91 protein-coding genes, 7 tRNA genes and 3 pseudogenes (2 of these 101 only partly in view) are annotated in these 115,343 nt (G+C 61.3%); 49 read left to right on the top strand and 52 right to left on the bottom strand.

Features of this window, described 5'->3' with window-relative positions; genetic code table 11:
• Positions 1-82, top strand: partial view of a 50S ribosomal protein L28 gene (gene rpmB, locus AOBCEHNH_RS02700; protein WP_006721280.1) — the end only. The gene continues 107 nt to the left of window position 1, outside the view; 82 of the gene's 189 nt are visible here — the last part of the coding sequence; its start codon lies off the left edge, out of view; the stop codon is at positions 80-82.
• Positions 83-310: 228 nt separating this feature from the next.
• Here the strand turns inward: rpmB and AOBCEHNH_RS08170 are convergent, their stop codons facing one another.
• Positions 311-1,057, bottom strand: a complete 747-nt coding sequence (locus AOBCEHNH_RS08170; RefSeq protein ID WP_152063059.1) for a transposase — start codon at positions 1,055-1,057, stop codon at positions 311-313.
• A gap of 456 nt (positions 1,058-1,513) precedes the next feature.
• Between AOBCEHNH_RS08170 and adhE the strand changes: the two genes are divergently transcribed.
• Positions 1,514-4,162 (top strand): bifunctional acetaldehyde-CoA/alcohol dehydrogenase, encoded by a 2,649-nt coding sequence (adhE, locus tag AOBCEHNH_RS02690; protein WP_152063058.1) that lies wholly within the window; start codon positions 1,514-1,516, stop codon positions 4,160-4,162.
• 122 nt (positions 4,163-4,284) lie between these two features.
• A complete protein-coding gene (locus AOBCEHNH_RS02685; RefSeq protein ID WP_006722737.1) occupies positions 4,285-5,052 on the top strand; it encodes a phosphotransferase family protein in 768 nt (255 codons plus the stop codon).
• A gap of 95 nt (positions 5,053-5,147) precedes the next feature.
• On the opposite strand, the gene AOBCEHNH_RS02680 is transcribed toward AOBCEHNH_RS02685, so the two are convergent.
• Complete coding sequence (locus tag AOBCEHNH_RS02680; protein ID WP_152063057.1) at positions 5,148-5,840, bottom strand: thiamine diphosphokinase; 693 nt, start codon at positions 5,838-5,840, stop codon at positions 5,148-5,150.
• A 484-nt stretch (positions 5,841-6,324) separates the two neighbouring features.
• Between AOBCEHNH_RS02680 and glgB the strand changes: the two genes are divergently transcribed.
• The 7 genes from glgB to AOBCEHNH_RS02645 all read left to right on the top strand — a co-directional run bounded on the left by glgB (position 6,325) and on the right by AOBCEHNH_RS02645 (position 18,944).
• Positions 6,325-8,346, top strand: coding sequence for a 1,4-alpha-glucan branching protein GlgB (glgB, locus tag AOBCEHNH_RS02675; protein WP_193221186.1), 2,022 nt, complete (start codon positions 6,325-6,327; stop codon positions 8,344-8,346).
• Between the two features lie 106 nt (positions 8,347-8,452).
• Positions 8,453-10,879, top strand: coding sequence for a glycogen/starch/alpha-glucan phosphorylase (locus tag AOBCEHNH_RS02670; RefSeq protein WP_152063056.1), 2,427 nt, complete (start codon positions 8,453-8,455; stop codon positions 10,877-10,879).
• A 136-nt stretch (positions 10,880-11,015) separates the two neighbouring features.
• Positions 11,016-12,164 (top strand): glucose-1-phosphate adenylyltransferase, encoded by a 1,149-nt coding sequence (locus AOBCEHNH_RS02665; protein ID WP_152063055.1) that lies wholly within the window; start codon positions 11,016-11,018, stop codon positions 12,162-12,164.
• Positions 12,165-12,168: 4 nt separating this feature from the next.
• Positions 12,169-13,278: a glucose-1-phosphate adenylyltransferase subunit GlgD gene (gene glgD, locus AOBCEHNH_RS02660; protein ID WP_152063054.1), complete on the top strand. Its 1,110-nt coding sequence runs from the start codon at positions 12,169-12,171 to the stop codon at positions 13,276-13,278.
• A 151-nt stretch (positions 13,279-13,429) separates the two neighbouring features.
• Complete coding sequence (gene glgA, locus AOBCEHNH_RS02655; RefSeq protein WP_152063053.1) at positions 13,430-15,091, top strand: glycogen synthase GlgA; 1,662 nt, start codon at positions 13,430-13,432, stop codon at positions 15,089-15,091.
• 172 nt (positions 15,092-15,263) lie between these two features.
• Positions 15,264-18,557 carry a 4-alpha-glucanotransferase gene (locus AOBCEHNH_RS02650; protein ID WP_152063052.1) on the top strand — a complete coding sequence of 1,098 codons (3,294 nt, stop codon included), beginning with the start codon at positions 15,264-15,266 and terminating at the stop codon, positions 18,555-18,557.
• Positions 18,558-18,713: 156 nt separating this feature from the next.
• Positions 18,714-18,944 (top strand): FmdB family zinc ribbon protein, encoded by a 231-nt coding sequence (locus AOBCEHNH_RS02645; RefSeq protein WP_152063051.1) that lies wholly within the window; start codon positions 18,714-18,716, stop codon positions 18,942-18,944.
• Positions 18,945-19,086: 142 nt separating this feature from the next.
• Here AOBCEHNH_RS02645 and AOBCEHNH_RS02640 read toward each other — a convergent pair whose 3' ends face one another.
• The 7 genes from AOBCEHNH_RS02640 to AOBCEHNH_RS02610 all read right to left on the bottom strand — a co-directional run bounded on the left by AOBCEHNH_RS02640 (position 19,087) and on the right by AOBCEHNH_RS02610 (position 26,739).
• A complete protein-coding gene (locus AOBCEHNH_RS02640; RefSeq protein WP_193221155.1) occupies positions 19,087-20,502 on the bottom strand; it encodes an RsmB/NOP family class I SAM-dependent RNA methyltransferase in 1,416 nt (471 codons plus the stop codon).
• Complete coding sequence (gene fmt, locus AOBCEHNH_RS02635; protein WP_152063049.1) at positions 20,495-21,421, bottom strand: methionyl-tRNA formyltransferase; 927 nt, start codon at positions 21,419-21,421, stop codon at positions 20,495-20,497. The genes AOBCEHNH_RS02640 and fmt overlap by 8 nt, the downstream gene beginning before the upstream one ends.
• A gap of 2 nt (positions 21,422-21,423) precedes the next feature.
• Positions 21,424-21,960 carry a peptide deformylase gene (gene def, locus AOBCEHNH_RS02630; protein WP_152063048.1) on the bottom strand — a complete coding sequence of 179 codons (537 nt, stop codon included), beginning with the start codon at positions 21,958-21,960 and terminating at the stop codon, positions 21,424-21,426.
• Between the two features lie 253 nt (positions 21,961-22,213).
• Complete coding sequence (gene priA / locus AOBCEHNH_RS02625) at positions 22,214-24,739, bottom strand: replication restart helicase PriA (RefSeq protein ID WP_152063047.1); 2,526 nt, start codon at positions 24,737-24,739, stop codon at positions 22,214-22,216.
• Positions 24,740-24,749: 10 nt separating this feature from the next.
• The gene (gene metK, locus AOBCEHNH_RS02620; protein WP_006722760.1) at positions 24,750-26,057 is read right to left on the bottom strand and encodes a methionine adenosyltransferase; all 1,308 of its coding nucleotides are present in this window, start codon (positions 26,055-26,057) and stop codon (positions 24,750-24,752) included.
• A 163-nt stretch (positions 26,058-26,220) separates the two neighbouring features.
• Positions 26,221-26,454 carry a DUF2442 domain-containing protein gene (locus AOBCEHNH_RS02615; protein WP_152063046.1) on the bottom strand — a complete coding sequence of 78 codons (234 nt, stop codon included), beginning with the start codon at positions 26,452-26,454 and terminating at the stop codon, positions 26,221-26,223.
• 27 nt (positions 26,455-26,481) lie between these two features.
• The gene (locus AOBCEHNH_RS02610) at positions 26,482-26,739 is read right to left on the bottom strand and encodes a DUF4160 domain-containing protein (RefSeq protein WP_152063045.1); all 258 of its coding nucleotides are present in this window, start codon (positions 26,737-26,739) and stop codon (positions 26,482-26,484) included.
• Positions 26,740-27,115: 376 nt separating this feature from the next.
• Here AOBCEHNH_RS02610 and gltX point away from each other — a divergent pair, with 376 nt between their 5' ends.
• From gltX to AOBCEHNH_RS08160, 16 genes and pseudogenes are all read left to right on the top strand, one after another.
• Entirely contained in the window at positions 27,116-28,591 is a 1,476-nt protein-coding gene (gltX, locus tag AOBCEHNH_RS02605; RefSeq protein ID WP_152063044.1) for a glutamate--tRNA ligase, read from the top strand.
• A 411-nt stretch (positions 28,592-29,002) separates the two neighbouring features.
• Positions 29,003-30,619, top strand: a complete 1,617-nt coding sequence (gene sdaAA / locus AOBCEHNH_RS02600) for an L-serine ammonia-lyase, iron-sulfur-dependent, subunit alpha (RefSeq protein WP_152063043.1) — start codon at positions 29,003-29,005, stop codon at positions 30,617-30,619.
• 199 nt (positions 30,620-30,818) lie between these two features.
• Positions 30,819-32,492, top strand: a complete 1,674-nt coding sequence (locus tag AOBCEHNH_RS02595) for a L,D-transpeptidase family protein (RefSeq protein WP_152063042.1) — start codon at positions 30,819-30,821, stop codon at positions 32,490-32,492.
• Between the two features lie 61 nt (positions 32,493-32,553).
• Positions 32,554-33,243 (top strand): response regulator transcription factor, encoded by a 690-nt coding sequence (locus tag AOBCEHNH_RS02590; RefSeq protein ID WP_152063041.1) that lies wholly within the window; start codon positions 32,554-32,556, stop codon positions 33,241-33,243.
• Positions 33,244-33,246: 3 nt separating this feature from the next.
• A complete protein-coding gene (locus AOBCEHNH_RS02585; protein ID WP_152063040.1) occupies positions 33,247-34,401 on the top strand; it encodes a sensor histidine kinase in 1,155 nt (384 codons plus the stop codon).
• A 221-nt stretch (positions 34,402-34,622) separates the two neighbouring features.
• Positions 34,623-35,303, top strand: coding sequence for an ABC transporter ATP-binding protein (locus tag AOBCEHNH_RS02580; RefSeq protein ID WP_152063039.1), 681 nt, complete (start codon positions 34,623-34,625; stop codon positions 35,301-35,303).
• 1 nt (position 35,304) lies between these two features.
• Positions 35,305-38,472: an ABC transporter permease gene (locus tag AOBCEHNH_RS02575; protein WP_152063038.1), complete on the top strand. Its 3,168-nt coding sequence runs from the start codon at positions 35,305-35,307 to the stop codon at positions 38,470-38,472.
• 96 nt (positions 38,473-38,568) lie between these two features.
• On the top strand, positions 38,569-40,020 hold the full coding sequence (locus AOBCEHNH_RS02570; protein ID WP_152063037.1) for an efflux RND transporter periplasmic adaptor subunit: 1,452 nt from the start codon (positions 38,569-38,571) through the stop codon (positions 40,018-40,020).
• Positions 40,020-40,955 carry an ABC transporter ATP-binding protein gene (locus AOBCEHNH_RS02565; protein ID WP_152063036.1) on the top strand — a complete coding sequence of 312 codons (936 nt, stop codon included), beginning with the start codon at positions 40,020-40,022 and terminating at the stop codon, positions 40,953-40,955. Before AOBCEHNH_RS02570 ends, AOBCEHNH_RS02565 begins: the two co-directional genes overlap by 1 nt.
• Complete coding sequence (locus tag AOBCEHNH_RS02560; RefSeq protein ID WP_152063035.1) at positions 40,952-42,187, top strand: ABC transporter permease; 1,236 nt, start codon at positions 40,952-40,954, stop codon at positions 42,185-42,187. The genes AOBCEHNH_RS02565 and AOBCEHNH_RS02560 overlap by 4 nt, the downstream gene beginning before the upstream one ends.
• Positions 42,188-42,792: 605 nt before the next feature.
• Positions 42,793-43,464 (top strand): S24 family peptidase, encoded by a 672-nt coding sequence (locus AOBCEHNH_RS02555; RefSeq protein ID WP_152063034.1) that lies wholly within the window; start codon positions 42,793-42,795, stop codon positions 43,462-43,464.
• Positions 43,465-43,532: 68 nt separating this feature from the next.
• Entirely contained in the window at positions 43,533-43,811 is a 279-nt protein-coding gene (locus AOBCEHNH_RS02550; protein WP_152063033.1) for a DUF3467 domain-containing protein, read from the top strand.
• Entirely contained in the window at positions 43,795-44,160 is a 366-nt protein-coding gene (locus AOBCEHNH_RS02545) for a hypothetical protein (RefSeq protein ID WP_152063032.1), read from the top strand. The genes AOBCEHNH_RS02550 and AOBCEHNH_RS02545 overlap by 17 nt, the downstream gene beginning before the upstream one ends.
• Positions 44,157-44,426, top strand: coding sequence for a hypothetical protein (locus AOBCEHNH_RS02540; protein ID WP_152063031.1), 270 nt, complete (start codon positions 44,157-44,159; stop codon positions 44,424-44,426). Before AOBCEHNH_RS02545 ends, AOBCEHNH_RS02540 begins: the two co-directional genes overlap by 4 nt.
• A gap of 194 nt (positions 44,427-44,620) precedes the next feature.
• A pseudogene (locus tag AOBCEHNH_RS08165) lies at positions 44,621-45,067 on the top strand (recombinase family protein); the annotation flags it as partial.
• 20 nt (positions 45,068-45,087) lie between these two features.
• Positions 45,088-45,354 (top strand): annotated as a pseudogene (locus AOBCEHNH_RS08160) (recombinase family protein); the annotation flags it as partial.
• Positions 45,355-45,549: 195 nt separating this feature from the next.
• On the opposite strand, the gene AOBCEHNH_RS02530 reads toward AOBCEHNH_RS08160, so the two are convergent.
• The 17 genes from AOBCEHNH_RS02530 to rfbB all read right to left on the bottom strand — a co-directional run bounded on the left by AOBCEHNH_RS02530 (position 45,550) and on the right by rfbB (position 63,408).
• Positions 45,550-46,038 carry a hypothetical protein gene (locus AOBCEHNH_RS02530; RefSeq protein ID WP_152063029.1) on the bottom strand — a complete coding sequence of 163 codons (489 nt, stop codon included), beginning with the start codon at positions 46,036-46,038 and terminating at the stop codon, positions 45,550-45,552.
• A 41-nt stretch (positions 46,039-46,079) separates the two neighbouring features.
• A tRNA-Glu gene (locus tag AOBCEHNH_RS02525) sits at positions 46,080-46,156 on the bottom strand.
• Positions 46,157-46,191: 35 nt separating this feature from the next.
• Positions 46,192-46,268, bottom strand: a tRNA-Glu gene (locus AOBCEHNH_RS02520).
• Positions 46,269-46,293: 25 nt separating this feature from the next.
• A tRNA-Gln gene (locus AOBCEHNH_RS02515) sits at positions 46,294-46,367 on the bottom strand.
• A gap of 81 nt (positions 46,368-46,448) precedes the next feature.
• The gene (locus AOBCEHNH_RS02510) at positions 46,449-48,008 is read right to left on the bottom strand and encodes an ABC transporter ATP-binding protein (protein WP_226803278.1); all 1,560 of its coding nucleotides are present in this window, start codon (positions 48,006-48,008) and stop codon (positions 46,449-46,451) included.
• Between the two features lie 137 nt (positions 48,009-48,145).
• Positions 48,146-49,057 carry an ABC transporter permease gene (locus AOBCEHNH_RS02505; protein ID WP_226803212.1) on the bottom strand — a complete coding sequence of 304 codons (912 nt, stop codon included), beginning with the start codon at positions 49,055-49,057 and terminating at the stop codon, positions 48,146-48,148.
• Entirely contained in the window at positions 49,047-50,033 is a 987-nt protein-coding gene (locus tag AOBCEHNH_RS02500; protein WP_152063028.1) for an ABC transporter permease, read from the bottom strand. Before AOBCEHNH_RS02500 ends, AOBCEHNH_RS02505 begins: the two co-directional genes overlap by 11 nt.
• A gap of 2 nt (positions 50,034-50,035) precedes the next feature.
• On the bottom strand, positions 50,036-51,664 hold the full coding sequence (locus tag AOBCEHNH_RS02495) for an ABC transporter substrate-binding protein (protein WP_152063027.1): 1,629 nt from the start codon (positions 51,662-51,664) through the stop codon (positions 50,036-50,038).
• Between the two features lie 106 nt (positions 51,665-51,770).
• Positions 51,771-53,204, bottom strand: coding sequence for a CCA tRNA nucleotidyltransferase (locus AOBCEHNH_RS02490; RefSeq protein ID WP_226803210.1), 1,434 nt, complete (start codon positions 53,202-53,204; stop codon positions 51,771-51,773).
• Between the two features lie 222 nt (positions 53,205-53,426).
• Positions 53,427-54,359 carry a 1-phosphofructokinase family hexose kinase gene (locus AOBCEHNH_RS02485; RefSeq protein WP_006722778.1) on the bottom strand — a complete coding sequence of 311 codons (933 nt, stop codon included), beginning with the start codon at positions 54,357-54,359 and terminating at the stop codon, positions 53,427-53,429.
• A 153-nt stretch (positions 54,360-54,512) separates the two neighbouring features.
• Positions 54,513-56,216 (bottom strand): phosphoenolpyruvate--protein phosphotransferase, encoded by a 1,704-nt coding sequence (gene ptsP, locus AOBCEHNH_RS02480; RefSeq protein WP_152063025.1) that lies wholly within the window; start codon positions 56,214-56,216, stop codon positions 54,513-54,515.
• Between the two features lie 135 nt (positions 56,217-56,351).
• A complete protein-coding gene (locus AOBCEHNH_RS02475) occupies positions 56,352-56,615 on the bottom strand; it encodes an HPr family phosphocarrier protein (protein ID WP_039910275.1) in 264 nt (87 codons plus the stop codon).
• Positions 56,616-56,874: 259 nt separating this feature from the next.
• Positions 56,875-56,948 (bottom strand) — tRNA-Arg (locus tag AOBCEHNH_RS02470).
• A gap of 84 nt (positions 56,949-57,032) precedes the next feature.
• On the bottom strand, positions 57,033-58,892 hold the full coding sequence (locus AOBCEHNH_RS02465; protein WP_152063024.1) for a glycosyltransferase: 1,860 nt from the start codon (positions 58,890-58,892) through the stop codon (positions 57,033-57,035).
• Between the two features lie 3 nt (positions 58,893-58,895).
• Positions 58,896-60,701 carry a glycosyltransferase gene (locus AOBCEHNH_RS02460; RefSeq protein ID WP_193221153.1) on the bottom strand — a complete coding sequence of 602 codons (1,806 nt, stop codon included), beginning with the start codon at positions 60,699-60,701 and terminating at the stop codon, positions 58,896-58,898.
• A gap of 106 nt (positions 60,702-60,807) precedes the next feature.
• Complete coding sequence (locus tag AOBCEHNH_RS02455) at positions 60,808-62,280, bottom strand: sugar nucleotide-binding protein (protein WP_152063022.1); 1,473 nt, start codon at positions 62,278-62,280, stop codon at positions 60,808-60,810.
• A gap of 105 nt (positions 62,281-62,385) precedes the next feature.
• Positions 62,386-63,408: a dTDP-glucose 4,6-dehydratase gene (rfbB, locus tag AOBCEHNH_RS02450; RefSeq protein WP_152063021.1), complete on the bottom strand. Its 1,023-nt coding sequence runs from the start codon at positions 63,406-63,408 to the stop codon at positions 62,386-62,388.
• Positions 63,409-63,508: 100 nt separating this feature from the next.
• Between rfbB and AOBCEHNH_RS02445 the strand changes: the two genes are divergently transcribed.
• Complete coding sequence (locus AOBCEHNH_RS02445) at positions 63,509-64,699, top strand: DUF4422 domain-containing protein (protein WP_152063020.1); 1,191 nt, start codon at positions 63,509-63,511, stop codon at positions 64,697-64,699.
• 40 nt (positions 64,700-64,739) lie between these two features.
• On the opposite strand, the gene AOBCEHNH_RS02440 is transcribed toward AOBCEHNH_RS02445, so the two are convergent.
• From AOBCEHNH_RS02440 to AOBCEHNH_RS02380, 13 genes are all read right to left on the bottom strand, one after another.
• Positions 64,740-65,963 (bottom strand): ABC transporter ATP-binding protein, encoded by a 1,224-nt coding sequence (locus tag AOBCEHNH_RS02440; protein WP_152063019.1) that lies wholly within the window; start codon positions 65,961-65,963, stop codon positions 64,740-64,742.
• A complete protein-coding gene (locus tag AOBCEHNH_RS02435) occupies positions 65,963-66,805 on the bottom strand; it encodes an ABC transporter permease (RefSeq protein ID WP_226803208.1) in 843 nt (280 codons plus the stop codon). The genes AOBCEHNH_RS02440 and AOBCEHNH_RS02435 overlap by 1 nt, the downstream gene beginning before the upstream one ends.
• Positions 66,806-66,839: 34 nt before the next feature.
• Positions 66,840-67,742, bottom strand: coding sequence for a glucose-1-phosphate thymidylyltransferase RfbA (gene rfbA, locus AOBCEHNH_RS02430; protein ID WP_152063018.1), 903 nt, complete (start codon positions 67,740-67,742; stop codon positions 66,840-66,842).
• Positions 67,743-67,865: 123 nt separating this feature from the next.
• On the bottom strand, positions 67,866-70,280 hold the full coding sequence (locus AOBCEHNH_RS02425) for a glycosyltransferase family 2 protein (protein WP_152063017.1): 2,415 nt from the start codon (positions 70,278-70,280) through the stop codon (positions 67,866-67,868).
• Positions 70,281-70,314: 34 nt separating this feature from the next.
• Positions 70,315-71,355 (bottom strand): glucosaminidase domain-containing protein, encoded by a 1,041-nt coding sequence (locus AOBCEHNH_RS02420; RefSeq protein WP_152063016.1) that lies wholly within the window; start codon positions 71,353-71,355, stop codon positions 70,315-70,317.
• A gap of 47 nt (positions 71,356-71,402) precedes the next feature.
• The gene (locus AOBCEHNH_RS02415; RefSeq protein WP_193221152.1) at positions 71,403-73,055 is read right to left on the bottom strand and encodes an N-acetylmuramoyl-L-alanine amidase; all 1,653 of its coding nucleotides are present in this window, start codon (positions 73,053-73,055) and stop codon (positions 71,403-71,405) included.
• Between the two features lie 136 nt (positions 73,056-73,191).
• Entirely contained in the window at positions 73,192-75,105 is a 1,914-nt protein-coding gene (locus AOBCEHNH_RS02410; RefSeq protein ID WP_193221151.1) for a DUF2142 domain-containing protein, read from the bottom strand.
• Positions 75,106-75,489: 384 nt separating this feature from the next.
• On the bottom strand, positions 75,490-76,320 hold the full coding sequence (locus AOBCEHNH_RS02405) for an NAD-dependent epimerase/dehydratase family protein (protein WP_152063013.1): 831 nt from the start codon (positions 76,318-76,320) through the stop codon (positions 75,490-75,492).
• 74 nt (positions 76,321-76,394) lie between these two features.
• The gene (locus AOBCEHNH_RS02400; RefSeq protein ID WP_152063012.1) at positions 76,395-77,195 is read right to left on the bottom strand and encodes a glycosyltransferase family 2 protein; all 801 of its coding nucleotides are present in this window, start codon (positions 77,193-77,195) and stop codon (positions 76,395-76,397) included.
• 23 nt (positions 77,196-77,218) lie between these two features.
• Positions 77,219-77,809 carry a DapH/DapD/GlmU-related protein gene (locus AOBCEHNH_RS02395; RefSeq protein WP_193221150.1) on the bottom strand — a complete coding sequence of 197 codons (591 nt, stop codon included), beginning with the start codon at positions 77,807-77,809 and terminating at the stop codon, positions 77,219-77,221.
• Complete coding sequence (locus AOBCEHNH_RS02390) at positions 77,806-79,032, bottom strand: polysaccharide biosynthesis protein (protein ID WP_152063010.1); 1,227 nt, start codon at positions 79,030-79,032, stop codon at positions 77,806-77,808. Before AOBCEHNH_RS02390 ends, AOBCEHNH_RS02395 begins: the two co-directional genes overlap by 4 nt.
• 31 nt (positions 79,033-79,063) lie before the next feature.
• Complete coding sequence (locus AOBCEHNH_RS02385) at positions 79,064-79,432, bottom strand: DUF2304 domain-containing protein (protein WP_152063009.1); 369 nt, start codon at positions 79,430-79,432, stop codon at positions 79,064-79,066.
• A 9-nt stretch (positions 79,433-79,441) separates the two neighbouring features.
• Positions 79,442-80,140: a glycosyltransferase family 2 protein gene (locus tag AOBCEHNH_RS02380; RefSeq protein ID WP_152063008.1), complete on the bottom strand. Its 699-nt coding sequence runs from the start codon at positions 80,138-80,140 to the stop codon at positions 79,442-79,444.
• Positions 80,141-80,315: 175 nt separating this feature from the next.
• Between AOBCEHNH_RS02380 and AOBCEHNH_RS02375 the strand changes: the two genes are divergently transcribed.
• The 3 genes and pseudogenes from AOBCEHNH_RS02375 to AOBCEHNH_RS02365 form a co-directional block, all read left to right on the top strand.
• The gene (locus AOBCEHNH_RS02375; RefSeq protein WP_193221149.1) at positions 80,316-81,275 is read left to right on the top strand and encodes a glycosyltransferase family 2 protein; all 960 of its coding nucleotides are present in this window, start codon (positions 80,316-80,318) and stop codon (positions 81,273-81,275) included.
• A 310-nt stretch (positions 81,276-81,585) separates the two neighbouring features.
• Positions 81,586-82,152: a hypothetical protein gene (locus AOBCEHNH_RS02370; RefSeq protein WP_193221148.1), complete on the top strand. Its 567-nt coding sequence runs from the start codon at positions 81,586-81,588 to the stop codon at positions 82,150-82,152.
• Positions 82,153-82,351: 199 nt separating this feature from the next.
• Positions 82,352-82,612, top strand: a pseudogene (locus tag AOBCEHNH_RS02365) (ABC transporter ATP-binding protein); the annotation flags it as partial.
• A 288-nt stretch (positions 82,613-82,900) separates the two neighbouring features.
• Here the strand turns inward: AOBCEHNH_RS02365 and AOBCEHNH_RS02360 are convergent.
• The gene (locus tag AOBCEHNH_RS02360; protein ID WP_152063005.1) at positions 82,901-83,392 is read right to left on the bottom strand and encodes an RrF2 family transcriptional regulator; all 492 of its coding nucleotides are present in this window, start codon (positions 83,390-83,392) and stop codon (positions 82,901-82,903) included.
• Positions 83,393-83,586: 194 nt separating this feature from the next.
• On the opposite strand from AOBCEHNH_RS02360, the gene sufC reads away from it, so the two are divergent.
• The 12 genes from sufC to AOBCEHNH_RS02300 all read left to right on the top strand — a co-directional run bounded on the left by sufC (position 83,587) and on the right by AOBCEHNH_RS02300 (position 95,916).
• On the top strand, positions 83,587-84,492 hold the full coding sequence (sufC, locus tag AOBCEHNH_RS02355) for a Fe-S cluster assembly ATPase SufC (protein ID WP_152063004.1): 906 nt from the start codon (positions 83,587-83,589) through the stop codon (positions 84,490-84,492).
• Positions 84,493-84,502: 10 nt separating this feature from the next.
• A complete protein-coding gene (gene sufB, locus AOBCEHNH_RS02350) occupies positions 84,503-85,915 on the top strand; it encodes a Fe-S cluster assembly protein SufB (RefSeq protein ID WP_152063003.1) in 1,413 nt (470 codons plus the stop codon).
• Positions 85,915-87,177, top strand: a complete 1,263-nt coding sequence (locus AOBCEHNH_RS02345) for a SufB/SufD family protein (protein WP_152063002.1) — start codon at positions 85,915-85,917, stop codon at positions 87,175-87,177. Before sufB ends, AOBCEHNH_RS02345 begins: the two co-directional genes overlap by 1 nt.
• Positions 87,174-88,517, top strand: a complete 1,344-nt coding sequence (locus tag AOBCEHNH_RS02340; protein ID WP_193221147.1) for an aminotransferase class V-fold PLP-dependent enzyme — start codon at positions 87,174-87,176, stop codon at positions 88,515-88,517. The genes AOBCEHNH_RS02345 and AOBCEHNH_RS02340 overlap by 4 nt, the downstream gene beginning before the upstream one ends.
• Positions 88,518-88,585: 68 nt before the next feature.
• Positions 88,586-89,008, top strand: a complete 423-nt coding sequence (gene sufU / locus AOBCEHNH_RS02335) for a Fe-S cluster assembly sulfur transfer protein SufU (protein ID WP_152063001.1) — start codon at positions 88,586-88,588, stop codon at positions 89,006-89,008.
• A gap of 111 nt (positions 89,009-89,119) precedes the next feature.
• Positions 89,120-89,773: an ABC transporter permease gene (locus AOBCEHNH_RS02330; RefSeq protein WP_152063000.1), complete on the top strand. Its 654-nt coding sequence runs from the start codon at positions 89,120-89,122 to the stop codon at positions 89,771-89,773.
• 132 nt (positions 89,774-89,905) lie between these two features.
• A complete protein-coding gene (locus tag AOBCEHNH_RS02325; RefSeq protein ID WP_152062999.1) occupies positions 89,906-90,817 on the top strand; it encodes a glycine betaine ABC transporter substrate-binding protein in 912 nt (303 codons plus the stop codon).
• Between the two features lie 202 nt (positions 90,818-91,019).
• Positions 91,020-91,781 carry an ABC transporter ATP-binding protein gene (locus tag AOBCEHNH_RS02320; RefSeq protein WP_152062998.1) on the top strand — a complete coding sequence of 254 codons (762 nt, stop codon included), beginning with the start codon at positions 91,020-91,022 and terminating at the stop codon, positions 91,779-91,781.
• A complete protein-coding gene (locus AOBCEHNH_RS02315; RefSeq protein WP_152062997.1) occupies positions 91,781-92,434 on the top strand; it encodes an ABC transporter permease in 654 nt (217 codons plus the stop codon). The genes AOBCEHNH_RS02320 and AOBCEHNH_RS02315 overlap by 1 nt, the downstream gene beginning before the upstream one ends.
• Before the next feature lie 61 nt (positions 92,435-92,495).
• Complete coding sequence (locus AOBCEHNH_RS02310; protein ID WP_152062996.1) at positions 92,496-93,899, top strand: lysylphosphatidylglycerol synthase transmembrane domain-containing protein; 1,404 nt, start codon at positions 92,496-92,498, stop codon at positions 93,897-93,899.
• Between the two features lie 256 nt (positions 93,900-94,155).
• Positions 94,156-94,890 (top strand): iron-sulfur cluster assembly scaffold protein, encoded by a 735-nt coding sequence (locus AOBCEHNH_RS02305; RefSeq protein ID WP_006721124.1) that lies wholly within the window; start codon positions 94,156-94,158, stop codon positions 94,888-94,890.
• Positions 94,891-94,911: 21 nt separating this feature from the next.
• Complete coding sequence (locus AOBCEHNH_RS02300; RefSeq protein WP_006722823.1) at positions 94,912-95,916, top strand: GGGtGRT protein; 1,005 nt, start codon at positions 94,912-94,914, stop codon at positions 95,914-95,916.
• A 161-nt stretch (positions 95,917-96,077) separates the two neighbouring features.
• Here AOBCEHNH_RS02300 and AOBCEHNH_RS02295 read toward each other — a convergent pair whose 3' ends face one another.
• Complete coding sequence (locus AOBCEHNH_RS02295) at positions 96,078-97,076, bottom strand: D-isomer specific 2-hydroxyacid dehydrogenase family protein (RefSeq protein ID WP_226803206.1); 999 nt, start codon at positions 97,074-97,076, stop codon at positions 96,078-96,080.
• Positions 97,077-97,313: 237 nt separating this feature from the next.
• On the opposite strand from AOBCEHNH_RS02295, the gene AOBCEHNH_RS02290 reads away from it, so the two are divergent.
• On the top strand, positions 97,314-98,888 hold the full coding sequence (locus AOBCEHNH_RS02290) for an FAD-dependent oxidoreductase (protein ID WP_152062995.1): 1,575 nt from the start codon (positions 97,314-97,316) through the stop codon (positions 98,886-98,888).
• Between the two features lie 317 nt (positions 98,889-99,205).
• On the opposite strand, the gene AOBCEHNH_RS02285 is transcribed toward AOBCEHNH_RS02290, so the two are convergent.
• The 5 genes from AOBCEHNH_RS02285 to AOBCEHNH_RS02265 form a co-directional block, all read right to left on the bottom strand.
• Positions 99,206-99,279: transfer RNA gene (locus AOBCEHNH_RS02285), tRNA-Lys, on the bottom strand.
• A 21-nt stretch (positions 99,280-99,300) separates the two neighbouring features.
• Positions 99,301-99,377: transfer RNA gene (locus AOBCEHNH_RS02280), tRNA-Lys, on the bottom strand.
• A gap of 26 nt (positions 99,378-99,403) precedes the next feature.
• Positions 99,404-99,480: transfer RNA gene (locus AOBCEHNH_RS02275), tRNA-His, on the bottom strand.
• Positions 99,481-99,601: 121 nt separating this feature from the next.
• Positions 99,602-100,051: a VanZ family protein gene (locus AOBCEHNH_RS02270; protein ID WP_226803204.1), complete on the bottom strand. Its 450-nt coding sequence runs from the start codon at positions 100,049-100,051 to the stop codon at positions 99,602-99,604.
• 36 nt (positions 100,052-100,087) lie between these two features.
• A complete protein-coding gene (locus AOBCEHNH_RS02265; protein ID WP_152062993.1) occupies positions 100,088-101,119 on the bottom strand; it encodes a hypothetical protein in 1,032 nt (343 codons plus the stop codon).
• A gap of 318 nt (positions 101,120-101,437) precedes the next feature.
• Between AOBCEHNH_RS02265 and AOBCEHNH_RS02260 the strand changes: the two genes are divergently transcribed.
• The gene (locus tag AOBCEHNH_RS02260) at positions 101,438-102,214 is read left to right on the top strand and encodes an SDR family NAD(P)-dependent oxidoreductase (protein ID WP_152062992.1); all 777 of its coding nucleotides are present in this window, start codon (positions 101,438-101,440) and stop codon (positions 102,212-102,214) included.
• Positions 102,215-102,319: 105 nt separating this feature from the next.
• On the opposite strand, the gene rho is transcribed toward AOBCEHNH_RS02260, so the two are convergent.
• Both rho and argS read right to left on the bottom strand, forming a co-directional pair.
• Positions 102,320-104,701, bottom strand: a complete 2,382-nt coding sequence (gene rho / locus AOBCEHNH_RS02255; protein WP_152062991.1) for a transcription termination factor Rho — start codon at positions 104,699-104,701, stop codon at positions 102,320-102,322.
• A gap of 209 nt (positions 104,702-104,910) precedes the next feature.
• A complete protein-coding gene (gene argS / locus AOBCEHNH_RS02250) occupies positions 104,911-106,764 on the bottom strand; it encodes an arginine--tRNA ligase (protein ID WP_118271544.1) in 1,854 nt (617 codons plus the stop codon).
• A gap of 323 nt (positions 106,765-107,087) precedes the next feature.
• Here argS and AOBCEHNH_RS02245 point away from each other — a divergent pair, with 323 nt between their 5' ends.
• The 5 genes from AOBCEHNH_RS02245 (at position 107,088) to AOBCEHNH_RS02225 (ending at position 111,010) form a co-directional block, all read left to right on the top strand.
• Positions 107,088-107,597 (top strand): CarD family transcriptional regulator, encoded by a 510-nt coding sequence (locus tag AOBCEHNH_RS02245; protein WP_152062990.1) that lies wholly within the window; start codon positions 107,088-107,090, stop codon positions 107,595-107,597.
• Between the two features lie 238 nt (positions 107,598-107,835).
• On the top strand, positions 107,836-108,435 hold the full coding sequence (locus AOBCEHNH_RS02240; protein WP_152062988.1) for an HD domain-containing protein: 600 nt from the start codon (positions 107,836-107,838) through the stop codon (positions 108,433-108,435).
• Between the two features lie 107 nt (positions 108,436-108,542).
• Positions 108,543-109,310: a transposase gene (locus tag AOBCEHNH_RS02235; protein ID WP_152062987.1), complete on the top strand. Its 768-nt coding sequence runs from the start codon at positions 108,543-108,545 to the stop codon at positions 109,308-109,310.
• 102 nt (positions 109,311-109,412) lie between these two features.
• Positions 109,413-110,030 (top strand): RNA polymerase sigma factor, encoded by a 618-nt coding sequence (locus AOBCEHNH_RS02230; protein WP_152062986.1) that lies wholly within the window; start codon positions 109,413-109,415, stop codon positions 110,028-110,030.
• A 14-nt stretch (positions 110,031-110,044) separates the two neighbouring features.
• Positions 110,045-111,010, top strand: a complete 966-nt coding sequence (locus AOBCEHNH_RS02225) for a hypothetical protein (protein WP_152062985.1) — start codon at positions 110,045-110,047, stop codon at positions 111,008-111,010.
• 49 nt (positions 111,011-111,059) lie between these two features.
• Here AOBCEHNH_RS02225 and AOBCEHNH_RS02220 read toward each other — a convergent pair whose 3' ends face one another.
• The 4 genes from AOBCEHNH_RS02220 to AOBCEHNH_RS02205 all read right to left on the bottom strand — a co-directional run.
• Positions 111,060-112,325, bottom strand: a complete 1,266-nt coding sequence (locus AOBCEHNH_RS02220; protein WP_152062984.1) for a glutamate-5-semialdehyde dehydrogenase — start codon at positions 112,323-112,325, stop codon at positions 111,060-111,062.
• Positions 112,326-112,388: 63 nt separating this feature from the next.
• Positions 112,389-113,510 (bottom strand): glutamate 5-kinase, encoded by a 1,122-nt coding sequence (gene proB / locus AOBCEHNH_RS02215; RefSeq protein WP_152062982.1) that lies wholly within the window; start codon positions 113,508-113,510, stop codon positions 112,389-112,391.
• Complete coding sequence (locus AOBCEHNH_RS02210; protein ID WP_152062980.1) at positions 113,507-115,015, bottom strand: nicotinate phosphoribosyltransferase; 1,509 nt, start codon at positions 115,013-115,015, stop codon at positions 113,507-113,509. The genes proB and AOBCEHNH_RS02210 overlap by 4 nt, the downstream gene beginning before the upstream one ends.
• 79 nt (positions 115,016-115,094) lie before the next feature.
• Positions 115,095-115,343, bottom strand: partial view of a hypothetical protein gene (locus AOBCEHNH_RS02205; protein WP_152062979.1) — the 3' portion only. Its footprint extends 162 nt past the window's final position; the window shows 249 of its 411 coding nt (coding positions 163-411); its start codon lies beyond the right edge, outside the window — the gene reads right to left on this strand; its stop codon occupies positions 115,095-115,097.

Below are 115,343 nucleotides of genomic sequence, written 5' to 3'. Positions count from 1 at the left end.
GTACGTCGTCGTGAACGGCGTCCGTCGCAAGATGAACGTGTGCACCAGCTGCCTCAAGGCCCAGAAGGTGGCCCGCTCCTAAGCACTCCCCTCTTTGGACAAACGTTTGCTTGCATACGCAGCGCCCCGGCATCGCCGGGGCGTTTTTTGTATCAATGTACCGCTCCCGTCGGTATCAATTGGGGACAGGTACAAATTGAGACATGCAATCGAGGTGCGTCAACCGAAACAGGAGGAAATCGCTTCCGCCCGCAAGGGCGTTGGGGAGGACGCCAGGCAGGCACATGGTCGACCACAATCGCAATGCAGGCTAATTCTGAACAGCTACACGCGAAATCACCCTGCGTGACACGCCCGTGATGCGAGAAATCTCAGACACATTCAATCCGCACTCGGAGAGGATCCGTATACAAGCGTCTCGCTCCGGCCTCGGACTCGCCCCAATTACAAGTGGGTCCCTGCCTCCCAGGGCAGTACGGGCAACCTCCAGAACTCCAACCCCATCGGAGTGCATCACACGGGCCAAATCACGCCAGCTGTCTTCAGAAGAGGAAAACTCAACGAACCTCGCCGCGCCACCTATCAGCTCGTACACCAGACCGCGTGAAACAAAGCCCTTGTTCTCGACATACCCGCGATAACTGCTCCATTGATAACACTCACGCCCTGAGACCCCCGCCTTGACGGGATTATCGTGAACATAACGTACGACCGTAAGTAGGTAGCGCACGTCTTCAACTGCAGCGCTCGAGTATCTTCCCTGGAACAAGTGGCCAGACCGGTCGTGCCTCTCGTTAAAGTACCTTGCGTACACGCAGCAGAGTCGCTGCATGAACACACCGAGGTCTCCTTCGGGATCGAACAGAACGATGTGCACGTGATTGTCCATAAGGCAATACGCAATCACATCGACGCGCTCTTGCGCAGCAAGCAGCTCCAAACGATCGAGAAAGAAGTTTCTGTCCACCGCATCCTCAAAAATGATCTGACGACCGCAACCGCGAATCGTCACATGGTATAGATCGGTTTCGCATCGAACTCTTCCCGTCCTCGCCATATGTCTACCGCTCCTGTCGAACTAAACCGCCTGGCGCCATCGATGACGACGGCAAGGTCAACTTCATTCTTGCTGTCATAGGCTCGATGGCGCCGAGAATACAATTTCATGACCACCCGTCTGCGCATGTATCTAATCCAAATCTGACCGACATAGCCAGAACAAACCAAAATATAGATGTGATTGAAGGAAGCCCTGTGGAATACAGACATCAACGTCTCAATTTGTACCTGTCCCCAATTGAGATCACATTTTGAGATCTCCAATGAAATGAGTGAAACGTTTCAGTTGATGGGAATACGCCACGGTTTAAACACAAATAGTGATGTTTCATGCTATTGAAGCGCTCCATTCGACCGTTTACGGCTGAATATCCGCCATTCGCCATAATGAAGCGTTTCATTACTATAGAGTACGACTTGTTGGGAAAACCCGCTTCTCGCAAAGGAGAGCAGAATGGCGAAGAAACCTACCGTTGCCGCCGCCCCCGAAATCGTAGATTCGATCGAATCCCTTGAGGCCAAGCTCGCGCACATGCGTGAGGCCCAGGGGATTTTTGCTACCTACTCCCAGGAGCAGGTCGACAAGATCTTCTACGAGGCCGCTATGGCAGCCAACAAGGCCCGCATCCCCCTGGCCAAGATGGCCGTCGAGGAGACCGGCCGCGGCGTGCTCGAGGACAAGGTCATCAAGAACCACTATGCCGCCGAGTACATCTACAACGCGTATAAGGACACCAAGACCTGCGGCGTGATCGAGCGCGACGATGCCTACGGCATCACCAAGATCGCCGAGCCCATCGGCATCGTGGGCGCGGTCATCCCGACCACCAACCCCACCTCCACCGCGATCTTCAAGTGCCTCATCTCTCTGAAGACCCGCAACGCCATCATCATCTCCCCGCACCCGGCTGCCGCCAAGTGCACCATCGCCGCCGCCAAGCTCGTGCTCGACGCCGCCGTCAAGGCCGGCGCTCCCGAGGGCATCATCGGCTGGGTGGACGTCCCCTCCATCGACCTCACCAACAAGGTCATGGCCGACGTCGACATCATCCTGGCCACCGGTGGCCCCGGCATGGTCAAGGCCGCCTACTCCTCCGGCAAGCCCGCCCTGGGCGTCGGTGCCGGCAACACCCCCGTCATCATCGACGATACCGCCGACATCAAGCTCTCGGTCAACTCCATCATCCACTCCAAGACCTTCGACAACGGCATGATCTGCGCCTCCGAGCAGTCCGTGACCGTCCTCGAGTCCGTGTATGACGAGGTCAAGGCCGAGTTCGCCCGCCGCGGTTGCTACTTCGTGAAGAAGGGCGCCGAGATGGAGGCCCTGCGCTCCGCCATGTTCAAGAACGGCGCGCTCGACCACCGCATCCCCGGCATGCCCGCCGCCAAGATCGCCGAGCTCGCCGGCATCGAGGTCCCTGCCAAGACCAAGATCCTGATCGCCGAGGTCACGTCCGTCGATCTGGAGAAGGAGGAGTTCGCTCACGAGAAGCTCTCCCCCGTCCTGGCCATGTACAAGGCCCCCGATTTCCAGACCGCCGTCGACATGGCCGAGCACCTGGTGCTCGCCGGTGGCCCCGGTCACACCGCCTCCCTCTACGTGCACCCGGCCCAGGCCGAGAAGATCTCCCTCTTCGAGCACACCATGAAGGCCTGCCGTATCGTCATCAACACCCCCTCCTCCCAGGGCGGCATCGGTGACCTGTACAACTTCGGCATGAAGCCCTCCCTCACCCTGGGCTGCGGCTCCTGGGGTGGCAACTCCGTCTCCGAGAATGTTGGGGTGAAGCACTTGATCAACGTCAAGACCGTGGCCGAACGCCGCGAGAACATGCTGTGGTTCCGCGCTCCCGAGAAGGTCTACTTCAAGAAGGGCTCCACGCCGGTCGCCCTCGACGAGCTCGGCACCGTGATGGGCAAGAAGCGCGCCTTCATCGTCACCGACCAGTTCCTCTTCAAGAACGGCAACACCCGCGCCATCGAGGCCAAGCTCGACTCCATGGGCATCGCGCACGACTGCTTCTACGACGTCGAGCCCGATCCGTCCCTGCAGTGCGCTCGCCGCGGTGCCGCCCAGATGGCCCTCTTCGAGCCTGACGTCATCATCGCCGTCGGCGGCGGCTCCGCCATGGACGCCGGCAAGATCATGTGGATGATGTACGAGCACCCGGAGTGCAACTTCGAGGATATGGCCATGGACTTCATGGACATCCGCAAGCGCATCTTCACCTTCCCCGAGATGGGCAAGAAGGCCTACTTCGTGGCCGTCCCCACCTCCTCCGGTACCGGCTCCGAGGTGACCCCGTTCGCGATCATCACCGACAAGGACACCGGCATCAAGTGGCCGCTCGCCGACTACGCGCTGCTGCCGAACATGGCCATCGTCGACGTCGACAACGCCATGACCGCCCCCAAGGGCCTCACGAGCGCCTCCGGCATCGACGTGATGACCCACGCCATCGAGTCCTACGTCTCCATCATGGCGTCCGACTACACCAAGGGCCTGTCCATGAAGGCCGCGAAGCTCGTCTTCGAGAACCTTCCCAGCTCCTACGAGAACGGCGCCAACGACCCGCACGCCCGTGAGGAGATGCACAACGCCTCCTGCATGGCCGGCATGGCCTTCGCCAACGCCTTCCTTGGCCTCAACCACTCCATGGCCCACAAGCTCGGCGCCTTCCACCACCTGCCTCACGGCATCGCCAACGCCGTCATCCTGACCCGAGTCATGCGCTACAACGCCGCCGAGGCCCCGGTCAAGATGGGCACCTTCTCCCAGTACCCCTACCCCAACGCGCTCGCCGCGTACGCCGAGATGGCCCGCTACTGCGGCGTCGAGGGCAAGGACGACCGTGAGGTCTTTGAGAACTTCTGCGCCAAGCTCGAGGAGCTCAAGGCCACCATCGGCATCAAGGAGACCATCGCCGACTACGGCGTGGACGAGGCCTACTTCCTCGAGTCCCTCGACGAGATGGTCGAGCAGGCGTTCAACGACCAGTGCACCGGTGCCAACCCGCGCTACCCGCTGATGAGCGAGATCAAGGAGCTCTACCTCGACGCCTACTACGGCCGTGAGCCCCAGGACTACGCCGTCCTGTAAGCGCATCCGCTTCCCGCCCGTTTGCCGCCGCTCACCCAACTCATCGCGAGCGGCGGCACGGGCGTCCTAAGATGGTGTAGATCCATTGATGGCGTAGACCCATTCAGAAAGGAAGGCACACCATGAATCTGCCCGAGTCCAAGACCGTTATCGTCGAGCACTCCAACAAGAAGGTCTACGACCTTGGCGACAAGATCGCCAAGGTCTTTAACTCCAACAAGCCGGCTTCCGATGTCTTCAACGAGGCCCTGAACCTCGCCCGCATCTCCGAGTCCGGCATCCGCGCCCCGAAGGCCCTCGAGGTCTCCGAGGTCGCCGGTGAGGGTTGGGGCCTGCTCACCGAGAAGGTCCCGGGTGTGACGCTCGCCGACAAGATGGCAGCCGAACCCGCCAAGTTCTACGAGTACCTCGAGCAGTTCGTCGACCTGCAGGTCGAGATTCACGCCGAGCGCTCCCCGCTGCTCAACCGTCAGCGTGACAAGTACGCCCGTATGATCAACGGCCTCCAGCACATCAACGCCACCACCCGCTACAACCTCATGGAGCGTCTGGACGGTATGAAGAAGGAGTTCCAGATCTGCCACGGCGACTTCAACCCGAGCAACGTCATCGTGGCCGAGGACGGCCAGCTCTACGTCTGCGACTGGGCCCACGCGACTCAGGGCTCCCCTGCCGCCGACGCAGCCATGACCTACCTGCTGTTCGCCCTTAACGACAAGCAGCAGGCCGATGCCTATCTCGAACTGTACTGCGACCGCGCCGACGTCCCGATGCAGGTCGTCCGCCAGTGGATGTCCATCGTCGCCGCCGCCGAGCTCTCCCGTAAGCGCACCGACGTCAACGATGAATTCCTCATGAGCTGGATCGACGTCGTGGACTACATGGGCTAACAGCCTGGCAACCCGCGCGAGAACGCGTTCATGGCAACGGCCCCGGAGACAGACGATCTCCGGGGCCGTTAGCTTTTCAAAACTACTTGCACGCGTCAGCGAATGAGATACGCCGCGATGGCGCCTTCATGGCAAGTCACTTCGGCATCATCCGTGACGATATTCGAGATGCCCAAATCGCTCAACAGCTCGACGCGTTTGTGATCGAGCTCCCACTCCATCCCCCGCTCGGATACGACCCCGACGGGACTCAGACATACGAACGAAAACGTCGAACCCTGAAAGCCCGTCATCTGCCATGACGCGCCCGCCCTGAGCAGGCGACCGGAAAAGTCCTGTTCCTCGAGGCAAACCGGGCCGTCCCATCTCAAGATGCAGCCAAGTGCTGCGAGGGCGTGATCGGGCCGTCCCCCCGTCAGGCACGTGCACACCAGCTCGACGCTCCCCCAACGCGAATCGATCGCGCGAAGGGCGAGCGAAAGGTCGGTAAAATCCTTATACGGGTCATAACGTTCGACGGCCAAAACTTCAGAGGGTTCTCCCTCTTCGCAACGACGAACCGCCAACAGGCCGCGAGCGCCCACCGAGTCCGCGTCGCCACAGAACAAGTCACATGGCAGTCCGGCATCCAGCACCGCATCGAGACCCCGATCCACTGCCACGACCAAATCGCAGCCGGCATACAGGTGCTTGAGAAACACGGCATCGCAGGTCTGCGGTGAGCCTCCGACAAGAAGGACGCGCAACGCATCCGCTTGGGTTTCGAGGACGCTGCTCATGCCTTTCATATAAGACCACCTGACGCATAGCACAATTACGGACAAATTGCCATCTTACCCAATATTTCGCGATCATGCGCGCGGCAAACGCAGCTCAAAACAGGCCCTTACAGTAGGTTGCTTATCAAACCCCTTGCTTACGGGGTATTTACCAAAAAGCCCAGCATGTCAAGCTAAAATGTGATTGTTTCACCCATGGGGCGATTTATACCGATTGCCGCATTCTTGTCTATTTTGTGATGAACGAGTGATACGGTAAGTATCGTCACTGGTTCCACATGCGTCGATGCGAGTGGAACGAACGCAGCACATCTGCGTCCCCTTCCGTCTAAGTACGCATGCCGAGCCCGAGACGTATCGTTGGTTTACGGCAGAACGCCGCGCATACGATCGGAAGGTTGAGATGGCCATCACATCGAAGACCGCCAATAAGACAGAGCGCAAGGCCCAAGGACTCGCCAAGGGGCCCGTTGCCGCTGCACAACCCAACCTCATGCTCACGGATGACGACATCCACCTGTTCGGAACCGGCATGTGGCAGCGCGCGTGGGAAAAGATGGGCGCCCACAAAGACGTTCAAGGCAACTCCGAAGGCTGGCTTTTCCGCGTTTGGGCCCCTCAGGTCTCAAGCGTGCACGTCGTCGGTGATTTCAACGGCTGGGACCCCAAGGCAACGCCGCTCACACGTGCCGGCAATAGCGATATATGGGAGACCTTCGTCCCCGACCTTGAGCAGGGATCGCTTTACAAATACGTGATCGAAACCGATGCGGGGGAGCTCCTCTGGAAGGCCGACCCGTTCGGTTTCTACGCTGAGACTTGCCCTGGAACAGCATCCAAGCTCTGGGACCTCGGTGGATACACCTGGAAAGATGCCACATGGCTGAATCGCCGCGCCGAGCGCGACATCATGAAGAGCCCGCTCAACATTTATGAGGTGCACCTGGGCTCCTGGAAGCGCCATGGCAACGAACCGCAGGGCGAGCCACGCGAAGACGGCACCTGGCCCGGCCCCGGCGATCCGTTCCCGGCGCAACGCGGAACGTACTACACCTACGACGACCTCTCCGATGAGCTCGTGGCTTACGTCAAGAAGATGGGCTATACCCATATCGAGGTCATGCCCCTCTCCGAGCACCCCTTCGACGGATCTTGGGGATATCAGGCTACGGGATACTTCGCAGCAACCTCTCGTTACGGCACCCCCCAACAGCTCATGCACTTCGTCGACGCCTGCCACAAGGCCGGTATCGGAGTGATTCTGGACTGGGTTCCCGGGGGCTTTTGCGCCAACGCCGAGGGACTTGCGACCTTCAACGGCCGCATGCTCTTCGAACGCGAGATTCACCCCAACTGGGGCACACACAAGTTCGATTTCTCCCGCCCCGAGGTTCGCAGCTTCCTCGTGTCCAACGCCCTCTTCTGGATCGAACAGTTCCATGTCGACGGCATCCGCATGGATGGCGTATCGAGCATGCTCTATCTCAACTTCGGCGTGAACAACCCAGCGGACAAGAAGTTCAACAAATACGGCACCGAGGAGGACCTCGACGCCTCCGCGTTTATCCGCCAGGTCAACTGCGCCGTGGGCAAGGAATTCCCCGATGTCATGATGATCGCCGAGGAATCCACCGCATGGCCCCTGGTCACCTATCCCGCAGAGGACGGCGGCCTGGGATTCCACCTCAAATGGGATATGGGCTGGATGAACGACACCCTGCACTACATGCAGTGTGACTTCCCTTGGCGCCCGGGCAACCACAGCCTGCTCACCTTCTCCATCATGTACGCCTTCTCGGAGAACTTTATCCTGCCGCTGTCGCACGATGAGGTCGTGAACGGCAAGTGCTCTCTGATCGGACGCATGCCGGGCGACGACTGGCGCCGTTTCGCCGGTCTGCGTACGCTCGCCTTCTACCAGATGACCCACCCCGGAGCCAAGCTCTCCTTCATGGGTGACGAGATCGCCCAGCAGATCGAATGGCGCTACTACGAGTCCATCGAGTGGTTCCTCGCCAAAGACTTCGACGCCACCCACGGCGCTCAACAGCGCTTTATCGAGGCACTCAACCACTTCTACACCAAGCAGCGCGGACTGTGGCAAAACGCCTATACCGAGCAGGGCTTCGAATGGATCGATGCCAACAACTCCGAGCAGTCCATTGTGAGCTTCGTGCGCCACGGCGATAAGCCGGCCGACGACCTGCTCATCCTGATCAACTTCGACCCGGCATCCTACGAGACCTATCGCGTGGGAACCCCGCGCGAGGGCGATTGGGAGCTCGTCTTCAATACGGACAATCCGGCCTTTGGCGGATCCGGCTTTCCGGTGGTCGACATGGCCTCCTCCAAACCCGAGCCCTGGAACATGCGCGACAACTCAATCGAGATCGCCGTTCCCGGCCTCGCCGGCCTGGTCTACCGCCGTCGCCGCGCCTCCTCCTACAAGCCTCCCAAGGCAAAGACGCCAAAGACAAAGGCCGCGTCCAAAACCAGGACATCCCGCGCGAAGTAAGCACCGACTTCGGAGCGCCTCGCGCCCACGATGACGCAACCGCACGCCGGGCCGATCGTGCGCGCTTGCGACTATCACCAACCCGACCCCTTCTCGAAAGGAAACCATGGATAAGATCTACGAGAACAAAGAGCAGTTCATCGAGCAGTACCGCCAGCACGTGCGCGCACTGTCCGGCAAGGAGTTCGAGGATACGAGCGATATCGACCGCTTCACCGCGCTGGCCAACATGGTCGCCGGCGATGCTCGCGTCATTGCCGCCAAAACCGACGAGCGCAACCGCACCGAGGGCAAGAAGCGTGTCTACTACTTCTCCATCGAGTTCCTCATCGGTCGCCTGCTCGACAACTACCTGCTGAACCTCGGCATTCGTGACCTCGTGGCCGACGCCATCGCCGACATGGGCGGCGATCTCGACGAGATCGAGCGCCAGGAGCCCGATCCGGCCCTGGGCAACGGCGGCCTCGGTCGCCTCGCCGCATGCTTCCTCGACTCGATGGCCCACGAGGGCATCGCGGGCTACGGCAACGGCATGCGCTATCGCTACGGCCTCTTCAAGCAGGAAATCGTCGATGGCCGTCAGGTCGAAGTAGCCGATGAATGGCTCTCCAAGGGCTATCCCTGGGAGGTCAAGCGCCCCGACAAGGCCGTTCGCATCGGCTTCGGCGGCTACGTCGTCTCACGCCAGGAGGGCGACCGCACCTTCTACTCCGTTGAGGGGACCGATGACGTCCTGGCCGTGCCTTACGACATTCCGATCGTCGGTTACGGCGGCGAGACCGTCAACAAGCTGCGCTGCTGGAGCGCCGAGCCCATCGACGACCATTTCGATCTCGACGCCTTCAACGCCGGCGACTACACCGGCGCCGACCGCGACCGTGCAAATGCCGAGGCCATCTCCGCCATCTTGTATCCCAACGACGCCGGCGAGCACGGCCGCCTGCTTCGCCTCAAGCAGGAGTACCTATTCGTTGCCGCGGGTATCCGCACCCTCCTCGACACCTTTGTGCGCGAGCACGGCAAGGCCTGGAACGAGCTGCCCCGCTATGTGGCCATCCATACCAACGATACGCACCCGGCGATGTGCGGACCCGAGCTCATGCGCATCCTCATGGACGAAGAGTGCCTGACCTGGGACGACGCTTGGGAGATCGTGACGAACGCGGTGTCCTACACCAACCACACCATCCTGCCCGAGGCTCTCGAGAAGTGGCCCATCTCCACCTTCTCCACCCTGCTGCCCCGCGTGTACCAGATCATCGACGAGATTAACCGTCGCTGGCGCGAGAGCTTCGACATGAGCAAGCCCGAGAGCGCCGAACGACTGCGCGCGACCGCCGTCCTGTGGGATGGCGAGGTCCGTATGGCCAACCTGTCCGTAATCTGCAGCCACTCCGTCAACGGCGTCGCAAAGATCCACTCCGACATCCTCAAGGCGAGCACGCTCAAGGACTTCGCGGCCATGCGCCCGGAGATGTTCAACAACAAGACTAACGGCATCAGCCATCGTCGCTTCTTCGCTGAGGCCAACCCCACCTACGCCAAACTCGTGACCGAGGCAATCGGCGACGGCTGGCTCGACGACGCCCGCGAACTCGAGAAGCTCACCGCCTTCGAAGGCGATGCCTCTTTCCTTGAGCGCGTCGGCGCCTCCAAGCTCGCCAACAAGCAGCGCCTGGCCGACTACGTCAAGCGCGAGTGTGGGCTCACCATCGACCCGAACACGGTCTTCGACGTCCAGGTCAAGCGCTTCCACGCCTACAAGCGCCAGCTCCTGAACATCATGAAGGTCATGGACCTCTACAACCGTCGTCTCGCCGATCCGAATTTCAAGATTCAGCCCACCACCTTCATCTTCTCGGGCAAAGCCGCCTCGAGCTACACCTTCGCCAAGGAAGTCATCCGCCTGATCAACGGTGTGGCCGAGGTCGTCAACAACGACCCGCGCGTCAACGACGTCATGAAGGTCTGCTTCATCCCGAACTTCCGCGTCTCGAACGCCCAGCTCATCTACCCTGCCGCCGAAATCTCCGAGCAGATCTCCACGGCCGGCAAGGAGGCCTCCGGCACTTCGAACATGAAGCTCATGATGAACGGCGCCCTCACGCTCGGCACGATGGACGGCGCGAACATCGAGATCGTCGATCTGGCGGGCCGCGAGAACGAGGCGATCTTCGGCCTCACCACGCCCGAGGTCGACGCCCTGCGCGCCTCCGGCCAGTACTTCGCCTGGGATGTCGTCAACTCCGATCGCGCGCGCCTCGGCCGCATCATCGACCAACTCGTCGATGGCACCTTCGCCGCTCAATCCGGCAACTTCGAGAGCATCCATCATGAGCTCATGTTCAACAACGACTACGACCTGGTGCTCAAGGACTTCCACTCCTATGTGGACGCTTGGGAAAAGCTCACCGCGACCTATCCCGAGACCCAGGACTGGAACCGCCGCGCGCTGCACAACACCGCGATGTCCGGCTGGTTCTCCTCCGACCGAACCATCCGCGAATACCGCGACGAGATTTGGCACGCATAAAGGAGGTGCGGCGCGCTGGGAAACGGCCGGCGCACCAATAAGGCGACGGAAGCGGCGAAGACGGGGGAGCCGCCTCCGGACACGGATATCCCGCACAAGACATCCGCAACCATCCAACGGATAAAGGGAGAGATTGATGGCAAGCAAAGAATGCATCGCGATGCTCCTCGCGGGAGGCCAAGGCAGCCGACTGATGGCCCTCACCTCTAAGATCGCAAAACCGGCCGTCAGCTTCGGCGGCAAGTTCCGCATCATCGACTTCTCGCTGTCGAACTGCGCAAACTCCGGCATCGACACCGTGGGCGTGCTGACCCAGTACCGTCCGTACCAGCTCCATGAGTACATCGGCTCTGGCCGCGCGTGGGACCTCGCCGAGCACGGCAGCGGCGTTTCCATCCTGCCGCCCTACGCCACGCAGGACGGCGGCGCATGGTATGCCGGCACCGCCGACGCGATCACGCAGAACCTCAATTACATCAAGAACCACGACCCCAAGTACGTGCTCATCCTGTCCGGCGATCACCTGTATCGCATGGACTACCGCAAGATGCTCGAGAGCCACATCGAGCACAACGCCGACCTCACCGTCTCGGTCATGCCCGTACCGTGGGAGGAGGCCAGCCGCTTCGGCATCATCACCGCCGACCCCGAAGACGGCCGCATCGTAAAGTTCACCGAGAAGCCGGAGAAGCCCGATTCGAACCTCGCCTCCATGGGCATCTACATCTTCTCCACTGACGTGCTCGTGAAGGCGCTCGAGGAGGACGCCGTCGACCAGCGCTCCAGCCACGACTTTGGCAACGACATCATCCCCAAGCTGCTCGCCGAGGGAAAACGCCTGCACACGTACGAGTTCCATGGCTTCTGGAAGGACGTCGGCACCATCGCGAGCTTCCACGAGACCTCGATGGACCTGCTCGGCGACAACCCCGAGTTCGACCTGTTCGACAAGTCCTTCCCGGTCATGAGCAACGACTCGACCCGTCCTCCCCACTTCATCGGACCCGAGGGTCGCGTTGACGACTGCCTCGTCTCCAACGGCTGCCGCGTCTACGGCACCGCGCGCCACTCGATTCTCTCCACAGACTGCGTGGTGGGCGAGCGCGCCATCGTCGAGGATTCTGTGTTGCTGCCGGGAGCCATCGTGAAGGACGGGGCGCACGTCGTGCGCGCCATCCTGGGCGAGAACGCCGTCGTGGAAGAGGGCGTCAAGCTCGGAAGCGTCGATATGACCAAGGATACCGCCGTCGTTGGAAACGACGTCGTCATCGGGAAGGGGGAATGATCCGATGATCAACCGCAAGGCCATCGGCTACATCACTGCCAACTACACGAGCAAAGAGCACAGCCACCTGCTTGAATGCCGTCCGCTCGCTTCCATCCCGTTCATGGGCCGCTACCGCCTCATCGACTTCCCGCTGTCCAACATGATGAACGCGGGAATCCGCACCGTCGGCGTGGTGCTTCCGGGCAATTACCGTTCGCTCGTCGACCACCTCGGCAGCGGACGCGAGTGGGAGCTCGATCGCAAGAAGGGCGGTCTGTTCCTACTCCAGGGCAGCGCTTACGGCACCGCCAAAAAGGGCATCCGCTTCCTGCTGCGCGACATCAACACCAACAAGATACTGTTCCAGCGCGCCAGCGAGCCCTACGTGGTCATGAGCGCGACCAACATCGTCTTCAACATGGACCTCTCCGCCGTCATCGATGCGCACGAGCGCAGCGGCTCCGGCGTGACGATGATCTACAAAAAGGCCGACCGCCAGCTCGAGGACGTCACCAAGCTCGACATCAACGAGAACGGCCGCGTCACCGACCTTAAGAGCGGCTGCGCCTACGGCGATAACCAGTTCCTCGACTGCTTCATCATCAACCGCGACCTGCTCCTCGAGCTTTGCGAGCAGTACGAGACGCTCGACTACCTCGACCTGTTCGACGCCATCCGCCCCGACTTCGGTCGCATCGACGTGTGCACCTACGAGTTCAAGGGCCTCGCCGTCGGCATGTTCAACGAGGAGAGCTATTACCAGCGGAGCATGGAAATGCTCAACCCCGACGTCATGCACCAGCTGTTCACGCACAGCCGCCCGATCATGACCAAGGCTCACGACACGCCGCCCGCGAAGTACAGCTCCGGCTCCAACGCCACCAACTCGTTCATCTCCGCAGGCTGCCGCATCGACGGCACCGTGCGCGGCTCCACCCTCTCGCGCGACGTCATCGTCGAGAGCGGCGCCTACGTGGCCAACTCCATCATCATGCAGGGTTGTGTCATCAAGCGCGGCGCGCGCGTCGAGAACGCCATCGTGGACAAGAACAACGTCGTGGAAGCCGGGACCGTCCTCACCGGTACGCCCGACAACGTGCTCGTGGTACCCAAGGTCGCAATCGAGAATTAGGGCCGCACGCGCAGCCGACGCGCCTGAGGCACACCAGGCGCGCATATGATAAATACGCCGCCTCGAGCACACGACTCAGGCGGCGTATCCGCACAGAATCACTGAACTCGACGCCGCGAAGCAACGCGCGCATCAAGAGATTGGCATCCATATGACCGAATCCCCCCAGCAGAAACTCCATGTCGCATTTGCCAGCGCCGAAGCCGCGCCCTTCGTGAAGACCGGCGGCCTCGGCGACGTGGCGGGCTCCCTGCCCCAGGCCCTCAAAGCCGCGGGCGCCGAGGTCGTCGTGCTCGTTCCGAAATACGACACCATCGCCCAGGAGTACAAGGACCGCATGGAGCACCTGTGCGACTTCTATGTCCCACTCGGCTGGCGCAATGAGTACTGCGGCATCGAGCGCCTCAACCACCTCGGCGTCGACTACCTGTTCATCGACAACGAGCGTTACTTCAGCCGTGGCTATCCGTACGGGTTCTTCGACGACGGAGAGCGCTTCGCCTTCTTCTCCAAGGCCATCGTCGAGACCCTCCAGTACCTGCCCGGGGTTCTGAACGGGTTCACGTGCGATGTCCTGCACTGCAACGACTGGCACACCGCCATGGCCCCCGTGTTCCTGCGCGAGTTCTACCAGGCCTCGCCGTTCTACCAGAGCATCAAGACGGTGTTCTCCATCCACAACATAGCGTTCCAGGGTCAGTACAGCGCCAAGGTGCTGAACGACATTCTGGGCCTGGCGCATATTCCCGCAGCTGCCTTCCAGCTCACCTGCGGTCCCGACGCCGTCAACTACATGCAGGGCGCCCTCAACTACACCGACGCCATCACGACCGTCTCCCCCACGTACGCCGAGGAGATCAAGACGGGCGAGTTCGGCGAGGGCCTCGATGGGATCCTGCGGCGCCGCGCACCGATTCTGCAGGGCATCGTCAACGGCATCGATACCGTGGGCTTCGACCCCGCCACCGACCAGCGCATCCCCGCGCAGTTCACCGCCAGCGACCGTTCCGGCAAGGCCGTTTGCAAGGCCCGACTACAGGAGGAGCTCGGTCTGGAGGTCCGCGATGACCGTCCTCTCATGGTCATGGTCACGCGACTCACCCGCCAGAAAGGCATGGACCTGGTCACGTACGCGCTCGACCGGATCCTTTCCGGCGGTGTCCAGGTGGCCGTGCTCGGCACCGGCGATACCGACTATGAGAACGCGCTGCGCTACTTCGAGGGCAAGTACCCCGGAACCATGGCCGCGCGCATCCAGTTCGACCCCGCGCTGTCCCAGCGCATGTACGCGGGCGCCGATCTGTTCCTCATGCCGTCCTTGTTCGAGCCCTGCGGCCTGTCGCAGATGATCGCCATGCGCTACGGCACCCTGCCCATCGTGCGCGAAACCGGCGGCCTGAAGGACACCGTCGCACCGTACAACCAGTTCACAGGCGAGGGCACCGGCTTCTCGTTCGCAAACTTCAACGGCGACGAGATGGCCGACACCGTCTTCCGCGCCGCACACCTGTTCTGGGACGATCGCGCCGCATTCAACAAGCTCGTGGACAACGCCATGGCCGCGGACTTCAGCTGGACTCGTTCGGCCGACGTCTACATGTCGATGTATCACAACCTGCGCCCTGACATCCCTCTGCCGCAATCCGAGACCGAAGCTGCCCCGACCGAAGAGGTAAAGCCCACCAAGGAAGCACAGCCAGCCGAACCCGAGATCGCTCCCGTTGATGAGCCCGCAGCGACGCCCGTGAAGAAGCCCGCCACCTCGACGACCAAGGTCGTTCCCAAGGCAACCCGCAGGGGCAAGCGCAAATAAGAGACGCGCGCACATCCAGCCGCGCTATACGGGCCGAGGGCGATATTCCCTCGGCCATTTTCATGTACAGGCGCCTCGAATCCCCAAAGGACGCCCGACCGCCGGCAGTGAACCAACCCACTGCAACCTGTATAATGAACAGGCATTATCCGTTCGTTTAGTTAGCTGTCTCATGAGGCTTTTTCATAATTCACGCCGATCGGAATATCGCGTACCGTTTGGCGCTGTTGTTGCCGGAACCACCGTTCATCTCACATTGCGTGTCGAAGACGCCGATGCCAGATTCCTCAAAGGTGAAGCTCGCACATGGGTCGACGATCGCGGCGAAGAGCTCATCCCAATGACCCTCGGTGAATCCAACACCCTGGTAGCGTCCATCGACTGCTCCGAACCGTGCATCTTATGGTACAGCTTCCGCGTGACATGCACCGATGGGTCGATGCTCAAGGTCGGCGCGCGCGATGGCGCCACGGGCGGAGAGTCGGTCACCTATACCGACCGCGCAGACGTCCCCTCGTTCCAAATCACCGTGTATAAGCACCGCAAAACCCGTCCCGCTTGGTACGAGCGCGGCATCGTATACCAGATTTTCCCCGATCGTTACGCGCGCGACGAGCACTGGCTCGAGCGCGCCCAGGCCGTCGTCAACAAGCCCCGCAAGGGCCCTGGCAAGCACCTGGTGATGGACTGGGACAAACCGCCGGTATACGAGCGCAACGAGGACAAATCCATCAAGAGCTGGGACTTCTACGGCGGATCGCTCGAGGGGATCCGCCGGGACCTCTTCCGCCTGCACGCCATGGGCGTCACGACGATCTACCTCAACCCCATCTTCGAAGCGCAGAGTAATCACCGCTACGACACGGCCGACTACTTCACGATCGACCCCATGCTCGGAACCGAGGAGGACTTCCGTCGCCTCGCCCAGGACGCCGACAAGCTAGGAATCTCGCTCATTCTCGACGGCGTGTTCAACCACACGGGAGACGACTCCATCTACTTCAACCGCTTTGGGAACTACCCCGGCAAGGGCGCATGGCAGGGCGAAGACTCTCCCTGGCATGACGCGTATTGCTGGAACGAAGACGGGACATACAGCTCCTGGTGGGGCATCGAGAACATGCCCGACCTCAACGAGAAGTCCGATCGTGTACGCGAACTGCTACTCGGTGAAAACGGCGTGGTCCGCACCTGGCTGCGCGCCGGTGCACGCGGCTGGCGTCTCGACGTGGCCGATGAGCTCTCGGATGAGCTTATCGCGGACATCAAAGCAGCGGTGCTTGAGGAACGCCCCGACGGCCTGTTGCTCGGCGAGGTCTGGGAGGATGCATCTAACAAACTCGCCTACGGCAAGCTGCGCAAATACCTGCTGGGTGACGAGCTCGACTCGGCCATGAACTACCCGCTGCGCGATGCCATACTGGGTTTTCTCGTTTACGGGGAGAACGCCTACCAGTGCGCCGAGCGCATCGAGACGCTGCGTGAAAACTACCCGCCCGAGGCGCTGGCCTGCTGCCTCAACCTGCTCGGCAGCCACGACAAGCCGCGCATTGCCTCCGTGCTCGGCGGCGGCCCCGACGAGAGCCAGCTGCCCGAGGAGGAGCGCGGTCGCTTCCGCCTCGACGAGAATTCTATGGGCCTGGCCAAGGGACGTTTCTGGCTCGCCACGCTCATGCAGATGACGCTTCCTGGCGTCCCCTCCATCTATTACGGCGACGAATACGCCCTCGAGGGCCTCTCCGATCCCGGAAACCGCCGCACGCTGCCCACACCCGACGCCGTACATGACCGCGACATGCTCAACATGGTTCGAAACACCATCATGTTGCGCCGTGCACTCCCCTTCCTCGTTGACGGGACACTCGATGCGTTCGCGTACAACGACGACGTGCTGTGCTACCGCCGTCGCGGATCGGATGGCCAGGTCGCAAGCGTCCTCATCAATCACAGCCTGTCCGATGCGCGCTCCGTGCGCGTTCCCATCGAGGGGGATTTTGCGCTCGATCTCGTCTCGGGCACCGACCTCAAGCGAGGGGCCGATGACTGCGCGGAGGTACGCCTATGGCCACTCGGATCGGCCGTGGTGTATTCCAGTAAGGAGCAGCGCCTGCAAAAGCCGCTCAAGCGCGGCGCCGGCGTCATCGCGCATATCACCTCACTTCCCAACGCAGGTCGCGCGGGCACCCTCGGCGCACCCGCTCGCCGCTTTATCGATCATCTCGCTGCCACCGGCCTGCGCTATTGGCAGGTCTTGCCGGTCAATCCCACAGACTCCTTTGGATCCCCCTACGCCGGACCGTCCGCCTTCGCGGGAAACCCCAATCTGCTGGAGGAAACGAGCACCGAGCTCAAACACGCCTTCGAGCGCTTCAAGGCGGAAGGGGGCTTTACCAACCGAGAGTTCTTCGAGTTCGCTCGTGAGAATGAGAGCTGGCTCGACCCGTACTGCGCGTTCATGGCCGTCAAGGACGCCATGAACGGCATCAGCCGTCATAGCTGGCCCGACGAGCTGCGTCGCTACCACGTCGACATCTTCGCCGATGCACGCTTCGCCGATCGCGCCCGTTACCATGCCTTTGTCCAGTTCCGCTTTGAGCGCGAATGGACCGAGATGCTCGCTTACGCGCACGAGAAGGGCATTGAGATCGTCGGCGACATCCCGATGTACGTCTCGGACGATTCAGCCGACGCGTGGAGCGAACCCGAGATGTTCTCACTCGGCAAGGACGGCATGCCCTACGAGATCGCGGGAGTCCCGCCGGATCGCTTCTCAGCCACCGGACAGGTTTGGGGCAATCCCACCTACAACTGGGATCATATGTGCAAAGACGGATACGTATGGTGGCTTGCCCGCCTACGCCGCTCGTTCAAGCTGTACGACCGCGTGCGCCTCGACCACTTCCTGGGCTTCCATAACTATTTTGCGATTCCCGCAAGAGGCACCGGAGCAGATGGCACCTGGATGCCGGGACCGGGCATCGAGTTGTTCCAGCGCGCATTCGAGGAGTTCGGACCGCTGCCGCTTATCGCCGAGGACCTGGGCATTCTCACTCCCGGTGTGCGCGCCCTGCTTGCAAGCTGCGGTTTTTCCGGAATGGACGTTCTGGAGTTCGCGGACTACGACATCCGCAAGCAAATCTGGCCGCACAATGAGAAGGTCCTCTACACCTCGACGCACGACACCTCGACGCTCGTCGGGTTCTGTCAGAAGTCGTTCTGCTCCAATGGCGACGAGCAGGGCGCGCGTTACCTGGCGGGCGAAATCATGCGCCATGCGCTTGACAGCCCGGCGACGCTCGTCATGATGCAACTGCAAGACCTGCTCTGCCTTGGCGACGATGCTCGCATGAACGTGCCAGGCGTGGCCGAGGGCAACTGGAGCTGGCAGGCCAATGAGGGCTTGATCTGCGACTACGAGCGCAAGATCGCAGGGGTGCTTTCCGAGACCGGACGTACGAGAGCATAAACCCCTCACATCGCACGAGACTCTTTTGGGTACAGTAACCATCGTGCGAACGAATACGCCCGAGCGCAAACGGGCGCCGCGCGTCTCCCCTATCGGACACGACACGCGGTGCCTGCTTAGCGACGGGGAACAACAGCAAGGAAGGATGTCATCACCATGGCACGTTATGATTACCGCTGCACGTCGTGCGGAAACGTCTTCGAGGTTGAGCACGGCATGACCGAGCGCCCCAAGGTCTTATGCCCCACCTGCGGAGGCTCCGCCGACAAGGTCTTCAGCGCCAGCGGGATCAAGTTCGAGGGCTCGGGCTTTTACAACACCGATCAGCGCGGCGGCGGCTCCTGCACCAGCGCGACCAACGGCAGCTGCAGCTGCTGCCAGGGCTAAACTGTCTCATTTGGGGACAGGTACAAATTGCAACAAATCAGCCGGGGGCAATGCCTCCGGCTGTTTTGCATTGGGCATCGAGCTTGAAGCCTCAGCCCAAAAGGTCTCAATTTGTACCTGTCCCCATTTGAGACGTGGCGACTTAGACGCGGATGAAGCGGGCGCAGAAGTGGCCGTCGAAACCGCCCTGGTGCGGGTAGCTCTGGAAGGTCCCGATCGGAATCTCGTGTGCGGCGATGTCCTCGACAGCGCCCGAATACGCGGGGCCAGCGGCGGCAAGGGCATCGGACAGCGGCATGGGGGCAAAGCCCTCCCCTTCCGACGACCCGAGGAACTGGGTAACCACTTGGCTGTTCTCGGCACGCAGCACCGAACACGTCGCGTAGATGAGCTGCCCGCCAGCGCCAACGCGGCGCGCAGCCTCCCGCAGTAACTCAAGCTGAAGCTCGGGAAGGTCGCGATCGCACTCCTGAGGCGTGAGTCGCCAGGGGATCTCCCCATGGCGGCGCATGGTGCCCGTACCCGAGCACGGCGCATCCACAAACACGGTGTCGAACAGCGCGGTTCGACCCAGCTGCTCGTCATACGCGGCAAGACACGCGTCCAAGTCGGTGGCATCACCCGCGGCCGTAAAGATCTCCCCCAGCCCCGAGCACTCGATGCGCTGCGCATTCGCCTGGCATTTACCCTCGTACAAGTCGAGCGCAACATGCTCGTGATCAAGATTTCGGCGTTCGGCATGGGCGAGCATCATGAACGTCTTGGTGCCGCGACCGGCGCCAATCTCGAGGCAGGACCCCTCGCGCGTAACCGCGGCGGCAATGAGCTGCGCGTGATAATCGGAGGCGACGGCATCTGCATGCGCAAAGGCATTCGAACGCACGAGCTCACTCACGCGGTCGACCGTATACGCACCGGGAAGCTCCAACGATCGAGCGCCATCGGCGGCGAGGGCATCTTCTACCGCTTCGGAGCGCAACGGATTGACCTGCACCGCGATGGGAGCAGGCTCGAGCTGACACGCAAACATGGCTTGCGCGCGCTCCTCCCCCAGCGAGTCGACAATCCTACGCACGAGCCATGTGGGCAAGCCGGCGCGACGGGCGCACGACACCATCGCGCGATGCTGCTCGGAAGCATCCTTGGCGGCGAGGAAGGCATTCGCCCCTTCCGCTACGCGACGCAACACCGCATTGGCGAGGCCGGCGGCCCCATGAGCGCACATGCGCGCGAGCTCCACGCCCTGGCTCACCACGACCTGCGGCGAAGTCCCCAGGTAGAGCAGCTCATACGCACCGATACGCAGCGCATCGCGCACGTCGGCCGTAAGCGAGCGCGGATCGTCGAGCACGCTGTTGAGAGCGTCGTCCAAGCAACCGCTGCAACCCGTGACACCCAGCGCGAGACGGCGCGCAAAGGCGGCATCGCGCGTGTCGAGCGAAGCGGATGCGCAGGCGTCGGCGGCGAGCTCGCGGGCATAGCGCCCCGACTCGCGGGCGGCGATCAAAATGCGCAGGGCAACAAGGCGCCCCGGAGACAGTTTGGCCGTCTTACTCAAGGCAACCCCATGCCCCGTCATCCTCACGCTGGCCGGCGGCCCAGGACTTGGCGTCCATCTCGCGCTTGCCATCCGGCTTGATTGAGATGAGTTCAAGCGAACCATCGGCGCAACCCATATAGACACGCCCGCCCTTCACGGTGAACGAGCCGGCTGCCACACTGGGCGAGGCGGCATCGACGGCTGCGGCGCGCATCACGCGCACGGGCTTGCCGGCGATCACGCAGCGCGCGGGCGCCGCGTTGGAGGAGGCCATAACGCGACGGATGTTCTCCAGGGCCCCAGCAGCCGGATCGAGGCGCAGCTCCGCCTTGGCGATCTTGGCGGCATGCGTCACGAGCGCCTCGTCCTGCTCGGTCCAGACGGCCGAACCGTCCGCGATGGCAGGCAGCGAGCTCACCAGCAAATCGCCGCCGAGCTCGGCCAGCTCGGCCGTCAGCTCGTCGGCGGACTTACCGGGGACCGCGCAACTCGCCTGGGCGCAATACGCACCCGTGTCCACGCCGTGGCCGATACGCATGATGGACACGCCGGTCTCGGCATCTCCCTCCAGGATGGAACGTTGGATGGGAGCCGCACCGCGCCAACGCGGCAGCAGCGAGGCATGAACGTTCACACAGCCCAAAGGAGCCATGGTGAGCACCTCGTCGGGCAGGATGCAACCGTAGGCGGCAACGCAAAAGATCTCGGCCTCGGCAGCGCGCAGGGCGTCGAGGACCTCGGGCGTCATGCGATTGGCCTCCATCACGGGCAGGCCGAGCTCGAGTGCGGCCTCCTTCACCGGTGACGGCTCGAGCTTCTTGCCGCGCGAACGCACGGCGTCCGGACGCGTGAGCACCAGGGCAACCTCGTGAGCCGCGGCGAGCTTACGCAGGGACGGAACGGCAAAGGCGGGCGTACCCATAAAGACGACGCGCATGGCTACTCCGTCTCGCCGGGCTTGGCGCCGCGGGCGAGCGCGTCCTGGTACTGCCTCATAGCGTGCATGCGCTGCTGCGGAAGCAGGCGCTCGAACATTGTCTTGCCGTGCAGATGGTCGATCTCGTGCTGCAGGCACACGCAGAACAGGTCGCCGGCGGCCTCATAGCGAATGCACTCGCCATCGAGGTTGTAGGCCTCGACCACCACGTGATCGGGACGGCGAATCTCGCAATTGATGCCCGGGATGGACAGGCAGCCCTCGTTGTAGGGCACGAGGTTGTCGGACTGCTCCACGATCACGGGGTTGATGAGGACGTAGGGGTCGTAATCCTTCTCGGAGGTGTACTCGGTGTCCACGATGGCGAGCTGGATGGTCTCGCCCACCTGCGGGGCGGCCAGGCCACAGCCGCCGTTCTCGAACATCTGGACCTTCATGCGCTCAACCAGGGCGCGAAGGTCGGAATTGATCTCCTCGACCTCGGCGCACTCCTGGCGCAGACGCGGGTCCGGCGACAGAACGATACCGTTGATCTCCATGGTCTTCCTTTCGTACGCGGGCGCAAACCCGCACGTATTCACCGTGTTCTATAGTACCCGCATTGCCCGCCGAGGTGATGGGCGATATGTGCGCGCGAAGCATCTCCACCAGCCCCGCAGGCGCGAATGGCGCAAATGGGGACAGGTACAAATTGAGACATTCTGCGGTCGCGAGCGGCGCCCAGCTGTCCGCCCCGTGGACGAGCAGCGTTTTGAAATGTCTCAATTTGTACCTGTCCCCATTTGGAACACGCTACATGAGGTCGTAGGCGTCGACGTCGACGGCGATACTCACGCCGGGACGCGTGCCGGCGCGCGAGACCGCTGCGGAGAGAACCCCGGATAGGTCGCAGTTGAGCGGCGCCTTGACGATGATGTGGAAACGATATCGGTCCTTGGCCCGCTCGATCACACACGGCGTGGGGCCCAAAATCTGCGGGCGGCTCAGCAGCTCGCGAGACGAAAACTCAACGCCGGCACTCCCCGTCTCGACCACCGGGTGCAGCATGGGTGCCGCGTCCAAGCCAAACTCGACACGCAGCTCCTCTGCAATGCGCATGACCAGACCTCGAGCCGCGCGCTCATCTTTGCCCCACACCAGCACGTTGGCGAGCCGCACATACGGCGGATACAGGGCCTCACGGCGCATGCCCAGATCGTGCTCCGTGAACACAGAGCGGTCGTGCGTCTTTACCGCGCGGATGACCGGCTCATCGGGCAGGTACGTCTGGATGATCACGCGACCCGGGTCCTCTCCGCGACCGGCGCGACCGGCAACCTGTTCGAGCAGATCGAACGCGCGCTCCCCCGCACGAAAATCGGGCATCTTGAGGGCGTAGTCGGCGTTGATCACGCCCACGAGCGTCACCTCGGGGAAATCAAGGCCCTTGGCGATCATCTGCGTGCCGAGCAGCACCGCGCACTCGGCGGCGTCGAACTGCTCGAGCAGCTTTTGATGCGCGCCCTTGGTGCGCGTCGAATCGGCGTCCATGCGAATCACCGCCACGTCCTCGGGCAACAGCGCTCGCAGGGCGTCCTCAACCTGCTGGGTTCCCAGCCCCATTTTGGCGAGGTAGCGACTCCCACACTTGGGGCAAGCGCTGCCGTACTCGGGGTACGGCCGCACACGATACGAGGAACCGCAGGTGTGACACTCGAGCGTATGGGTGCGCTCATGGTAGGTGAGCGCCGTGGAGCAGTGCTTGCACGTGGGCACACACCCGCACTCCCGGCACATGAGAAAACTCGCAAACCCACGTCGGTTATGGAGCAGCACGGCCTTTTGACGCCTCTCCACGACCTCGTCGAGCGCATCGAGCAGGGGCTTCGAGAAAATCGAACGGCTGCCGGAGGCGAACTCGCGCCTCAGGTCGGCCACGATAACCTCGGGAAGGCGCGCCGTACCGGGGCGCTCGGGCATCTCGACCCGGGTCCAGCGGGCACCCCCGTGGCCACCGGCCTCACAGCGTGCGAGCGCCTCGGCCGACGGCGTGGCGGACCCCAGCACAAGGGCGCACCCATGGAGCTGCGCCAACTTGGCAGCCACCTCGCGCGCGTGGTAGCGCGGGCTGCTTCCCTGCTTGTAGCTCTGCTCATGCTCCTCGTCGATGACGATGAGGCCGAGGTCGGCAAGCGGGCAGAAGAGCGCCGAGCGCGCGCCCACCACCACGCGGGCCGCACCCGAACGAACCATATCCCACTGGTCGAGGCGCTCGCCCGCGGAAAGGCGCGAGTGAAACACCGCCACCGCGTCGCCGAAACGCGAGCGGAAGCGACCAACAGTCTGCGCCGTGAGCGAGATCTCGGGCACGAGCACACAGGCCGAGCGACCATGTGCCAGAACGCGCTCGATGGCGGCCAGATACACCTCGGTCTTGCCCGAACCGGTCACGCCGTCCACCAGGACCACGTCACCGGACGCGGCCTCGGTAGCCCGCGCGATCGCGTTGAGGGCGTTTTGCTGCCCGGCCGTGAGCTCTTTGGGCGCGGATGCGTTTGCGGAGGAAAGCGTGGTGGAGCCCTCGCATCCGCGCCAGCTGCGGCGCTCCTCCACCGTCACCACGCCGCGCTTCTCGAGCGAGCGGATCGCGGTGGACAGGTCGCCGTTCATGAGGTTGAGTTCGCGCGTGGTGACCGGGCCACAGGAAAGCGCATCGATGAGCTGGCGCTGGCGCACCGCACGCTCGGCGGGTTCGAACGACCGTCCCTCCTCGGTGAGACTCACCCAACGCACGGTAACGGACGTGACGGTCGGCGGTTCATATGCATACGAGCCATCTTCCCGCCGCACGACCTTGCCGGCACCGCCCGGGGGCAGCAGCAGGCGCAGGCACTCGGAGAGAGGCGCCACATATTCGCGGCCCATCCAAAACGCGAGCTCGGCAGAGGCGGCAGAGAACGCCGGGGCGGCAACGACCTCGCGAACAGGCTTGATGCGAGACAGCTCGAGACCCTCCGCACCAGGGAGCTTTCCCAGCGACTCGGAGCGCGCGACAACGTACCCCGCCTCGACGCGCCGACCAAACGGAACGAGAACCGTGGCGCCCACCTGGCAGGCCTCGTCAAGCGCCTCGAGCACCCCATACGCAAAGGGCTCGGACAGCGCGCGAGCGGGGATATCGATCACGACGGAGACATAGCCTAAAACGGGCCCAGACTCTACCGGCGCACCGTCTCCCCCGGGCGCCGCCCCTCCCAGGGGGCAAAGGGCGCCCGCTTGCGCAGACGCCCCCTGATCGGCCGTATTCAGTTCGGGAAAGAGCGAATCCTGGCCCCTCATGCGAAATTGGCTACTCGGCCAGCCCGCAGGCGGCGCGGAGCTCCGCCACACGGTCGGTGCGCTCCCAGGTGAAGTCCGCGTCCTCACGGCCAAAGTGACCGTAGGCAGCCGTCTTCTCGTAGATGGGACGACGCAGGTCCAGGTCGCGGATGATCGCGCCCGGGCGCAGGTCGAACACGCGCTTGACGGCCTCGGTGATCGTGGCCTCATCGACGCGTCCGGTGCCGAACGTATCGACCATGATGGACAGCGGGTAGCTCACGCCGATGGCGTAGGCGAGCTCGATCTCGCAACGCTCGGCCAAGCCGGCGGCGACCACGTTTTTGGCCACCCAACGGGCGGCGTACGCGGCGGAACGGTCCACCTTGGTGCAGTCCTTGCCCGAGAAGGCACCGCCGCCGTGGCGGCCCATGCCGCCGTAGGTGTCGACGATGATCTTGCGGCCGGTGAGGCCGGTGTCGCCCATAGGGCCGCCTACCACGAAGCGACCGGTGGGGTTCACATAGAGGTCCGCGCCCTCCCAGGAGATGCCGGCGGCCTCCATGACGGGCGCAATCACGTGCTCGCGCATGTCGGCCTCGATGATGGACATGTCCTCGATCTCGGGCGCATGCTGCGTGGAGATGACGATGGTCTCGACGGCGACGGGCTTGCCGCCCTCGTAGCGCACGGTGACCTGGGTCTTGCCGTCGGGGCGCAGGTACGGCAACGTGCCATCGTGGCGCACCGCGGCGAGACGCTCGGCCAGACGGCTGGACAGGTAGTGCGGCATGGGCATGAGCGTGGGGGTCTCGTTGGACGCGTAGCCGAACATCATGCCCTGGTCGCCCGCGCCGATGAGGTCGAGCGGGTCGGTGGTGCGGCCGGCCTGGGCGTCGAAGGACTCGTCCACGCCCTGCGCGATGTCGGGGCTCTGCTCGTGAATGAGGTTGAGCACGCCGCAGGTGTCGCAGTCAAAGCCGAACTTGGCGCGATCGTACCCGATGCGGCGGATGACCTCGCGTGCGATGTTCTGAACGTCGATGTAGGCCTCGGTGCGAATCTCGCCGGCAACGATCACGGTGCCGGTGGTGACAAAGGTCTCGCAGGCGCAGCGGACGTTCTCGAGCTTGGCGGGCTGGCCGTTGGGCGCCACGTAGCCCTTGGCCTCGAGCTCGGCCTCCTTGGCCAGAATGGCGTCGAGCACGGCGTCGGAGATCTGGTCCGCGATCTTGTCGGGATGGCCCTCGGTGACCGACTCGGAGGTGAAGACGAAGGAATCTGCGCCAAAGTCGGTGGCGCGAGCCGGTTCCGTGGTGGAACGATTCTCAGTTGGCATAGGTGCCCCTTTCATGATTGAACCCGGCGACCGTTACCATTCCGCCGGGCATGTGGCTGATAGATTGTACCGCTCCGTGCCAAATCGCGCCCACGCGCCGAAAAAGCACACTGTAAATTGACGAAAGTCCAAGCGCCTGAACACCTACGTCACCGAAACTCGTCTAGGCGATGCAATTCTCGTACAGCTCCTCCGGAGCGATATCGATATCCCCGGGCCACACCGCGGTACCACAGTCAATCGAAACAGTCTTGAAAAAAGATAGCGAGGCAAGGTGCTCCCAAGGCCCCTTGCCAATCAGAGGCTTCATGTCGTAGATGCCGCTCTTTCCATCCTCGAACACAAGGCTCAGGGTGAAATCGTCATTGGCGACGACCGATGCAACGTCGAAATACATGATGGCCCTCCTTTCAGGACCTTCATGTTATCGAAGGGGGTCAATGCGGTAAAGTTCCTCCCTCCTGCTCGAAAGTTCCCAATTCGCGCGAAGCTCATCGGCATGAAGGACGGCCCAAGCAGAAATCAACTTGCTCTGTTTTACAGGCATTTCTCCGTGAGTGAGATTTCCATCCAAATCGAACACTGCCCTGTGCCCCTGATATTCGGCGTGAAAATGTGGCGGATTATGTTCGAGCCAGTTCATTCGGATCACAATCCCCAGAAACATGCTGATTGTCGGCATCTCGTCTCCTTTCCGACAGTCGGGAGAGGAGCTTAAAACCGACGATCCCAATCGCATCAAGATAAACCTGAGACACGAGCCGGGCATGGCTGATCCGAATCTGAACTAGGTAAAAAACGTTGATATTAAACGAAGGGCCGGGCGTTTCAGAGCAAAACATGCTTGCAAGCCAAACATTTCATGCAAGTAATCTCCATGAGAAGCGCGGATGCACCGTGAGCTCACCGCCGCACGCTGAATGTGACACACATGACCCCAGGCCCGAATGTGGCAACATCCCTAGACGCCTCGAAAGCAATGCGCGCTCCGGATAAGACAACTTGCCATGTCCTATAATGAATCAAATTGACCCGACCAAATCACAAGGAGCATGAGTATGAGCGATTCCGTCCGCGTCCGCTTTGCGCCCTCGCCCACCGGCAAGCTGCACATCGGCGGCGCCCGCACCGCCATCTACAACTGGGCCTTCGCCCGTGCCAACGGCGGCACCTTCATCCTGCGCATCGACGACACCGACCCGACCCGCTCCACCGACGAGAACACCCAGATCATCCTGCGCGCCATGCGCTGGCTTGGCCTCGACTGGGACGAGGGCCCCGAGGTCGGCGGCGATTTTGGCCCCTACTCCCAGACCGAGCGACTGGATCTTTACAAGCAGACCGCCGAGCGCCTGCTCGCAGAGGGTAAGGCCTATCCCTGCTTCTGCACACCCGAGCAGCTGGCCGCCGACCGTGAGGCAGCCCAGGCCCGCAAGGACCCATTCCAGGGCTACCAGCGCCGTTGCCGCGACCTCACGCCGGAGGAGGCCCAGGCCCGCATCGACGCCGGCGAGCCCTACGTTCTGCGCATCAAGGTGCCCGAGAACCGCGGCAACGTTGTGATCAACGACGCCGTCCATGGTGAGGTCACCTTCGACGCCAAGGAGCTCGACGACTTCGTCATCTTCCGCTCCGACGGTACCCCCACCTACAACTTCGCCACCGTGGTGGACGACGCGCTCATGGGCATCACCCACGTCATCCGCGGTGACGACCATCTCTCCAACACCCCGCGCCAGGTCATGGTCTACGAGGCCATGGGCGCGCCGGTGCCCACCTTCGCCCACATCTCCATGATCCTGGGCGCCGACGGCAAGAAGCTCTCCAAGCGCCACGGTGCAACCTCGGTGGAGGAGTACCGCGACGCTGGCTACCTGTCCGACGCCTTTGTGAACTACCTGGCGCTGCTCGGCTGGTCGCTCGACGGCGAGACCACGGTCATCCCGCGCGACGTGCTCGCCAGCAAGTTCAGTCTGGACCGCATCTCCAAGAACCCGGCGACCTTCGACCCCAAGAAGCTCGACTGGATGAACGCCGAGTACATCAACGCGATGGATGACAAGACCTTCGCTGACGAGATCATGCTGCCCCAGCTCATCGAGGCCGGCCTGATCGACGAGGGCTTCGAGGCTGATGAGGCCTGGGTGGACGCCCTCGCCGCCATCGTTCGCCCGCGCACCAAGATGCCTGCCGACGCCGCTGCCGTTGCAGCGCCCGTCTTCAAGACCGCCGAGACGCTCGAGTACGACGAGAAGTCCGTGGCCAAGGGCCTCGCCAAGGAGGGCCTGGGCGCCGTGCTCGACGCCGCCAAGACCGCACTCGAAGCCGTGACGGACTGGACGCCGGAGAACATCGACGCCGCCCTCGAGCCGCTGCCCGAGGCGCTCGACGTGAAGAAGCGTCTCGTCTTCGGCGCCGTGCGCGTGGCCGAGTGCGGCAACATGGTGAGCCCGCCGCTGGGCGAGACCATGGCGCTCATCGGCCGCGACGACTGCCTCGCCCGCATCGACCGCGCCCGTCCGATGGCGCTCTAGTCGACCTGACCGGGTCGGCTCCCATCCCCCTTCGCTCAGCCTTGCGCTGCTCAGAAATCGCTCAGGGGGAATGGGGGCCGGCCCAGCGTTTATCCGGCCCAACGTTTATCCGGCCCAAGCCATCGGGCGGCCGCAGATGCCGCGGTGTTGAACATGCATTGAGACCCCACCGGACTATCACCGAGATATAACTGAAGTCACGTTCCGAGGGCCTATTTTGTGACTTTGGCTGCACCTCAGGAGGGGCATCGTGTGACTTTGGTTGCCTTTGGCGCGCCTGGCGTGAGGGCGACGAGACTCTGGCAGCCAGGTGAACCCCCTCGTGATGGGCCCGCATGTGACACGAGTGGGTACCATGTAAACGAACAGCTCCTCTTTAAACGAATAGAGCCTCTTCGAACGGAGCCCAACATGCCCGCAAAGCCGCAATCGTTTGCCACCACCTCCGCGTTCGAGGTGCTCGGCCCCATCATGGTGGGACCCTCTTCCTCGCATACCGCCGGGGCCCTGCGCTGCGCACAGGTCGCCGCATCGCTGCTCGACGGGCGCATTGTGCGCGTCACCTTCACCCTGTGGAACAGCTTCGCCCACACCTACAAAGGGCATGGCACCAACCGCGCACTCGTTGCAGGCGTGCTCGGACTCGACACTGACGACGAGCGCATCCGAGACGCGTTCACCCTGGCGGAGGAGCGCGGACTCGCCTATGAGTTCGTCATCGGCGGAGATGACGCGTCAATCCACCCCAACACCGTCGACATCCACCTCGAGAGTGAGACCGGCTCCATGGCGGACGTCCGAGGCGAGAGCCTCGGCGGCGGAAAGATGCGTATCAGCGCCATCAACGGCGTGCACGTCGAGATCTCGGGCCTGTACACCACGCTCTTCGTCGCGCACCGCGACGCCCCCGGAGCGCTCGCATCGCTTACCGGCGCGCTCGCCCAGGCGCAGATGAACATCGCCTTTTGCCGCACGTACCGCACGGAGGCGGGCGGCCAGGCGTATTCCGTCTTCGAGACCGATGGTGCTCCCCAACGCGACGTGCTGCCCATCGTGCGCGCGCTCGATCTAGTGAACTACGCGACCTTCATCGAGCTGCCCGGATCGGTGACCGCGCTCGGACCCGGAATCTCGGTCCCCGACCTCTTCGACGACGCCGAGCAGTTACTCGCCGCATGCCGCGAGCTGAACATGAATATCGGCGACGTCATGCGCGTGCGCGAGGAGCGGATGGTCGGCGCCGAACGCGCCGCCGCGAATATGCGCCGCGTAATCGAGGTCATGCGCGACGAGACCACCGCCACGCTCGCCCAGCCGCAACGCTCCCTCGGCGGATTCCTCAATGGCGAGGCGCGGCGAGTGGACCAAAATAGAGCGCTGTATGCGCCGAGCCTTCTTGGTTGCACCCTCACCGAGGCGGCGGCGCGCGCCATGGCCGTTCTCGAGCGCTCCGCCACCATGGGAGTCATCGTGGCAGCCCCCACTGCGGGCTCCGCCGGCGTCGTCCCCGGCTGCGTCCTCGCCGTGGCACCCTTGCTCGCCCAGGGTAGGGATGAGATCGACGAGATGATCGCCGAGGCGCTTTACTGTGCCGCTGCCGTGGGCCTCATCCTCTCCACAACCGCATGCGTCGCCGGCGCCGAAGGCGGTTGTCAGGCCGAGGTCGGCTCCGCTGCAGCCATGGCCGCAGCCGCGCTCGTGCAGATGCACGGCGGTACGCCGGAGCAGGCACTCGATGCCGCCACCATAACCATCTCCAACATGCTCGGCCTGGTATGCGACCCGGTGGGCGGCCTTGTGGAGGTCCCCTGCCAGGCTCGCAACGCCCAGGGTGTTGCCGCCGCATTCACGGGTGCCCAGCTCGCTTTGTCTGGAGTACGGTCGCTCGTTCCCTTCGATGAGATGGCCGCCGTCATGTTGCAGGTAGGACATGCGCTTCCCACGACCCTGCGCGAAACGGCAAAGGGAGGCATCGCCACCGCCCCCAGCGCCCTGTCCGCCTGCGCACGTTGCGGCATGTGCTCCTAGCGCACCTCAAATGAGGACTCGCCTCATATGGGGACAGGCACAAATTGAGACGCACCTTGAGGCCTGAGGCGTTTTGCCGAAAAGGCCTCAATTTGTGCCTGTCCCCAATTGAGACATGACACATCTGTCACGGGCTGCAGAGCGTCCGCACGGCGCGCTATAATGGCGAAACGCCGATTTACCTGTGAAAGAGCAGCATATGACGGAGATGTCGAACACGCCAACAAGTCAGTCGCATAACAACAATGGACACGTCACCGCCCCCCTGCCCATCGGTAGTCGGACGGCGGGGACCAGCGGGGCAAAGCGCGGAGCGTCATCCCACGCTGCCCACAACGCTCCCAAGCACGCCAAGGAGCCGGCAAAAAAGCATAACGACAAACACTCCCGCAGCCACAAGGGCGCCGCGGCGCTCGGTGTCCTCTGCTGCCTGCTCATCGCCCTCTATGGCGGCGGCGTCTTCGTGTTCTCCCGTACGTGCTACCCAAACACCATGGTAGCGGGGGCCGACCTCTCTTGGCTTGACCGGGACAGCTCGGTCGCCCGCGTGCGCGACGCCGCTGAGGACTACGTCCTCGAGGTTTCTGGCGACGGCTTTACCTGGACCTACGAGGCCGAACATGCAAACGAGGTGATCGATGCCGCCCGTGCGGTCGATAACGTCATGGCCCATAACGAGCCCGCTCTATGGCCCGTGCGCCTGGCCCGAGCCCTCATGGCCTCTCCCGAAAAACCCGCGAACGCAACATCGGCCAACGCGCAATCCGGCAAACTACCGGAGCTCGACAAAATCGAGCTTCCCAAGACATTCGATCGCGATGCCTTCCTGGCCAGCCTCGACGCGGCAATCGATGAGTTCAACGCGACGCGCGTGGGAACTTTCGATGCGGCCGGTGCTTTCGATCCCGAGGCCGGTTCGTTCACCCTCACAAAGGCCCTCTCCAACCGCAAGCTGGACAAGGACGCCATCGATCGCGCGGCGCTCGTGGCCGTGTCGACCCTCGCCGCGCGCGTCGAGCTGTCCGAGCGCAGCTTCACTCCCCTTGCTGGCGGCGCCACGGAGCAGGAACTTCAACATGCGATCGACCGTGCCAACGAACTCATTGGGACGAACGTCAACCTCAAGATGGGGGGCTCCGTCGTCTCCACGCTCGACGGCACGCAACTCGCTCAGTGGATCACCTTCGATGAGGCGCTGAACCCAACGCTCAACACGGAACCCGTGGGGCAATGGGTGCACGAGCTCGCCAAGACGCATATCGACACCGTAGGCAGCGAGCGGACCTACACCCGCCCCGACGGCAAGACCGTCACCGTGAGCGGCGGCACCTACGGCTGGATGAGCGATGAGGCGCGACTCGTGCAATTGCTCCAAGACGCCGTATCCAACAAGCAGGTCGGCGATATCGAGATTCCGCTCAAGCGTTCCGCCGCAACCTGGAGCGGCATGGGCAAGCCCGATTGGGGCGCCTATTGCGACATCGACCTGACCGAGCAACACGCGCGCTACTACGACGCGGCGGGCAACCTCGTCTGGGAGAGCGGCTGTATCACGGGCAACCCGAACACCGGAAATGCAACCCCAACGGGCGTCTTCAGCCTGAATGCCAAAGCACGCAACTCGACCCTCATCGGACTCGACGAGGACGAGGACGGCGAGCCCGACTACAAGACCCCGGTCGCCTACTGGATGCCGTTCGTGGGCAACGCCGTCGGCATGCACGACGCCACCTGGCAGTCCGCAGCGAGCTTCTCGAATCCCAAGGCCTACACCTGGACGGGAAGCCACGGCTGCGTCAACCTACCCCCCGACCGCGCTGCAGCGCTATTCGACATCATCTCCAAGGGCGATTGCGTGATCGTCCACAACTAGCCGCGCACCGCCCGCGCCGCACACGCCGGCATGCAAGGCGAAACCCCATCTGGAGGCATACATGACCACCCGCATCCTGCTCGTCGAGGACGATCCGCTCATCGTCGACGCCCTCACCGAGCTTCTCACGAGCTCGGGCTACAGCGTCGACACCGCCGACACCCAGACGCGTGCCATCGAGCTCGCCACGGGCGCCGGGTCTGCCGGCACCTATCAGCTCGTGCTGCTCGACGTCACCCTGCGCGAGGGAAACGGCTTCGCGGTGTGCGCCGCCGTGAAGGAAACTTCGCCGAGCACCCCGGTCATCTTCCTCACCGCCTCCGATGACGAATTCAATACTGTGACGGGCCTCACGATGGGTGCAGACGACTACGTTGCCAAGCCCTTCCGGCCACGCGAGCTGCTCGCCCGCATCGCCGCGACCATCCGCCGCTCGCAGCCGAGCAGGCGCATCGTCTGCCTGGGCAATATCCGCATCGACACCGATCGCGCCTACGTCGAGCGCAAGGGCGTCGAACTCACGCTCTCAGCGCTCGAATACCGCTTGCTCCTGTTGTTTGCCACAAATCCAGGCAAGCTCGTCTCCCGCGATATGATCCGCGACGCCCTGTGGGACAGTGCGGGCACCTACATCGAGGAGAACACACTCTCCGTCTACATCAAGCGACTCCGTGACAAGATCGAGGACGACCCGAGCCGACCCGAACTCATCCAAACCGTCCGCGGCCTCGGCTACAAGGCGATGGGATAGCCCATGCTGAGGAATCGCGAAATCCGACGCGCGCTTATCGCATGCCTGCTCGTCACAGCTCTCGGGACGGTTGCCACGTACCTGGTCACGCGCTCCATCATGCTCGACGCTCTCGGCGGCGCGCGCATCGCCACCGCCTCCATCAACGAGGCAGCTTCGATGGTGACATCGGGAGCCTCTGTTGCAAGCGCTGCCCTGTTCGCGGCCATATGCACGTTCGTCACCGGATTGATTGTCACCGTCATCTTCATGATCCTCACGGACAGGCGCTACCGCGCCCTGGCAAAAATGGCAGCCAACCTCGACCGCGTGCTGGCGGGCGAGCGCGACATCCGCCTGCGCGACATGAGCGAAGGCGAGCTCGCCATCCTCTCGAGCGAAATCGACAAGGTCATCGCGCGGCTCAACCTCACCGTCGACGAACTGCAGGCGGAGAAGCTCGCGCTCTCAGACGCACTCGCCGACATCTCCCATCAGCTCAAGACGCCCCTCACCTCGATCGCCATTTCCACCGAGCTCATCCGCGACCGTCTTTCCGCACGGGGTGATTCCGAAGATCTGGTCGAGCGCCTGCGCCTCATCCAAACGCTGCAGGCCCGCGTTGAGGACCTGGTGGCCGCCCTGCTCAAACTCGCCCGCATCGACGCCGGCGTGATCAAGCTCGTTTGCGGAGCTGTCGACGCGCGCGAGCTCGTGCGCAAGAGCTTCGAGCCGCTTGCCATCGCCTTCGACATCGCCGACGTGCGCTTCAGCGCGGACGTGCAGGATGGAGCTTCCTACGAGGGCGATCTCACGTGGAGCGTCGAGGCCCTCGAGAATATCTTGAAAAACTGCATGGAGCACACCCCGGCCGGAGGATGCGTGAGCGTGCGCGTCACCGAAGACGTCCTGGCATGTCGAATCCGCATCGAGGACACCGGACCGGGCATTGCCGAATCCGACCTCCCACACATCTTCGAGCGCTTCTACCGCGGTTCGCGCGATGCAAACGCCGCGCCGAGCGAAGTCAACCCCGCCGGAGTCGGTATCGGGCTCGCCCTCTCCAAGAGCCTCGTGACAGCGCAGGGAGGCACCCTCACCGCCGAGAACCTCCGCGACGAGAACGGCAACGTCACCGGCGCAGCCTTCAACCTGGTGTTCTTCAAGACCGTCGTGTAGCAGCTACGGTGGGCAGAATGCCGTCCCGGCCGCCGACACGGCGTCATATACCGTAGGGGCGTTTTTGTGAGCGAAGCGAACCACGCCCCGGAGCGTATATGACGCCGGGTCGGCGGATGGGACGCGAGGATTCGTGACGCATCTGTCACATTGCGGTCATGACAGGGCAAGGTCATTCGTCCAGTATCGTTGATAGGAATCTAGCTGGCGAAAGGACGGCCATGAACATCCTCAGCATCGAACATCTCACACGCGTGTACGGCACGGGCGACACGGCGGTAACCGCGCTGAACGACGTGAGCTTCACCGTCGAGGCCGGCGAATTCATCGCCATCATCGGCAGCTCGGGATCGGGTAAATCGACCCTCATGCATCTCATGGGAGGTGTCGACCGCCCCACGTCGGGAACCGTCAGACTGCAGGGGCAGGACATCTTCGCCCGCAACGACGAGCAGCTCGCCGTGTTCCGCCGCCGCGAGGTGGGCCTCATCTACCAGTTCTACAACCTCATCCCCGTCCTTGACGTGGTGGAGAACATGACCCTGCCGGTCCTGATGGACGGACGCTCCGTCAACGAGCAGCGCCTATCGGCCCTCGTGCGGGCGCTGGGCCTCACGGGCCGCGAGCACTGCCTGCCCAATCAGCTCTCCGGCGGCCAGCAGCAGCGCGTCGCCATTGGCCGCGCACTCATGAACGCCCCCTCGGTCGTACTCGCCGACGAGCCCACCGGCAACCTCGACTCCAAGAACTCCGCGGAGATCATGAGCCTGCTGCGCGCATCCAATAAGAAGTTCAAGCAGACCCTCATCGTCATCACCCACGACGAGGACGTCGCCCTCATGGCCGACCGCGTGATCGCCATCGAGGACGGGCGCATCGTCCGTGACGAGCGGAGGGCATAAGATGGCCGAAGACACCCGAACCGCCACGCCCGCAGGCGCAAACGCCGCACAGGGCGCCCTCCCCCGCAGGGGCGTGTTCTGGCACTTCGCCGCACGCTCCCTCAAACTCAATCGCTCGCGCACCATCGTGTCCATCATCGGCGTCGCGCTCTCCTGCGCGCTCATCACCGCGATCTTCACGAGCGTGGCCACGCTCTATGAGGGCCTGCTCAAGGCCGAAATCGTGACCGAGGGCGCATGGCAAGTCGAACTCGTGAACGTACCCGAGGATGAAATCGATGTCGTGCACGCCGATTCTCGCGTCACGCGCAGCTATGATCGCATCTCCTACGGCGACGCGATCATGCCGAAGAGCTTCGAGGGATATTGGGGACGCTATCTCAGCGTCCAGGAATGGCCCACGGCCGACAAGGTGAAAGGCCTCAAGCCTCTCCCCCACATCGCCGAAGGGCGTGCCCCCCAGGCGCCTGACGAGATCGTGCTCACCCACAATCTCAAGGGCCTGACCGTCGAAGACGGCAGCTGGCTCTACGACAGCCTCCCCACGAGCGGCAAGGACGACGACGTCCCGCGCGCATCATGGGACGGAAGCCTGGAGATCGGTAGCGTCATCGACCTCGCGCTTGGCGAGCGAACCTTTGTCGACGTCGAGTCTGGCCAGGAGGCACCCTGTCTGTACGACGAATCCCTGTACACAACGGAAAGCGCGACGGGTGACGTCATCAGCGAGTACCTCGCGAACCCCGGCGAGTTGAAATCCTACAAGGTAGTTGGCTTCTATGCCCCAGAGGGGGTCAGGAAGGACGACGTGTGGGGACGAATGGGTCCCGGGCACCTCGGGTTCGTCTCCTCTCCCGAAGTCCCCGTGCGCACCACGAGTATCTACCTCACCACGAACTTGAAGAGCCGCACCGAGATCGATGGGCTCATCGAGGACTACACCGGCAACCCCCACGCCGTCTTCAACGGCGGCGGCAACCGAGGCGACATCGAGAATATGAAAGGCCAGACCGCAGCATATTCGCATGATTCACTCATGCGGTATCAGGGCATGACCGATGACCGTTCCATCTGGGGAACCCTATACACGCTCGCCTTCATTCTCTCCGCCGTCGTCATCGGCGCCTCCATATCCCTCATATACAACTCGTTCGCCATCGCCGTCTCCGAGCGCACCCGCCAATTCGGCCTACTCTCCTCGCTTGGCGCCAGCAAGCGGCAGCTGCGCCGCACCGTATACGCCGAGGCGAGCATGCTCGCAGCCATCGGAATCCCCATCGGCCTTTTGGTGGGCCTTGCGGGAACCTTCGCCGTGTTCACCTTCGCCGGCGAGGGCATCGGAATGCTCATCGACCAGGAAGCGTTCGCAAAGACCGGCTTCAGCACGATCGCCATCAATCCCGCGGTGCTCGCCCTATCGGCTTTGCTCGCTGTCATAACCGTCTTCATCAGCGCGACGATCCCCGCATGGCGCGCGAGCCGCATCTCGGCCGTGGACGCCATCCGCGGAAGCCGCGACGTGCGCCTGTCCCGACGCGAGCGCCGGGAGATGCGGAAAGGCCGCCGCGCGGGAGCCCACGGCACGTCCTTCGGGCGCATCTTTGACAACCTGCGCTTGCGCGCCGGGGGAGTGCCCGGCCTTCTCGCGCACCGCAACCTCACGCGCGCCAGCGCGAAGGGCCGCGTGGCCGTCGCCTCCCTGGCCGTATCGGTCGCACTCATCATCATCTCGGGCGGCATCTCGCATTACCTGAACTATCTCACGCAGGTCGTCGACAACGGCGGCAGCGACATCGAGGTTTCGCTCAATAGGCGGCTGGAGCTCGACGAGACGACATCCGACGGGCTGAAGGAGATCGACGACGCATATCGGGCGCTCGCGACAGTCGATGGGGCGATCGGAGAGGGATACATGCTCCTCACGTCCCTCTGTGCGAGCTTCGAGCCCGGCATGATCGATTACGGCGAGCTCTCAAGCCAAAGCGAGCACTACGATATGCCCGACCGCGGCATGACCGACGACGGCACCGTCTACGCCCCAGCTTCCGTCCTGTTCCTCGACGATGCATCGTGGAATCAGATCCTTGATGAGAACAGCCTCGACCGCAAGCGTTTCGGGGACCCAAAGAACCCTGTCGCCGTGGCGCTCAACGGAACCCAGTCCAACGACGGGGAGCGCTATTCGGTGCGCGACCTGTTCTCCTCGACTGGCACCGCGAACCTCCTCACCAACATCGCATCCGCCGAGAACGCCATGTTCGTCGAGGCGGGCGTCGATGACGGAGAACCCGTCGCCCGATATGAGGAATACGGAGAGGGAGACGAAGCCCGATTCGACGAGAACGGCGAACCCATCTACGGCAAGGTCGCGCGCCCGCTCGACGAGGTGCTCCTGGACTCGTACGACCTGCCCGTTGGGGCGATCGTGAAGACCTTCCCCTCGCCCATCAAAGCATATGCATCCATCTGGCCAACGATCGTCCTCCCCGTGAGCGCGCTACCCACACTTGCCGCGAGCTCCGAGGGCATCATCGATGACAAGGATATAAGCAGTCTCGCCACGCCATTCGCCTTCCACAGCGAGCAGGGCACGTACGGCAACACAATGTACGCGTATCTATCCTTTGGAGCCGAAGACGCGCGCGCCGTCGAAATCGGCATGAACGAGATCATCGCCGACAAGATCACCGGCAGCGAGTGGTACCGCACATATCTGACGAACAACGCCGAGGACGCACGCGCCAAGCGGCTCATAGGCGAGACCGTGCAGCTGTTCATAAACTGTTTCATCCTCATCACCGGTGCGATCGCCGTCGCAAACGTGTTCAACACGCTCACGAACTCGATCATCCTGCGCCGTCGCGAGTTCGCCATGCTCAAGAGCATCGGCATGGGGCAGCGTGCGTTCTGGCGCATGATCGCCCTCGAGTGCTTCTCATACGCCTGGAGAGGGTTGGCCATCGGCCTGGCACTCGGCGCCGTCATCACCTTCTTCATTTACCAGGCGATGATGATGAGCTTCGAGGGCCTCAGCTTCGTGGTGCCGTTCGGCTGGGTCATCGCCGCCGTCGGCGTGGTGATCGCCGTGCTCGCCGTCTCGACCGCGTACGCTCTTCGCAAGTCCTCCAGCGGCTCCATCGTGCAAACCCTGCGCGAGGACGCGATCTAGGCGCCATCCGACTCACCACCCACCTCAATTTAGGGACAGTCCCTAAATTGAGGTGAGATTCCCGAATCAGGTCCACCCCACCCGAAAGGAAGACCCATGTCCGATACCAACCGTGAGAACGACCCGATGGACGAGTTCCTGAGCACGCTCGGCGACGAACCGCAGGAGACGAAGGTGCTTCGCGTTCCCGAAGTCATCCCCACTATCCAAGACGACGCGGCGAACACGGAATCCAACGCCGGGCCCGACGGCCAAACCCCGCTTGAGGGTTCCGACGCCGAGGCATACGCCGCCCTCAAGGCGAAGCGCGCCGAGCGCCGCCGCAAGAAGCTCATGCGCCGCGGCATCGTGATCGGCGTGACAGCCGTCGTCATAGGCGGCGGGGCCATTGCCATCAACATCCTGGGCAAAGAGCCCGAGCAGATGATGGAGGCCGTTACCGATTTTGCCGTCCAGGGAGATTTCGAGACCATCGTCGACGCCAAGGGAACGTTGCAGCCGCTCTCCGCCACCGTCATCACACCCGAGGTAGGCGGTCAAATCGAGAGCGTCAACGTCGTTGCCGGCCAAACGGTCAAAGAGGGCGACGTCCTCATGACCATCAAGAACCCCGAGCTCGACCGCGCCGTAGCGGAGGCCGATCGTGCGCTGCGTCAGGCCCGTGCCGACCTCGCGGCCGCACAGCAGGCGCTCGCCGAGGCAAAGCAACTCGCCTCCCAGCCCACAGCCGATCCCATGGCCGGCCCCGCGGGAGACGTCGCCGGCGCTCAGCAGGCGGTGAACGCCGCGCAGGTCGCAGTTGAATCCGCACAGGCCTCCTACAACGACGCCGCTGCAAAGGCCGCCCTGCGCACTGTGAAGGCACCGGCCGCGGGCTCCATCGTGGCCATGAACGCACAGGTGGGCGCCGATCTCGGCGAGAGCTTGGGCGGCGCGGGGACGAACGGCCCGCTCATGCAGATAGCCGACCTCTCCAAGATGAAGGTCACCATCCAGGTTGAGGAGGAGGACATCGCGAGCGTGGCCGTCGACCAGACCGCGACCATCTCCTGCCCCGCCTTCCCCGACCTCTCCATGACCGGACGCGTGACGGGCATCGCCTCCATCGCGAGCGGTGACGGCGCCCAGATGTCCTACGACGGTATGGGCGGCTCTCCCACCTTCGCCGTCGACATCATGATCGACGCACCCGACCCGCACCTCAAGCCCGGTATGACCGCCGAGGTGTCCCTCACCACGCAAAAGCTCGAGAACGTCGTCATGGTACCCATGACCGCCCTGCTCACCGATGACGGCGAGACCTACTATGTGAACCTCGAGACCGACCCGGAAACGCACGCCACGGAGCGCCTTGACGTGCGGGTTGTAGCCAAGAACGACGACTACGCCGTGGTTGGCAAGCCCGCCGACGCACCTGCCGACCAGAATTCCGACATGCCCGAGTCCCCCCTCTCCGATAGCGATGTGCTCGTGGTCGCAGGCGGCGCCATGCCGGAGGACGAGATGATGGATGGCGGCGCATCCGGCGGCGGCATGGAGGTGCGCTAATGGCAGATAGCCCCTTGACGATCCCGCGCGGCGCACCGGCGACGCCCGATGCCGCGGCGGCGTCCGCGAGCCTCACGTCGACCGTACCCGTGGCCCCACTCGCATCCACGACAATCCCCGCAACAGGCACCAGCTCTCGCCCGGTCATCGATATTCGACACATCCACCGTATCTTTGAGAGCGAGGCCGGCCTGGCGCACATCCTCCACGACGTGTCGCTCACCGTGAGTCCCGGAGAGTTTGTGGCGATCACCGGTCCCTCAGGCTCTGGCAAATCCACACTCATGAACATCCTCGGATGCCTGGACACCCCCACGTCGGGCACGTATCTGCTCGAGGGCCTGAACGTGGCGGAACTCACCGATGACGAGCTCGCCGAAGTTCGCGCCCTGCGCATCGGCTTCGTCTTCCAGAGCTTCAATCTGCTCCCACGCATGAGCGTGCTCGACAACGTCATGTTGCCCCTCGCCTACACCGATGTTCCCCGACGCGAGCGTGAGATGCGCGCCGTCCACGCCCTGCGCTCAGTAGGCCTTCCCGTCGACCACTACGACCATCGCACAAACGAGCTCTCGGGCGGTCAGATGCAACGCGTCGCCATCGCACGCGCCCTTGTGAACGACCCCGCCATCATCCTGGCCGATGAGCCCACCGGCAACCTCGACTCCGTGACGGGGCGCCAGGTCATGGACACGTTCCACGCCCTCAAGCGTGCAGGCAAGACCATCGTGCTCATCACGCACGACGCGAGCGTCGCCGCCGAGGCCGACCGCGCCATCCAGATCCGCGACGGCCGCGTGTACGAAGGGGCCTATGTCCCCGCAGCGGCCTCCACTGGCGTCGCTCGCGCAACGGCCGCCGACATCGCGGCCGCCACGCCCTCCGCAGCAAGCGGCGGCCAATCATCAACCACGAACCTGGGAGGTGCCCTATGAGTTTTGCAGACCTCTGCCGCGAGGCATTCAGGTCGCTTGAGGCCAACAAGGGCCGCAGCCTCCTCACCATCCTCGGCATTGTGATTGGCATCGCCGCGGTCATTGCCATGACGTCACTCATCGGCGGTGTGCGCAACGGCCTCATCAGCGGAATGGGCCTCAATGCCGCGCGCATCGTCCACATCAGCTGCGGCGAGCCGCTCTCAGAGGACGATGTCGAGGACCTGGCCCGCCTCATACCCGACTATGAGGCCATCGAGGGCACGCGCGACAGCTATGCCGAGGTTCGCGTGGGCGACAAAACGATCAACTGCGGCATCACCGGCGCCAACCCCTCGTTTCTCGAGATGACGGGCGCAACCGCCAAGCTCGCCGAGGGGCGCATCTACACAGCAGCGGAAGCCGAGGCGCGATCGCGCATGGCGCTCATCGGCCGCAACGGCATCGAAGCGTTTTTTGGCAGCCCGGGCGCGGAGGCCGTTGGCAAATCCATTCAGCTGCGAGGCAAGAGCTACACCGTTATCGGCGTGCTCGATGACGGCATGACCGGAACGGACTACTGCAATGTCTACCTGCCTGCCGATACGGTGAGCCAGGATTTCAGCGATGGTTGGGATTATCTATCGAGCGTCGTGGGCCTTGCCCGCGAAGGTGCGGATATCGAGTCAGTGCAGGAGCAAACCATCGAGCAGCTCGCCAAGATTAAGAGCATCCCCGACGAGAGCCGCGAGGATATGATCTGGGTCTACTCCATGAAGTCCTCCATCGACCAGCTCGACACCTTCATGATGTCCTTCCAGCTGATCATGGGCTCCGTGGCGGGAATCTCCCTGCTCGTCGGTGGTATCGGCATCATGAACATGATGCTCACCAACGTCACGGAGCGCATCCGCGAGATCGGTGTGCGCCGCGCACTGGGCGCGCGCGGCCGCGACATCACGCTGCAGTTCCTCACCGAAAGCGCGGCGCTCTGCGTGACGGGCGGCATCATAGGAACCATCGCGGGTTATGCCATCGCCTGGGGCCTTGCATTTGCCGCTGGTGCGTTTGGCCTGGACATGGGATCCATGACGGGCATGGGCGGAGCGGGCGCCACGCTCACCCCGGCCATTGAGCCCGCAGCCATAGCGATTGCGGTGGGTATCTCGATGCTCATCGGCCTGATCTTCGGGTACTATCCCGCCCGCCGCGCCGCCAAGCTCGACCCTGTCGAATGCCTAAGGTACCAGTAACGGAATCTGGGCCATGTTGCCGGGCAAAATCCGGCCCACGTCGTCATAGCAGCGTCCGGCCCACGCCTCCATAGAAGCATCTGGGCCAGGCCTCTAAAAAGCCTTTGGAAGGCAGTCACTCGATTCGCCGTCCGACCCACCGTCGAGCCCCCTCTCGCAGGGGGCTCGGCCTTTTGCGCCGTAATTGCAACGGTGCATCTTGGCAAGGCGCCGAATATCTATGGTGGCACGCAAATTGACTATGAATTAGTTGAGTTCAACCTCGTCAAACGGCTGAATACCATAGGCAATTTGAAAGTACGAGCCGAGGAGGGCGGCAACGAGAGGACAGGTGGCCACCGGGAGATGCGTACATAGAAAGAAAACCCCGGGTTCGAAAACCCGGGGATAACTCTTGGTAGGTCACTCGCGAGACCTCGCAAATCTCGCCAGCGCTCTCCAAGGTAATGTCAGAGGCGCGGCGGGCGGCTCGAAAATTATTTTCGGTCATTCACCCTCCCTTCTGGTTAACTCAATAGTACTCCACATTACGTTAAATGCAATGGTCAATTTGAGAAAATCTTTTTGCGTAATGTATAATTGAGTCCAACGTAAAGGAGGTCACCATGGGAATCCCCGAGAATATCGACACGCTCCTGGTCAAGTTCGATCTAAAGCCCGAAGGCCTTGCGAAGATTGCTGGCGTAACCACGGCGACGATTTCACGTTGGAGAACAGGCAACACCGAGAACATCCGCCGTGCCAACCTCGACAAGATTTGTAAGGCACTTGAACTCACGCCAGATGACATTCTTTCGTCCACTGCGGGGCTTGCTGCGAAAGAACATGGATATATAGGCGCGTCAATTCCGACAATTCCGTTTAGAGCGTCATCAGCAATGGTCCCCGTGCGCGTCCTCGGTCGCACCCACGCGGGTGAACGCATGGACGAGGACGAGTCAGACTATGAGGTAGAGTTCCCGCAGTCCATCGTGTCCCGTCATCCCAACTGCTTCGCTCTCACGGTCGAGGGCGATTGCATGAACCGCCGCTACCACAACGGAGATCATATCCTCGTCGATCCCGACATGGAGCCTCGCAACGGGTCCGCCGTGGTCGCCGAGTTCTCCGATGGTCGAAGCGTCGTGCGCAGCTACCTGCGCGGCAGCTCCACACTGGTTCTCGCCCCGGACAGTTACCTCGAAGGATACGAGGACATAATCATCGCTATGGACGACGAGCCAGTTAGGCTGCTTGGCGTCGTGTTCTGGAATCAGGCCGGGAAAGAAACGGACTAGAGAAAATACCTCCACCCCATGCAGGAGTGGAGGGCAAGGATATGGCATGAGCCGAGAAAGGAAGAACAATGGAAGACAACAATCAGGCGAACGCCGTCAGCCTCAGCATAGACCACGATCCGCAGACGAGGAAGGGGTGCTTCTCCGACTTCTCGATGGCCGCGACGAACGGGCCGAACACGCGGCTCGACTTCATCTCAACGGACATCCCCGGCGAGAACGGAAGCGTCAGGGGCGTCCTCTCCGCAAGGGTGTACATGACGAACGAGAGCCTGATCGCCCTGCGCGACATGCTCAACAGCCACACGGAGGGCTGGGAGGTAACCGCCCATGGCGATGCCGAATAACCAAACCGTATGGACGCAGGAGGACCCGCTCGGAAGAACCGTCGTGAGCATAGACTCGATTAACAGGGCCGCACTGTCGAGGCATACGGGACCCGACTCCATGACCGTGGAGGAGGCGCGCATATGTGTCGAAAGGCCAGAGCGGATCGATGTCTCATCCACCGATAGCGACAGGAATGTATACTACAAGTATGAGGAGGAGCGTGGAAGACCGCCGTACAGCAGAGCGGTCGTATCGTTCGCCGAGAACAAGATAGAGCATGCAGACGGTGTGCTCATATCGTTCAGCAGGTACACCAAACCTGTTAGCGGCAAGACGGTCTGCATCAACCCACGCAATAAGTCATGAAGGTCATTGAAGTAGAAGAGGGAATGGTCTGCTACGAGCCGATCACCGACACCCTGTTCGTGTCCTTCGGCGACTACGACTCCACTTCGCTCAGCCACGAGGTCGAGGCCGGGAACGGCGTGTACCTCCAGTACGACGCAGCGACGGAAGAGCTCTCCCACATGGAGATATGGCACTTCCGCGAGAACTTCGGTGATTTCCCGACCGTGCTTCGCGTTCCCGGGGCGGAGATTCGTCTCAACGGGTCAAACCCAGTCGCCGCTTAAGCGTCATTTTAAATCCAACAAGGCATGTCCGTCCGCGAATCCGCTTAGGTCGGACGCTATCGTCACCGAAGACGTAAAACAAAAAGCCCCTCCACCCTGCCGCCTCGCAAGCAAGACAGGGTGGAGGGGACCAAGGGGACGCGGGGCCGTAGCCGACCGCGCCCATTCCGACCGCGAAGGGCGGTAATGACATTATGCCACGCAAACCGAGGAAAACCGAAACCCGAAAAGGCGTCATCTACGCCCGCTTCAGCTCGCACGCGCAGCGCGAGGAATCCATCATGGACCAGATTCGCGTGTGCTCCGACTACGCCGAGCGCGAGGGCATAGAGATCGCGGCGACGTACGCCGACGAGGCCCGGAGCGGCACGAACGCGGCGGGGCGCCCCGAGTTCCTGCGCATGGTGTCAGACGCCCAGAAATCGGACTGGGATTGCGTCATCGTGTACAAGTCCGACCGCTTCGCCCGCAACCGCTACGACGCCGCCACGTACAAGGCCAAGCTGCGCAAAGCGGGCGTGGAGCTCCTGAGCGCGACGGAGGGCGTGCCGGACGGCCCCGAGGGCATCATCCTCGAATCGGTGCTGGAGGGCATGGCCGAGTACTACAGCGCCAACCTCGCGCAGAACGTGCTGCGCGGCATGGAGGGGAACGCCCTCAAGTGCCACCACAACGGCGTCCAGGTCTTCGGCTACGACTGCATGCCCGACGGCTCGTACAAGATCAACGAGCACGAGGCGCAGGGCGTCCGCGCGGTCTTCGCGATGCTCGACTCCGGCTCCACCAAGGCCGCCGCCGCCCGCACCTCAACAAGGGCGGGTGGAGGAGCAAGCGCGGCGGGGAGTTCGGCGTGCAGTCCATCTCGCAGATGCTCGGGAACGAGAAGTACGTCGGCGTGTACAGCTGGGGCGATGTCCGCGTGGAGGGCGGCATGCCCGCCATAATCGAGCGCGGGACATGGGACAGGGTGCGCGGCAAGCTGAAGGCGCGCGGCACACGCAAGGGCGTCAAGAACGAGTCGTACCTGCTCTCGGGCAAGATGTTCGACGCGGACGGCAACCTGTACGAATCGTGCTGCGGCACCTCGCGCAACGGCAAGCGCCACTACTACTACCGCGTGAAATCATCGGGCGCGTCGATGCGCAAGGAGGACGCAGAGGAACGCGTGCGCCGCGCCGTCGCGCGCATGCTCGATGAGAACCCCGAACTCGACGAGACGATCGTGGACATCGTGATGCAAGCCCAATCTGAATCCGAATCGGTGGAGCGCGAGGCCGTGGAGGCCATGAGGAAGCGCCTGCCGCAAATCGACCGCGAGATTGACAACCTCATCGACCTGGCCGCGAAGACGGGCGCGGGCAGGACCATACCTGAGAAATTGAGGGCGCTCGAAGGCGAGCGCGAGGTGCTGGCGCTCCAAATCCAGGACATGGAGTCGCGCGCCCCGCTCATCGAGCCCGACATGGTGCGCTACCTGCTCTTCCAGCTCCGCAAGTGCAGCGGACCCGATTCCGTCGTGCGCGGTTTCGTGGACCGAATCGAAGTCGACGCGGAGGGCGGCATGTTGGTCATCTTCAACCTCTGCACCCCCTCTGACCTGCGCAAACAGCAAAATGGCGAACCACAGAAAGCATGGTTCGCCAAATTAAGTTTTGGTAGCCCGTACCGGATTCGAACCGGTGATCTCCGCCTTGAGAGGGCGGCGTCCTGAACCGCTAGACGAACGGGCCATATGTAATGAGGCTCGGAGTGCCTCGGAAACTCTTGGTAGCCCGTACCGGATTCGAACCGGTGATCTCCGCCTTGAGAGGGCGGCGTCCTGAACCGCTAGACGAACGGGCCAAAAGCGACAAAACACAGCGCACAATGGCTGGGATGGAGGGAGTCGAACCCCCATTGACGGAACCAGAATCCGCTGTCCTGCCATTAGACGACATCCCAAAGTGATGTGCGTCATGCCTCAACGCGAGGAAATACTATACGGAAACGATTCGGTCTATGCAAGCCCCAATTTGAGAAATTTTAATTTGTGGACGAATTGCGAACGAGGTGTCCGTTTTCGAGCCACGCTTCCTCAGTTGCCAGGCGCTCCACCAGCGAAGAGTCATGTGAGACGACGATCAACCCAAACCCCTCAGACTCCTGACAATCAACCACTGCACGCCAGATCTCCTCTTGGGAAAGCAAATCGAGCGAGGCCGTCGACTCATCGCAAATGAGCACACGCGGAGACGCCATGAGGGCGCGGACCAACGCGACGCGCATCAGCTGGCCTCCAGAGACCTCGTGGGGCCGCCGGCTCAGCCACTCCCCCTCCACCGAGAAGATACGCATCAAGTGACCGGCCCTCGGCCCGTCCACATCCCCTGCCTCGGCAAGAGACGCGCGCAAGCTCAACGCGGGATCGAACGCTTCCTCTGGGTGCTGCGAGACAAGCTGCACCGGGCACGCGCGACCCGTTCGGTGCGATCGGCCCTCTTTGAACGGCCCATCCGCCCGGAACGGTCGTTCAGCCCGGAACCGCCGACCCGCACGCTGCCCCCATCCATCTCCGATGGGCTCGCCGTCCACCAGCACGACGCCCGCGTTCGGCATGAGCTGGCCGGCCAGGACGCGGCAAAGCGTCGTCTTGCCGGCGCCAGACGCACCGCGCAGCGCCAAGCGGGCACCGGGCGCAAGGTCCACGTCGACCCCCGCGAACACTGCGCCGCCATTCCGACGGGCAAAAGCAAGCTCTCGAGCGACGAGTACCGACCCGTCACCACCCTGCTTGCCACAAGCGTCACAAAGCGCCCCAGAAGCCCAATTGTCGTCCTCGTGGAGCCTGATCCAAGCACGACTCAATTCACGCGCATACGGGTCCCTGAGCGCCTCTGCGCGCCTGAACGCCGAAACGGATGTCTCCTCCACGACAGTCCCCTCGCGAAACACCGCCAAACGATCGGCGATGCTCAGCGCGAAATCGAGGTCATGCGTGATAAGCAGCACGCCACCACCGTCTTGGGCGAAGGCCCGAAGATCGCGCGCGGCGACGGCTGCGGACTCATCATCCATACCCGGCGTCGGCTCATCCGCTATAAGCAACCTCGGCTCCTCCATGAGCGCGCACATGAGCAGCACGCGACGCGCCATGCCGCCGGACAGTTCGTGCGGGTACATCCGCTCGACTTCCGACGCAAGCCCGTATGCCTCGAAAAGCTCCCGCTGACGGACCATCCGGCGGTGGGTATCTTCCCTCCGCGCGCGGCGGTCGGCCCCTCGGGCCTCACCGCGCACCTGCTCGCCAACGCGCATCAATGGATCGAGAGAGGAAACCCCCTGAGGAACCAACGAAATCCCATGTCCGCGCAAGCTGCCGAGATCTCCAGGGGCAACGCGGCTACCGTCGAACCACATCTCGCCGCTCGCGACCGCGTTTGCATCAAATAGGCCCATAAGGGCGTCGGCCAGCACCGACTTACCTGAGCCGCTCGCCCCGACAAGGGCCAATATCTCGCCCTCATGCACCGAGAGCGTCAAATCACGCAAAACGTCGTGATATGCCCGGCGAGGACGCCAAAAGCGCGCCCGCGGGTCGTACATTCGATATGTAACCGTCAAATGTTCCACCGTCAACAAATGGTGCGATCCCACGTGCTGGGAGTCCGCAGCATGTGTATGGTGATGATGGTATTCCGCGGCCCCATGCGGACCGTGCTTGATCTCGTCCACGGAACCCCCTATTCCTGCATCGAACGCGGGTCGAGCACCGAACGGGCAAGCTCGCCCACATGCGCGAACAGCATCACGCTCAGGGCGAGCACCGCACCGGGAAACAGTGCGAGCCACCAGGCACCGGCGGTGAGATACCCCATCGCCTCGGCCAGGATCACACCGAGGGCAGGCTCATCGGGGGACAAGCCAAAGCCGAGAAACGTGATGGACGACTCGTGCAACACCGCATGGGGCAGTGCCAGAATCGCAGCGACAAGCACCTGCGGCATGACGGCGGGAAGCAAATGCGCCATCGCGATGCGGCAAGCGCCGACGCCGAGAGAGCGGCTCTGCGCAATATAGGGACGCGCAAGGACGGAGCGCATCTCGGCACGTAGAACGCGGGCAAGGCTGGGCCAATGCGTGAGCGCCATGCCGATCGTCACCCCCGCGAGTCCGCGCCCCACGGCGCAGCTGATGAGGATGAGCAACACGAGATACGGCACCGAGGATATGAGGTCGATCAAGCCCGCAACAATCGCGTCGACGCGCGGGCCACCGATCGCCGCGGCGACCGACAACAACAGCGCGATGACCGTGGACGCCACCGCCGCCACGAGACCAATCGAAAGCGAGGTCGCGAGACCGGCGACGGTGCGTGCGAGCATATCCCGACCGAGCTGATCCGTGCCGAAGGGGTGCTCGAAAGAAGGCGGAAGCATCTTCTGCGAAAAATCGGCGACCTGCGCGACGTCATGGACCAGACCGCCACAAACCATAACGCATGAGAACACGATGAGGCCGAACAAGCCGGCGCGCAGGAGGCGCGTGCGATTGTCGCACCGAGACTGTGGGGCATGCAGCACACGGCAGGCCCCCGACTCGCGTGCATCGCGCCGGGCCCCCGAAGCATGTAGCACGTTTCTATCACTCGACATGGCCGACCCCCCGTCCGACGCGGGGATCGACAACACGCGCAAGCACATCGGCAAGCAGATTGCCAGCGAACACGAGGACCGCACAGAAGAGCGCGATGCCCACGAGAAGCGGGGCGTCGCCGCCCAAACCCGCCGTGACGGCCGCCTGCCCCAACCCGGGATAGGAAAACACCTGCTCGACCAAGACCGTACCGCCAACGAGCTCGCCAACCGAGGAGAGCTGCAGCGTGAGCGCCGGCAGAACGATGTTGCGCAGCCCGTGTCGCAACGCGATGAAGCGCGTAGACTCCCCGCGTGCGCGCGCAAGGCACACGCAATCGCTCTCCATGACCTCGATCGCCTTCTCGCGCGTATGGAGTGCGATGCCGGGGGCTCCGGTCAGCGCGAGCACGAGCGCGGGCAGGGCGAGGTGATGAGCGCGAACGGCGAACGAAACCGTAGCCTGATCGGCACCGATGGGCATCGAAAAGCCCAGGGGGAACCATCCGAGCCACACGGAGAACACCATCAGGGCCACAATCGCGACCCAAAACGCCGGAGTCGAACTCAGCGCAAGACACAGCCAGCGGATCACGCGGTCAACCCGGGAGCCCTTTGAAGCTCCAGCTGCCATCCCGAGCGCCACGCCCAGAATGCCCGAAAGCGCCCAAGCTATGAGCATGAGTGCGGCAGAACTCGCAAACCGCTCCCCCACCACTGCGGGCACGGGCGCGTTGAAGCGAAGACTCGTGCCCCAATCGCCATGCAGGGCATCCACGAGCCATGTGCCGTAGCGTTCCAGCAACGGAACGCCCACATCCCAGTGCGCCGCAAGCTGAGCGCGTTTTGCCTCGCTCATGCCCAACAGGGCCTGCTGTCCCACATTAGCCTGAACCGGGTCGATGGGTGACAGGGCCACGAGTGTGAACGTGGCAAAGCTGACAACGAACATCAGCAGGGCAAATCGGACGGCCTCCCTCGCGGCGAATCGCGCCATGGCTACTTCCAGGTCCAGGACGCAACATTGTTCAGCAGAGACCAACCATGGCCATGTGGCTGCGCCTTGCCCTGCGGAGCCACGAGACCCTCGCGCTTGAAATACAGATGGTCGACGTTAGCAAGCCAAGCCCAGGAGGCATCTCCCTGCGGAGCGGGGCCCTCCGTCCCGTCCCACATGGCCCTCTTCCAATACTCGTAGGAGGCCTCGACGTCAGTTTGAGCGAGCGCCTGGTCGAGGTACGCATCAGTGACCGCACTCTCGCGGCAGCTGTAATTACCCCACCCGGTGGAGTAGTTGAGCTCGTACACCTCGACGGGCGCGTTGGAACCCCAGCCCCACAGGACCGGCTGCTCGAACTGATGCGGGTAGATCTCGTCCCAGCTACCGCCCTGCGGCTTCACCTCGATACCGAGCTCGGCGAGCTGATTGGCCACTTCATGGGCCGTCGCCTGGCGAACCGAGTCATCCGAGGAATACCACAGGTCGAACGCGGCGCGCACGCCGTCGCGCTTGCGGATACCGTCGGTACCGGGCTTCCAGCCAGCCTCGTCAAGCAGGACCTTGGCCGCATCGATATCGCACTCGACGCGCATATCGGGCGACGACCACGGCATGCCATCGCCCACGGAAAAGGCGGGGCGACCATAGCCGTTCAGCACGTTGTCGATGAGCTGCTCACGGTTAATCGCCAGGTTGATGGCGCGACGCACCGCGACGTCGCATGTGACATCATTGCCCGTGTGGTACGCGACATCTTCCTCGAGCACGCGCGTACCTCCCGCCGGGATGCACGGAAGCGAGATGCCTCTCGAGTCGACCGTCTTGAATGCTGTGAGCTCATAACCGTCGAACGTGCGATCGGCGTGGGTCGCGAAGGTATAGGCGATATCCACATCGCCCTTCTGCACGGCGGCAAGCGCGGCGTCCTCGTCCATAAATACGACGATGACCCGCTCCATGACGGGCGCCTCGCCGTAATAGCCGGGGTTCGCTTCAAAGATCACCTGCTGTCCCTGATCCCACTGCTTGAGGACATAGGGACCGGACCCAATGGGATTGTGCCCGTAATCATCTCCATACGATGCCTCGGGAACAATGCCGAGCACCGCCAGGGTATAGAGCAACGTGTTGTTCGGCTTCGAAAGATGCAGCTCCACAACCGTGTCGCTCACCGCGACGGCCCGCTCCACCATGGAGAGGTCGGCCTCAGAGGCGGGACTCTCAATCACGCCGTTGACGGTGAAAGCAACATCGGAGGCGGTCAGAGGCTCGCCGTTCGAAAAGACCGCATCGTCGCGGATGGTGAAGGTCCACACCAGGCCGTCTGAGGAGCAGAAGTGCTCCGTTGCCAAATCGCCGACGATCGAAAGGTCGTCGGCAGTGGTGACGAGCGTGGACTGAATGAGGGGCGCATGTACATGCTCGCCGCAACCCCAGGACACAAGCGGGTCAAAGCCCGCGGCGGGCTCGCTCGTGGCGTTCATGGCAACGATGACTTGGCTCTTTGAAGCATCGTGGTCTTGCGCCGAACCCTGGGAAGCGGCGTCGGCACCACACCCCACCAGCGAAGCGGTCGCAGCAAACATCGAAGCGGACAGCAGAGAGCGACGGGTGACGGCGCAATGCATGAGCGCCTCCCTTCAATCGGCGGCGCCTCCTACGCGGCGCCTGAGAATAATCGGCGACAATAGTACATTATCTAGGTATTCGTCGCGCTCGAAAGCGCATGTGACTCTAAAACCCCAGATACGCCAAGAGCGCCTCGCGCTCGTTGGCAACGGCCCCGACGATCGCGCCCTCGAGCGCGCGGTTGAGGGCCTCGCCGATGCGCGGACCGGGCGCCATACCGCGCGCGATCAGATCGGAGCCGGCCAGGTCGAGCGTCTTGATGCTGTACGCCTCGCGATTCGCGAGCAGTTCGCGGCACATCTCGCGCATGCGCTCGATTTCCTCGACGTAGTAAAAACACCCCGATGCCTTGCCGAGTGTATCGGCGCGCTTGAGATCGAGCAGCTCCCCCATGAGCCGCGCCGTGTCCACACCGGAACGCGCGAACCGCTGCATTTGGCGAAGCAGGCTGATGCGATCGGGGTCCAAGGGGCGATCATGGTCGTGGATCAACAGGCTCACGTCGCGGATGAGGTCGTTTGAACACGACAGGCGCCGCATGATCTTCTCAGCAAGCTTGGCACCCGCCTCGGGATGCCCATAGAAATGCCCACGACCGCGCTCGTCAACGGTAAAGCAATCGGGCTTGGCGATATCGTGCAAGAGCGCCGCCCACATGAGCGAAGGCGACGGGGGTGCGCTCGGATCGCCCCCATCGATGCGGAAACGCGACAACTCACCAGCGACCGTGAGGACGCGAGCGGTATGGTCGTACACGTCAAAGGCGTGGTAAGGCGTGCGCTGATCGAAACCGCGCATGCGAGCGAGTTCGGGAATGGCGGCGCACATGAGCTCGGGATAACGGATAAGCGCATCACCACCATGGCGGGTGACGAGGATTCCCTCGAGCTCGATGCCGACGCGTTCACGAGCGACCTGGTCGAGCAACGGCGCACATTCGGCGAGGGCCTGCGCCGTGGCAGGCTCCATGGCAAAGTCGAGTCGGCAGGCAAAGCGCACCGCTCGCAACATGCGCAGCGCGTCCTCCTCAAAACGGCGGCGGGGTTCACCCACCGCGCAGATCTGACGACGCTCCAAATCACCGCGACCGTCGTAGCAGTCGAGCAGGCCTCGGGCAGGATGCCAAGCCATGGCGTTCACCGTGAAGTCACGACGAGCAAGGTCGTCTTCGACGCACGTTGCACGCTGAACGTTCTCCGGATGACGACCATCGGTGTAAAAGCCGTCAAGCCGATATGCCGTGACTTCGATTCGCTCGCCATCCACCACGGCCGTGATACCACCGAACTTGACGCCCGATTCCACGACCGCGATGCCGCGAGAACGCAGGGCAGCCGCGCTTTCCTCCCACGATCCGCTGCAGCAGATATCGATATCGTGCCCCGGGGCGCCCATTAGGGCGTCGCGCACCCAACCGCCCACGATCCACGCCTCGAGCCCGGCTCCTTCAAGCGCAGACAAGACGGTCAAGGAAGCGGCACTGGGCTTGGAGCCCATCAGGGTCTCACCGGCGAAAACGATATCGGTCGAATGCTGCATAGTCCTCCTCATAATCTGCGCCTCAGTATACCAACCCGAGCCACGAGCCCCGCACCCCAAAGCGCTCACTTGGGGACAGGTACAAGTTGAGACATTCCGTTCGCACAAGCCCCACAGGCGAACGTCTCAATTTGTACCTGTCCCCAAGTGGAACTCCCGTCGCAAAAAGCCGCCGGCCCACGAATGGACCGGCGGCGAAACGCATCCCAAAGAGGACGATCGTTACTTGCGCTCGAGCTTGCGGACGGTGACGCGCTTGGAGTACTCGTCGACACGACCAAAGTCGCCCAGGCCGACGCTCTCGGCGACGTTGGCGCCGGTGGCCATAGCGAGCTTCATAGCCTCCTCGACGTTATCGCGATCCTTGTACCACTTGAGCAGGAACGCCGCCAGCGTGCAGTCGCCGGCGCAGACGGAGGAAACGAGCTTGATGTTGAACTCACGCTTGGCGTACCAGATGTCCTCGCCATTGGAGAAGTAGGCGTCACCACGGCTACCGCGAGTCAGAAGGACGTTCTGAACGCCCGCGTCGTGAGCCATCTTCATGGCAACGCGGACCTCGTCATCGGTGTTCACCGGAACGCCGAAGATCTCGCGCATCTCGTGGTGATTCGGCTTGATGAGCAGCGGCTTCTTGGAAGCGAGGCTCTTGAGTTTGTCGGAGGAGAGGTCCAGCACAACGTCGGCGCCGCGGGCCTGAGCGTGATCCATGACCTGATCCAGGAAGTCCTTGGAGGCACGCGGGGGCACGGAGCCGGAGACAACCAGGCAGTCCATGCCGGTGCTGGTGTCGAGGATGTTGTAGAGCTCCTCCTCATACTGAGGGGTAAGCGGGGCACCCGGATTGAGGACGCCGTACTCGTGCTCGCCATCGTTGATGTAAGCGCAGATACGGGTGACGCCGTCGATCCAGACGGGACGGCACAGGCAGCCAAGGTTCATGGTCTCCTCGACGATGAACTTGCCGGTGAAGCCACCGAAGAAGCCCAGGGCGACGGAGTCGACGCCGAACTTCTTGAGGGCGAAGGACACGTCGAGGCCCTTGCCGTTGGCGGTGTAGCTGGCGGAGTTGGCGCGGACGTTCTCATCGGGAACGAGGGTCGGACCGGCGACCGTCATGTCGACAGCGGGATTAGCGGTCAGAGTGTAAAACATACAACCTCCTAAGTAGACACACTGCTTTATACAGCGTAGCGCAAATTGGGAAACAATTTCGAGACCATTAGTGATAAATCGTTTTATCGTCACACGCAAAGATGCCGACTGCGGCCCACCCGCGAGAGCGGACGCGCAGTCGGCAAGCAAAGCTTAGCGAGCGGCAGCCTCGAGCAGCTCCTTGACCTCGGCAGCGGTGGAGCAGGCGAGCGCCTTCTCGGCGAGCTCGTCGCACTCGGCCTTGGTCCACTGGGAGATGGTCTTGCGGGCGCGCAGGATGCTCGGCGCGGACATGGAGAACTCCTCCAGGCCGAAGGAGATCAGCAGCGGCTCAAGCAGCGGATCGGCGGCAGCCTCGCCGCACATGCCAACCATGATGCCGGCCTTCACGCCGTTCTCGATGATGTTCTTGATCGAGCGGAGGACGGAAGGATAGTAGACCTGGTACAGGTTGGAGATGTGATCGTTACCACGATCGGCGCACATGGTGTAGCCGATGAGGTCGTTGGTGCCGATGGAGAAGAAGTCGGCCTCCTCGGCCAGCTTATCGGCGACGAGGGAGGCGGCAGGGGTCTCCATCATGACGCCGACCTCGATGTTGGCATCGTACTGGAAGCCCTCGGCCTCGAGCTCGGCCTTGCACTCCTCGACGAGAGCCTTGACGGCGCGAACCTCCTCGACGCAGGTGACGAGCGGGATCATGATCTTGACATCACCGAAGGCGCCGGCGCGCAGCAGAGCGCGGAGCTGGACCTTGTACTGATCGGCGTTCTCGAGGCAGTAGCGCACCGCGCGGAAGCCCATGAAGGGGTTCTCCTCCTTCTCCATGTGAAGGTAGGGAATCTCCTTATCGCCGCCCACATCGAGGGTGCGGATGATGACCGGGGCGCCCTTGAGGGCCGAGGCGACCTTACGGTAAGCCTGGAACTGCTCCTCCTCGGAGGGAAGCTCGGCGGCGTCCATGAAGAGGAACTCGGAGCGGAACAGACCGATGGCCTCGGCGTCGTGCTCGAGAGCGTTGGCGACGTCCTCGGGGCTGCCGATGTTGCAGGCGAGGATCTTCTTGATGCCGTCGGCGGTGACGGTCTCCTGGCCACGGAAGGCCTCGAGAGCGGCCTTCTCCTCGGCAAAGGCTTGTGCCTTAGCCTGGTAATCGGCCATGACGGAGTCCTCAGGCTCGGCGATGACGACGCCCTTGGAGCCGTCGACGATGACAGTCATGCCGTTGCGCAGCGCAGAGCAGCTGTTTGCCACGGACAGGACGGCCGGGATCTCCAGCGCGCGGGCGATGATGGCGGAGTGGGAGGTGCGGCCACCGGTCTCGGTAACGATGCCGGCGACATGCTCCTTGTCGATGGTCGCGGTCATGGACGGAGTCAGGTCATGCACGACGACGACGGTGTTCTCGGGCAGGACGGAGAGATCGACGACCTCGACACCCAGCAGCTCGGCAAGGATGCCGGTGCGGATGTCGGCAATGTCGGCGGCGCGGAGGCGGAACATCTCATCGTCCATAGAGAGGAACATGTTCTCGAACATGGTGGAAGCGTCCACCAGGGCCTGCTCGGCGCAAGCGCCGCCATCGATGGCGCCGCTGATCGCGTCCGTCATGCCCGGATCCTGGGCGAGGATGATGTGACCGGCCATGATCTCGGCCTCGTTCTCACCCACGGCGACCTTCATGTGGTCGGCCTGGGCCTGGGTCTTCTCGCAGAAGACGGCCAGAGCAGCCTGATAGCGCTCCTTCTCGGCGGCGGTGTCGGACACCTCGCGGGGCTCGAAGGTCAGGTCGGGATCGACGGCCACCATGACGGTGCCGATGCCGATGCCCTCAGAAGCGTTAACTCCCTGGTACATTACGTTTCCTCTCTCCTATTCCCCATCCGTGCGCACGGGGAACAAAAACACAGGCGCCCACGTATCGCGAGGACGCCTGCCAATCTACACCTATGAGATTAGATGTTTGCCATCAAGACAAGGCTCACGCGCGAACTACTCGCCCAGACCGCTCTTGATGAGCTCGATGGCGGCCGCGAGGGCCTCCTTCTCGTCAGCGCCGTCGCACTTGACCTCGACCTCGGTGCCGCAAGGGATGCCGGCGGCCATGAGGGCCATCGGGGACTTGCCGTTGACCTCCTTGTCGGGGGCGACAACGGTGACCTCGGAGGCGAACTTGCCCATGGTGGAGGCGAAGAGGCCGGCGGGACGCATGTGGAGACCCTGCGGGTTAACGAGCGTAGCCTTATCAGAAACCATAACTGACTCCTTTAAAGTGGCACGAGCGGTAAAACCGAACGTGCTCATAAACACGACAGACCCATTGTAATACGTTTGAGCAAAATTGGGGAGTGAGTTTGAAAGCAGAGGAAGACCGCCTTCGTGACGTTTCTCCACGATTCCACAAAAGGCCTGATAGAACACGGAAATCGAGTTGCCCTGTGCGACCATTCACCACCACGCAATAGAAAAAAGACCCTGCCGATACTCGACGACAGGGTCTTTTCCAGTCTGCGGGTGCGCCATGGGGGATTCGAACCCTCGACCATCGGATTAGAAGTCCGGTGCTCTATCCAGCTGAGCTAATGGCGCGTAAGTGCGTGCCGATCGAAGCGGCACGGATGATTATAGACGAAAGCGCGGTCAAGTGGCCATGCTCGTCGTTGCGACTTGCGGCTAGGCCCGCTCGGACATCTCCTTGAGATAGCCCTCCCAGAACGATCGCGACGTCAACGTGGGCATGGCCTCACGATATGCCGCACGCACCGCGCCGCCCTCCTTGCGCCAGCGCGCAAGCAGCGCCCGCTCGCGGGCGCGAATCGCTCGGAAGCGCTCCTTGTCCATGGTACGCACGGAGGCGCTCTTGCGCGTGGGCTCCAAGCACACAACGGTCTTGCGAGCGACCGACGAACCCTCAATCGTGCCAGGGCCGTACTTCACCAGATAGCTCGGTTCGTCACGCAATAGGAAATCGGGCAGATAATGCTTGTCGTATGGAGCGGAACGCCAGATCTTCAACCATGTGGGAACGCGGACAATCAAATCAACGCTGGAGAGCACATCCTCGGTCACGCCCGCGCGGGTGAGCAACTCGGGATCCATCTCCCCCACCGGCGTGAGCTTTTCGTTAAAGGCAGCGTGCTCCTTCATGAGGGCGGCGCCATCGGCATGCATGAGGAACTCAGGACCTGCCAGGTAGTCCTCAAAACCCTGGAGCAACATCTCGGCGGCACCGTAATCCATATCGCGCAGATTCTGGCGCACGTTGCGCTTCAAACGCGTGACCGCGAGGCGCTCGGAAGCGCAGTCGTGCACGGCGGTGAGCACGTGGAAGTTGCGCGTGAACTGATAGCAGTCCACCGAGGCGCGCCAACGGCCCTCAAAGCTCGCATGCCACACGCAGATACCGTTCATGGTCATGTACACCGGATTGTTTCGAATACCGAATTCCACATCGTCGCAGCGCACAAACAGGGGAAGCGGCAGCCCGTTCTCGCGAATCGCGGAAACGGGAATGCAGCTGTACCACCAAGCTCCATATGCCTGCTCGACCTCGACATCGGCCCGCTCGTTCGCAATCACGTCGGCGAGCTCGTCCACGCGGTAATCGTCCTTGATTTTGACGTACTTGCCGCTGCTGATAACGCGCGCCACGTCTTCGAACTGGCGTGCGGGATCCTCGAGCGAGAGCATGGCGCCGTTCAGGAACGCGTCCTTGTAGCGTCCCCTCGCAAGGGAGAGGAGATTGAAGGTGCGCAGAATGCTCTCGGGCAGGATGCGCACGTCGTCATCCATGAGAAGGACGTGCGTAAAGGCGCCCTCTTCCTCGGTTGCGGCCATCATGCCACGCGCAAAACCGCCAGCGCCGCCGACGTTGGGATTGGGGATGACCGTGACGATGTCATCCGTAAGAGCCGCAGCGTCGAGCGTGCGGCCATTGTCCACGACGAACATGTGGAACCTCGATGCGATTGGCTCTCCTTCCGCCGCAACGGCCCCCTTGACGAGGTCGATGTTGGGGAGAATGAACCGCTCGTTGTTGAATGTCGTGGTGGAGAGCGACAGACGGACATCGTTCACCTGTGCCTCATCGACACGCGCGAAGTAATGGGCGCGAACGACCTCGAGGCGCGACGCCTCATCGGCCTGCAGTGCGAAACCGACCAGGTCCTCCCCCGTCAAATCAACCTCGATGTCGAATCCCGTAGGGGTGCCGCAGTCGATATCTAGAGTCTCCAAAGCGCGGGGCTCGTCTGCACCATCGGCAACGCCGAGCACCTCGAGCACGCCCTTGCCGGACAACTCGATATGAAGCCAGGCTGTGTCCAAGCCCGCGTACTTCCGCCATTTGCGAGCAGACATCCCGTTCACGTACGTGAGGAAGTCCACACGAGAGGTGACGCACAGGGCGGACGCCCCGGCCTCACCAGATGTGATTGCCTCGGGCTCACCACGGTAATACAGGGCGGGGTCGTCTTTCGCATGATCGTCCACGTGGAGCAGGACGTTCATCAACTTGAAGTCAATCGCAGACATTCGCTATCTCCTTGCAGGAAGCTGCTGGTAACTAGAGGATTGATCGAGATTGGGGTTGAGGTACGGGTCGCCCGCCGCACGCACGCCGGGCCACTTCTCATCGAAACGCGCAATGTCAGCGGCAGGATAGTCCGGAGCATTCGAAGCGCAATCGAATCGGCGCTCGGGAGCGGCCTCGTCGACTTCGATCTTGACCGTGGGCGTGGCGACGATACGCAAACCCTCGTTGAGCACGCGGCGACACAAATCGACCGCACCGACCTCGGCGCCGAACGACGCGTCAAAGCCGCCGATGCGCCCAAAGACGTCGCGGCGCACACACATGCCCTGAAGCCCCACGGCGCTCACATTTTGCATGGCGCGCAAATTGCACTGGTAACCGGGGAAATCATCGTCATAGCCACGGTACATGGGCATGATGCGCTCGGACGTGACCGCAACGCCATAGGATTTGTTGGTCCCGTTGCGATAGAGAATCTTCGGGGCAGCGATGCCGATGCCGTCCATCGAGCACCAACCCGCAAGTTGGCGCAGTGGCTCGGGAGTGAGGAACGTGCACAGAGAATCAAAGAATACAAGGCCGTCTCCGCTCGCCGCCGCAGCACCCACGTTGTAACGAGCCAAACAAGAGGCATCCGCTGAAACATCGAGGAGTTTCGCGCCAAACCGCTTGCAGAGAGACGCAAGCCAATCAGACCACTCTCCGACAACGATTAGCTCGGCAAAGGAGTCGGCAGGAGTCTGCTTGAAACACTCGAGCGTACGCTCAACCTCAAACGAGGAGTCCGAGGCAAGCATGACCACCGATGCGGATGCCCGCGGATCCGACAGCCAAACATTATGGATATTGACTGCCCCTGACGCGATGATTCGACCTCCGGGCACACGGCGATCAATCTCATTAAAGGCCGAAAGACGATATGCCTTGCGACTATATGGCTTAGCATCGGGATTGGCAGCGGTTGACGTGTCACTGATGCGCCAGTGGTACAAAACCTTCTGCACCCCATGGACGGCACGAGCGTGACCCGCACAATACGCGACCATGTTGTAATCCTGCGCTCCATCATAGCGACGATCAGGCTTGGGCATCGAGTCGATCAGGGTCCGCCGGATAGTCATGAGATGAACAATATAGTTCTTACAGAGCAGAAGCTCGGGCGCATATGCAGGCTTATGCAGGGGGTGCAGGTGCTTAAAACCCCCTCGTTTCTCGTCGCGGCAAACTAAATCCTCATCGCAATACAGAACGTCGATCTCAGGGTTTTCATTTATGGCAGATACGTACTCGAAAAGCAGCGAAGGCTCGATGGCATCGTCGTGGTCCAAAAAGCAGCAAAACTCACCGGCGGCAACCTCAAGGCCCGCGTTAGTATTCTCGGTGATGCCGAGGTTATCCTCCAGGTCGACGACGGTAATGCGAGCATCCTGCGTGCAATAGGCAGCAACCTCCGCACTCAGCGCCTCGAGTTCGGGACTGGCGTTTACCAGTACGAGCTGCAGGTTCGGATACGTCTGTGCGAGCACCGAATCGACCATCGTGTGAAGGTACTCGGAAGGAGTCTTGTAGAGGGGCACGATGAAACTGAACGTGGGCTGGATGGAGAAATCGACCCACGCCTCACGCTGACGCGCGAGCTCGGCCTCCCCCGCCTTGTGCGCATGAAACCACTCGTCGTAGGACTTGTCCATCCACGCGTCGATGGGAAAACCGTCTGCGTAGAAGCGCATGTCCTCGCCACGAGAGCGGCGGATCATGTTGTTGAGCCCGTGATAGCAGCTTTTTACAAGACCGACGAGAGACGACATGGCACTCCAACCAAACTGTTCATGCAACCCGTCCATTCTAACAAAGACGCAAAACCCGCCTGGGCCGTGAGCCCAGACGGGTTAAAAGGCATGAATTGAACAGGCTTTACAGCGCGGCCATGTACCCCGCGAGCTCCTCGGTCCAGTCGCGAGGGGCAAAGCCGGCGGCGGCGATCTTGGAGAGGTCGAGGTCCGAGTGCGTGGGGCGCGGGGCGATCGGCCCCTCGGCGGAGGCGTAGTAGTCGGCCGTCGAGACGGGCCCCACGGCGGCGCCGTTGCCGTTGGCGAGGTCGAACACGCGGGCGGCGATGGCGGCCCAGGACTCGACCGGGCCGGAGCCGGTGAGGTTGTAGGTGCCGTACTCGGCGGGGGCGCTGGGCTCCACGTCGCCGTCGCGGTAGCCGAGCAGGTGCAGGATGCCCTCCGCCATCTGGTCGGTGAAGGTGAGGCGGCCGAGCTGGTCGTCGACGACGGTTACGCGGTCGAGGGCGTCGGACGCGTCGGCCACGCGGTCGGAGAGAGATTTCATCGTCTTGACGAAGTTCCTGCCGTCGCCGATGACCCAGGAGCTGCGGACGACGTAGTGACGCGGGCAGCCGGCCACGGCCAGGTCGCCGGCGGCCTTGGACTGGCCGTAGACGGACAGCGGGCTGAGGGGCTCGCCCTCGGGGTGGTTGCCGACGGTCCCGTCGAAGACGTAGTCGGACGAGACGTGCACCAGGGCGATGCCGTGCTCGGCGCAGGTGCGGGCCATAAGGGCGGGGCCGGCCGCGTTGGCCGCCCAGCAGGCCCTGCGCCCCTCGGGCGTCTCGGCGGCGTCGACGGCGGTGTAGGCGCCGCAGTTGATGACGGCGCCGTAGAGGGACCAGTCGTACTTGGCGTAGTCCCCCGGCTCGGAGAGGTCGAACTCGTCGATGTCGCAGTAGTCGAAGCCGGGCAGGCCGCGCTCCTCGGCGGCGGCGCGCACGGCGCGGCCGAGCTGGCCGTTGCAGCCGGTGACGAGCGTGCGCCTCGGCGCCATGGGCAGGGCGTGGGCGAGCACGGGGTGGGCCTTGTCGGCCTCGGAGAGCTCGCAGTGGTCGAGCGGGATGGGCCACTCGATGCCGAGCTCGGGGTCGGCGAGGTTCACGAAGGTGTAGGTGGACTTGAGCTCCGCCGACCAGTGGGCGTTCACCAGGTAGGTGTAGGCGGTGCCGTCCTCCAGGGCCTGGTAGGAGTTGCCCACGCCGCGCGGCACGTAGATGGCACGGCTCGGGTCGAGCTCGCAGGTGTAGACCTGGCCGAACGAAGCGCCGGGGCGCAGGTCGACCCACGCGCCGAACACGCGGCCGCAGGCCACGGAGATGAACTTGTCCCAGGGCTCCGCGTGGATGCCGCGGGTCACGCCCTTCTGGTCGTTGAAGGAGATGTTGTTCTGGACCGGGCCCATGTCGGGCAGGCCCAGCGCGCGCATCTTCTCGCGCTGCCAGTTCTCCTTGAACCAGCCGCGGGAGTCACCGTGCACGGGCAGGTCGAACACGAGCATCCCGGGGATGTTCGTCTCGGCCGCGGTCAGTTCCTTCTCGAATTCGAGCGCCATGGAGGCCGCCTTTCTCGTTCTGATCAGTGCGGCCGCGACCCCGGCCCTCCCCCGCCGCTCGGGCTCGGGGCGGAGCCGCGGGGCGCGGCCGCGCCTGCGATGCTCCTACTGGCCCTGGGCGGCGTACCTCGCCTCGGTGGCCTCCTTGGCCGGGCGCCACCAGGCCTCGTTGTCGCGGTACCAGCGGATCGTCTCGGCCAGGCCGGCGGCGAAGTCGGTGTGCGAGGGCGCCCAGCCGAGCTCGCGGCGGAGCTTGGTGGCGTCGATCGCGTAGCGGCGGTCGTGGCCGGGGCGGTCGCGCACCCAGTCGAAGTCGTCCTCCGGACGGCCGAAGGCCTTGAGGATCTCGCGCAGCACGGTGATGTTGTCCAGCTCGCCGTCGGCGCCGATCAGGTAGGTCTCGCCGATGCGGCCCTTCGTGAGGATGCACCAGACGGCGGAGCTGTGGTCCTCGGTGTGGATCCAGTCGCGGACGTTCCTGCCGTCGCCGTAGAGCTTGGGGCGGACGCCGTCGATGAGGTTCGTGACCTGGCGCGGGATGAACTTCTCCACGTGCTGGTAGGGGCCGTAGTTGTTGGAGCAATTGGAGATGGTGGCTCGCAGGCCGAAGGTGCGGGCCCAGGCGCGCACCAGCAGGTCGGAGGACGCCTTGGTGGAGCTGTAGGGCGAGCTCGGGCGGTAGGGCGTCTCCTCGGTGAAGCGGGCCGGGTCGTCGAGCGCCAGGTCGCCGTAGACCTCGTCGGTGGAGACGTGGTGGTAGCGCGCGCCGTGCCTGCGGCAGGCCTCGATGAGCGTGTAGGTGCCCTCGACGTTGGTCTTGAGGAACGGGGACGGGTCGGCGATGGAGTTGTCGTTGTGGGACTCTGCGGCGTAGTGGACCACGGCGTCGGTCTCGGACACGAGGCGGTCGACGAGCGCGGCGTCGCAGATGTCGCCCACGACGAGCTCAACGCGGTCCGAGGGCAGTCCGGCGATGTTGTCGGGGTTGCCCGCGTAGGTCAGCTTGTCGAGCACGGTGACGTGGACGCCGGGGTGCTCGCGCACGACGTGGTGGACGAAGTTGGAGCCGATGAAGCCGCAGCCGCCGGTGACGACGATGCGCTTGGGCTCGAAGGTGGTGTCGGGCATGCCCATCTCCTATATCTCTACGGCATATAAAATGGAGTCACTTTACCTATAATAGAATAGTCTCTGCAGTTCTTTGGACAATAGCGGATGGTGCTTCTTAATGAAAATCTATATCGCGTCTCACAAGCACCTTGATCTACCGTGCAACGAACTCTATCAGCCCTTATATGTAGGAGCGTACAGAATCCCGCATAAGGATCGCAGGCAGAATTGGCTTTACGATGACACCTATAAAGGCAACATATCAAAGCTAAACAGCACTTACTGTGAGCTCACCGGCCTTCATTGGATATGGAAGCAAAGCTCCGAGGACACGGTAGGACTTGTGCACTACAGGCGCTATTTTGAGTCTCCCGGCTCAAAACGCCACACTATCACGCAACGTGAAATCGAGCACATCCTTGATAGCCACGACTGCATAATTCCCGAGCGCATTCCCTGCCTAACAAGCAAGGGGCGCCTCGTCTCTGTTGCGGAGCAGTACAGGACCTTTCATCCTGGAACCGACCTAATTCAAATTGCAGAAATAATCAAGAAATACCAGCCTAATTACTATCGAGCATTCCTCAGTTTTGTTAGGGATGAAGCATCCTTTGCCCCCTACAACATGATTATCTGCAAGAGGGAGCTTCTTGACGGCTACCTGACTTGGCTGTTTGAAATTGAGACGCGTTTAAGTCGCCGCATCTCGCCTTTAGATGAAAGAACGCCCTATCAGCAGCGTGTCTTCGGATTTATTTCGGAGCGGCTTCTCAACGTATACCTATATAAAAATAAATGCGCCGCCTATCAATGCCCGGTCTATGATCCTTCGAACTCCGCTGCTGAACTTTATCAGCCCCTGGAAACATGTCCTAAAAGATGCGAGCAATACCGAGGAGATTGCCCCGATCCCGTTCGAAATGGGATCGATTATTCCCCTGTATTTGACACATCCTTCTATTTATCCCACTACAGTGACCTGCATGACACCTTTCGAGATTGTCCTTCATTCGCACTGGATCATTACCTAACACACGGCGTTAAAGAGGGACGCGTGGCCCATCCCCGCTTCTCAATCAACTCATACGTCAATGGAAATCCGCAAATTTGGAATGCGGTCGGACATGACCATATAAAAATGCTCCACCATTTCATGGAGCATGGAAATAACGCACAGAGAGCAATAGGCCATGAGGATGGTTTTTACAAGCAGGAGTCGACTCGTGAACAGGGCCTCAAGCTATCACCCCGGCGCCTAATGCGAGATTTCTATATCCGTGATGCCGAGCAGCGCGGATATATAGACTAAAGCGTGCGCCACATCCAACTGGCGCACGCTGAGCAGGCTATCAGTCAATTCGAGAAATACTCATTGCGCTTGGCAAAAGCAGGGCATAATCATCGGCGCAGTCCTTACGCATAATAACGAACGTGCACGAATTCTTTCCACTTGTGAATGCGATCATATCGGTAGTTCCATCATCGACCGTCTTAGACAGAAGCCTCAACGAGGCTATCAGCTTGTAGCTACCATTCGAAAGCAAACCAATGGGAATTGAGAACCGGACTGATCCCTTTCCGGCCGGACCAATTTTGATCGAACCAGAGTCAAAGGGAATACCCCCTCTCTTCAAATCATGCATTGCAATGGCGAGATAAAAATCTTCAACTCCGCGATACTCGTATTCAATATCAAATACAAAAGGCTTATCTTCAGTAACGGCAAGTGAAGAGACGGGATTAACCCGCAAAACAGGGACGATTTCACTTAGCCCGGTGGGATATTCCCCTTCCTTAACTTCATCATTTGTCGTCGAGGCAAGATTCTCGAGAGTATATCGATCGGCAACGTCATTCTTGTCTCCAGAAATGACAACCTCTCCATCCTTAATGAGGATTGCCTTATTGCAGTACTTCTTGACGGCATCCATGCTGTGGGTCACGAGGATCACTGTTTTAGTTGGGTCCTTTTTGACCTTGGCAAAAAAGGTGTCGCATTTTCGCTGAAAAGCCTCATCGCCAACAGCCAAGACCTCATCGAGCACAAGGATATCGCCACGAGCCTGAATGGCAACGGAGAAGGCCAAGCGAACCTGCATGCCCGAAGAGTAGTTCTTTAGCTTTTGGTCCATGAAGTCCTCGAGCTCGGCGAACTCGACAATGTCGTCGTACATCTCGTCGATTTCAGAACGAGAGAAGCCAAGAAGCGCTCCGTTGAGGTACACATTTTCTCGTCCTGTGAGTTCAGGATTAAAGCCAACGCCAAGTTCGATAAAGGGAACGAGCTTGCCATCAACCGTAATTGACCCACGCTCGGGTACGTAGATCTGGGAGATGAGCTTCAAAAGGGTCGACTTACCGCTGCCATTGCGTCCAACAATGCCAAAAAAGTCACCCTGATGCACCTCGAACGAAATCCCCTTAAGAACCTGCTGCTCGCGATACCCCTTTATACCTTTAGTCCAGTTGATGAGGAGCTGTTTCAGCCCCGATGCCTGCTCGGTGGGAAGACGAAAGGACTTCTCAACGTTCTCAACTTTGAGAACGACTTTGGTGTTTTCATCGGAAACCATTACATCACCTCCGCAAACTTAGGGCTGTGCTTCTTGAATACGCGAATGCCCCAAAACAGGAGAACAAAGGTAAGCACAACGGGGATCATCTGGAAGAAGATATTACCCGAGAGCTCCCAGATAATCGGGGTGGTTGCAGGGGCAATAAGATTGTGTCGAATATCCTGAATGATCTGGGCGGCGGGATTGAGCAACATGAGCTTCTCGACAAGGAGACCAGCGCCAGGGGCAACCTCAGCAAGCTTTTGCTCAACCATCGAAAGAGGATAAATGATAGGAGTGGCGTAAAAGAGGCCCTGAAGGACAACCTCCCAAATATGCTGCGCATCACGAAAATACACATTAAGCGTGGACAGCAAAAGGGCAACTCCCAAGGAGAGCAGGTAAAGCTGCACCAAGTTAAGCGGAAGCCACAACACATTGGCAGTGAACTGCACCCCGGAAAGAATACAAGCAACCACCACGACACCCAGGTTGATCAGCATGCAGATAAGCGCATTGATAGTTGCCGAAACAACGATGATGTACTTAGGAAAGTTGACCTTTCGAAGAAGGTCACCACGGGAGATGATTGACGACAAGCCCATGCTGGTTGACTCGGTAAAGAAATTCCACATGCTAATACCGAGGAGAAGCACCAGAGGAAAGGTGTCGGTGCCATCGGAGAAGCGCAGGAATTTAACGAACACGACGTACATGACACAAAAGAGCATCAGCGGCTTGAGAACCGACCAGGCGATACCAAGAAAAGACCCTTGATAACGGAGGAGAAAATCGGTTTTGACGAGCTCTTTCAGAATGATAAAGGACTCGTGATAGCGCTCTTTCAGCTTCTCAAACAAAAGAGACCCATCCTAACGAAATGATACGTATCGACTAGTAGTCGAGGTTCTGGTTGACGAACTCGCCGGCGGCGACGCGCTTGAGGTGCTTCCCGTACTCGGACTTGCCGTAGCGCTCGGCGCAGGAGAGCAGCGTCTCGCGGTCGATCCAGCCGTTCTCGTAGGCGATCTCCTCCAGCACGGACACGGGCATGTCCTGGGAGCGCTCGACGGCGCGGACGAACTCGCCCGCCTCGTGGAGCGACTCCATGGTGCCGGTGTCCAGCCACGCGTAGCCGCGCCCGAGCGTCACGACGGAGAGCAGCCCGTCCTCCAGGTACATGCGGTTGAGGTCGGTGATCTCGAGCTCGCCGCGGGCGGAGGGGACGACCCGCTTGGCGCGCCCGCACACGTCGCCCGGGTAGAAGTACAGGCCGGTGACGGCGTAGCTCGACTTCGGGCGCTCGGGCTTCTCCTCGATGGAGACGGCGTTGAAGTCGGAGTCGAACTCCACGACGCCGAAGCGCTCGGGGTCGTCGACGTGGTAGCCGAACACGGTGGCGAGGCCCTTCGTCTCGGCGTTCTCCACCGCGCGGCGGAGGTGCCGTCCCAGGCCGTTGCCGTAGAAGATGTTGTCGCCGAGGACGAGCGCGCAGGGCTCCCCTCCCGCGAACTCCTCGCCTATCACGAAGGCCTGCGCGAGGCCGTCGGGGCTGGGCTGGACGGCGTAGGACAGGTTCACGCCGTAGTCCGACCCGTCGCGCAGCAGGCGCTCGAAGTTCGGAAGGTCCGAGGGGGTCGAGATGATCAGGATGTCGCGGATGCCGGCCATCATGAGGACGGACAGCGGGTAGTAGATCATCGGCTTGTCGTAGACCGGCAGCAGCTGCTTGCTGGTGACGGTGGTCAGCGGGTACAGGCGGGTGCCGGACCCGCCGGCGAGGATGATGCCCTTCATAGATATAGCTCCTTCAGTATGGTCACGTTCACTCTATCTTAACGCCGAACGCCCGAAGGGCGAACCTCGGGCGTTCGGCTTTAGATAAGCTGCATAGCCAACAGCAGCATTGAAGTCGGAAGGTTACTTCAGCAGTGGGACCTCAGGATAGTAACCCATTGTTGCAGCAGGACGATGATAAGGGTCACCACAGGCGTAATACTTACTCCAGGCAAAACGCAGTTTGCCCTGCTCACCCATGAATCTCATCATGTTTTTGCCCACAGCATCAGAACCGCGGCTAAAGGATTCATGGTGATACAGAAGAGCATCTGGAGTATAGACAACCAGCTTGTCCAGCTCGCGCACCCGTAAACAATAGTCAACATCATTAAATGCAACTACAAATTCCTCATTCAGCCCGCCAAGCTCATCAAAGACAGACCTCTTAGTCATCAGGCATGCACCGGTAACGGCGCTTAAATCCTGCACCAGAGAAGCCCTGCGCATATATCCGGGATCGTCGCGATCAAGATTCCAGAAGGCATGTCCGGGGCTCGCCTCCTCTGCGATGCTCTGGCACTTGACCATAATCACGCCGGCGTGCTGCACCGTGTCGTCGGGATAAAGGAGCTTGGCTCCCACCACTCCAACTTCAGGCCGCTGGCAAATGGCAAGCATCGATTCAAGCCATTTGGGCTCAATCACCTCGACATCGTTATTGAGCAGCAAGATAAAATCGCCCTTGGCGTCGCGCGCACCAAAGTTATTGATGGCCGAATAGTTGAACTCACCATGCCACGTCACAACACGAATATTGTCGTACTGAGCGACAGCCTGCTCATAATATGTGAAGGTCCCCTCCTCCACGCTGTTATTCTCGATGATGACGATCTCGAAGTTGCGGTAGCTCGTGAGGTCTTCGACTGAGTCGATGCAACGCTTCAGGACTTTCACACTGTCCTTGTTCGGAATCAGAATGCTGACCAGCGGATCGCCCACGACCTCATAGGTAACATGATAGAAGCAAGCATTATCGGTCAGCTCAGCCGTCGCAGCTATCCCGCAACGATCAAGATGCTCTTGCAGAGCTCGCCTACCGGCATCATCTGCATATCCTTTGTTGCCGGCACTTTTCGCAGTCGAGGTATCGCTGATTCTCCAGTGATACAAGACATCAGGAATATGGACGATGTTCGTGGTACGCTCAACAAGACGGAGAAGGAAATCATAGTCCTGCGCCCCATCAAATGCAGAGCGTAGCATGAGCTCCTTGGCAAAGGCCGCCCTAACCGCCAAGAGATGCGTGATGTAGTTATGGCAGCGGAGAAGATCTAGATTGAAGTCCGACTTGAAATGAGGCGCAACAAACTCCCCCTCCTCGTTCAGGAAGTCCTCATCGCAATACAAGGCATCGATTGACCCATCCTCATTAATCGCCTCTGCGTAGTAGTAGAGCGCAAGGGGATCTAGCAGATCATCATGGTCAAAGAACACGACATAATCGCCCGAAGCGGCCTCGATACCGACATTCGTGTTGTCGGAAATGCCATTGTTTCCCTCGAGCTCGATGACGCGCACGCGGCTATCAGCAATCTTTGTAAGGGCATCCTGCAACGTCGCATCCTCAGGACTGGCGTTGAGGAGAATAAGCTCCCAGTTCTGATAGACCTGATCGATAACAGATCCGACCATACCGGTCAAATAGTCAACAGGGGTTCGATATAGCGGAACGATAACACTGAACTTAGGACCGACAAGGTCCACGAACTCCTCGCGATTGATTCCGGACAGGAATCGACCGCGCGCAATGGTTCGACTCTTGTATTCAGGACCTCCAGCGCAACGGTACATAGACGGCGATAGAGTGGCGAGGTAATGAGCACGGGCAGCTGGATCAAGACATAGGAAGCCAGAGCGATTCCCTTTCTGGCTGTCCGCCACAACACAGTACGTTTTACCGTCATCGGGAACTCGAACCGTGAAAGGCACCTCACGACGCAGTCCGCCCATCACCGTTACATCTGCTGGATTGCCAACGCGCAAGGAGGGACAGTCGACTGCCATTCCATTGCCATCGATCACGCGAAGAGAAGCAAAGTCATCAGATGGCAAGCAGATTTGGCCCTTAAGAATAAGTTCGCCCTTTTGAGGGGCAGAGATGAGGGCTTTGGGAGTCAGATGAATCTGATCCGCATATGTCGACCTATCGATATCTCGCATAGAAAGAGCACGATCATTTGCGAATCTGTAGTTAAAGCGAGAGGCCCACTTGATTGCGAAGCGAGAAAACATCTTCCGGGCACGGCGCAGCTCCGAGCCGCGCTCATCGTACTGGCGCATCTCGACCGACGCACGCTTGGTATCGAGCAGCGGAACGACGGCGACATAACGACATACGCCACGAGCATCCGTCTCAATATAATACGCCTCAATAGGAAGCTCAACACCCTCTTCGGAATGAGAGAAAAAACGAACGTCGCTCGCCCGATCGTGCATCTCGAACTCAACGGCAAGATACGCGACCCCTTGGCCCCTACATATTCCCGTGCAACGCATAACAACCCTTTGCTAGAACAGGAAGGGAGGCCGCCTAGCGGCCACCCTGCAACATCGTATCGATCATCTTGGCGATGGACTCACCATACCCGTCCCCCGGGACCGCCCACTTGCCGTTCAAATCCTCAAGCAGCGGAGCACACCCACGTTTGACAAGGTCAAAGCGTGGGTCAACGCACGCCTGCGCAAGCGGGTCCGTCGAGGCGTACGCCTTGAGGTGCTGCACCTGGGCGCGGATGCCGGTTCGGACGTCCCTGAAAGAGGCGGCGTTGCCCGGGGCCGAGTTCACGGCGCCCAAACCGCAGAAGTTGCACTGCTCGACCTTGACGGCCCCGCCGAAGCGCAGCCAGCCCGTCTCCTTCATCGCCTGTGCGAACACGACCTCGGCGCGAACACCCTCGGCCTTTGCCTCCTCCAGCACGATCGTACAGAAATCCTGCAGGGTCGGCGCGCCATAGTTCGTGTACACGCTGGCCGGGTACGTGGACTCGCCAACATTCTTGCGATAGTAGGCGGCCATCTGCTCCACGGAGGCCTGCGACACGCCCATGATGGGCGTACGGCTCACGGGAACGGTGTCCTCCACCACACCATACCAGGCCACGCCCTCCTGCTTCCAACCGACACTGCCGAGCACGCGGTACTCGTTGTAATCCTTGGTGTAATGGTGATTCAGGGTACCCTCATGGTAGAGGCGGTACACTGGCACGCCCTCCGCTTCGTCGGAGTACCAAGCTACGCCTTCTTGTTTCCAACCGACACTGCCGAGCACCCGGTACTCGTTGTAGTCCTTGGTGTAGTGGTGGTCGCGCGTACCCTCGTGATAGAGACGGTACACCGGAACCGCGGAGGAATCGCGCGAATCCCACGCAACACCCTCCTGTTGCCAGCCAACGCTACCAAGCACGCGATACTCATTCGCATCCATGGTGTAGTGATGGTCGAGCGTACCGGGATGATACAGTCGGTACACCGTCTTGATGGGCGCGGCGAACGCCGCCTGGCAAGGCGCCGCAAGCAGCGCGCCAGCCGCGGCAAGCGCTGCCATATATGTGATAACGCGATTCTTCTTCATATGGGTCGTTTCCCCTATTCGCTCACTAAACAGCTACGCAATGCACGCTATTCCTTAGAGTACCAGGCGATGTCCTCCTGCTTCCAGCCGACGCTGCCGAGCACGCGGTACTCGTTTGCGTCCTTGGTGTAATGATGATCGAGCGTGCCCTCATGGTAGAGACGGTAAACGGGCTTGCCCTCGTCCTTGGGCGCCGAGTACCAGGCGATGCCCTCCTGTTTCCAGCCGACGCTGCCGAGCACACGGTACTCGTTTTCATCCATCGTGTAGTGGTGGTTAAGCGTAGCGGCATGATAGAGGCGATACACCGGACGGCCATGGTCTTTGTCATCGGAATACCAAGCGATGCCTTCCTGGATCCAGCCGACGCTGCCGAGCACACGGTATTCGTTCGAGTCCATGGTGTAATGATGGTCCAGCGTGCCGGCATGATAGAGACGGTACACCGTGCCCTCCGCATGTGACAAACCGTAGTAATTGGCAATACCGCGCGCATCCGCGATACCGAGCGACTGCAGCTTCGCATCGCTGTTCAGGAAGTTGTTGTAATCGCTCCAATTGTCCAGGAACGCATGCTCCACGATAATCGCCGGCAGGTTGGACTTACGCGCCTCGCGAATAATGCCGTAGTAATCGCCGTTGCTGCCATCGGGATAATCATACTTCGGATCTGGATCGATCCAACGGAACTTGACGCCGCGATTGGTCAAGCCGAGCTTTTGCAGCTGCGCAAGAATCTGATTGCCCAAATCCGTGCCGACGGCATGCGTCTCATTGTTGTAGCTCGTGTTGTGCGGCGCCCACACCTCAGCGCCATAGGCATTCCCAACACCAGTGGAGTTCAAATGCAGGCTCACCAGCACATCGGCGCCCTGATTGAGCGCACGCTGCACGCGCTCGCGCAGCTCACTCGAAGACCCAAGCCGATCGTCGGGCGTCACGGTGAACACCGTAGTGACATTCTGATAGGAATCAAGCTCCGCCTTGCAGAACTGGGCGATCTTCCACGTGGCATTCGCCTCAGAAGTACCATTTGCCACGGCACCGGAGCTTACACCCACATGGCCCGGATCGAGCGCAATCACCAGCGGACCGGTCTTTTCGGGGTTTGCCGCACGCGAGCGACTCGCTGCCGCAACTGCAGCCGATGCCGCCTCCTCGATAGAGGCCGACTCTGCCAGCTCATCGCCACCATCACCGGTATACACGTGCAAGTCGGGGCCGCTTGCCGCCTCGCCATCCGAATAGGCAACCGCCACAGGCGCAACTTTATAGCTGCGATACGACTCATCGACCTCGGAAAGGTCGATCTCATAGGCGGCACCGTCCGCCTTGAACTGAAGGCGCGCCACCTCGCAGGAGCCCATCCCCGAGGGAAAAAAGGTGAACAGCAGGGCATTGTCCTGCACACTAGAAAGCGTGCATGCCTGCTCGGCTCCTGCCTCGTCCTGGACCGTCAAGACAGCAGCAGACACCCTCGTATGCTGCGAGAGTGATACGACGACGTTTTGCTCGGCACCAGCCTCAAGCTGAGCATTGTCGATATACAAAAAGGAAATGGCGTCGTTCGGCGAAAGCAAGGTCGCCTCGGCGAACTCCTCACCGTACGCACGACCAGCCGCTAGCATCGCCGTTGAAGCAGCAATAAGCGAGGCCGACACAATGGCCCCACGACGAGAAATGCACGCCTTATCGCTCAAATCAACCTCCACAGGATACACAATAGTAAAAAAGTTCGTTAAGCATGATAGATTACCGTGAAGTTGAATCGGCCATCTACAAACATATCCCATGAACAGCGGAGCAATAATCAATGCATCGACACGGGGCCCAAATCTAAACTATCAACCTACTAAACAGCAAGCACCACCATGTCACGAGCACCAGCGTTGATGAAACTGCGAGGGCAGTGGCACCGCAAGCCCTCTCATTAACTGAAAAACCCTTCTTAAAATTGAGCACAAACAATCCAAGAGGCAGCAGGAACGGTAACAAATAACGCGACTGGACCCCCGCAATACCGTCCGCGCCAACCGGGGTGAAGGACAGGTACAGCGCCGTGCAAATGCCGAACAATGCAACCGAAAATAGGAAGAGCGTCCACGCCTTTGATCCAACCGAAGAGAGTGCCCTACTCGCATCGTTGGTGTCCACAAGCATCAAACCGGCAAGATATACCAAAATGCCTAGCGCAAAGGGCAGGCAGGAAATCGACAAATCTCCCAAATAAGCAAGGTTAACCATTGCAGTCGCCACATTAACAGGAATCAAGTAGCCCAAAAACAGGAATCGAATCACCAGCAAGAGATAGCCAGCCGGATCGGCCAGCACATGCTTCAGCTGCAACGAAGAGTTCACATCTGCCCCCCCTCGCGGATCTCCGCTTCCACCACCATTCGTGGCAATCAGCGGGGCCAAGAATGTAAGCACCACAATGATGCCAAGGGCAACGACGGCAAAGTAATAGACCCGGCGTTTCTCAGGAGCAATTTTTTTGCGCGGCATCAAATACATCAGACCAATGAAGGGAAAATACACGGCCTTCGGTCCCAACGCCAATAGAAATGCCAAAAAAATCGGGAAAGCGGACCTCACGGTTAGCGGCTTCGGGCTGGCAAACTCCCGAACGAGCAAGGCGATCGACAAGAACCCGAAGGAAATCAACCACGGGTCATACGCATAGTTCGACGCCATGAATAGCGAAGTCGGAATCAATGCCAAAGCGCACAGCAGTGCCTTCTTGCACGGAATGATACGAATGGCCGCATAGCAAACCAAACAATACGAGAGAAGGTTGGCAATACGCCCCAGCGCGAAAATCATATGGAACGGCAAGCCCAGAAGGCGGCCAAGCCAAAGCCCCATCGCGGAGGGGATATACCCAACCATCGTATAGTTGAGAACAGAAAGGTCAACGCCCTCGCCCACTTGAACCGGACCGCGCTCAAACCCCGCGTCGAGCTCCCCGTTCAAATGATCAATCTGATCCTCAGGCCACGTTAGATCGAAATTAAGAGGCCATCTACCCATGGATGCATCAATCGAATGGCCGCCCTCGACAGAAAAGAGCTGGGTCATCATCAAATCGCTCGATGTAAACTCAGGGTCGCTGATGTAAGACAGCCGTAACGCGTTACCATAATGGACTTCGTCATCCCAGGAAAACAGGTTTGAAGCTGGGACTGCAACGACAAAGGCGATGCCAGCCGAAAGCGCCACGATTAAAAAGCCCGTCTCAATCCGCAAATGCGAACCGCGCTTGCAGATACAGACCAAGACCAATACGGTCACGATGGACAGAAGGGAAAAAGCCGTGGCCGGAAGAAAAGCGATGCCTAAGAAATAAGAGACAAGAAACCCAGCCCCTGCGCTCCCGAAAGCCACGCCCAGCGCATACAACATCGCCCGAACGAGCGATTTCTTCTCGATTCGCTTACAGCGCTCTTTGAAACGAGCGAAAAAGCCTACGGGCAGATACTCAAGACTCAGCATCTCAATGAGGTATGCGATACATGCAAACATCCCGAGCCTCTGAACGCTCCAGTCGCCCAAAACAAACGGCGATTTCGTTGCAGCCCCGACCAGAGTTCCAATCTCCATGGCAACTGCCAAGACGATGCAGGTACCAAAGAGATAAAACAGACTTCGACAACCCAGTTGGCCCAAGCACGTCTTCCGGCCTTGAATGAAATTGTGATAAACAGACGCCAACGAAAGGGCAATCAGAATGAAAGCGATCAGAATCGCCACGGAAGCCGATGCGCTCCTTTTAAAGAAAAGCACCGCAGTAACACCGCCAACACAAAGCACTGCGAACACCAATACCTTGATAAATAGCACGGCACGTGCGGTAGACGCGCTTCCAGTTCCTTTCACGTGCGAATCTACGCAACCACTCATCAAAAAGCCTTTCAGATAAGACACTCAGTCAGATGGAGCACACAGCATGTCTCCAGCAAAACACATTCACACATAGCTGCAAGAACCGCGCCTTTGTAGGCGAAAGAGCGTGCAAGGTCGGCATCCGAACAAATCCCTGTAACTGTTTACGGATTAAGAACACCACATCATTGGTGCAAATCCCCAACTTGAAAGCTCTCCCGTAAGCCACGCAAAGGATCGCGGTCAGACTGCCTACCCCAAAATCCGCTGGATTTTTCTCGCATCACCCCACACGCCCGGAGAATCATAGGGGCGGTCGGGGAAGGCGCCATACTCAAGCTGAATATCGAGGTGATTATCTCGGATAAAGCCCTCGATCTGCTCGGCAAGGGATACCGGCTTGCCGGAACAGCAGTTGATGATACCCAGCACTTCATCTTGCATGGTGGCTGCGGCGATCATATGGGCGAGCTCGGCGACCGGCGTAAAATCGTACTTGTTCTTACCCGTGGTAAACGGAAAAGTCTTTTGACCCGCCCGCGCTGCTCGCAGCAGCTTGCCGAAAATCGACTGCGACTGAGCGTCATCGCCATAGATGTAAAACCCGCGCAGCCACTGGAGCGCAAAGCCCTTGCGACCCGACTCGATCTCAAGTGCACGGCGCAGGGCGTCCTTGGCTACGCCGTACGCCGAAAGCGGCTTGCACGGCGTCTCCTCCGTGATGGCACCCTCCCAGTAACCGACCTCATGCATGGAGCCCATGACGGCAACACGGCCAACGCCGGCGTCGATCATCTTGTGCAAAAAGAGGTAATGGCCCGACAAATCCCCCATGTGGGTCGGGGCATTGTGGTCAAAGCCGTTACGCCATGCAAGATGCAGACAAACATCGGGCATCTCGTCAAACAGCTCCGCAGGGGCAAACGACGGGTCGAACACATCGACCTGCATCCACCGGGCTCGCGGGTCGCCACCCTCGACGCAAAGGTCGAGGGCATATACGCATGCGCCCATATCGCACAGCGCAGTGACAACGTGGCGGCCGATATATCCGTTCGCGCCCGTAACGGCAATTGAGAGCATGGGGACACCTTTTCCTTAGCGTCGGAATCGTCCTACTATTCTAGCGTGCCCCAGCACGCCAGCATAAAACCAACCTACAAAGCGTTGCTCTTCTCACTCAACGCATAGACCTTATTCACGAGCTTTGCAATGGGACGCGGCCACAACGAAGAGAGGATCTCGAGATCTTCGCCCTTGCGAATATCCTCACCCAAGTTGAGCGAGGTTGCGGACTCCGCATAGATGCGATGCCCCACAAGCGCCTCGGGCACATAGACGAATCGTCCGTCCATGCGCGCAAAATCCACCCAAGTCTTGTAGTCGCAGCTATTCTTGTATGTCGTGTCAAACGGCGAGGCGCCCAGGTTCTGTTTCACCAGCGTCACCGCAGGGCAGCAGATAGGGTCACCCAAGCTCAGAATACGCTTTTTCACAAACGCGCTGCCGTTGCAGCAACGATGCGCCAGCGGCGCATTCATGATGCGCTTGATGCGCAACAGCGTGTTGTTGTCAACGCGCTCACCGTCGCGCATCTCAAAGTAGTCGGTAAAGCCGATGAGCAGCTCGCTGGCATCATAGGCGTTAAGGGACGCCAGCATGCGCTCGACGAACGTCGGATCGTAATAGTCATCTTGGTGCGCCATGGTAACGAGCGGCGTCTCGGCAGCATCGTAGCCGTAATTCCAGTCGTCGCCGGCAAGGTGCGGATGAGGATTGACGACCATGGGAACTTGGTAGGTGTCGCATACCTCGCGCAGGAAGTCGTTGGGCGTCGAGGTGGACAGGATGACACGAGTAGTGACGGTTTGCGCCTGCAGCGATGCGATCGTATCCCCAATGTAAGGATTCTCCTTATAGGCACAAACAACAAACGTATGGTCTTGCGGGGTAAACATCTATCTATTCCCTCATCTTTTCGTTACACACGGACCCAAGAGGACGATTCTTCGTCAAATTGCTTTACGACGCGCGCCGGAATGCCAACGGCGACGCAGTTGGCGGGCAGTGACTTGCACACAACGGCTCCCGAGCCAACGATGCAGCCGTCTCCAATCGTGACGCCCGGAAGCACCACGACGTTCTCCCCCAGCCACACGCGATCACCAATCGTAACCGGCTCTGCGTCGAGCGGCCGGTCAGCCGGGCGCGTGCAAGGGGCGCTGCCGCTCGCACCGTACGAGCCATGGCTCGTGTCGCTCACGAAAACCTTCGACGCAAACAGGCAGTCATCGCCAATGCTCAAGCGAGACGATGAGACGAGGTGAACGTTATCGCCAATTTGGCAGCGCTCCCCCATCTCGATGTAGCCGCTCCCAAACACCTCGATACGGCAATTGCGACCCGTGGAAAGCCCGCGGCCAAAGTGAAAGTCCTTCTTTTGCCGAATGCAAATGGGCCTTCTCACCAGCATGGCACCTGGGTAGAACAGCTTCGTCATCACAAACGACCAGCCCATGCGAGCGATATCCGCAACCGAATACGTCTTTAGCTCATGCAAGATGCCATTCATGCCGCATCGCCCCCAACAGTCGCCGGCCGGGCATTGCGCACCTGCCAGGTAAACGCACCAAAACATATGACAAGACCAACGCCGAACGCCGCTATGACCGTGCAGGTGATGCCGTTCGCATCAAGCGCCTCAATCATCGGGCGCGATGCGACGATGGAAATGAGCAGCGCCGACGCATTGGCAACGAGAGCCGCACGCAAGCTCCGCATGACGATGAGGACATCGAACATGAAGGCGAACATCGTCGTGACCGCCGTGGCAATCAGCGCAGGGGTCAGGAGATACACGCTGCCCCTGATCGATTCGCCATACACGAAGGTCAAAACGGGCTCACCGAACAGCTCGCTCGCCAACACACCAGCCGCCGCCACCACGAGAATCGCCACGAACACCGAGCCGATGCCCCGCAGAAACGCAGCAAGATCTCGATCGGACCATCGCTGGGCAATGCCCCCAAGCAACGGGTTGTACAAATACGATGCGGCGACCTGGACGAGGACCGTTGGGGTGGCGACGGCCGCATACATGCCCAGCGCCCCGGCACCGCGAAGGACCTCGAACTGCTGGCGCGCAACGGATACGACTGCACCGTAACATACCAGCGTGATGACGGCGGGCAGATAGCGCTTCAATAACTCGAGAATCCGCGCGCACGCAATGCGCGGACGCGCGGACGCCAGGGCGTTGGCCTTGCGATAATCATAGAGAAGCGTCACCGACACGCACACGAAGGCGACGGCGATGATCGCGATGTTGATGTTGTCGCACAAAGCCAGGGCGGCGGAAAACGCGATGACCGAGCATATGCCGCGCACGGCCTGCGAAATCCCGATATAGTCCATGCGCATCGCCTTTTGTTCGATGGCATAGAACACGCAACAAAACGACTCATCGGCCTTGAAGAGCAACCAAAAAACCGTTGAGATGACCAGGGCTGCAGACGAAGCGGTTGCGATCAGATAGACGAGCATTGGAATAAATCCCAAGATAACCGTCACGATCCGGAAGCCCACATACTCCTCGGATGAGTACTCGTCATGCACGTCGGACACCTGGATCGTCCGCATGTTGTAGGTGGCCAGCGGATAATAGATGTTGCCGACTGCCATGGCAAACGCCAGGACTCCCGAGTTATCGTAACCAGAGGAGAACACCACCACGGCAACGGTCATCGCCCATTGGCACGCCTGGTAAATCAAACAGCCAATCGAGTTCCAAAGCATATTCTGCTTAACGGAGAGCCGCTTTGAACCGCTAGCACTCATGGTCGTCGTGCCCCCGTGCATCACGGTTGATCTCGCACTCGATGATGGCGATCCGCTGCGTCAGGTTCTTGATCGCAGTTGCCTGCCTGCTCACAATCGCGCTCAGGGAAAGCGCGATGAGCAGCAGAAACATAGACCCGGTGAAGAAGATGAAATTGGATGTCGTCTCAAAGCCCAGCATCTGCCCAAGCGCGAACAGCGGACCGGGCACCAGCGCCAATACCAGCACCGTGGCGCCAAGAGCGAGCCACAACAGCGAATATTTCAGTTGCAAGCGTTCGTGCTTCACTAAATGAATAACGTATACAAATAGTAGCAGGCAGGCGACCGCTGCCACAAAACGCAAAGCGTCCGACATGATAGCTCCCTACTTCGTCCGTCGAGACACGCTAGCAATCAGGATTGCCAGCGAGACCTTGATCATGTAATAAACGCTCGACAGTCCACCGATGGACGAGGTGCCGCCTTGACGCTCGCGCATCTCAACGGAAACCTCTTTGACAGACAGTCCGCTCTTGATGGCAACCGCGATTGACTCGGGCTCGGGATAGTCCACGGGATAGCTAGCGCAAAACAGATCGATCGCACGGCGACCACAGGCGCGAAAACCCGACGTCGGATCGCTCACATGGCGACCCGTACACAGCTTGAGAATAGCGGAAAGCCACGTAATCCCGACACGACGCATGAAAGTCGATTGGAAGCCATCGGTCTTTTCCAAGAAGCGCGAGCCAATCACCAGATCGGCCCCCGAAACAACCTCGTGCACAAGCGCGTCAAGATAAGCGGGGTCGTGCTGCCCATCGCCATCAAGCTGGATATCGATGTCGTAGCCAAATCGCTGTGCGTACTTGTGACCAGCCTGCACAGCACCACCGATGCCCAGATTCATGGGCAAATCGAGAACATTCAACCCATTTGAACGGCAGACATCGAGCGTGGTGTCACGCGAGCCATCGTTGACGACGACGTAGTCAAAGCCGTGCTCCACAACGCCACTGACAGTGTTCAAAATGTTATCGGCCTCGTTATATGCCGGTATCACGATGAGCACCTTTGGCTCCATGCGCGCCCCTTTCCAAACAAATTACGCCATCAACTAAGGGCGTAAGTTATGTAGTATAACGGTGAAAGCCACATCCCATAGCCCTGCATGGCATGTGACAGCGAAAAGGCACATGGCGCGCCTGCCCATATATCCGTATCTTATAATTAGAAAAAATCGATATAAGGAGCATCCCGTGCAATCCGCTGTTGATATCTCCGTAGTGGTGACGACCTACAATCAAGACGAGCGCGCCTTGACGCTTACACTCAACTCGATCTTGCAGCAAATCTGCACGTCATTTGAAATTATCGTTGCAGACGATTGCTCAAAGATTGATCCCTCTCCGTTTATTCATCGATTCTTTGATGAAAAAGGGTTTGAAAACTACTCGATTGTCCGCGCGAGCGAAAACATCGGAACGGTCGCGAATGTGGCGCGAGGCATTTCCGCTGCGTCAGGCCACATTATCAAGCCGCTCAGCCCGGGTGATGCGCTGTTTGGCCCATCAACGCTTGCCAATATCGTTCAATGCTGCAATGAGCACGACATACAGCTCGGCTTTGGCGGCATCATTTCATATTTGTCAGACGGCTCGTTCTCACCGTACAATGCACCGCGCGCCCTCGATTTGTACACATCCCCCAAGCAGGATAGCGGTGATGTGCTGCGTTCGCACATCCTCAAGACCGATTGGATACCGGGTTGCTCGCTCTTCTACGGGCGTGACCTGATGCTCCCCTATCTTCATGAGCTCGCCGACCGTGCACATGTCCGATACTGCGAGGACCTCGCGTGCCCTCTCAGCGCCGCCGACGGCGTTCGCATCGGCTACCTTGGCGAACCCGTCATTTGGTATGAAATGGGCACTGGCATCTCAACATCGGGCGGCAGCGCATCGGTGCGGCGAATGTACAACGACCATCATAATTTCTATCACTACTTGCCTGAGCGCATCGTCGATCAGCAGGTGGCGTGTCGGGCCCTTCGCGCTTTTTCCCTACGCGAGTTTGTGGCACTCCACACACCGTTTTACCGTATGGCGCAAAAACTCAAGCTTAACCAATATGCCGGGTCCAACACGTTCGACATGGCTCCGTTTGAGAAAGAGCTGCATTTTTTCAACGCTTGCCGAATGGATGTAATAACACAATGAGGGAAAGTCTATGGACCCTGCTCGGCGCATGAATATGATATCTACACTTTGCAATGACGATCACTCGATAAGATGGTCGAAGCCACAGTGAACACTTGTCGAGAACGCCTTCAAGCAGCTTATTCACGCTCGGCAACGCGAAAGGGTTCCCATGCCATATCTTGAAGTTGAGCTTCGCGACAAATATCGAGTCACTTTCTCCTAACTTAACCTTCTGATTGACCTCGACCACAGCCAGATGGCCAATGCGGAAAAGAAGGCATGGGCCAATCGCCTTATACTCTGCTGCATGAAGCAAGACGTTCAGAATGTGCTAAATAACAACCACTTACCGCTCATTAATAACTTAGTGTTTAGCTCGCTAGACAGCGACAACCCCATCTTGTTGGGAGTAAACCGATTAAATAACTTAGCAAATGGAATCGGAAGCATCTTAAATGCTTCGGGTTATTCAAACTCTACTGCAGAAGCCTCTCCAGGAATCGCATCGGCAATAGATTCACTGCGCCGTTTCCAGTTCAGACTATCCAGTCAGTGTCCCCCCTTCTCAATCATGCTGGAAAGCAATGCCAAGATTCAACAATTCGAAATTGATATGGATGCATATCGTCATTCCCTGCAAGAAAAAGAAAATCAAATGAGTTCCACCGCAGAGACTCTGATTAATAAGATTGAGACAATGAAAGACAGGGCCTCCCTTGATCAGGTCGGAATACTAGGCATTTTTAACGCAGTAGACTTCGTCTTCACTGGCGGTATCAACTTCGCTGGGGATACAATGCATTATACTGCCGAGGCAACAAGCCCTGCAACAGCTTGTATTCTGAGCGTGTTGTTCGGATTAATTCTATGCAATATGGTTTCTGTTCTTCTTTGATTTGTCTCCATTCTTGTGGGAAAACAAGAGCAGTTACGGCAATTCGGACTAAGTCTCTGGTTTTTTGTCAATGCAATCCTATGTGCTTTCGCTTTTGGAATTGCAGTCTTTGCTTACCTCTGTTAATTCAAATAGCCGCTGTTAGCTGTTCGGACACGCTCCTTAGAAGAGCATCACGCGAGCCGCTTCCGCAGAAACTGCTATCGCCACCATCACCGAGCCCGACATCCTCATCGTCGACGAGACCCTCTCCGTTGGCGACGTGTTCTTCCAGGAGAAATGCGAGAAGCGCATCCAGCACTTCATCGACGATGGCCACGTCACCGTCCTGTTCGTGAGCCACGCCATGGACCAGGTCGAGCGCATCTGCCAGCGCGCGGTTTGGATCGAGAAAGGCGATCTGCGCATGGACGGCCCCGTCGACGAAGTCTGCAAGGCATATCGTGCCCAGTTCGCGTAGGCGCCACGCAATTCAGGTTGGATTTATATAACTGTACGTTTTGGGGATAGTTTTCTGCCGTTTCTCGTGCAACACGCACGCCGGTCGCAGAAAAACACCAGGTCGCAGGAAAATATCCGCAGCCACACTGGGCGTGCGGCCTCAAAACCTTCCCCAAAACGTACACTTTCATTTTCAGGTAGAAGGCGAAGCCTCTCTGCTTGCATATTTTCTTGCGATCTAGACGGATCTCTGCATACGTCCGCATTCGAACACCGGACAGGGTACTGCGAAGGAGAACCCGAAAGCTTATAACTCGATATTCACCTTAATCTCCGGCACACGCGCGAGATCGGCGAGGGTCACGCCGTCGACATAGGCGTCGATCGTCTCCTCGAGGCCCGTCCAAAACTTCACGGTGGAGCACAGGTCGCTGCGGCCACAAGCACCATCGAGCCCCTCACATGCAACTGTCGAGCGCTCGCCCTCCGCCGCGCGCAGGATATCCCCAGCGCGAACCTCGGCCGCAGGCTTGGCCAGCACGTAACCGCCGCCCTTGCCGCGCACACTCCTCAGCAGCCCCGCGTTCATGAGCGGGCGCACGAGCTGCTCCAGATACTTGAGGGAAATGCCCTCACGTTCGGCAACCTCGCGCAAGGAGACCTTGGTCTGCGGACGAGGCGCGAGGGCCTCACGCGAAACGGCATCCGCACTGATGCTCTCCCCCACCGGGTCCCCGCCGATGGCTGCGATGTAAATCATCAATTTGAGCGCATAGCGGCCCTTCGAGGAAATGAGCATGGACGAACCCCCTTGCGGTAAACGATGTGGAGCAACACGAGCACCGACGAAACATCGGCATATTCTCCCAGAAATCGGCTATCATCGTATCGTTAATCCGAGTGAACTTCTAGAGTTTAGCGCGGATCGCACATCGGCCGCGTGCCCCGACGCACGCGCCGCAGCCGCACCCGCGCCCCTCGAAAGGATTTGATATGAGCGCAACACCCCTGCTCAACATCGCCGGCCTCACCGCCTCCGTGGACGAAAAGACCATCCTCCAGGGCATCGACCTCGCCGTCGGCGCAGGCGAGACCCACGTCCTCATGGGCCCCAACGGTGCCGGTAAATCCACCATGGGCCACGTCATCATGGGCGACCCGGTCTACACCGTTACGCAAGGCACCATCACCTTCGACGGCCAGGACATCACCAACCTCTCCCCCGACAAGCGCTCCCGCGCCGGCCTCTTCCTCTCCTTCCAGGCCCCCGTCGAAATCCCGGGCGTGCCGCTGTCCAGCTTCCTGCGCGCGCAAATCGCCGGCCGCCCCGGCCTTGAGATGAAGGGCAAGGAGTTCCGCCGCCGCGTGAAGGAGCTCGCCGCCGAACTCGACATGGACACCGCCTACCTCAATCGCGAGCTGGGCGTGGGCTTCTCCGGCGGTGAGAAGAAGAAGGTCGAGATGCTGCAGCTGCTGCTGCTCCAGCCCAAACTCGCCATCCTGGACGAGACCGACTCCGGCCTGGACGTCGACGCCCTCGGCGTGGTCTCCCGCGGCATGGACGCTTACCGCAAGAGCACCGACGGCTCGCTCGTCATCATCACCCACAACACGCGCATCCTCGAGCACCTCGAGGTCGACCGCGTCCATGTGATGGTCAACGGCCGCATCGTCCGCGAGGACGACGCCTCCCTCATCCCCTGGATCGACGCAAACGGCTTCGATTCCTTTGAGCGCGAGGCCGCCGCGCAGCTCGCCGCCGCGCAGGCCGCCCAGCCCGCACCCGCCGTCGACCCCGTGCGCGCCGCGTCGATGAACCTCGGCGCCGGCATGGTGCAGTCCCTGCGCGCCACGCTCGACGCGAATGGCGCCACCTGCGGCTCATCCGACAAGCAGTAAGGGGCACGCGATGGCAAAGAACCGCACCGAGGTCGCGGACATCGACCGCAGCCTCTACGACTTCCGCTATGGCGAGGAGGGCTTCGAGCGCCTGGACGCCGGCCTCACGCCCGATATCGTGCGCGAGATCTCCGAGCGCAAGAACGAGCCCGCCTGGATGCTCGAGCGTCGTCTCAAGTCGCTCGAGATCTACCACAATACGCCCAACCCCACCTGGGGCCCGGGCATCGAGGGCCTGGACATGGATCACATCGTGACCTACGTCAAGCCCAACACCGACCAGAAGAACGACTGGGAGTCCGTCCCCGACGACATTAAGGACACCTTCGAGCGCCTCGGCATCCCCGAGGCAGAGCGCAGCTACCTCGCGGGCGTCGGCGCACAGTACGACTCCGAGCTCGTCTACCACAACATGCAGGACACCGCCGCCAAGATGGGCATCGTCTACTCCGGCATCGAGGAGGCCCTGCAGGTCCCCGAGTGGGAGGCCATCATCCGCGAGAAGTTCATGACGCTCATCCCGCCCACCGACCACAAGTTCGCCGCCCTGCACGGCGCGGTGTGGTCCGGCGGCTCCTTCGTCTACGTGCCGAAGGGCGTCAAGCTCGACTTCCCGCTGCAGAGCTACTTCCGTCTCAACGCGAAGGGCGCCGGCCAGTTCGAGCACACCCTCATCGTGGTCGAGGACGACGCGGACCTGCACTTCATCGAGGGCTGCTCCGCGCCCAAGTACAACGTGGCCAACCTGCATGCGGGCGCTGTCGAGCTCTTTGTTGGCAAGCGCGCGCACCTGCGGTACTCGACCATCGAGAACTGGTCGAAGAACATGTACAACTTGAACACCAAGCGCGCCCGCTGCGAGGAGGAGGGCGAGATCGAATGGATCTCGGGCTCCTTCGGCAGCCATGTGGGCTACCTCTACCCCATGAGCGTCCTCGCGGGCCGCAAGAGCCGCTCGAGCTTCACTGGCATCACGTTCGCCGGCACCGGCCAGAACCTCGATACCGGCTGCAAGGTCGTGCTCGGCGCGCCCGACACCACCGCCACGGTCGAGACCAAGTCCATCTCCAAGGGCGGCGGCATCTCCACGTTCCGCAGCTCCATCGTGGCCACCCCGGCCGCCGAGGGATCCGCGGCGAGCGTCTCGTGCCAGTCACTCATGCTCGACGATATCAGCCGTTCGGACACCATCCCCGCGATGGACATCCGCGCCAAAAACGTCGATATCGGACATGAGGCAACCATCGGCCGCATCGGCGACGATAAGATCTTCTATCTCATGAGCCGCGGCATCTCCGAGGAGGAGGCCCGCACCATGATCGTGAACGGCTTTGCGAACCCCGTTTCCAAGGAGCTCCCGCTCGAATACGCCGTCGAGATGAACAACCTGATCAAGCTCGAGATGGAAGGGGCGATCGGATAATGAAGATGCCAGGTATGACTATCCGCCATGCGTCCGCCATGCCCGCCCCCACCTGGAGCTGGCTCAAGGTGAACGACGTCACGATTCAGATCCCCGACGACCTCGAGCGCAACTGCCAGGTCGAAATCGAGGCGGGAGACACACTCGACAACACCACCAGCTTCGAGGGTTCCGTCGCCGCACTCCAAGAGCGCATCGACAGTGCACGCACGGATAAGCCGGCCGACGAGCGCGCCATGATCACCGCCGCCACTGGCGCCGACCGTGGAGCCGAGGAGCTCGACATTCCCGCACTCTCAACCTATGAGCATCGCGCCGTGCTCTCCGAAATCGCTTGCGACATCGCAAACGATTTTGAAACCGGCGTGGGCGCCGACATGCGCGCCTACCTCAACTTCCTTGCGGGCGGCACCGCCGTGCTCGCCACCGAGGAGGGTGAGGAAGCCGAGGCCACGATCCGCGTCACTACGCACGAGGGCGAGGCTTCGGGCGCCAGCATCGACATCGTCGCGGCGCCCAACTCCACCTTCTCCATCGCGCTCTCCCTCGACAGCGACGCCGATGCCCCCGCCTTCATGGGCTCCACCATACGCGTGTTCGCCGGCGCCGGCGCACGCGTCGACATCACGGTGTACCTCACCGCGAGCGATACCGTCACCTGCGTTGAGGACTCCGGATTCGTTCTGGACGAGGGCGCCCGCGTGAACGTGCGCCATGTGGTCCTGGGCGGCGGCTTCACCGCCACCGGCCTCGCGGCCGACCTGCGCGGCGACCGCTCCCGCATCGACGTCGACACGAGCTATCTCGCTTCGGGCACCCAGCAGCGCGACTTCAACTACATCATCCGCCATCGCGGGCGCAAGACCGTCTCCAACATGGATGCCAACGGCGTACTCACGGGCACGTCCAAGAAGTGCCTGCGCGGCACCATCGACCTCATCCACGGGGCAAAGGGCGCCGAGGGCAACGAGCGCGAGACAGTGCTTTTGGCGAGCAAGGGCGTGGACAACAAGACCGTTCCGAACATCCTGTGTGATGAGGACGACGTCGCGGGCAACCACGGAGCAACCATCGGCCACGTGCGACCCGATCAGCTCTTCTACGCGGCATGCCGCGGCCTCTCCCAGGAGCAGACCGAAGCCCTGTTCCTTTCCGCAAAGCTCGAGGACGCCGCGTTGCAGGCGCCCAATGACGCCGTGCGCGCCAACGTCGTGCGCCTCGGCAACCAGATCATCCCGCATTTTGAGGAGGAGATCGCGTGATCGACACCGAGAACGTGACGTGCGACACCTGCACGGCTCCGTCTGAATTCGTCTTCGATGCTTCCGACGAGGTCAGCCGTGGCTGGCCGCGCGTCGATATCGAGCTCAATCCCTTCAAGGGCGACTTCCCGCTGCTCGCCCAGCACCCTGAACTCGCCTTCCTGGACAGCGGCGCCACCGCTCAGCGCCCCGCCTGCGTGCTCGAGGCGCAAAAGACCTTCTATGAGACGATGAACGCCAACCCGCTACGCGGCCTGTACTCGCTCTCCGTCGAGGCGACCGAGGCTATCGCGAAGGTCCGCTCCCAAATCGCCGAGCTCATCGGCGCCGTGGACGAGCGCGGTCGCGCCCGCGCCAACGAGGTCGTCTTCTGCCGCAACACGAGCGAAGCCCTGAACATCGTGGCCAAGGGCTTTGCCCCGCACGTGCTCGAGCCCGGCGACGAGGTTGCCATCTCCATCATGGAACACCACTCCAACCTCATCCCCTGGCAGCAGGTCTGCCGCGAGACCGGCGCGAAGCTCATCTACCTCTACCCCACCCCCACCGGCCAGATCACCGACGACGAAATCGCCGCCAAGATCGGCCCTGCGACCAAGATCGTCTCCTGCGGCCATGTCTCCAACGTGCTCGGCGTGGAGAACCCCATCGCCAAGCTCGCCGCGGCCGCTCACGCCAACGGCGCCTACATGGTGGTCGACGCTGCGCAGTCCGTCCCGCACATGGCCCTCGACGTGCGGGAGCTCGGGGCTGACTTCCTGGCTTTCTCCGCGCACAAGGCCCTCGGCCCCATGGGCGTTGGCGTGCTATGGGGTCGCACGGACCTGCTCGATCGCACCGACCCGGTCTACACCGGCGGCGAGATGATCGACTCCGTCACCGAGCAGGGAGCCACCTGGGCCCCCGTGCCCGAGAAGTTCGAGGCCGGCACGCAAGACGCCGCGGGCATCTACGCCACGGGCGTCGCGCTGGACTATCTCGTGAACAAGGTCGGCTACGAGACCGTCGCCGAGCGCGAGCGCGCACTCGTCCACTACGCCATGAGCCGTATGGTCGAGCTTCCCTTCGTCGACATCGTCGGGTCCATCTACTGGGACCAGCACCATGGCGCCATCAGCTTCAACGTGCGCGGCATCCACCCGCATGACGTCGCCAGCATCATGGACATGGACGGCGTGTGCATCCGCGCAGGCCACCACTGCGCTCAGCCGCTGCTCACCTGGCTTCAGGTCGAGAATCTCGCCTGCTGCCGCGCCAGCATCGCCTTCTACAACGACAAGTACGACATCGATCGCTTCATCGACTCCCTCAACCACGTCTGGAGCGTCTTCCACAACTAGTCGCACGCGACCCTCAATTTAGGGACAGTCCCTAAATTGAGGTTTTCAGTACACGAAAGGACCCGAGCATGGGCAACCTCTACGGCTCCGCCTCTTTCATGGAGCACAACACACATCCCGACTACAAGTACGAGATGGATGCCCCCACGCACACACACGACGGCATCAACCCTAGCTGCGGTGACGAGCTCACGCTCTCACTGCGCGTCGAGAACGGCGTAATCGAGGAGGCCGCGTTCACCGGTCACGGCTGCGCCATCTCCCAGGCATCGGCCGACATCATGGCCGAGCTCATCACCGACGAGACCGTCGAGGAGGCAAAGCGCCTGTCGGGCCTTTTCCTCGCCATGATCCGCGGCGAGGAGCTCTCCGAGGAGGATTTCGAAGACCTCGACGAGGCCGCTCAGCTTAAGGACATCTCGCACATGCCGGCGCGCGTCAAGTGCGCCGAACTCGCCTGGCGCACCCTCGACGGCATGCTCGACGCCTAGAGCCCTTCCACGCCCCCTCAATTTGGGGACTGTCCCTAAATTGAGGGGGCACAAGGCGCCCGCGCTTAATTCACCCGTCACCGTTTGCGACCCCGTTGAACCAAGGTGGAGATGATCCAGCAGATTACGACATACTTTTCCGAGCATGGGGCCGAATGGGTCCAGATGGTCATCGACCATCTCGCCATCAGCGGCATGGCACTCGCCGCGGCGCTCGCCATCGCGGTCCCACTCGGCATCTTGTGTTCCCGGCACGCATGGAGCGAACGACTCGCCACCGGGACAGCTGGGGTCCTTCGCGTGATCCCCAGCCTGGCGATTCTCATTATCTGCGTACCTTACCTGGGCGTGGGCACCGTGCCCGCAGTCGTGGCGCTCACCGTCCTCGCCATCCCGCCCATCCTCATCAACACGGCCATCGCATTGAGAAGCGTCCCCGCCGATGTCATAGAGGCGGGAGTCGGTATGGGCATGAGTCCGGCTCGTCTCTGGCTCACCGTCAAGGCGCCGCTCGCCTTCCCGCTTGCCTTCTCCGGCGTCCGCACCGCCACTTCCGAAATCATCGCATCCGCAACACTCGCAGCGTATATCGGGGCGGGCGGCCTGGGTATCCTCATCTATACAGGGCTCGGAGCGCTCCGTAACGACCTGCTCTGGATCGGCGGTATCTCCGTCGCCGTGCTCTCGTTGATCGTCAATCGCGTGCTCGCCATGGTCGATCGACGCATCCGCACGTACGAACACGTCGGCTCATCCGCCCGCTGATTCTACGGACGGCCCTCGTTCCCGCCCATCGACTTCGGCGCAGCATGACCAACCGGCCGCCCGGCAATGTGAGAGCCGCCACTGATCAGCCCTTCTAATCAGGCACGTGTCATTCCTTCCGAAAGGACCATCATGAACACCACAATCACCCGTCGCAGCGCTCTAGCCCTATGTGGCACCGCAGCGCTCTCATTCTTGGGCGCCTCATCTCTTTCCGGTTGCGGAAACTCCAAAGGCAGCGAGAACGCCATCACGGTCGGCTCGAAGGCCTTCACCGAAGGCGTCATCCTCTCCGAGCTCTACGCCCTCGCCCTGGAGGACGCGGGATTCAACGTCAAGCGCTCGTTTGAGATCTCGGGTTCACTCATTCACACCGCGATCGAGAACGGCGACATCGATCTGTACCCCGAATATACGGGCACCGGCCTCATCTCCGTCCTCAAGATGGACCCCTTGACCGACCCCGAGGAGGTCTACGAGACCGTTAAGAGCGCCTATGCCGATCAGTTCGACCTGGTATGGCTGAACAAATCCGAGGCCGCCGATGGCCAGGGGCTTGTTATTCGCACCGAGGCCGCAAAGAAGTTCGGGATCAAGACCATTTCCGACCTGCAGGCCCACGCCGAAGACCTGCGCTTCGCCAGCCAGGGTCAATTCGACGAGCGAGCCGACGGCCTCCCCGCCCTCGAGGCCACCTACGGCCCCTTCGACTGGAAGGCCTCCGCGATTTACGACGAGGGTTTGAAGTACGAGGTGCTTCGCAACGACGAGGCCGACGTCACCCCCGCTTACACCACCGAAGCCCAGCTCACCGACCCCACCTTCACGCTGCTCGAGGATGACAAGCACGTTTGGCCGCCCTACAACGTGGCTCCCGTCGTGCGCGCCGAAGTCCTCGAGGCCAACCCCGGTATCGCCGAGGCGCTCGATCGCGTGAACGCCGCCCTCACCACCGAGGAGCTCACGCGCCTCAACGCCCGCGTTGACATCGACAAGGAGGATTACGAGGACGTCGCGAAGGACTACTACGACTCCATTTCATAGCAGTCGCGGCACTTCAATGAGGTTTTTCGTACTGATTCCGGCAGGTTCGAAGTACATTCCCTTGGCGGCGCTTCCCCAACTGGGGTTTTGTCAGGGCTCAGCGCGCCTCTACTTCGCAAAACCCAACACGAGTACGAAAAACCTCATCCAACATCAGCTCCCGACATGACAAGGCAACGTTACGAGCGGAGAAGGACGGCTCATGACCCCGGCAGTTGAATTCAAAAATGTCACCAAGCGCTTCGCGGGCGCGTCGGCACCGGCGCTCGACCGCGTCTCCTTGGTGATCGATCCCGGTGAGCTCGTCTGCGTGCTCGGCACCTCCGGCGGCGGCAAAACCACGTTCATCAAGCTCATCAACCGTTTGCATGACCCCGATTCAGGAACCGTGCTGGTGAACGGCCAGGACATATCGAACGTTGATCCGGTCGAGCTGCGCCGGGGCATCGGCTATGTCATCCAGCAGACGGGGCTGTTCCCACACATGACCGTCGCCGAGAACATCGCCTGCGTTCCCAAGATCCTCAAGTGGGACCGCGGGCGCATCGACGCCCGCGTGGACGAGCTGCTTGAGCTCGTCCACCTCGACCCAGCCGATTTTCGCGACCGCTATCCCTCGCAGCTCTCCGGTGGCCAGCAACAGCGCGTCGGACTCGTGCGCGCATTGGCCGCCTCGCCCGAAATCATGTTGCTCGACGAGCCCTTCGGCGCCATCGATGCGATCACCCGCGCCAAACTCCAAGACGAACTCCTGCGCATCCACCGCGGCAGTGGCAAGACCTTCATCTTCGTAACGCACGACGTCACCGAGGCGCTCAAGCTGGGCACCAAGGTCCTGGTGGTCGATGCCGGCCGCGTGCAGCAATACGCCACCCCCGAAGAGCTGCTCGCACATCCCGCCACGCCCTTCGTACGCGAGCTGCTCGAAACGCAGGGCTACACGCCCGAGGGCAGGAGGGCGTGATGGGCCTGTTGTCATACATGGCCACGCACGCCGACGACCTGCTCGAGGCGACAGCCGAGCACCTCATGCTGCTGGGCGCGACCATGCTCATCTCCTGTGCCATCGCCGCGCTCATCACCGTTACCTGTCTGCGGAGCCGACCGCTCGGCAATGCCGTAGTAGAGGTCCTCGGGGCAGCGTATGCCATTCCCAGTCTCGCACTGTTCGCCCTGCTCATCCCTCTGACCGGATTGGGCTTCACCAGCGCCGTCATCGTCATGGTCGTATACAACCAGTTCATGCTCGTCCGCAATGCTCTCGAGGGTATTCGTGGCGTTGACCCGGCACTTATCGAAGCTGCGCGCGGCATGGGCCTGAGCGATTCGCAAGTGCTGCTCAAAGTGCAGCTGCCCCTCGCCCTTCCCGCCATCATCGCCGGCGTACGCCTGGCTTGCATCTCCACCGTCGGTATTGCCACCATCGCGGCAACCATCAACGCCGGTGGACTCGGCATGATCTTGCTCAGCGGTCTGCGGAGCATGAACATCGACAAGATCCTCGCTGGCACGATTTGCTGCGCCGCCCTCGCACTCGCTCTCGATGGCACGCTCAGGCTTATCGAAGCGCGTAGCCATCTTGTGCATCGGGACAAGCCCGGGGCCGCACGGCGCTAGACGGGTACACTGTGTACACGGCCGCGACGACGCGGCGCACGATGCACCATGGAGGCAAGGCATGACGTCGAACATCGATCGCGAACAGGAGCGCCCAACGGCAACCGGGGCAACCGGGTCCGTCGAGCCGACTCGCGATCGGCGTGCCCCCAAGATCGCCGTAGGTGACACCTCGGCCGTCCAGGACCGCAAAGCCGACAGCACCTCCATGAAGCAGGTGCGCACCACGTTCATCTTCCTCGCGTTCCTCGGAATCGCCTACGCCGCCTACCTCGTCTTGAGCGGCCAGCTCGACGACTTCGTCCGTGCACTCATAGGCGTCAACCCCCAGTGGATCATCGCGGGCGTCGCCTGCTTTTTGTGCTATTACGTCTTCGGTGTCCTCGCATACGCCGCCATCGTCGTGGTCGACCATGATTCCCCCGTGGGCTTTCGAGACCTCATGAGCGTCGAGGCCTCCGGCGTCTTCTTCATGCGCCTCACCCCCGGCGGTGCCGGCGTCATCCCCTCCCAAATCTATCGCCTCACCCGCGCGGGCCTTTCCCTGCCGGATGCCTCGGCATTGCAATTCGTCCGCTTCACCCTCTATGAGGCGGGCGAGGGCATCTTCGCCGCCATCATGCTGCTGTTCTGCGGTGACTATTTCCTGACGACCTTCGCCGACGTCAAGATCCTTGGGCTCGATGTCGTGTGGATCGGGGTCTTCATGTTCGGGTTCAAGTTCGTCCAGGTCGGCGGCGTCCTTCTCCTTTGCCTGCTCCCCGGCCCCATCCAAAAGCTCGGCGGTCTCGGTCTCAAGCTGGGCCATGCCCTGCACGTCCTCAATGACGAACGTTACGAGCGCTATCTCGACTTCCTCACCACGCAGGTCACTTCCTTCTCCCAGGCGTTCCGTTCCGCCGCATCCAACTGGCACGTGCTTCCGGTCGTCGAGCTCCTCACACTGCTCCAGCTCGGATGCATGTACGCACTCCCCTATTTCGTACTTCGCTCATTCGGCCTCGAAGCGGACCTGCTGATCTGCCTCGCCTCGGGCTCGATGGTCGAGCTCCTGGTCAACGCCATTCCGCTACCCGGCGGCGCAGGCGGCGCCGAGGTGGGCTTCACCTATCTATTCGGCAACATGTTCGGCTGGCATCTATCTGCAGGCCTGGTCATCTGGCGCTCCGTTGAATACCTGCTCCCCGTCGTCATCGCCGCACCGTGCATGGGCATGCGCTCCACAACCGGGGAAAGCATCTACCACCGATGGAACCGCCGCCTCGAGAACACCGTCCACGTCGCCCATGGCGATTGGGGCAGCGTCAAACGCCGTGCGGGAATCGCGTATCGCCCGACCGCATCGCAGCCGAGCTCGCTCGAGCGCAAAGTCACACGCTCGCAAACAGGAGATCTCACGGTGAAGATGCCCAAAAAGCCTCGCCCCGCCGAATCGGCGCGTCGCAACAACGGGGAGACACGATAACCCCAACCATTCCTGGGATTCGTCGGCTTGAAATCGTTTCAATCCGCGCGCGAAATACGTCAACCTTCGGTCTCTTCACGAAGCGCGAACACTTCACACGCAATTTCACCTATTGAAACGCTCCAGAATCGAATTTCCACCGTTCACGGAATACTGGGTGGACAAATCGCGCTAAAATGAATCTGCATGTCAGGTTTGCCCGTTGCGCAGTCGACTGGCCGCGAGATGGGCACCAACTACGAAAGAGAGGAGAGGCATGCAGTACTCACAGGAAGTGGAGAACATGTGCCCCGTCGCCAAGGGTGCATACCACGGTCCCGCGCCCATCCCCGAGGAGGGCAAGTGGGTCCAGGCCAAGGAGATCAAGGACATCTCCGGCCTCACGCACGGTGTGGGCTGGTGCGCCCCCCAGCAGGGTGCCTGCAAGCTCACGCTGAACGTCAAGGAGGGCATCATCGAGGAGGCCCTCGTCGAGACCATCGGCTGCTCGGGCATGACCCACTCCGCCGCCATGGCTTCCGAGATCCTTCCCGGTAAGACCATCCTCGAGGCTCTCAACACCGACCTCGTCTGCGACGCCATCAACGTGGCCATGCGTGAGATCTTCCTGCAGATCGTCTACGGCCGCAGCCAGACCGCGTTCTCCGAGGGCGGCCTGCCCGTGGGCGCCTCCCTCGACGACCTCGGCAAGGGCCTTCGCTCCCAGGTCGGCACCATGTTCGGCACCAAGGCCAAGGGCGCTCGCTACCTCGAGCTCGCCCAGGGCTACGTGACCCGCATGGCCCTCAACGCCAACAACGAGATCATCGCGTTCGAGTTCATGAACCTCGGCAAGTTCACCGACGCCCTCAAGGCCGGTAAGACCCCCGAGGAGGCCATCGCCGGCGCCATGGGCCACTACGGTCAGTGGGAGAACGCCGCCAAGTACATCGACCCGCGCACGGACGAGGAGACCCACACGGTCGCCAACGTCTTCCCGGTCCACGAGTAACGAAAGGGAGGGACTATAACCATGGCTGTTACTTTCGAAGGTTACGAGCGTCGCGTTGAGAAGATCAACGCCTGCCTCGCTGAGAACGGCATTGCCTCCCTCGAGGAAGCCGAGCAGATCTGCCTCGACAAGGGCGTGAACGCCCGCGAGATCGTGCACGACACCCAGTCCATCGCGTTCCAGAACGCCGAGTGGGCTTACACCCTGGGCTGCGCGCTGGCCATCAAGAAGGGCGCCAAGACCGCCTCTGAGGCTGCCGCCATCATCGGTGAGGGCATCCAGGCCTTCACCGTCCCGGGCTCCGTCGCCGAGGACCGCAAGGTCGGTCTGGGCCACGGCAACCTGGGCGCTATGCTCCTGTCCGACGACACCGAGTGCTTCGCGTTCCTCGCTGGTCACGAGTCCTTCGCCGCTGCTGAGGGCGCCATCAAGCTGGCCCTCAACGCCAACAAGGCCCGCAAGACGCCGCTGCGCGTTATCCTGAACGGCCTCGGCAAGGACGCCGCCCAGATCATCGCCCGCATCAACGGCTTCACTTACGTGAAGACCCAGTTCGACTACTTCACGGGCGAGCTCAAGGTCGTCGAGACCATCCCCTACTCCGATGGTCCCCGCGCTGCCGTCAACTGCTACGGCGCCGACGACGTCCGCGAGGGCGTTGCCATCATGTGGCACGAGAACGTGGACATCTCCATCACCGGTAACTCCACCAACCCCACGCGCTTCCAGCACCCCACCGCGGGTACCTACAAGAAGGAGCGCCTCGAGGCCGGCAAGAAGTACTTCTCCGTGGCCTCCGGTGGCGGCACTGGCCGTACCCTGCACCCGGACAACATGGGCGCCGGCCCTGCCTCCTACGGCATGACCGACACCATGGGCCGTATGCACTCCGACGCCCAGTTCGCCGGCTCCTCCTCCGTGCCTGCGCACGTCGACATGATGGGTCTCATCGGCATGGGCAACAACCCCATGGTCGGTGCCACCGTCGCCTGCGCCGTTGCCGTGAACGCCGCCATCAACGAGTAGCATTCACGCCGCACGCATAGACTCGGCATGATAATGGCCGCCACCTTCGGGTGGCGGCCATTTTGCTATCCACGATTCCGCATCACGAGTGGCGCGCTTTTGCCAAAATCGATGTTTCACAACACTGGTAATGCGGACTGAAAAGCTACGGGCGTGAAACGCTACAGCTCGGTTGGGCACTCCCCCGTCGCCATTGCCAAAATGCCGCGAATGCCCTGCTCGACCATACTGTCGACATCGATATCCGTATAGAAGGCGATATGCTGCGTCAGGATGACGTTGGGGAACTGGCGCAGATACGCCATGTTGCGATTTGCCAGGATGTCGTGCGTGCGGCTCACATGGTAGATGCCATCTTCCTCTGGGAAGACATCCATGGCAAGGGCACCGATCTTCTCACTCTCAATGCCCTCGACCAGCGCATCGACATCCATGAGCTCTCCGCGGCTGACATTCACCAGCACCACGCCGTCGCGCATCTTTGCAATCGCCTCGCAGTCGATAATGCCACGCGTGGATTCCATGAGCGGGATATGCACCGTCACAAGATCGCTCTGGGCGTACAGCTCGTCGAGTCCCACATAGGTGACATCGCCGCGAGCGGCGAGCTCCTCGCTGGGGAACGGATCGTATGCGAGAATCTTGCAGCCGAAGCCTCGCAGATAATCGATAACGGCGCGGCCGATGCGACCCGTCCCCATGACGCCCACGGTAAGGGTGCGCAGCTCGCGACCGCGCAATCCGGCTAGCGAGTAGTCGTTGACCTGCTGTCGCCACATGGCGGGCTTGTAGTTGCGCAGAGCCATGAGCATGAGCATGACGGCAAACTCAGCCACGCCATAAGGCGGATAGGTCGTATTGCACACATGGATGCCAAGCTCCTTGGCCGCATCTATATCGATATGGTTGAAGCCGATGCTGCGCGTTGCAACATACCGAACCCCTCGATCATGCAACTCGCGAAGCATGTCCGCATCCAACGGGCTCTTGTTGACGATGACAACTCCCTCAGCGCCATCCAGCATGTCCAGCGTCGCGCTCGTAAGCGTGTCCGCGGACCAGGCCACCTCGCAACCGGCGGGCAGCTCGCCAACAACACGGTCGTACGCCGCGCGCTCGTCATCGCGGAGTTCGAAAACCTTGATCTTCATATCATCCATCCCATCTCCGGGTTCCCTTGCGATGCCAGCACTATACCCGATGCGCAATGGGATGAGCCCCCGCACCACAAAGGCAGCGCACAGCCCCTCAGAGCGGACCTTCGCCCATACGTTGCTCGCACCAGCCACAAGGGACAATCGACCGTTCATGGGCCATTTGAGAGCCTCACTGGGGCATCGGTTGTCTTATAACGGTAAGACCCCTACGCTTTTGACAGAACGTGAGAAGGGACCAACATGCACGAAGAGACCGACGTCCTCGTAATCGGCGGCGGCATCGCCGGCATCGTTTCCTCGATTGAGGCGGCGCGAGCGGGCGCGAACGTCACAATCGCCTGTGCCGGCCCACTCTTCGGCGGATCGAGCTTCTATCCAGGCACCTGGGGCTTGGGGCTTATCGGCCCAGCCGACGAAGAAAACGAGGCCGATCTTGTCGCAACCATCGAGAATGTCGGCTGCGGCGTCGCCGACCCCGCCCTTGTTGAGACGTTCGTTCACAACATCCGCCCCGCAATCGAGTGGCTTGAACAGGAGCTCGGCGTTCCCCTCAAACGCCCCTCCAGCGCCGAAAGCGCGCGCGAGGTCACGTTCATCCCCTGCTTCGACCACGCGAATCGCCTGTGGCGGGGCATAACGCGCGAGGCTTTCGAACGCGTCGCACGTGCCGAGATCGAACGGCTCGGCATCGAGCTCCTAGAGCGCTGCGAGCTCATGGAAATCGTTCGAGATCAACATGGCCCGGTCATCGGCGCCATCCTGTACGACAGGCGCGAACAGGAGCTTTTCCCCTTCCCCGCCAAGTCGGTCATCCTGTGCTCCGGCGGCACGGGAGGACTGTTTGAACGCAGTCTCACCTCACGAGACGTCCTCAGTTCCGCACACGGCATCGCCCTCGACGCGGGCTGCTCACTCGTGAATATCGAATTCATGCAAATGATGCCTGGGCTCGTCTCGCCCGCCCGTGGAATCGTCTTCAACGAAAAGACCTTCCGCTATGCGGTCTTCGAAGACCCCGCCGGTATTTTGCCCGCCGATCGCAAAGGGCTTTCCGATCTACTTGAAGCGCGCTCAGGACACGGACCGTTCACGTGCCGTCTCGGTGATGAACTCGTCGACATGGCAATCGACGCCGCGGGAGAAGACGGAATCGCCGTCCACTATAACTTTCCCAAAGACGACGCACCGGAGTTCGTGCAGACGTTCGCGCAATGGATGGAAGACGAGCTTGGAATCACCCCCAACGACGAGCTGCGCGTTGCGATGTACGCGCATGCAGCAAACGGCGGTATCCGCATCGACGCTCATGCCAAGACGAGCGTACCAGGACTTTTTGCATGTGGTGAAGTCACGGGCGGCATGCACGGCGCCGATCGAATCGGGGGGCTCTCCAGTGCAAACAGCCTGGTTTTTGGACGGATTGCCGGCAAGGGCGCCGCGAATCAAGGCACCGCAGCATCGACCTGTATCAATGCAGACCGCATCCTCAAAGAGTCACTTGAGCGCATCCGGATGAACGCAGCGCCTTTAGACGACATGGACGCGAGCCGCATCACCAAGGACATGCAGGGGACCATGAGCGCGCATGCCATGATTCAACGGACCGAAGAAGGCCTTGCAACGGCACTCGACGATATTGAACGACTGCAACGCGAAGCACGATATCACGGAGATTGCCGTGGCTGCGTGATACCCGCCGACGCCGCACTTGCACGTGGGATACGCGTCTCCTCGCAACTCAAGCTCGCCCAGGCGATGCTGCAGGCAATGAGAAACCGTACCGAGGGCCTCGGATCGCACTATCGCGCCGATTGAGTGCCGCTGAAACCATACGTGTACGTTTTGGGGAAGGTTTTGGCTCTCCAACGCTTGTAAAAGCGCTTCCCTTCAAAAATTACCTGGGGAAACGTCGGCCGTCGTGATGGGCTAAAGCAAATTGAACGGAAAACCTTCCCCAAAATGTACACTTGTTGTCGCGATCTTACTCCTTAGGCGCGACAGCAAGGGCGACATCATATCGAGTCTGGCCATACATGCATCAGAACGTACATGCATGAGTGCAAAAGGGACCGAAGCTAGGACTCGCTACAGATAGCAAAACAGCCTCTCGCGAGGCTGCACAATTCAATGGGTGGGCGATCAGGGATTCGAACCCTGGACCTTGGGATTAAGAGTCCCCTGCTCTAGCCAGCTGAGCTAATCGCCCGTATGTCCAAAGGATGCAATGTGGTGGGCGATCAGGGATTCGAACCCTGGACCTTGGGATTAAGAGTCCCCTGCTCTAGCCAGCTGAGCTAATCGCCCCTTTGCATCTACCGTGTGAAAGGGAATGGGGTGGGTAAAGGGACTCGAACCCTCGACCTACGGGACCACAACCCGTCGCTCTAGCCAACTGAGCTACACCCACCATGTCTGTCACACAGCGAAGAGTATTATGCATTCTTATCAAAAACATTGCAAGGGGTATTTTTGAAAAATTTGGCGATGGGAAAACATCGCCAAAATCAAGACCCCCGGACCCGATCCAGCTAGGCGTTGCGTCCGTATTCCCTACGGCGATACCATCGCACCGCCGTGCTCCTTATGAACGTGGCGATGAAAGCCCCGCTGCAATCGATCAGGACATCGGTTACCTGGCCGCAACGCCCCGGCACGAACAGCTGAATCGTCTCATCGATCGACGAGACCAGCACGCAAAGAACGCACGCGGCGACAACGCCCTCCGATCCAGCGCTGCGCTTGGGGTCGAACGCATAAGACGAAAGCAGGGCAAGGATGAAATACTCCGTAAAGTGGGCCGCTTTGCGAATCAGGAAATTCGTGACCCAGGCAAAGGGGAGTCCCAGCGACTGCAAAAGCCCTTGGACCCACTCCATGACCCCGGCACTCAAAGAACCGCTGCCCTCTCCCGCAACAAGGGAATTACCCCAGATCACGCTGATGAACAGAACGACGAGAACGAGTCCCGGAATGCTCACCCTCTCCTTTATGTCCCGTATAAGCGAGGACACGCGCTACGCCTCCGCCAGCTGGCGAGCATCAAGCGACGCCGTGCCGCCCTCGATGACCTTGAGATACTCATGGGCGACCGCATGGACGCTCTTTGACTTGACCTTGTCGAACTCGTCTTCAATCATCGCGTTGACACGCGTGTGCATCTTTGTTTCATTGCCCCCCTCGGCAAGCGCCGCCATGCGGTCCACGCCAACGCAGACCGTCTGGTCGCCCTGAGGGGCCTTGGGCGTCGTGTCCTCGGCCAGAATGGCGAGAGCGCGGGCCCACATGTCCTCATGGCCCGAGTAATCCGCCATGGGGACCTCAACGTCCTCGACGGTCGCCGCTACGGCAACGGGGCGAACGGGTGCGGCGGAGACGGGAGCAGAAGCGGGTTGCATCTTGGGAAGCACGGGGACATAGGACGCGCGCGTAACAGTACCCCCATAGAGAGACGCCATGGCCTCATCGCGACCGATGACATCCTCGCGTGCATCGGCCCCCGCAGTTGCAGAACGGGCAGCCGCCTGAGCCGCCGCCTGCTCCGTGCGGCGCAGCTCTTCGAGCGCGATTTGATACATGTCCTTCGAGCGCGTGGGGTCGCAGCTAAACGGGGAATCACCGCTGAACATGGCGTCGATCTCCGCCCAAGCCTCGGCCTCGTCGAGCGCATCGACCGCACGCGAAATGACCGGGACGCCATCTGGAGTGGCGGACCTTCCACCCCGATGACCGTGCGGGCGAGAACCGGCGCGCGAGACATACGTGGAGGCAGCCGAACGGGCATCGGCAAACGCGGACTTGAATCGAGCGGCTTCGACCTGTTCTTCGGCGAGACGCTCCGCGCGGGCATCCATAAGGTGGCCGGATATGGCGAGCAGGCCGACTCCAGCGAGCGAGCCGGCGACAAGCGGCAAGATATCGGAGCGAATCGCCTCGTTGACCCCATCGAACGGCAGAGTCGCGGCATATGCGGCCAACGGCAGCGCCACGCCCAGCCCCACTGAGATGGCGATTGCCCCTTTGCGATACCCCATGCTCTCGACAGCCATGACGCGCTCCTTCGTCACCCTCGCAAACGTGCTCTAAACAACGATGACCGGCGCGGATGCACCGGTTCGCAATAAGTCGGATGGAAAAGATGAAGTGTGGCGCGCAGGGAATGACCCCGACAACGGTTGGTAGTGCGTTTCATCTGCGTTTTCCGTCGCGATCTTCGTTGCATTATAAAGAGAACTCCCAGGTATTTGCAAGTATCAACCGCCGACGGCGACAAATCGGGCCATCTGTTGCAAACGGGAACTTTAGGGAACAAGTACCTCGGCATTCCGTCTTATCCGCAAACGGATCGTTTGAGTAAAGGAGCGAGCATGACACGCATCGCCATCGTCACGGGGGCGAGTTCGGGCCTCGGTCGCGAATTCGTCAAGCAGCTGGATGCCGGCGCAGCCGGGAAGCTCGATGAGATTTGGGTTGTCGCCCGCCGAGCCGATCGGCTCGAGGCCCTACGCCGCACCTGTGACACGCCCGTGCGTCCCTTCTGCCTGGACCTGACCGACCCCGCCTCGTTCGATGTGATCGATGGGGCCCTCTCCGAGACCCCGACCGCCGAAGTCGCACTGCTCATCAACAATGCGGGCTTTGGAACGTTTGGGCCGATCGCCGCGCAAAGGCCCGAGGACGGGGCAAGCATGGCAAAGCTGCTCATGGTCGCCCCAGTCGAGCTGATCTACCGCACACTCCCCTATTACCGCGCGGGCTCGCGCGTCATCAACGTCGCAAGCGTGGCGGCGTTCCTCCCACAACCCAAGCTCGCCGTCTATTCGGCGGCCAAGCGCTTCATCCTCGACCTGTCCCGCTCGCTCAACGCCGAGCTGGGAGAAGCCGACATCCACGTCACAGCTCTGTGCCCCAAATTCATGCACACCGAATTCCTGGATCAGCCCGGCGATCAGGCAGCTGCGAACGCCATGTGCGCCATCGGATTCGAGCGCGCCGAGGACGTCGCCAAGTCGGCCCTGCGCGCCAGCAACCGCGGAAAGGATCTCTGCATCCCCTCCCTCGATATGAAGGCCTATTACGCGGCGTCGCGCATTCTCCCCTACAAGGCGGCATTGGCCGTCGAGCGCGCCCTGGGAATTCTCTAAAAGCAGCGCCGCAGCCCAACGCGCGACGAATCGAACAAAAAAACCTCCTTGCCCGCATGCAAACGGCAAGGAGGATTTTCGTTGTGATGGGTTGGTCAGCTATCTCTACAGCGCCTCGGGATGATCAGCGGCCTTCTTGGCTGTGCGAATCAGGAAATCCTGGTTGGAGTTCGTGCCCTTGAGCCCCTTGATGAAGGACGCCGCAGCGCGCTCCGTATTGTTCATACCGGCGAGGATACGGCGGATGCCCCACATGAACGGACGCATCTGCTCGTCGACCAGCAAGTCCTCGTTGCGCGTACCCGAGGCGACCGGATCGATAGCCGGGAAAATGCGGCGATCGGCGAGGTCACGGTCGAGCTTGAGTTCCATATTGCCAGTGCCCTTGAACTCCTCGAAGATCACTTCGTCCATCTTGGAACCGGTGTCCACGAGCGCAGAGGCCAGAATCGTGAGTGAACCGCCGTTCTCGATATTGCGCGCGGCGCCCAGGAAGCGCTTGGGCGGATACAGAGCGGCAGAATCAACGCCACCGGAGAGAATGCGACCCGATGCAGGCGCGGCGAGATTGTACGCGCGGGCGAGACGGGTGATGGAGTCGAGCACCACCACAACGTCGCCACCAAGCTCGACGATGCGCTTGGCACGCTCGATCACGAGCTCTGAGACGCGCGTATGGTTGTCGGCAGGCATATCGAAGGTCGAAGCCACCACATCGCCCTTGATGGAGCGCTGCATATCGGTGACCTCCTCGGGGCGCTCATCGACCAACAGGCAGATGAGATGCACCTCGGGGTTGTTGATCGAGATCGACTGGCAGATCTTCTTCAAGATCGTGGTCTTGCCCGCCTTGGGAGGCGAGACGATCAAGCCACGCTGGCCCTTGCCGATGGGGCTCACGATGTCGATCGCGCGGCCCGTAATCGAGTCCTTGCCATGCTCCATCTTGAGCGGCTCGTTGGGATAGATCGGCGTGAGATCGGCGAACTTGGGACGATGCTTGATCTGCTCGGGCTCGAGGCCGTTGACCGAGCGGATCTTGGCGAGTCCCGGAAGCTTGTCGTTGGCGCGCATCGGGCGCAGCGTACCGGCAACCAAGTCGCCGGCGCGAAGCCCTGCGGCGCGGATCATCTGCGCGGGGACGAACGCGTCGTCACGACTGGGCATATAGCCGTGTGCACGAATGTAGCCGAATCCCTGGTTATCCATGTCGAGAATACCCTCGATGTCGCGGAATCCCTCGGCGCGGGCGGCGGCGGCATAGATCATTTCGACCAGGTCGGCCTTTTTGACACCCGTCGGGTCGAGTTCGAGAGAGCGGGCCTTTTCGCGAAGCTCGGCGACCTTCATGGCCGTGAGCTCCTCGCGCGTGAGCGAGGGCTCGATTGGAGCAAAGCGGTTGTTGCGCTGCTTGCGGTTCTCCTTCTGGCGCTCACGACGCTCGCGACGGGCATCGGCCTTGGAAGACGGGCCCTCGGCGCGCTCAGCGTCGCGGCGATCCTTATGGTTGCGACGGGATTGCTTGCCGGAAGGCTTCTCCTCGGCCTTCGCCTCGGCCTTATCCGCAGGTTGGTCGGCCTTATCGGACGCCTCCTCGCTTTTGGGCTTGGAACCATCCTCGTCAGCACCCGACTTGGGGGCGTCTTCACGCACCGCTTTTCTCGCGCGGGAGGCGCGTCCGGGACGGGCGTCCCTCTTGACCGCGGCCTCTTTCTCAGAGGCTTCCTCGGTAGATGAGGCAGGGGCGGGCTGCGCGGATTCGACGGAAGTCTCCTCGACCCTCTCAGCCTGAATGCCCGGCTCGCGATCGGACTTCTGAGAATCCTTCTCCGCAGGCCCATCAGCCTTCGACTCGTCGCGAGCCGCCATCAAGGCAGCCTGCTGAGCCGCCAGGGCGGCAGCGGCGGCCTTCTCGGCCTCAACGTACGCCTTCGGCTTGCGGCCACGACGGTGCGGACGCAGCGCGGGATCGATCAACGGTGCCTCCACCTTGACTTCCTGCGCACCCACAGCCGGCTCGGCGGCGGAAAGCACCTCTGCCGCACGCTCGGCGGCGCGGCGCTGCCTGCGGACGACAGAGGCCTGGCTGATCTGTGCGAGAGCGCGGGCCTGCATGACCTCCGCAGTTGCAGCGGGAGCCGCGGGAGCCTCGGCATCCCCGGCAGCGGCCTTGGCCTTGCGGGTACGGCGCTTAGCCGGCACCTCTACATCCTCAGACTCCGAAACGGCACGCGCCCGACGACGGGGCGCCGCGGGTGCCGCAGCCGAATCCGCCGTCTTACGGGCACGGCGCTTGGGCTTTACCTCAGGCTCCTGAGCAGCCGAAACGACCACAGACTCGGGGGTAACTTCGGTCTGGGCGGCACGGGCCTTGACGGGCGCGCTCGTCTCCCGGGTACCGGGAGCGTCGACCACGGGGGTAGGCGCAACTTCAGGCGCGCGATCGTCCCTATTCGGAGCCTTCTCGATATTCGCTTCTTCAGACACGCGGTTCTACTTTCTTCTCGCGTTAGTACAAGCACGGCGTCGATACGCGCCGATATATCACTTGTTTGAAAAATGTAGGTAAGAAAAATGAAAGCGCAGGTCGCGCTGGGTTGAATATACCACATTGCAACCGTTCGGCATAGAAAAATACCCGGACGCAAAGGCATCCGGGCATTTTCATTCGATTGGGAACCAGCGCAGACGCCGATTTACATCGTGGTGGGCGCGGAAACACCGATAAGGCTCAGAACCAGCTCGAGCACGGAGCGGACGGCGTCGCAGGCGGCCAGACGTGCGCGGGACAGCTCGGCGTCGACCGGACGGCCCTCGCTCGGCAGAACCTGGCAGGCCTGGTAGAAGCTGTGGAAGCCGGCGGCCAGCTCCTCGGCGAAGTGGGTCAGGCGGAAAGGCGCACGGTCGCGGGCGCAGGAGGCGATGAGGTCCTCGAGCTCGGAGATCTTGCGGGAGAGCGCGAGCTCGGTGGGGTCGGTCAGCAGCGCGTAGTCGACGTTCTCGCCGATGGCCTTGGCGGCCACGGCGTCCATGCCCATCTCAGCGGCCTCCTCCGGCGTGACGCCGGCGGCCTTGCGCAGGATGGAGCAGATGCGGGCGTGCGCGTACTGGACGTAGTACACGGGGTTGTTCTGGCTCTTCTCCTTGACGGCCTCGATATCGAAATCGATGGCCTGGTTGGAAGAGCGGGAGATCAGGGTGTAACGAGTGGCGTCGGCACCGACCTCGTCAACGAGCTCCTGGAAGGTGACCATGGTGCCCTTGCGCTTAGACATGCGAATCGGCTTGCCGTTGCGGAGCAGATTCACGAACTGGCCGAGCAGGACCTCGAACTGGCCGGGGTAACCCAGGGCGTCGCAAACGCAGCGCACGCGGTTGATGTAACCGTGGTGGTCACAGCCCCAGATGTCGATGACATGGTCGACGCGCTGGAACTTATCCCAGTGATAGGCAACGTCGGAGGCGAAGTAGGTGTACTCACCATTGGCCTTCACCAGAACGCGGTCCTTGTCGTCGCCCAGATCGGTGGAACGGAACCACAGGGCGCCGTCCTTGTTGTAGAGATAGCCCATCTCGTCGAGCTTGGCAAAGGCGCGGTCGACGGCGGAGGTGCCGGCGTGCTCGCCCTCGGTGTCCTTGATGTAGACGGTGCGCTCGGAGAACCACTTGTCAAAGTCGCAGCGGACGTCGTGGCACAGCTGACGCATGTTCTCGACCATCTTGGCGTAGCCCTCCTCACGGAAGTAGAGCATGCGCTCCTCGTCCGTGACGTGGGCCCACTTGTCGCCGTCCTTCTTATAGAAGGCAGCGGCCTCGTCGATGATGTAGGTGCCGCCGTAGGCGTTGCCACCCAGGCCCTCGGTGAAGGCGTCCATGTAGGGATGGGAATCCAGGTGCTCGTCGGCCTCATCCTGAACGAAGTTGTCGCGGTCCTGAGCCAGGAAGTCGCGAGCGCCGTCGATATCGAGGCCCTCCTTCTCCATGATCTCGATGAGCTGCATGTAGCGGTAAGAGATGGAGTTGCCGAACACGTCCATCTGAGAACCGTGGTCGTTGATGTAGAACTCGCGCTGGATGTCATAGCCGGCGTGGCTCATGACGCGGCAGAGGGAGTCACCGAGCGCAGCCCAACGGCCGTGACCGACGTGCATCGGACCGACGGGGTTGGCGGAAACGAACTCGACCTGGGTCTTCAGGCCCTGGCCGACGTTGGACTTGGCAAAGTCCATGCCCTCCTTGCGAGCGACGTCCAGAATGGCGTTGTTGGCGGCGGCGTTCAGGTAGAAGTTGATGAAGCCGGGGCCGGCGACCTCGACCTTGGCGATCTCGGCGCTCTCGGGCATGTGGGCCACGATGGCGTCGGCGATCTTCTTGGGTGCGCAGTGGGCCAGCTTGGCGGACTTCATCGCGCAAGTGGAGGTCCACTCACCGTGAGAAGTGTCAGCCGGTCGCTCCATGCCACAATCCTCGAGCTCGAACGCGGGCAGGTCGCCAGCCTCCTGAGCGGCGGCGAGGGCAGTGCGCACCAACTCTTCAATCTTCTCCGGCATAGAGGTCCTCCTCATCCTATGGCCCTGAAATGTCCTTCTCGCAGGGCTCACGTACAGACGCACTGTACTCTAGCACAGCGCAGCAGCTTAGGGGCGTGAAATCCCCGAAAACATGCGATAGCCCGCTTTTTCCAAGTTCAAATCTACAGGAAAACGCATAGAAAGATACGGAATTTAAATTGCGAGAATAGCTCATTCAGGCATTTTTCCAATACCGTATGCATCATTATTCACGTCCTGCAATGAGTCCTCTGTAGGTTCTCCCATATAAACATGGTATTATTGTTGCTACTGAGCGTATCGCGTATTCATTTGGAGGAAGCATGTTTGAAATCGGACAGCACGTTATTCATCCCGGCCAAGGAGTCTGCACGGTCACCGGATTCACCGAGGACGTCGCGCACCCCATGATTTTGCTCCGCGCCAAATCCGGCCATGCGGAAACCCACCTCATGTATCCCCTTGCCCAGCAGAGCCGCCTCCATGCAATCATCTCGCGCGAGGACGCCGAAGACCTCATCGACTCCTACGCCGACCTGACTGTCGATTCATTTACCGAACGCAACAGCGCACTCGAGGAAACGCATTTCAAGCAACAGCTCAAACTCGGAGCTCCCGAGACGGTGCGTGTCGCAAAGACCATGCGTCACCGCATCGCAGAAGCGGAAGCCCATGGAAAGAAACCGAGCAGCTACTATTCCCGCATGCTCAAGGAGGCGCGCCGCCGCACGCTCGAAGAGCTCTCCGTCGCCCTCGGAGCCGACGAAGACGCTGTAGAAGAGCGATTCAAGGCAGCCATCATCCAAGCGGGCGAAATCCCGACACTCAACTGATTGACGCCCCGCCTCAATTTAGGGACAGTCCCCAAATTGAGGCGCGGAATCGAGGTGCAGCACAACGGTAAGGCCCGCACTCCATCGTGCTATAGTGTGGTGTAGCAAGCCTCCCCCTTCACCGGATGGGGGAATCAAGGTGTCCGACCCCCGACCGTAGGTACGGTGCGCACGCGCGCCATAAGGCGGGGGTCTCGGGCACCTTTTTTGCAATCGCAGCCGTTATCTAGGAGGAACCATGGCACAGCTCAACGCCGGCATGACCCGCGAAGCAGCATTCGCCCTGCTCAGCGAACACAACAAGGATCCGTTCCACATCGAGCACGCAGAGACGGTCGAGCAGACGATGCGCTACTTCGCACGCGAGTACGATCCCGAGAACGAGGAGTTCTGGGGCATCGTCGGCCTGCTGCACGACCTCGACTGGGAAGAGCACGACGACGACCCGATGAACCACACCATCTATGCTGCGAAAGACATCGAGGCCGCTGGTGGATCCGCCGAGCTCATCCGCGCCATCCAGACGCACACAAGCGATTTCAACGCCGAGTTGCCCAAGCCGGAGCTGATGATGGAGAAGATCCTGTTCGCCACCGAGGAGCTCACGGGTCTCATCGGCGCAGCCGTGGTGATGCGTCCCTCCAAGAGCGTCATGGACTTCAACGTGAAGTCCCTCAAGAAGAAATTCAAGGACAAGCGTTTCGCCGCCGGCGTTTCACGCGATGTCATCCGCTCCGGCGCCGAGATGCTCGGCTGGGAGCTCGATGAACTGTTCGCGCGCACCATCGAGGCCATGCAGTCCTTCGCCCCCGATCGCGACACGTTCACCTCAATTTAGGGACAGTCCCTAAATTGAGGTTCTGACATCTAAATCCGCCTCAAATTAAGGACTTCCCTAATTTGAGGCATGTGTAAACAAGCCAAAAACGAAACAGGAGATGCCACATGCCGAGAACCTCACGAAAGCGATCGGAAACCGGCTTTTACCACGTGATCCTGAGAGGAAACGGCAAGCAGAACCTGTTTGAAACCGATAAGGACCGGGCGGCATTCATGGAGGCCGCCCGGTCCTCTTTTTCACGCGACAGCGTCACGCTCATCGCATGGTGCCTTATGGACAATCATGTGCACCTCATCATCGACGACCCGCTCGACCGCATAAGCACAGCCATCCAACGCGTAGCCTCGACGTATGCAATGTACTTCAACCACACATTCGGACACTCAGGCCACGTGTTCGAAGGGCGCTACGGAAGCGTTCCCATTATTGATGACGAGCAGTTGCTTGCAGCGGTGAAATACGTCCACAACAACCCTCTCAAAGGCATGGGGATCACGCCTGATCGCTACCCGTGGTGCAGCTATTCAGAGTATACATCCGGCGTATCGAGATTCGCAGATATCGACACGCTTCTCGAGCTACTTGGTGGGATCCAGGCGTTTGTGATGTTCTCCATCAACGACAACGTCACCGGATATCGACCAGCCTTCAAAAAGTATGCCGACGAAGACGAGAGGGCTACGCTCGCCCAGCAAGTATTCGAGTCCTTCGGATGCACGGCAACGGGCGTCAAAGAGCTGCCGAAGAAAACAAGAAACCAAGTGCTCAAGGCCTTGTGCGAATGCGGGCTAACGGTGAAGCACGTTCAGAGGCTCACCGGCATCGGAGAGTGGACGATCCGCAACGCCGCGGGGCGCGTCAAGAAACGTTAACCCGCCCGTAAACCTCAATTTAGGGACAGTCCCTAAATTGAGGTTGCACGGATGTAACAATTCAATAGTTCTCGCCGTGTATGGGGTGAGGAGGTGGAAGGCATGAAACAAAAACCACCACATACCGTCGAGGCGCTCCAATCCGAAGCTTTCATGGAGCACGCCATCGAGCATCATCGCGGAGCAGTCCTGAGACTCGCGCTCGCACGGACGCACAGTGCGACGGACGCCCAAGATATCGCCCAGGATGTGTTCATCAAGCTGCTGCGAAGCGCCACAAGGTTCCACGACGATGATCATCTGCGCGCGTGGCTGCTGCGCGCGACCCACGATTCATGCATCGACCTGCATCGGCAGGCCTGGCGTCGCCGCGTCGAGACGCACGAGGACATGGCTGCCGTTGCGGACCGAGAGACGTGGGACCCGGCCATCGAGGAAGTCGTCAACCATCCAGTATGGACGGCCATGGAGCGCCTACCCGACAAGCTGCGTTGCGCGCTGCACCTTCACTACGTCGAGGGATACGGCATCGCTGAGGTCGCGGACATCTTGGGATGCACGGAGGCGGCAGCCCGCACGCGCCTGCATCGCGGACGCAAGAAGCTGGCCGCCGAGCTCGCGCGACTTGAAGCAGCGGGGTCCGCGCCCGCCTCTACGCACAGCACAGCCGCGGACCCGAACGAACCGACCGACCCCGCAATGCAGCAGACCGCATATTAGAGAGGAGCCCCGTCGTGACACAGAACCTTATGGATGACTACGTCCGCACCATGAAAAGCGTCGGTAGCGATGACGCTTCACTCACGCGCATCCAGCGCGCCGTCGCCCGCGAGCGCGCTCGCAGCGCATCCGTCCCTGCCGCTTCTGGGCGCACCGACATGTCCGCACGAACCGCATCGGCATCAGCGCCCGCACCCTGTCGAGGCCTGCGCATCGCCGCCGTCGCCGCATGCACGGCGCTGCTCGCGCTCGGCGGCGCCTTCGCACTCCCCCGGCTGATGGGCCGCGGCGCGCCCGTCACCCCCGTGGCGGGGATGCAGGGATTCGTCCTTGCCGCCTACGCCGACGGCAGCGCGGTCGAGGAGGGCGAGAACACCGTCATAACCTCGACGGATATCATCATGAGCTCGGGCTCGTGGAGTCAGGGAGATGACGGCAGCTACACGACGGCGTACACCATCGATCCAGGCGTCCTCGGCAACGACGTGGCCTCGGTCGAGTACCGCTCGACCAACGAGAACGTAATGCTCGAGGGCATGCGCGACCGCGGGAAGGTGCTGCCCGGCGAGAGCCTGGGAACCGAGTACCTCTCGTCGATCACCGTAGGCGGGCCGGACGCGACGCTGCCCGACATCCATCAACTCGATCTGCGCGTCACCACGCCCGAGACCGATGCGATCAAGAAAGCAGACGAGACAGATAGGGAGCTCTCGTATGCGAGCGTATACGACGAGGAGGCCAGCGGCCGCCACTCATACGAGGTCGAGCGCGCCTGCGCCGAGGAACTCGCTTCGGGAACGCTCGAGATTACCGCGACCTTCGCAGACGGAAGCACGCAAACCCACGTCTACCGCATCGCGCCCGTCGAGGATTTCGAGCAGCTCTGGTGGAAGGATCGGACGGCCAGGCGGGCATCGTTCGACGATGAGGACGCCGATTACGAGCCCCTACAGCTCTTCACCCTGCAGCAGATCGAATAACGCTCAAGTCAACCAAAACCTCAATTTAGGGACTGTCCCTAAATTGAGGTTACGGGCGCACCTGCCCCGTGCCTCGAAGCTCATACTTGTACGTCGTGAGCGCCTCGGCGGCAAATGGGCCGCGGGCGTGCAGCTTCTGAGTCGAGATGCCAATCTCGGCACCCAAGCCAAACTCACCGCCATCGGTAAAACGCGTGCTCGCATTCGCGTACACGGCGGCAGCATCCACCTCACGCAAGAAACGCTCGCAAGCCTCCTCATCCTCGGCGACAATCGCCTCGGAGTGGCCCGTGCCGTAGCGGTTCACGTGCGCGATGGCCTCGTCGATACCACCCACGACCTTCACGCTGATCTCAAGCGCGAGATACTCACGTCCCCAGTCCTCTTCCGTCGCGTCGACAAACTCGCCGGCAAAGGCGACGCCGCGAACGCGTTCATCTCCATGGATCACCACACCGGCGGATCCAAGCTCGGAGAGTGCCTCGGACAGGAAGGCGTCGGCGATCGACTCGTCCACAAGCAGGGACTCACACGCATTGCACACGCCCACGCGTTGGGTCTTGGCGTTCATGATAATCGCGCGAGCCTTGGCAAAATCGGCACTCTCATGAACGTAGATGTGACAGTTGCCCGTGCCCGTCTCGATAACCGGCACCAGGCTCTCGCGAACGCAGCGCTGGATGAGACCGGCACCACCGCGCGGAATCAGAACATCAACCACGCCGCGCAACGCCATGAGCGCCCCCGTTGCAGCGCGATCGGTCGTCTCGATGATGGAAACCGCCGCCCGGTCGAATCCACTCGCCTCGACGGCATCCGCCAAGATGCGGGCGATTGCGACACAGCTGTTCTGAGCGATGGAACCTCCGCGCAAAATGCAGGCGTTGCCCGTGCGAATGCAAATGCCGGCGGCATCGGCGGTCACGTTGGGACGCGCCTCGTACACCATCGCGACAAGCCCTAAAGGCACGCTCACGCGCCTCAGATGAACTCCCTCGCTAATGTCGCGCTCATCGAGCACGCGCCCCACGGGGTCGGGCAAATCGGCGAGCTTATCGAGGCCTGCGGCCATGCCCTCGACGCGCTCCGGCGTGAGCAGCAAGCGGTCGAGCAAGCCCTCGGATGTACCCGCGGCGCGAGCGGCATCCATATCGATGGCGTTCGCCTCGAGAACCTCGTCGGCACGCTGGCGAAGAGCGGTGGCCATGGCGCGCACCGCGGCACAGCGCGCCTCGTCGGAGGCAAATCCCAATGAACGCGAGGCGGCCTTTGCCTCGCGGGCAAGATCTTCAACATATACGGCGATATCGTTCATGGCGAACTCCTCACGTGTGTAAAATGCACCCGTCCCCAATTGCACATCGGGCAGGCCGCGGCGCTACGCGAATACGATCAGGTTGTCGCGATGGATGGCGGGCTTATCAGCGAGCGCGACGAGCAGACGATTGCCGGCGATATCCTCCTGACGACGGCCCGCGGCGAGCTCGAGCACGTCCCGGTCGGCTTCGGCGATACCGCGGGCAAGCACGAACCCATCCGCATCGCGAACGTCCAAGATATCGCCTGCGGAAAAATCGCCATCGACGGCCTTGATGCCGACCGACAACAGCGATCCGCCGCCATCGACCAGGGCCCTTGCGGCGCCGGCATCGACTGTCACCGTACCGTGAGCCGAATCACCCAGCGCAATCCACAGCTTACGAGGCGCGATCTCCAAGCGGCCCGCAGGCGGCACGAACCGCGTGCCCACCTGCTCGCCCATGGCAAGGCGCACCAGTGGGCGCTCCTCGGCACCCGAGCAGATGACGCTCTCAATGCCGGCCGTCATGAGGATGCGGCAGCTGCGGATCTTGGTGATCATACCACCCGTGCCGACCGAGGTGGTGGAGTCGCCGGCGGAACCGATGATCGCGGCGTCAATCTTGTCCACGAGCGGGATGAACTCGGCATTCGGATCGAGCGAGGGATTAGCCGTGTACAGACCGTCGATGTCGGAGAGCGTCACGCACAGATCGGCGGATACCAGGCAGCTCACAAGGGCGGCGAGCGTGTCGTTATCGCCGAACTTGATCTCGTCGACGGCGGTGGTGTCGTTCTCGTTCACCACGGGCACCACGCCCAGCTCGAGCAGGCGCGTGAGTGCATCGCGGGCGTGCAGATAGGAGGAGCGGCGAGCGGTATCGCTGCGCGTGAGCAGAACCAGCGAGGTCAGCATGTCTACGGCGCGAAACTCCTCGTCATACACGGCGGACAGCACGCACTGCCCCACCGAAGCGCAAGCCTGCAGGCTTGGCATATCGGTCGGACGCTTATCGAATCCCAGCAAGGGGGCGCCGCAAGCGATCGCGCCCGAGCTCACCACCACGAGGTCCCAGCCGGCATCACGCAGATCGCGAGCCTGCGCGGCGAGGGACGCTATGAAATCACGGCGAAGCTCGCCCGCCTCTACCAACGTGGAGGAGCCGATCTTCACCACCATGGTCTTGCGCTCGTTCATCATTTCGCCTTCCAGGGAAGTACGGAGGACGTGGCGGCCATGCGCTCGCGCACGAGGCCGTCGCGCAGGGCGGCGAGCCCGCGCTCCATGCCCACCACGTAGGATTGCGGATACAAAAAGCGCTTGTACGCGTCATCAAGCGAAGCGAGAGATGCGGCGCAACGGGCGCGGGCGAGCTCGATGTTCTCACGCGGGGCGACCGCGGAGCCCTCGCGCACGACCGGCTCCAACAACTCTCGGAAACTGAATCCTGACACATCGGTCACCAACGCCGCGTCGTTCACCGCCACGAGCGTGTGACCGAACGTCCCATCGCCAGGCTGGGAGGACTCGTCCCAAATCATGTCGCACACGGGGCTTCCCGTGCGATCCACGTAGCGACGCACCTGCTGAACACCGGGAATCGTGCGTTTGTAGGGCTGCTCGGAAAACTTCATGACGGGAGTCCAGGCTTCCGAGGCGCTATCGCGACGCGCCGAGAGCTTGTACACGCACCCGAGCGCAGGCTGGTCGTAGCAGGTGGCAAGCTTGGTGCCCACGCCGAATGCATCGACTGGAGCGCCCTGGCCCAACAGGGAGCTGATCGTATGCTCGTCGAGATCGTTCGACACGACGATCTTCACATAGTCGAGGCCCTCCTCATCGAAGCGACGGCGCGCGTAGGCGGAGAGCTTCGCCAGGTCGCCCGAATCGATGCGGATGCCGGAGAGGCGCTCGCCGGAGGCTTCCATCTCGCGCGCCACGGCTATGGCGTTCTCAACGCCCTCGCGCACGTCATAGGTGTCGACGAGCAGTGTGCAGTTCTTGGGGGAGCTCTTCGCGAACGCGCGGAAGGCCTCGAGCTCCGTCGGGAAGCTCAGGACCCAACTGTGCGCGTGCGTTCCCGAAACGGGAATGCCATAGCGACGCCCCGCAAGGACGTTCGAGGTCGAAGCGCATCCCGCAACGTAGCTCGCGCGCGCGACCGCGACGCCGCCATCGGGGCCCTGGGCCCGGCGCAAGCCGAACTCCGCAACCGGACGGCCCTGCGCCGCCTGCACCACCCGCGCGGTCTTGGTGGCGACCAGCGTCTGAAAGCCGATGATGTTGAGCAGCGCCGTCTCCAAAAGCTGGCAATCGAGCATGGGGCCCGTCACGCGAACCATCGGTTCGCGTGCGAACACCAACTCGCCCTCGGGAATCGCGTCGATATCCACCCGGGGACGGAAGTCGGCAAGGAATCGCAGGAATCCCGATTTGAACAGCAAGCCGCCGCCAGGCGCCTCGAGCTCGGAGAGGTAGGCGATGTCCTCCTCGGTGAACCGGAAGTTTTCAACGAACTCCCCGAGTTCAGCGGTACCGCACATGACCGCATAGGAGTTGCCGAACGGCGCCTCCCGGAAGAACGCCGTGAAGCACCCCTGCTCCTCGGTCTTATCGTTCTCCCACAGCCCTTGGGCCATAGTCAACTCATATAAGTCGGTGTTCATAGACGCGTCGGTTGGACGCGTGACATCGGTCAAAGCCACGAGAAGGCCCCTTTCCGAAATGACGTGCGCCGCGCCGAGATTCGTGCTCGACGCGGCAGAAGCGGAAGCATCGACACGGCTAGCGCGTGGCGGTGTAGATGATGAAAGCGACCACGGCGACGAGGGCGACGGCGATGATGATCTTCTGCGCGACGGGCATGGTGGGAATGCCATCGTCATCCACGGTGTTGGAGGTCACCATGCGCTCGCCGAAGGTCTTCTCCTTGGGACTGGACGTGGGCGCGGGTTGAGGCGCCGGACGAGACGAAGTATCCTTGGCCGCGGGCGCCTTCCTAGCAGCGCGCTCCTCGGCGGCGCGCTCAGCCAA

The organism is Collinsella intestinalis, from assembly GCF_902501455.1.
GTDB classification, from domain to species: Bacteria; Actinomycetota; Coriobacteriia; order Coriobacteriales; family Coriobacteriaceae; genus Collinsella; species Collinsella intestinalis.
This window is presented reverse-complemented; position numbering and strand designations above follow the sequence as displayed.

Coding starts and splice junctions, on each gene's coding strand:
- AOBCEHNH_RS08170 (WP_152063059.1), bottom strand. CDS start 1,057: ATGGCGAGGACGGGAAGAGTTCGATGCGAAACCGATCTATACCATGTG.
- adhE (WP_152063058.1), top strand. CDS start 1,514: ATGGCGAAGAAACCTACCGTTGCCGCCGCCCCCGAAATCGTAGATTCG.
- AOBCEHNH_RS02685 (WP_006722737.1), top strand. CDS start 4,285: ATGAATCTGCCCGAGTCCAAGACCGTTATCGTCGAGCACTCCAACAAG.
- AOBCEHNH_RS02680 (WP_152063057.1), bottom strand. CDS start 5,840: ATGAAAGGCATGAGCAGCGTCCTCGAAACCCAAGCGGATGCGTTGCGC.
- glgB (WP_193221186.1), top strand. CDS start 6,325: ATGCTCACGGATGACGACATCCACCTGTTCGGAACCGGCATGTGGCAG.
- AOBCEHNH_RS02670 (WP_152063056.1), top strand. CDS start 8,453: ATGGATAAGATCTACGAGAACAAAGAGCAGTTCATCGAGCAGTACCGC.
- AOBCEHNH_RS02665 (WP_152063055.1), top strand. CDS start 11,016: ATGGCAAGCAAAGAATGCATCGCGATGCTCCTCGCGGGAGGCCAAGGC.
- glgD (WP_152063054.1), top strand. CDS start 12,169: ATGATCAACCGCAAGGCCATCGGCTACATCACTGCCAACTACACGAGC.
- glgA (WP_152063053.1), top strand. CDS start 13,430: ATGACCGAATCCCCCCAGCAGAAACTCCATGTCGCATTTGCCAGCGCC.
- AOBCEHNH_RS02650 (WP_152063052.1), top strand. CDS start 15,264: ATGAGGCTTTTTCATAATTCACGCCGATCGGAATATCGCGTACCGTTT.
- AOBCEHNH_RS02645 (WP_152063051.1), top strand. CDS start 18,714: ATGGCACGTTATGATTACCGCTGCACGTCGTGCGGAAACGTCTTCGAG.
- fmt (WP_152063049.1), bottom strand. CDS start 21,421: ATGCGCGTCGTCTTTATGGGTACGCCCGCCTTTGCCGTTCCGTCCCTG.
- def (WP_152063048.1), bottom strand. CDS start 21,960: ATGGAGATCAACGGTATCGTTCTGTCGCCGGACCCGCGTCTGCGCCAG.
- priA (WP_152063047.1), bottom strand. CDS start 24,739: ATGAGGGGCCAGGATTCGCTCTTTCCCGAACTGAATACGGCCGATCAG.
- metK (WP_006722760.1), bottom strand. CDS start 26,057: ATGCCAACTGAGAATCGTTCCACCACGGAACCGGCTCGCGCCACCGAC.
- AOBCEHNH_RS02615 (WP_152063046.1), bottom strand. CDS start 26,454: ATGTATTTCGACGTTGCATCGGTCGTCGCCAATGACGATTTCACCCTG.
- AOBCEHNH_RS02610 (WP_152063045.1), bottom strand. CDS start 26,739: ATGCCGACAATCAGCATGTTTCTGGGGATTGTGATCCGAATGAACTGG.
- gltX (WP_152063044.1), top strand. CDS start 27,116: ATGAGCGATTCCGTCCGCGTCCGCTTTGCGCCCTCGCCCACCGGCAAG.
- sdaAA (WP_152063043.1), top strand. CDS start 29,003: ATGCCCGCAAAGCCGCAATCGTTTGCCACCACCTCCGCGTTCGAGGTG.
- AOBCEHNH_RS02595 (WP_152063042.1), top strand. CDS start 30,819: ATGACGGAGATGTCGAACACGCCAACAAGTCAGTCGCATAACAACAAT.
- AOBCEHNH_RS02590 (WP_152063041.1), top strand. CDS start 32,554: ATGACCACCCGCATCCTGCTCGTCGAGGACGATCCGCTCATCGTCGAC.
- AOBCEHNH_RS02585 (WP_152063040.1), top strand. CDS start 33,247: ATGCTGAGGAATCGCGAAATCCGACGCGCGCTTATCGCATGCCTGCTC.
- AOBCEHNH_RS02580 (WP_152063039.1), top strand. CDS start 34,623: ATGAACATCCTCAGCATCGAACATCTCACACGCGTGTACGGCACGGGC.
- AOBCEHNH_RS02575 (WP_152063038.1), top strand. CDS start 35,305: ATGGCCGAAGACACCCGAACCGCCACGCCCGCAGGCGCAAACGCCGCA.
- AOBCEHNH_RS02570 (WP_152063037.1), top strand. CDS start 38,569: ATGTCCGATACCAACCGTGAGAACGACCCGATGGACGAGTTCCTGAGC.
- AOBCEHNH_RS02565 (WP_152063036.1), top strand. CDS start 40,020: ATGGCAGATAGCCCCTTGACGATCCCGCGCGGCGCACCGGCGACGCCC.
- AOBCEHNH_RS02560 (WP_152063035.1), top strand. CDS start 40,952: ATGAGTTTTGCAGACCTCTGCCGCGAGGCATTCAGGTCGCTTGAGGCC.
- AOBCEHNH_RS02555 (WP_152063034.1), top strand. CDS start 42,793: ATGGGAATCCCCGAGAATATCGACACGCTCCTGGTCAAGTTCGATCTA.
- AOBCEHNH_RS02550 (WP_152063033.1), top strand. CDS start 43,533: ATGGAAGACAACAATCAGGCGAACGCCGTCAGCCTCAGCATAGACCAC.
- AOBCEHNH_RS02545 (WP_152063032.1), top strand. CDS start 43,795: ATGGCGATGCCGAATAACCAAACCGTATGGACGCAGGAGGACCCGCTC.
- AOBCEHNH_RS02540 (WP_152063031.1), top strand. CDS start 44,157: ATGAAGGTCATTGAAGTAGAAGAGGGAATGGTCTGCTACGAGCCGATC.
- AOBCEHNH_RS02510 (WP_226803278.1), bottom strand. CDS start 48,008: ATGTACGACCCGCGGGCGCGCTTTTGGCGTCCTCGCCGGGCATATCAC.
- AOBCEHNH_RS02505 (WP_226803212.1), bottom strand. CDS start 49,057: ATGTCGAGTGATAGAAACGTGCTACATGCTTCGGGGGCCCGGCGCGAT.
- AOBCEHNH_RS02500 (WP_152063028.1), bottom strand. CDS start 50,033: ATGGCGCGATTCGCCGCGAGGGAGGCCGTCCGATTTGCCCTGCTGATG.
- AOBCEHNH_RS02495 (WP_152063027.1), bottom strand. CDS start 51,664: ATGCATTGCGCCGTCACCCGTCGCTCTCTGCTGTCCGCTTCGATGTTT.
- AOBCEHNH_RS02490 (WP_226803210.1), bottom strand. CDS start 53,204: ATGCAGCATTCGACCGATATCGTTTTCGCCGGTGAGACCCTGATGGGC.
- AOBCEHNH_RS02485 (WP_006722778.1), bottom strand. CDS start 54,359: ATGTTTTACACTCTGACCGCTAATCCCGCTGTCGACATGACGGTCGCC.
- ptsP (WP_152063025.1), bottom strand. CDS start 56,216: ATGTACCAGGGAGTTAACGCTTCTGAGGGCATCGGCATCGGCACCGTC.
- AOBCEHNH_RS02475 (WP_039910275.1), bottom strand. CDS start 56,615: ATGGTTTCTGATAAGGCTACGCTCGTTAACCCGCAGGGTCTCCACATG.
- AOBCEHNH_RS02465 (WP_152063024.1), bottom strand. CDS start 58,892: ATGTCTGCGATTGACTTCAAGTTGATGAACGTCCTGCTCCACGTGGAC.
- AOBCEHNH_RS02460 (WP_193221153.1), bottom strand. CDS start 60,701: ATGTCGTCTCTCGTCGGTCTTGTAAAAAGCTGCTATCACGGGCTCAAC.
- AOBCEHNH_RS02455 (WP_152063022.1), bottom strand. CDS start 62,280: ATGGCGCTCGAATTCGAGAAGGAACTGACCGCGGCCGAGACGAACATC.
- rfbB (WP_152063021.1), bottom strand. CDS start 63,408: ATGCCCGACACCACCTTCGAGCCCAAGCGCATCGTCGTCACCGGCGGC.
- AOBCEHNH_RS02445 (WP_152063020.1), top strand. CDS start 63,509: ATGAAAATCTATATCGCGTCTCACAAGCACCTTGATCTACCGTGCAAC.
- AOBCEHNH_RS02440 (WP_152063019.1), bottom strand. CDS start 65,963: ATGGTTTCCGATGAAAACACCAAAGTCGTTCTCAAAGTTGAGAACGTT.
- rfbA (WP_152063018.1), bottom strand. CDS start 67,742: ATGAAGGGCATCATCCTCGCCGGCGGGTCCGGCACCCGCCTGTACCCG.
- AOBCEHNH_RS02425 (WP_152063017.1), bottom strand. CDS start 70,280: ATGCGTTGCACGGGAATATGTAGGGGCCAAGGGGTCGCGTATCTTGCC.
- AOBCEHNH_RS02420 (WP_152063016.1), bottom strand. CDS start 71,355: ATGAAGAAGAATCGCGTTATCACATATATGGCAGCGCTTGCCGCGGCT.
- AOBCEHNH_RS02405 (WP_152063013.1), bottom strand. CDS start 76,320: ATGCTCTCAATTGCCGTTACGGGCGCGAACGGATATATCGGCCGCCAC.
- AOBCEHNH_RS02400 (WP_152063012.1), bottom strand. CDS start 77,195: ATGTTTACCCCGCAAGACCATACGTTTGTTGTTTGTGCCTATAAGGAG.
- AOBCEHNH_RS02395 (WP_193221150.1), bottom strand. CDS start 77,809: ATGAATGGCATCTTGCATGAGCTAAAGACGTATTCGGTTGCGGATATC.
- AOBCEHNH_RS02390 (WP_152063010.1), bottom strand. CDS start 79,032: ATGCTTTGGAACTCGATTGGCTGTTTGATTTACCAGGCGTGCCAATGG.
- AOBCEHNH_RS02385 (WP_152063009.1), bottom strand. CDS start 79,432: ATGTCGGACGCTTTGCGTTTTGTGGCAGCGGTCGCCTGCCTGCTACTA.
- AOBCEHNH_RS02380 (WP_152063008.1), bottom strand. CDS start 80,140: ATGGAGCCAAAGGTGCTCATCGTGATACCGGCATATAACGAGGCCGAT.
- AOBCEHNH_RS02360 (WP_152063005.1), bottom strand. CDS start 83,392: ATGCTCATTTCCTCGAAGGGCCGCTATGCGCTCAAATTGATGATTTAC.
- sufC (WP_152063004.1), top strand. CDS start 83,587: ATGAGCGCAACACCCCTGCTCAACATCGCCGGCCTCACCGCCTCCGTG.
- sufB (WP_152063003.1), top strand. CDS start 84,503: ATGGCAAAGAACCGCACCGAGGTCGCGGACATCGACCGCAGCCTCTAC.
- AOBCEHNH_RS02345 (WP_152063002.1), top strand. CDS start 85,915: ATGAAGATGCCAGGTATGACTATCCGCCATGCGTCCGCCATGCCCGCC.
- sufU (WP_152063001.1), top strand. CDS start 88,586: ATGGGCAACCTCTACGGCTCCGCCTCTTTCATGGAGCACAACACACAT.
- AOBCEHNH_RS02330 (WP_152063000.1), top strand. CDS start 89,120: ATGATCCAGCAGATTACGACATACTTTTCCGAGCATGGGGCCGAATGG.
- AOBCEHNH_RS02325 (WP_152062999.1), top strand. CDS start 89,906: ATGAACACCACAATCACCCGTCGCAGCGCTCTAGCCCTATGTGGCACC.
- AOBCEHNH_RS02320 (WP_152062998.1), top strand. CDS start 91,020: ATGACCCCGGCAGTTGAATTCAAAAATGTCACCAAGCGCTTCGCGGGC.
- AOBCEHNH_RS02315 (WP_152062997.1), top strand. CDS start 91,781: ATGGGCCTGTTGTCATACATGGCCACGCACGCCGACGACCTGCTCGAG.
- AOBCEHNH_RS02310 (WP_152062996.1), top strand. CDS start 92,496: ATGACGTCGAACATCGATCGCGAACAGGAGCGCCCAACGGCAACCGGG.
- AOBCEHNH_RS02305 (WP_006721124.1), top strand. CDS start 94,156: ATGCAGTACTCACAGGAAGTGGAGAACATGTGCCCCGTCGCCAAGGGT.
- AOBCEHNH_RS02300 (WP_006722823.1), top strand. CDS start 94,912: ATGGCTGTTACTTTCGAAGGTTACGAGCGTCGCGTTGAGAAGATCAAC.
- AOBCEHNH_RS02295 (WP_226803206.1), bottom strand. CDS start 97,076: ATGGATGATATGAAGATCAAGGTTTTCGAACTCCGCGATGACGAGCGC.
- AOBCEHNH_RS02290 (WP_152062995.1), top strand. CDS start 97,314: ATGCACGAAGAGACCGACGTCCTCGTAATCGGCGGCGGCATCGCCGGC.
- AOBCEHNH_RS02265 (WP_152062993.1), bottom strand. CDS start 101,119: ATGGCTGTCGAGAGCATGGGGTATCGCAAAGGGGCAATCGCCATCTCA.
- AOBCEHNH_RS02260 (WP_152062992.1), top strand. CDS start 101,438: ATGACACGCATCGCCATCGTCACGGGGGCGAGTTCGGGCCTCGGTCGC.
- argS (WP_118271544.1), bottom strand. CDS start 106,764: ATGCCGGAGAAGATTGAAGAGTTGGTGCGCACTGCCCTCGCCGCCGCT.
- AOBCEHNH_RS02245 (WP_152062990.1), top strand. CDS start 107,088: ATGTTTGAAATCGGACAGCACGTTATTCATCCCGGCCAAGGAGTCTGC.
- AOBCEHNH_RS02240 (WP_152062988.1), top strand. CDS start 107,836: ATGGCACAGCTCAACGCCGGCATGACCCGCGAAGCAGCATTCGCCCTG.
- AOBCEHNH_RS02235 (WP_152062987.1), top strand. CDS start 108,543: ATGCCGAGAACCTCACGAAAGCGATCGGAAACCGGCTTTTACCACGTG.
- AOBCEHNH_RS02230 (WP_152062986.1), top strand. CDS start 109,413: ATGAAACAAAAACCACCACATACCGTCGAGGCGCTCCAATCCGAAGCT.
- AOBCEHNH_RS02220 (WP_152062984.1), bottom strand. CDS start 112,325: ATGAACGATATCGCCGTATATGTTGAAGATCTTGCCCGCGAGGCAAAG.
- proB (WP_152062982.1), bottom strand. CDS start 113,510: ATGATGAACGAGCGCAAGACCATGGTGGTGAAGATCGGCTCCTCCACG.